The organism is Algibacter amylolyticus, assembly GCF_014202225.1.
Classification (GTDB): domain Bacteria; phylum Bacteroidota; class Bacteroidia; order Flavobacteriales; family Flavobacteriaceae; genus Algibacter_B; species Algibacter_B amylolyticus.
Genome location: NZ_JACHGE010000012.1, coordinates 1 through 86,933 on the forward strand (window position 1 = coordinate 1; position 86,933 = coordinate 86,933).

68 protein-coding genes are annotated in these 86,933 nt (G+C 34.3%); 36 read left to right on the forward strand and 32 right to left on the reverse strand.

Going from position 1 to position 86,933, the window contains the following annotated elements; all coding sequences use genetic code 11:
* The 5 genes from HNQ90_RS17020 to HNQ90_RS17040 all read left to right on the forward strand — a co-directional run.
* The coding region (locus tag HNQ90_RS17020; RefSeq protein WP_183822385.1) for a T9SS type A sorting domain-containing protein at window positions 1–664 on the forward strand (664 nt) is incomplete at its 5' end.
* A gap of 478 nt (window positions 665–1,142) precedes the next feature.
* Complete coding sequence (locus tag HNQ90_RS17025) at window positions 1,143–7,415, forward strand: LamG-like jellyroll fold domain-containing protein (protein WP_144118195.1); 6,273 nt, start codon at window positions 1,143–1,145, stop codon at window positions 7,413–7,415.
* A 123-nt stretch (window positions 7,416–7,538) separates the two neighbouring features.
* Window positions 7,539–10,943 carry an isoleucine--tRNA ligase gene (ileS, locus tag HNQ90_RS17030; protein ID WP_144118194.1) on the forward strand — a complete coding sequence of 1,135 codons (3,405 nt, stop codon included), beginning with the start codon at window positions 7,539–7,541 and terminating at the stop codon, window positions 10,941–10,943.
* Between the two features lie 4 nt (window positions 10,944–10,947).
* The gene (locus HNQ90_RS17035) at window positions 10,948–11,328 is read left to right on the forward strand and encodes a TraR/DksA family transcriptional regulator (protein ID WP_144118193.1); all 381 of its coding nucleotides are present in this window, start codon (window positions 10,948–10,950) and stop codon (window positions 11,326–11,328) included.
* Between the two features lie 126 nt (window positions 11,329–11,454).
* The gene (locus HNQ90_RS17040) at window positions 11,455–12,081 is read left to right on the forward strand and encodes a lipoprotein signal peptidase (RefSeq protein ID WP_144118192.1); all 627 of its coding nucleotides are present in this window, start codon (window positions 11,455–11,457) and stop codon (window positions 12,079–12,081) included.
* Between the two features lie 26 nt (window positions 12,082–12,107).
* Here the strand turns inward: HNQ90_RS17040 and HNQ90_RS17045 are convergent, their stop codons facing one another.
* From HNQ90_RS17045 to HNQ90_RS17060, 4 genes are read right to left on the reverse strand one after another with little or no spacing between them, the layout of a single operon-like run.
* Complete coding sequence (locus HNQ90_RS17045) at window positions 12,108–12,674, reverse strand: 5-formyltetrahydrofolate cyclo-ligase (RefSeq protein WP_144118191.1); 567 nt, start codon at window positions 12,672–12,674, stop codon at window positions 12,108–12,110.
* Window positions 12,674–13,648, reverse strand: a complete 975-nt coding sequence (locus HNQ90_RS17050) for a succinylglutamate desuccinylase/aspartoacylase family protein (RefSeq protein ID WP_144118190.1) — start codon at window positions 13,646–13,648, stop codon at window positions 12,674–12,676. Before HNQ90_RS17050 ends, HNQ90_RS17045 begins: the two co-directional genes overlap by 1 nt.
* Entirely contained in the window at window positions 13,649–14,524 is an 876-nt protein-coding gene (gene rimK / locus HNQ90_RS17055; protein WP_144118189.1) for a 30S ribosomal protein S6--L-glutamate ligase, read from the reverse strand.
* Window positions 14,521–14,955 carry an ATP-dependent zinc protease family protein gene (locus tag HNQ90_RS17060; RefSeq protein ID WP_144118188.1) on the reverse strand — a complete coding sequence of 145 codons (435 nt, stop codon included), beginning with the start codon at window positions 14,953–14,955 and terminating at the stop codon, window positions 14,521–14,523. The genes rimK and HNQ90_RS17060 overlap by 4 nt, the downstream gene beginning before the upstream one ends.
* Before the next feature lie 345 nt (window positions 14,956–15,300).
* Here HNQ90_RS17060 and uvrC point away from each other — a divergent pair, with 345 nt between their 5' ends.
* From uvrC to HNQ90_RS17120, 12 genes are all read left to right on the forward strand, one after another.
* Window positions 15,301–17,094: an excinuclease ABC subunit UvrC gene (uvrC, locus tag HNQ90_RS17065; protein ID WP_144118187.1), complete on the forward strand. Its 1,794-nt coding sequence runs from the start codon at window positions 15,301–15,303 to the stop codon at window positions 17,092–17,094.
* A 147-nt stretch (window positions 17,095–17,241) separates the two neighbouring features.
* Window positions 17,242–19,473, forward strand: coding sequence for a patatin-like phospholipase family protein (locus HNQ90_RS17070; RefSeq protein ID WP_420837404.1), 2,232 nt, complete (start codon window positions 17,242–17,244; stop codon window positions 19,471–19,473).
* Window positions 19,474–19,752: 279 nt separating this feature from the next.
* Window positions 19,753–20,910 (forward strand): homogentisate 1,2-dioxygenase, encoded by a 1,158-nt coding sequence (locus HNQ90_RS17075; protein ID WP_144118186.1) that lies wholly within the window; start codon window positions 19,753–19,755, stop codon window positions 20,908–20,910.
* Between the two features lie 138 nt (window positions 20,911–21,048).
* Entirely contained in the window at window positions 21,049–22,209 is a 1,161-nt protein-coding gene (hppD, locus tag HNQ90_RS17080; RefSeq protein ID WP_144118185.1) for a 4-hydroxyphenylpyruvate dioxygenase, read from the forward strand.
* A gap of 406 nt (window positions 22,210–22,615) precedes the next feature.
* The gene (locus HNQ90_RS17085) at window positions 22,616–23,398 is read left to right on the forward strand and encodes a DUF3108 domain-containing protein (protein WP_144118184.1); all 783 of its coding nucleotides are present in this window, start codon (window positions 22,616–22,618) and stop codon (window positions 23,396–23,398) included.
* A 6-nt stretch (window positions 23,399–23,404) separates the two neighbouring features.
* Window positions 23,405–24,322 (forward strand): tryptophan 2,3-dioxygenase family protein, encoded by a 918-nt coding sequence (locus HNQ90_RS17090; protein WP_144118183.1) that lies wholly within the window; start codon window positions 23,405–23,407, stop codon window positions 24,320–24,322.
* Window positions 24,280–25,614 carry a M23 family metallopeptidase gene (locus HNQ90_RS17095; RefSeq protein WP_144118182.1) on the forward strand — a complete coding sequence of 445 codons (1,335 nt, stop codon included), beginning with the start codon at window positions 24,280–24,282 and terminating at the stop codon, window positions 25,612–25,614. The genes HNQ90_RS17090 and HNQ90_RS17095 overlap by 43 nt, the downstream gene beginning before the upstream one ends.
* Window positions 25,615–25,619: 5 nt before the next feature.
* Window positions 25,620–27,239, forward strand: coding sequence for a glucose-6-phosphate isomerase (gene pgi, locus HNQ90_RS17100; protein WP_144118181.1), 1,620 nt, complete (start codon window positions 25,620–25,622; stop codon window positions 27,237–27,239).
* A 159-nt stretch (window positions 27,240–27,398) separates the two neighbouring features.
* Window positions 27,399–29,948: a TonB-dependent receptor gene (locus tag HNQ90_RS17105; RefSeq protein WP_144118180.1), complete on the forward strand. Its 2,550-nt coding sequence runs from the start codon at window positions 27,399–27,401 to the stop codon at window positions 29,946–29,948.
* Between the two features lie 15 nt (window positions 29,949–29,963).
* Complete coding sequence (locus tag HNQ90_RS17110) at window positions 29,964–31,793, forward strand: hypothetical protein (RefSeq protein ID WP_144118179.1); 1,830 nt, start codon at window positions 29,964–29,966, stop codon at window positions 31,791–31,793.
* A gap of 70 nt (window positions 31,794–31,863) precedes the next feature.
* Window positions 31,864–33,510 (forward strand): Ig-like domain-containing protein, encoded by a 1,647-nt coding sequence (locus HNQ90_RS17115; protein ID WP_144118178.1) that lies wholly within the window; start codon window positions 31,864–31,866, stop codon window positions 33,508–33,510.
* 131 nt (window positions 33,511–33,641) lie between these two features.
* Window positions 33,642–34,082, forward strand: a complete 441-nt coding sequence (locus HNQ90_RS17120; RefSeq protein ID WP_144118177.1) for a hypothetical protein — start codon at window positions 33,642–33,644, stop codon at window positions 34,080–34,082.
* A 58-nt stretch (window positions 34,083–34,140) separates the two neighbouring features.
* On the opposite strand, the gene HNQ90_RS17125 is transcribed toward HNQ90_RS17120, so the two are convergent.
* A complete protein-coding gene (locus tag HNQ90_RS17125) occupies window positions 34,141–35,205 on the reverse strand; it encodes an endonuclease/exonuclease/phosphatase family protein (protein ID WP_144118176.1) in 1,065 nt (354 codons plus the stop codon).
* A 129-nt stretch (window positions 35,206–35,334) separates the two neighbouring features.
* Between HNQ90_RS17125 and HNQ90_RS17130 the strand changes: the two genes are divergently transcribed.
* The 4 genes from HNQ90_RS17130 to HNQ90_RS17145 all read left to right on the forward strand — a co-directional run bounded on the left by HNQ90_RS17130 (window position 35,335) and on the right by HNQ90_RS17145 (window position 40,845).
* Complete coding sequence (locus HNQ90_RS17130) at window positions 35,335–38,136, forward strand: TonB-dependent receptor (RefSeq protein ID WP_144118175.1); 2,802 nt, start codon at window positions 35,335–35,337, stop codon at window positions 38,134–38,136.
* Window positions 38,137–38,318: 182 nt separating this feature from the next.
* Window positions 38,319–39,749 carry a DUF5689 domain-containing protein gene (locus HNQ90_RS17135; protein WP_144118174.1) on the forward strand — a complete coding sequence of 477 codons (1,431 nt, stop codon included), beginning with the start codon at window positions 38,319–38,321 and terminating at the stop codon, window positions 39,747–39,749.
* 76 nt (window positions 39,750–39,825) lie between these two features.
* The gene (locus tag HNQ90_RS17140; RefSeq protein ID WP_144118173.1) at window positions 39,826–40,395 is read left to right on the forward strand and encodes a serine O-acetyltransferase; all 570 of its coding nucleotides are present in this window, start codon (window positions 39,826–39,828) and stop codon (window positions 40,393–40,395) included.
* Between the two features lie 72 nt (window positions 40,396–40,467).
* A complete protein-coding gene (locus HNQ90_RS17145; RefSeq protein ID WP_144118172.1) occupies window positions 40,468–40,845 on the forward strand; it encodes a hypothetical protein in 378 nt (125 codons plus the stop codon).
* On the opposite strand, the gene HNQ90_RS17150 is transcribed toward HNQ90_RS17145, so the two are convergent.
* Entirely contained in the window at window positions 40,846–41,814 is a 969-nt protein-coding gene (locus tag HNQ90_RS17150) for an endonuclease/exonuclease/phosphatase family protein (RefSeq protein ID WP_144118171.1), read from the reverse strand.
* A 108-nt stretch (window positions 41,815–41,922) separates the two neighbouring features.
* Here HNQ90_RS17150 and hflX point away from each other — a divergent pair, with 108 nt between their 5' ends.
* Together hflX and HNQ90_RS17160 are read left to right on the forward strand one after the other, a co-directional pair.
* A complete protein-coding gene (hflX, locus tag HNQ90_RS17155) occupies window positions 41,923–43,140 on the forward strand; it encodes a GTPase HflX (protein WP_144118170.1) in 1,218 nt (405 codons plus the stop codon).
* 12 nt (window positions 43,141–43,152) lie between these two features.
* Window positions 43,153–45,408, forward strand: coding sequence for a penicillin-binding protein 1A (locus tag HNQ90_RS17160; RefSeq protein WP_144118169.1), 2,256 nt, complete (start codon window positions 43,153–43,155; stop codon window positions 45,406–45,408).
* A 64-nt stretch (window positions 45,409–45,472) separates the two neighbouring features.
* On the opposite strand, the gene HNQ90_RS17165 is transcribed toward HNQ90_RS17160, so the two are convergent.
* The 16 genes from HNQ90_RS17165 to HNQ90_RS17240 all read right to left on the reverse strand — a co-directional run bounded on the left by HNQ90_RS17165 (window position 45,473) and on the right by HNQ90_RS17240 (window position 59,456).
* Entirely contained in the window at window positions 45,473–46,402 is a 930-nt protein-coding gene (locus HNQ90_RS17165) for a DUF3078 domain-containing protein (protein ID WP_144118168.1), read from the reverse strand.
* Between the two features lie 74 nt (window positions 46,403–46,476).
* Window positions 46,477–46,983 (reverse strand): DUF2480 family protein, encoded by a 507-nt coding sequence (locus HNQ90_RS17170; protein WP_144118167.1) that lies wholly within the window; start codon window positions 46,981–46,983, stop codon window positions 46,477–46,479.
* Window positions 46,984–47,034: 51 nt separating this feature from the next.
* Complete coding sequence (locus HNQ90_RS17175; protein ID WP_144118166.1) at window positions 47,035–47,358, reverse strand: DUF59 domain-containing protein; 324 nt, start codon at window positions 47,356–47,358, stop codon at window positions 47,035–47,037.
* 77 nt (window positions 47,359–47,435) lie between these two features.
* Entirely contained in the window at window positions 47,436–47,858 is a 423-nt protein-coding gene (locus HNQ90_RS17180; RefSeq protein WP_144118165.1) for a SufE family protein, read from the reverse strand.
* A gap of 60 nt (window positions 47,859–47,918) precedes the next feature.
* A complete protein-coding gene (locus HNQ90_RS17185; protein ID WP_144118164.1) occupies window positions 47,919–48,332 on the reverse strand; it encodes an META domain-containing protein in 414 nt (137 codons plus the stop codon).
* 57 nt (window positions 48,333–48,389) lie between these two features.
* Window positions 48,390–49,604 (reverse strand): aminotransferase class V-fold PLP-dependent enzyme, encoded by a 1,215-nt coding sequence (locus HNQ90_RS17190; protein ID WP_144118163.1) that lies wholly within the window; start codon window positions 49,602–49,604, stop codon window positions 48,390–48,392.
* Window positions 49,605–49,768: 164 nt separating this feature from the next.
* The gene (gene sufD / locus HNQ90_RS17195; protein ID WP_144118162.1) at window positions 49,769–51,082 is read right to left on the reverse strand and encodes a Fe-S cluster assembly protein SufD; all 1,314 of its coding nucleotides are present in this window, start codon (window positions 51,080–51,082) and stop codon (window positions 49,769–49,771) included.
* A gap of 136 nt (window positions 51,083–51,218) precedes the next feature.
* Window positions 51,219–51,971 (reverse strand): Fe-S cluster assembly ATPase SufC, encoded by a 753-nt coding sequence (sufC, locus tag HNQ90_RS17200; protein ID WP_144118161.1) that lies wholly within the window; start codon window positions 51,969–51,971, stop codon window positions 51,219–51,221.
* Window positions 51,972–52,057: 86 nt separating this feature from the next.
* A complete protein-coding gene (locus HNQ90_RS17205) occupies window positions 52,058–52,477 on the reverse strand; it encodes a hypothetical protein (RefSeq protein WP_144118160.1) in 420 nt (139 codons plus the stop codon).
* A 61-nt stretch (window positions 52,478–52,538) separates the two neighbouring features.
* Window positions 52,539–53,987, reverse strand: coding sequence for a Fe-S cluster assembly protein SufB (gene sufB, locus HNQ90_RS17210; protein WP_144118159.1), 1,449 nt, complete (start codon window positions 53,985–53,987; stop codon window positions 52,539–52,541).
* Window positions 53,988–54,001: 14 nt separating this feature from the next.
* Window positions 54,002–54,331: a HesB/IscA family protein gene (locus HNQ90_RS17215; RefSeq protein ID WP_144118158.1), complete on the reverse strand. Its 330-nt coding sequence runs from the start codon at window positions 54,329–54,331 to the stop codon at window positions 54,002–54,004.
* Window positions 54,332–54,547: 216 nt separating this feature from the next.
* Window positions 54,548–54,754, reverse strand: coding sequence for a hypothetical protein (locus HNQ90_RS17220; protein WP_144118157.1), 207 nt, complete (start codon window positions 54,752–54,754; stop codon window positions 54,548–54,550).
* A gap of 115 nt (window positions 54,755–54,869) precedes the next feature.
* Window positions 54,870–55,892, reverse strand: a complete 1,023-nt coding sequence (locus tag HNQ90_RS17225) for a cytochrome-c peroxidase (RefSeq protein WP_144118156.1) — start codon at window positions 55,890–55,892, stop codon at window positions 54,870–54,872.
* A gap of 29 nt (window positions 55,893–55,921) precedes the next feature.
* On the reverse strand, window positions 55,922–56,686 hold the full coding sequence (locus HNQ90_RS17230; RefSeq protein ID WP_144118155.1) for an MbnP family protein: 765 nt from the start codon (window positions 56,684–56,686) through the stop codon (window positions 55,922–55,924).
* Between the two features lie 9 nt (window positions 56,687–56,695).
* Window positions 56,696–58,060 carry a hypothetical protein gene (locus tag HNQ90_RS17235; protein WP_144118154.1) on the reverse strand — a complete coding sequence of 455 codons (1,365 nt, stop codon included), beginning with the start codon at window positions 58,058–58,060 and terminating at the stop codon, window positions 56,696–56,698.
* Between the two features lie 10 nt (window positions 58,061–58,070).
* A complete protein-coding gene (locus HNQ90_RS17240) occupies window positions 58,071–59,456 on the reverse strand; it encodes a choice-of-anchor B family protein (protein ID WP_172625934.1) in 1,386 nt (461 codons plus the stop codon).
* A gap of 73 nt (window positions 59,457–59,529) precedes the next feature.
* Between HNQ90_RS17240 and thiL the strand changes: the two genes are divergently transcribed.
* Entirely contained in the window at window positions 59,530–60,576 is a 1,047-nt protein-coding gene (thiL, locus tag HNQ90_RS17245) for a thiamine-phosphate kinase (protein ID WP_144118153.1), read from the forward strand.
* Here the strand turns inward: thiL and HNQ90_RS17250 are convergent.
* From HNQ90_RS17250 to HNQ90_RS17265, 4 genes are all read right to left on the reverse strand, one after another.
* A complete protein-coding gene (locus HNQ90_RS17250) occupies window positions 60,573–60,833 on the reverse strand; it encodes a hypothetical protein (RefSeq protein WP_144118152.1) in 261 nt (86 codons plus the stop codon). The two genes, thiL and HNQ90_RS17250, sit on opposite strands and share 4 nt — an antisense overlap.
* A 73-nt stretch (window positions 60,834–60,906) precedes the next feature.
* Entirely contained in the window at window positions 60,907–61,161 is a 255-nt protein-coding gene (locus HNQ90_RS17255; protein WP_144118151.1) for a hypothetical protein, read from the reverse strand.
* A gap of 62 nt (window positions 61,162–61,223) precedes the next feature.
* Entirely contained in the window at window positions 61,224–62,000 is a 777-nt protein-coding gene (locus HNQ90_RS17260) for an alpha/beta fold hydrolase (RefSeq protein ID WP_144118150.1), read from the reverse strand.
* Window positions 62,001–62,045: 45 nt separating this feature from the next.
* On the reverse strand, window positions 62,046–62,702 hold the full coding sequence (locus tag HNQ90_RS17265) for a hypothetical protein (protein WP_144118149.1): 657 nt from the start codon (window positions 62,700–62,702) through the stop codon (window positions 62,046–62,048).
* A gap of 219 nt (window positions 62,703–62,921) precedes the next feature.
* Here HNQ90_RS17265 and HNQ90_RS17270 point away from each other — a divergent pair, with 219 nt between their 5' ends.
* A complete protein-coding gene (locus tag HNQ90_RS17270; protein WP_144118148.1) occupies window positions 62,922–64,244 on the forward strand; it encodes an aspartate kinase in 1,323 nt (440 codons plus the stop codon).
* 60 nt (window positions 64,245–64,304) lie between these two features.
* Here the strand turns inward: HNQ90_RS17270 and HNQ90_RS17275 are convergent, their stop codons facing one another.
* Window positions 64,305–65,597, reverse strand: a complete 1,293-nt coding sequence (locus HNQ90_RS17275; protein ID WP_144118147.1) for an aminopeptidase P family protein — start codon at window positions 65,595–65,597, stop codon at window positions 64,305–64,307.
* 111 nt (window positions 65,598–65,708) lie between these two features.
* Here HNQ90_RS17275 and HNQ90_RS17280 point away from each other — a divergent pair, with 111 nt between their 5' ends.
* The 6 genes from HNQ90_RS17280 (at window position 65,709) to HNQ90_RS17305 (ending at window position 74,186) form a co-directional block, all read left to right on the forward strand.
* Window positions 65,709–67,511, forward strand: a complete 1,803-nt coding sequence (locus HNQ90_RS17280) for a T9SS type A sorting domain-containing protein (RefSeq protein ID WP_144118146.1) — start codon at window positions 65,709–65,711, stop codon at window positions 67,509–67,511.
* Between the two features lie 136 nt (window positions 67,512–67,647).
* Complete coding sequence (locus HNQ90_RS17285; protein WP_144118145.1) at window positions 67,648–69,447, forward strand: T9SS type A sorting domain-containing protein; 1,800 nt, start codon at window positions 67,648–67,650, stop codon at window positions 69,445–69,447.
* 285 nt (window positions 69,448–69,732) lie between these two features.
* The gene (locus HNQ90_RS17290) at window positions 69,733–70,410 is read left to right on the forward strand and encodes a succinate dehydrogenase cytochrome b subunit (protein ID WP_144118144.1); all 678 of its coding nucleotides are present in this window, start codon (window positions 69,733–69,735) and stop codon (window positions 70,408–70,410) included.
* 10 nt (window positions 70,411–70,420) lie between these two features.
* Window positions 70,421–72,433, forward strand: coding sequence for a fumarate reductase/succinate dehydrogenase flavoprotein subunit (locus tag HNQ90_RS17295; RefSeq protein WP_144118143.1), 2,013 nt, complete (start codon window positions 70,421–70,423; stop codon window positions 72,431–72,433).
* A 10-nt stretch (window positions 72,434–72,443) separates the two neighbouring features.
* Window positions 72,444–73,187: a succinate dehydrogenase/fumarate reductase iron-sulfur subunit gene (locus HNQ90_RS17300; protein WP_144118142.1), complete on the forward strand. Its 744-nt coding sequence runs from the start codon at window positions 72,444–72,446 to the stop codon at window positions 73,185–73,187.
* A 75-nt stretch (window positions 73,188–73,262) separates the two neighbouring features.
* On the forward strand, window positions 73,263–74,186 hold the full coding sequence (locus HNQ90_RS17305) for a M28 family peptidase (protein WP_144118141.1): 924 nt from the start codon (window positions 73,263–73,265) through the stop codon (window positions 74,184–74,186).
* Here the strand turns inward: HNQ90_RS17305 and HNQ90_RS17310 are convergent.
* Complete coding sequence (locus tag HNQ90_RS17310) at window positions 74,183–77,605, reverse strand: hypothetical protein (RefSeq protein WP_144118140.1); 3,423 nt, start codon at window positions 77,603–77,605, stop codon at window positions 74,183–74,185. The genes HNQ90_RS17305 and HNQ90_RS17310 overlap by 4 nt on opposite strands.
* 278 nt (window positions 77,606–77,883) lie before the next feature.
* On the opposite strand from HNQ90_RS17310, the gene HNQ90_RS17315 reads away from it, so the two are divergent.
* The 5 genes from HNQ90_RS17315 to HNQ90_RS17335 all read left to right on the forward strand — a co-directional run bounded on the left by HNQ90_RS17315 (window position 77,884) and on the right by HNQ90_RS17335 (window position 83,056).
* Window positions 77,884–78,648: an exodeoxyribonuclease III gene (locus tag HNQ90_RS17315; protein WP_144118139.1), complete on the forward strand. Its 765-nt coding sequence runs from the start codon at window positions 77,884–77,886 to the stop codon at window positions 78,646–78,648.
* A 19-nt stretch (window positions 78,649–78,667) separates the two neighbouring features.
* Window positions 78,668–79,627: an OmpA family protein gene (locus HNQ90_RS17320; RefSeq protein ID WP_144118138.1), complete on the forward strand. Its 960-nt coding sequence runs from the start codon at window positions 78,668–78,670 to the stop codon at window positions 79,625–79,627.
* 191 nt (window positions 79,628–79,818) lie between these two features.
* Entirely contained in the window at window positions 79,819–80,472 is a 654-nt protein-coding gene (locus tag HNQ90_RS17325; protein ID WP_144118137.1) for a hypothetical protein, read from the forward strand.
* A 41-nt stretch (window positions 80,473–80,513) separates the two neighbouring features.
* Entirely contained in the window at window positions 80,514–81,545 is a 1,032-nt protein-coding gene (locus HNQ90_RS17330) for an aldo/keto reductase (RefSeq protein WP_144118136.1), read from the forward strand.
* 239 nt (window positions 81,546–81,784) lie between these two features.
* Window positions 81,785–83,056, forward strand: coding sequence for a DUF2254 domain-containing protein (locus tag HNQ90_RS17335; RefSeq protein ID WP_144118135.1), 1,272 nt, complete (start codon window positions 81,785–81,787; stop codon window positions 83,054–83,056).
* 49 nt (window positions 83,057–83,105) lie between these two features.
* On the opposite strand, the gene HNQ90_RS17340 is transcribed toward HNQ90_RS17335, so the two are convergent.
* From HNQ90_RS17340 to HNQ90_RS17355, 4 genes are all read right to left on the reverse strand, one after another.
* The gene (locus tag HNQ90_RS17340) at window positions 83,106–84,533 is read right to left on the reverse strand and encodes a flotillin family protein (protein ID WP_144118134.1); all 1,428 of its coding nucleotides are present in this window, start codon (window positions 84,531–84,533) and stop codon (window positions 83,106–83,108) included.
* Between the two features lie 3 nt (window positions 84,534–84,536).
* The gene (locus HNQ90_RS17345) at window positions 84,537–85,106 is read right to left on the reverse strand and encodes a hypothetical protein (protein ID WP_144118133.1); all 570 of its coding nucleotides are present in this window, start codon (window positions 85,104–85,106) and stop codon (window positions 84,537–84,539) included.
* Window positions 85,107–85,404: 298 nt separating this feature from the next.
* On the reverse strand, window positions 85,405–86,334 hold the full coding sequence (locus HNQ90_RS17350; protein WP_144118132.1) for a PorP/SprF family type IX secretion system membrane protein: 930 nt from the start codon (window positions 86,332–86,334) through the stop codon (window positions 85,405–85,407).
* A gap of 7 nt (window positions 86,335–86,341) precedes the next feature.
* A partial coding sequence (locus HNQ90_RS17355; protein WP_183822388.1) for a T9SS type B sorting domain-containing protein occupies window positions 86,342–86,933 on the reverse strand: 592 nt, incomplete at its 5' end.

An 86,933-nucleotide genomic window follows, 5' to 3' on the forward strand; every position in this document is an offset into this window, starting at 1 on the left:
TTCTATAACAGGTCCAGAAACGCATCGCGAATTATTACTAGGATTTAGTGATGCAACAAGTGATGCTTTTGATTATGGTTACGATGCAGAAAATGCCATAGAAACCAATAACGATTTATTATTAAGTTTTGAAGATAGGGGTATGGTTATTCAGGCTTACAGTGCTTTAACCACCGATAAGGTTGTGCCTTTAAACTTTAAATCGTCTGGAGATAATTCATTCGAAATAAAGCTAAACGAATTAGAAAATATAGACGAAAGTCAATCTATTTATTTAAAAGACAACCAAACAGGCATATATTTCGATTTAACTAAAAATGAAAGCTATGAGTTTAATGCTAGTCAAGGTGTTTTCAATAACAGATTCGAATTAGTATTTCAAAGTGAGCAGGCGAGCTTGAGTATAGAAGAATCAATAGCTTCAGAGAACTACATTTATTTTCAAAATACAGAAAATACATTATTTATTAAAAAGCTAAATAGTAATATTAGCAAGCTATCGCTAGTAAATATGCGTGGACAAGTGGTGTTAGAAATGGCAGATGTTTCCATGCAACAACTACAAAACGGTGTAGCATTCAATGGTATTTCTACCGGAGCTTATGTTGTATATATGCGTACAGAAGCAAATGAGTTGCTAACTAAAAAGATAATTGTAAAGTAATGCTTCAAATATTTGACCACTAGCCACTTTTTAGTCATGTTTCCCTCAAGTGTGTTTGCTGTTTTCAAATATTAAAATAACGTAAGAAAACTAGTAAAGTCTTTTAATTGTGACGTTTAAGAATATCTTGTGTCTAAAAAGTAAATACTATTACAGTGAAAACAAAAGAATATTTAATAACAACTAAAACGTTTGTATGATTTTTATATCGTTTAAGATTTTATTCGTTTATTGATCGATTTTTTAGTGGTTTAAGCGAAATAATAGAGTTTGTTTTTAATAAGAACCCTAATTAATTTAGTTTTACCCTCATAATTAGCTGTAACAATGATTGTTAGTTAGTTATTGCTTCCCTCAAAGCATTTTAATCCATTTTACTGTAAGTGTATTAGTATAAAAAATCCTGTTTTATGGATAGTTTTTTTATTAAACTATTTTTTAAATCATGTGTAAAATACTTAACCTACAATAATTGTAAATGGAAAAAAAATACGCTCTCTCGCCTAAACTTGTATTCGTACTTGTATTGTTATTTTTGATTGGCTTTAATGGTTTCTCTCAAGTTGAAATCGCAAGCCAACGATTTCATAACGGAAGTCCAGATTATCCCTATACGGTAGCCGATAAAGATGGTGTTTTTGCACCACCAAGTCAAACCATTTCTACTCATGTGGGTTCAGATAATTGGGATTATACGGCTACCACATCCGATGGTATTATTAGGGTTGTTAACTCTAGTGTTACAAATCCTGCTTCAGACTTTTATTGTTTGGAATTAAAAAATTATTGGGAAGATGCTCCATCTTTAGAATTTAAAGAAAGAGACTTATCCAATTATGTAAATGTAACTTTTTCTATAGCATATCAATCCTTAGGTGACCCAGAAAATAATGAAGATTTAATTTTAAATTACTCTTATCTAGATGGTGGTACTTGGGTAGATAATACCGTAGTATTAGTAGAAGGAAATTCATCTAGTTTCTTAGGGGTTCCGTATGATATAACATTGTTTAATTATTCTATTTTGGTAACCAACCCATACCAAGTTTCTATTCCAGATTCTGCTACTAAATTTAGAGCAACCATAAGTGCTACTTTTAAAAACGGGGCTAATGGTTCTGATAATTATTATATTGATGATGTAATACTAAGTGGTGAAGCAACAACAATAGCTCCAGTAGCAACTTGTAAAGGCGATTTTGCTATAGAGTTAGATGCCTTTGGAAATGCCTCAATAACAAGTGCCGATATAGATGATGGCTCTACTGTTTCTGTAGGTACAAAGTCTTTGTCAATTGATAAATCTAGTTTTACATGTAATGATTTAGGACCAAACCTTATAACACTAACCGTAAACGATGGAACACAATCAAGCACGTGTACAACAACGGTTACCGTAAATAGTTATACAGGGGCAATGGTAACACCAACAATTCCAGATACAACAACATATTGTTCTTTTACTGCTACACCTCCAGAAGATATTTCATATAAATGTAATACGGTTTCTCCAACAACCACAGACCCAATATCTTTTGATACACCGGGATCTTATAGTATTACTTGGAGGTATCAAGATTCGGTCAGTGGCGATTCAGAAACGGCAATTCAAAATATTACTTTAAATAATATTGCGGCTCCAACAGGAATAGCAGTTACCAATATTGGTGCAGATACAGCAACAATTTCTTGGAATGCACAAATTGGAGTTGAATCTTATGAAATTCAGTATAAAAAGAATAACCTGGTAAACTGGGAAACAGTAACCACAACTAATAATACTATTAATATAACCGCTTTAAACCAATTAACTTTATATGATGTAAGAGTAGGTTCTGTGTGCGGCGAATCTACTGTGTATTCTGGTATTACAAATTTTACAACGGCGGGTCATGATTATTGCGATACTAATGTAGATAATACAAGTACACGAGTTTATGTTCGTACAGTACGAGTTGGAACCATTAATAATACTGAAGGAAGACAAGCAGGTGGTTACGATGATAACACGCATTTGTCTACAGTGTTATATAAAAATGAATCACATACCTTTAATTTTTCCTTCAGAAATAGTAATTATTACAACATAGGTCATGCGGTTTGGATAGATTTTAATGGAGATGGTGATTTTGAGGATGCAAACGAACTTGTGTGGAATAACAATGGTAATTTAGATAATGCAGGAACATATCAATACCATAGTCCATCTATTTTAATTCCATCATTTGCGGTTACGGGACCAACTAGAATGCGAGTTGCAGTAAGACAAAATGGAGCCCCAGATGGTACTTGCGACGATGACTCGTGGGGAGATAGTAGAGGTGAATTTGAAGATTATACCTTAAACTTGCAAATTCGTCCAGATGCACCTCAAGAAATTGATGTTACAGGTAATGATAATCTTATTATAGATGATGCAGGTGTAACTGATATATCAGAAGAAAATAATACAGATTATGGTAAATATGATGTGTTTGAAGTGCCTATGGTAAAAACTTATAGAATTACTAATAATGGTGCAGATCCATTAACTTTAACAGGAAGCCCTTTAATTCAATTTACTAGTAATACAGGCGATTTTACACTTACACAGCCTTCAGTGTCTGTTCTTGCTATTGGAGAGTCTACCACGTTTACGGTTACTTTTAACCCAAGCACCGTTGGAGTTAAAAATGCAACAATACAAATTTTGAATGATGATTTAGATGCATCAGATACAGAAGATAATTATACATTTTATATTCAAGGACAAGGTGTAAAAAGTTTTCAAGATACAGATGGCGATGGCGTACCAGATAATATTGATGGCGATGATGATAATGATGGATTGTTAGATTCCACCGAAGACAATGCCTGTAAATCCTATGCCTATTCTAACCAAGTAGAAACCGTGTTTTTAAATGAAACATTTGGTGCTGGTTATAATAGAATTACCATAGAAGAGGCTAGTTCAGGTTCATCAACAACATATTGTTATGAAGATGGATCTGGTGCATGTGGAGGAAGCACAAGTGTAAATGATGGGTCGTATACCTTGTATTATCAAACATCTAATGGAGATGGTGTAAACCAAACACCCATTGGCGATGTTGCTGAATGGGCAGATAGAGATTGGTATGTGGGATTAGACCATACACCAGATAGTATTGATGGAGCAGAACCAGGAAGGATGTTAATTGTTAATGCAGATTACGATCCAGGTATTTTTTATCAAGCCACTATTACAGGAGTAACACCTGGGGTTGAAGTAATTTATGGATTCTCCGTAATTAATTTAATTAGAACAGACCACCCTCGTATTGGTGATATGAAAAAACCACAAGTGTCAATTGCTGTTTACGATCCTAATGGGGTTTTAATTGCAATAGAATCTTCAGGTTTAATTGAAGCAACCGATGCTAGTAACCCTGCAGGCGATTGGATAAATCTTGAAACTAGTTTCACAACTACATCATCACAGTTTACTATTCAGTTAATTAACGACCAAGAAGGTGGTGGTGGAAATGATCTTGCAATAGATGATATTTATGTAAAACAATTATTGTGTGATCAAGATGGCGATGGCGTTGCCGATTCTGTAGATTTAGATAACGATAATGATGGTATCCCAAATGTTGTAGAATTAGGTCTTGCAGATCCGGATAAAGATGCAACATTATTGGGGTCTGGTTGGGTTGATAACAACGCTAATGGTGTACATGATTCGTACGAAGGTGGTGCTCCAATTATAGATACAGATGGCGATGGGATTCCAGATTATGTGGATGCAGATTCAGATAACGATGGTATTTTTGATGCTGTAGAATATGATGGGTTAGGAGACATAGATGTTGATGGCGATGGTAAAGGAGACGGGTCTGATATTGATAGTTTTTTAATAGACGACGAGGCCGATGGAGATGGGCTTTTAGCTATAATTGATGGTAATGATTCAGATTCAGATGGCGTAGATCATGGTAGTGCAGGGTATACAACACCTTTAGATTCTGATAGTGATGGAATTCCAGATTATTTAGAAATAGATTCTAATAACGATGGTGTTTTTGATATTGAAGAAACTATTTATGTGGATTACGATACTAATAATGATGGTAGAATTGATGGATCTGCAGATGTTGATAAAGACGGAATTTTAGATAGTTTTGATACCAATAGTACGGTGTTTGGCTCTCCTAGAAAATTAGACGAAAGCTATACCTTGTATTTCGACGGTAGAAATGATTACATCTCTGAAAATCTTCCGGTAATAGATAGTTGGTCTAGCAGTACTCTAATGGCTTGGATAAAAATTGCGCCAGGGGCTTCAGGAAAAAGAAGAATAGTAGGGCAAGATAATTTTTACTTAGCAGTTAATGCAGATGGTACAGCCATTGCTACTGCTGGAGGTGTTAGTGCAAATTCAACAACAGTATTGCCAATTAATATTTGGGTGCACGTAGCAGCATCATTTAATAATGTAGATGGTAATTTTGTACTATATGTTAATGGAGAAGAAGAAAGTATTGAGACTGCAGGGACAATACCAGCAGCGGTATCAGATTTTACAGTAGGAAGAAAACCAGGTGTTTTAGGAGAAGAAAACGTATTAACAAGCGAATACTTTAAAGGTGAAATAGACGAGGTAAGATTGTTTAATGCTGGGTTATCTGAAGATGAAATTCAAAAAATGGTATATCAAGAATTAGATGATACTAATGGTTTTGAAACAGGAAAAATAATTCCTATTAATATTTCTGCTATAACAGGATCTAGTTTACAACGTTATTATAAAATGGATAAGTTTGATGCAGATATTACTTCAGAGAAAAAAGGAATTTCTACAGGTGCTAAGCTATACAATATTAAAAACGTTTATTTTCAAACAGCACCATTACCTTTTGTAACAACTACTTCGGGAGTATGGACAGATAAAAGTTCTTGGTTACATGGCGATGTTTGGGATATTGATGAGATAGAAAAAAATAAAGATTGGAGTGTTGTAAAAATTGAACATGATATTACAGCAAATCAAGATGTAAAAACCTTAGGTTTATTAATCGATTCTAATAAAACTTTAAAAATAGAAGGAGATCATTTGGTGAAAAATTCATGGTACTTCCAGTTAAACGGTGTTTTAGATTTAGAAGACGACTCTCAATTAATACAAACGGAAACTAGTAATTTAATTACTTCAGCTAACGGACGCATATTAAGAAGGCAAGAAGGAGAGGCTAATGCATTTAGATATAATTACTGGGCGTCGCCTGTAGGTGTAACCGGTGTTACCAATTTGTCAGATAATAACGCAGCAACACACAATACTAATAATACATCATTTAGTTTAGGTATGCTTAACGATGAGGCGGGGAATAATGTAACCTTTACTTCAGATTATACAGCAAACGGAAATATAAGTACCTATTGGATGTATACTTTTAAAAATGGTATTACATATTGGGATTGGGAAAGAATAAGTCCTACGGCCGAAATTTCTCCAGGTGTAGGTTTTACTAAAAAAGGTTCTGGTACGGCAGGCGCTAATCAACAGTATATTTTTGAAGGTAAACCTAATAATGGTACTATTTTAATTGATGTTATTGATAGTGGAGGAGCTGGATCTGAGGCGAATGTTTCTAAAACAAGTTACCTTTTAGGTAACCCGTATGCAAGTGCTCTGGATGTCTATCAGTTTTTAGAGGATAATGAAGGCGTTATTGATGGTTACCTGCAACTGTGGCAACAATGGAGTGGTAATTCTCACAATCTTAGTGAGTATAATGGAGGTTACGCTCAAGTTAATAAATTAGGAGCTATACGTGCGTTTCAGTTTAAAGGAACGTCCGGAAAAAACACAGGATCTCAAGACGGTACGTTGTTGCCATCACGATATTTGCCAGTAGGACAAGGTTTTCTTGCAGAAATAGTGGCAGATGGTGTAGTAGAATTTAATAATGGTCAGCGTGTATTTGTAAAAGAGAGTGATGCCGATGGAAGTGGTGAAAACGGATCTGTATTTTTAAAATCAGAAAACACTAAAGCATCTAAAACACAAACGTCAAATACAAATGAAACTGCTAATGCAATTAAAAAAATTAGATTAGAATTTAGTTCTGTTACTGGTCCAGAAACTAGAAGGGAATTATTATTAGGCTTTAGTGATTTTACCACAGATGGATTTGATTATGGATATGATGCTAAATACACCGAGGTAAATAATAATGATTTAAACCTTAATTTAGAAGGGCAAAACATGACAATGCAAGCCTATAGTCAAATTACAAGCGATAAAGTAGTAGCCTTAAATTTTGTGTCTTCGGGCGATAATACATTTGAAATTAAAATTTCAGATTTGATAAATATGGATGATTCACAAGTCATTTATTTACGCGATAATTTAACTGGAACCTATTTCGATTTAACACAAGATGTCGCGTATAGTTTTTCTTCGGCGCCAGGTGTTTTTAATAAAAGGTTTGAAATTGTATTTCAAAGCGAGCAAGAAGCTTTAAGTACAGAGGAATCTGTTATTTCAGAAAATTACATGTATTATCAAAATGCTTCAAATACATTTTTTATTAAAAAGCTACATACAGATGTTAGTAAACTATCTCTTGTAAACATGAGAGGGCAGGTTATTTTAGAGCTGGATAATGTAACGAAATCACGTTTAGAAAACGGATTGCAATTTAATAATATGGCAACAGGTGCTTATGTGGTTTACCTGCGTACAGATACTAACGAGGTGTTAACTAAAAAGATAATTGTTAAATAACATACTGCAAAAACAAAACGAATTTAAAGACTACGTTAGTGCGTGGTCTTTTTTTTTGTTTTTAAATTATAGTTAAATTGGTATAATTCATTAAATTCGCGAACTTATAAGAATTAAGAAAAAATGAGCGCTAAATTTCCTGAATACAAAGGACTTGACTTACCAAATGTAGCAAACGAGATACTACAATATTGGCAAGAAAAAAACATTTTTGAAAAAAGTGTATCTACAAGAGAAGGTAAAGAATCATTTGTGTTTTTTGAAGGACCACCTTCTGCAAATGGACTTCCTGGAGTACACCATGTTTTAGCGCGTGCTATTAAAGATATTTTTCCGCGTTATAAAACCATGAAAGGCTACCAAGTTAAGCGTAAAGCTGGTTGGGATACACATGGCTTACCAATAGAACTAGGTGTAGAAAAAGAATTAGGAATTACCAAAGAAGATATTGGTAAAACTATTTCGGTTGAAGATTATAATGCAGCCTGCCGTAAAGCAGTTATGCGTTACACAGATGTTTGGAACGACCTAACCCAAAAAATGGGCTATTGGGTAGATATGGAAGATCCATATATTACCTACGAGCCAAAATACATGGAGTCTGTTTGGTGGTTGCTAAAGGAAATCTATTCTAAAAAATTAATGTATAAAGGCTATACTATTCAGCCTTATTCTCCAAAAGCTGGTACAGGTCTTAGTTCGCACGAGGTTAATCAACCTGGTGCCTATCAAGATGTAACCGATACAACTATTGTAGCCCAGTTTAAAGCTTTAGAAGAAACCTTGCCAGATTTTTTACAAAACGAGGGCGATATTCATTTTATAGCTTGGACCACCACACCTTGGACATTACCTAGTAATACGGCATTAACCGTAGGGCCAAAAATTGATTATGTTTTAGTAGAAACGTACAACCAATATACATTCAAACCCATGAATGTAGTTTTGGCAAAAGCCTTAGTTAATAAGCAGTTTGATGGTAAGTTTAAAAGAGTTGAAGATAAGCCAGCACTTTTAGAGTATAAAGATGGCGATAAAAAAATACCATATTTTGTTGTAAAGGAATTTAAAGGTGCAGACCTTGTTGGTATAAAATACGAACAACTATTACCATATGCCTTACCAAACGATAATCCACAAGATGCCTTTAGAGTAATTTCGGGCGATTTTGTAACTACCGAGGATGGTACAGGAATAGTACACACCGCACCTACTTTTGGAGCAGACGATGCCTTGGTTGCAAAACAAGCAACACCAGAAGTGCCACCAATGCTTGTAAAAGATGAGAACGATAATTTAGTGCCACTTGTAGATTTACAAGGTCGTTTTAGACCCGAAATGAAAGAGTTTGGCGGTAAGTATGTTAAGAATGAGTATTACAACGATGGCGAAGCTCCAGAACGTTCAATAGATGTAGAAATAGCTATTAAACTTAAGGAAGAAAATAAAGCCTTTAAGGTTGAAAAATATAAACACAACTACCCACATTGTTGGCGTACCGATAAGCCAATTCTGTATTATCCTTTAGATTCTTGGTTTATTAAAATTACAGACGTTAAGGGGCGCATGCACGAGCTTAACACAGGTATAAACTGGAAACCAAAATCTACTGGAACAGGACGTTTTGGTAACTGGTTGGCAAATGCTAACGATTGGAATTTATCGCGTTCGCGTTATTGGGGAATTCCATTACCAATTTGGAGAACCGAAGATGGTAAAGAAGAAATTTGTATTGGCTCTGTTGAAGAGTTAAAATCTGAAATGGCCAAAGCAGTTTCAGCAGGTGTGTTAGATAAAGATATTTTTGACGATTTTGAAGTAGGAAATAATTCCGAAGAAAACTACGCTAAAATAGACTTGCATAAAAACATCGTAGATGAGGTTGTATTAGTATCACCATCTGGCCAAAAAATGTTTCGCGAAAGCGATTTAATTGATGTTTGGTTCGATTCTGGTTCTATGCCTTATGCACAATGGCATTACCCATTTGAAAATAAAGATTTAATTGATAAAGGCACCACGTTTCCTGCAGATTTTATCGCAGAAGGTGTCGATCAAACTCGTGGTTGGTTTTATACCCTTCACGCTATTGGAACCATGGTTTTCGATTCTGTGGCTTATAAAAATGTAGTTTCAAACGGATTAGTGTTAGATAAAAACGGACAAAAAATGTCTAAACGTCTAGGAAACGCTGTCGATCCTTTTGAAACTTTAGGAACTTATGGAGCTGATGCCACACGTTGGTACATGATTAGTAATGCCAACCCTTGGGATAACTTAAAATTTGATTTAGAAGGTATAGAGGAAGTAAAACGTAAGTTTTTCGGAACGCTTTATAACACCTATTCATTCTTTCAGTTATACGCTAACTTAGATAATTTCACGTATAGCGAAGCAGATATTCCTTTAAACGAAAGACCAGAAATAGACCGCTGGATCCTTTCAGAGTTACATACGCTAATTCAAAAAGTAGATGCTTTCTATGCCGATTACGAGCCTACAAGAGCAGCACGAGCTATTTCAGATTTTACTCAAGATTATGTAAGTAACTGGTTTGTGCGTTTAAGCAGAAGACGTTTTTGGAAAGGCGATTACCAACAAGATAAAATTTCGGCATACCAAACATTGTATACATGTATGGAAACGATTGCCAAATTAAGTGCACCAATTGCACCGTTTTTTATGGATAGATTGTATTTAGATTTAAATGCAGCCACCAAAAAAGAAGATTTTGAAAGTGTGCATTTATCTAATTTTCCAGTTTTTGATGAAACTTATGTTGATAAGTCGCTAGAAAACAAGATGGAAAGTGCTCAAATAATTTCGTCTTTAGTGCTATCATTAAGAGCTAAAGAAAAAATTAAAGTGAGACAGCCGTTGCAAAAAATAATGATTCCTATAAGTAGCGAATCGCAAAAAAATGAAATTTTAGCGGTTGCAGACCTTATAAAATCTGAGGTTAATGTAAAAGAGATAGAAGTTTTAGAAGATGCTTCAGATATTCTTGTAAAACAAATAAAACCTAACTTTAAAGTTCTTGGTCCACGTTTTGGAAAAGACATGAAAGCTGTGGCTCAGTTAGTTAATAACTTTACCCAAGCCGATATTAAAAATATTGAGCAAAATGGTATTTTAGACGTTGAAATAAACGGAAAAAGTGTTACCTTAGAACGTACAGATGTTGAGATAACATCGCAAGATATTGAGGGTTGGCTAGTAGCAAACGAAGGCGCATTAACAGTCGCTTTAGATGTTACTATTTCTGAAGATTTAAAGCAAGAAGGTATCGCTAGAGAGTTAATTAATAGAATACAAAATTTGCGTAAAGATTCAGGTTTTGAGGTTACAGATAAAATAGATGTAACGCTTCAAAAAGACGAACATATTGTAAAAGCTATTGAGGCAAACTTAACGTATATTAAAACAGAAACATTAACAAATAAACTTGACTTTACAGATAAATTGGAAGATGGTATAGAAATTGCTTTCGATGAAGTAAGTACAAAACTATTTATACAAAAACATTAATATTATGGCAGAAAATACCGTAAGATACTCAGACAAAGAATTAGCCGAATTTAAAGAGCTAATTAGCAATAAAATAGAGAAAGCAAAGCACGATTTAGAGTTAATTAAAAGTGCGTATATGAACGACCATACTAACGGTACAGAAGATACATCGCCACAGTTTAAGGCTTTTGATGAAGGAAGTGCTGTAATGAGTAAAGAATCAAACTCGCAATTAGCTATTCGTCAAGAAAAATTTATACGCGATTTAAAAAATGCTTTAATTAGAATAGAAAACAAGACTTATGGTATTTGTCGTGTAACAGGAAAACTAATTAATAAAAAACGATTAGAGCTTGTGCCACATGCTACTTTAAGTATTGAAGCTAAGAACATGCAGCAATAATTATTACTAATACAGAAATCTAAAGATTTTAAATTATATATTTGAAACGTCTCAATTATTTTGAGGCGTTTTTCATTTATATACTTTTTGTCATTCCAGCAAAGGCGGGAATTTAATTGATAAAACATGTCACTAAAAAAATCCATAATCCTAATTTTTATTATTTTACTTATCGACCAGATTAGTAAAATCTATATAAAAACAACTTTTGTACTTCAAGAAAGTATAGATGTTTTTAGCTGGTTCGAAATCATTTTTGTTGAAAACGACGGAATGGCATGGGGAACTAAAATTAGCGATTTTGTATCTTTTATTTCCGATAGAACAGCCAAAGTTATACTAACATCGTTTAGAATAGTGGCTATTTTCGGGATTGGCTATTGGCTTTACGACGCTACGGTTAAGCAACATTCAAAATTATTAATTGTAGCTATTGCTTTAATATTTGCAGGTGCTTTAGGTAATATAATTGATTCTGTTTTTTACGGTGTACTGTTTGATGATAGCTATAGTCAAGTCGCAACCTTTTTGCCAGAAGCAGGTGGTTACGATGGTTTGTTGCACGGTAAAGTTGTCGATATGCTTCACTTTCCGTTATTCGAGGTAGACCTACCCGAATGGTTTCCATTTTATGCAGGGAAACGCTTTAGTTTTTTCGATCCTGTTTTTAATGTCGCCGATATGGCAATAAGTACAGGGTTTATTATGCTTATTGTGTTTAATAAAAAGGTGTTTTCTAAGGAGGAAGACTAAATTGTTTTAACTCGAATTTTAGTTTCTTACATAAACCTATAAACCCCTTTAGGCGTTACACAATAATCCAAACCAATATCACCATCAAAAACATCGGTAATCTCAGTTTCTGCTTCAAAAAAGGACAATCCAATTTTTATGGTTTCGGGGTTACAATCGGCTAAAAATCTATCGTAAAACCCTTTGCCATACCCAACGCGATTGCCTTGTTTATCAAAGGCTAAAAGCGGAATAAACACCACTTCAATCTTATTATTGGTAATTTCAATACCATCAACAGGTTCAGGAATGTTGTATTTGTTTTTCTTTATTACGGTATTATCCGTTAGTAAAAAATGAGTCATTCCGCCAGTTTTAAAATCACTTTTAGAGATTAGTATGTTTTTGTCTTTACCCGCAAGAATGTTTAATATGTAATCGGTATTAACCTCCTTCTGTTCTGCAATAGCTAGAAAAATATGGTAAAACGAATACTCCCAAATAGGTAGTTTTAACAGCTGATTTGAAATAGCTAAACTAAAATCATCAATGTCATTTTCAGACAAATCATTACGAAGGGCTTTATATGTTTTTCGTAATTCGGTTTTAGTCATCACCCTTTTAATTTAGTAGAAATATGAAATAAAGCATCACCTTGATATACAATAGGCGATTCGTTTACATTAATAATATAGCCATTATTAGACGCTTTTACGGCATAGTTAAATTTCCCATAAGGGTCTGTGATATTACCCAAAACGTCGCCTTTTAATACAAACGACCCAATAGGAATCGAGGCTTTAAACATACCAGAATATTTAGCGCGCTGCCATTTACTATCATTTATAAAAACAGTGTCTCTTTTAGGTTTAGAAACCTTAAAGTTAGATTGTAACATACCTAAATGTTTCAATAAACGTTTAGAGCCGTTAACGCCAGAGTTGGTTACGGCATCGTCAATATGAAACGATTTTCCGCCTTCAAAAAGCAACAATGGTTTTCCTAATTTATAACAGGTTGTTCTAAAGGATTTCGATAAGTTTTTAGAGTACAAAACAAAGGGTGCGCCAAAGGCTTTAGCTAAGTTGTTTAGCTCTTTATTTTCCCTGGTGTAACGTAATTGTGGCGCATTAAATCTGCCCGAACCACCTGTGTGAAAATCAATTATCATATCCACATGTGGTATAATATCGTTTATAAGCTTATGAGCCACACGACCCGCTAACGATCCCGAAGGACTTCCAGGAAATACTCGGTTTAAATCGCGCCCATCTGGAAATTCGCGTTTTAAATTTATAAACCCAAAAATATTTATTACCGGCATACAAATTATGGTGCCACATTTAGGTTTGTTAATACCTTTAGATATAAGTTGTCTAACAATTTCAACACCATTTACCTCATCGCCATGTATACCAGCAGTAAACAATAGTGTTGGCCCTGGTTTTTTAGAGCGTTCAATAATAACAGGAATATTTACCGGTGTAGAGGTGTGTAAATTAGCAACATCAAAATTAACCTCTTTACTTTCACCAGGAGCAACAGTTTCGCCAAAAATGCTTAAGCCATTATTATTTACTTGTGTCATTTATTGTTTGTTTTTTTCTATAAAAGTAATTATCGCCTTAGCAATATTACGTCCTGTTGCCGCTTCAATACCTTCTAAACCCGGTGTAGAGTTTACTTCTAATAATAAAGGACCTCTAGCCGATTGTAACATATCTACCCCACAAACCGGTAATTTTAATGCCTTACTAGCATTCATAGCTAGTTTTAGTTCGTCGTGGTTAAGTTTTATAATGTTTGCTGATCCTCCACGGTGTAAGTTCGATCTAAATTCACCTTCCTTACCTTGGCGTTTCATAGCACCAACAACCTGCCCATCAACTACCAATGCACGTAAATCTGCGCCACCAGCTTCTTTAATAAACTCTTGCACAATAACGCGGGCTTCCAATCCATTAAAAGCTTCTAAAACCGATTCGGCAGCATTTTTAGATTCGGCTAAAACCACACCTAAACCCTGCGTACCTTCAAGTAGTTTAATAATTACAGGCACACCACCAACATGCTCAATAACCTCTTCCACATCGCGCGAATAGTTTGTAAAAACCGTTTTAGGCATACCAATTCCGGCCTTACTTAAACGCTGTAAACTACGCAGCTTATCTCTAGAGCGCTGTATGGCGTCTGATGTTACAATGGTAAAAACACCCATTTCCTCAAACTGTCTCACCACGGCGCAACCATAAAACGTAACCGAAGCTCCAATTCTGGGTATTATAGCATCTACATAATCCAAATACCTATCCTTGTAAAAAATGGTGGGTTTTTCCTTTTCAATAATAATATCACATTTCAAAGGGTCAATAACTTCAATTTTATGTCCTCTCTTTTCACCTTCATCAATCAAGCGTTCAGTAGAATATAAATTTGCGTTTCTAGAAAGTATTACAATATTCATGCTTTGTTTTTACTATTAAAATTAAACGAAACGTTTTCCAAATCTACATCAACTATAAATTTTTGCCTTAAAAATTGCCTGCCAATAAGTACAGGGAATTTCATAGCGTCTCTAGTGCTTAAAGTTAAGTTAATCTTATAAGTTTTACCAAAAAATACCACTTCACTTTTCACTTTATATCTATTTTCTTTATACCCATTGCTGCTTTTAACATCTGTACGCCAAAAGGTATCAAAAATAATCTCTGTTTTACCAAAGTTTTTGTGCACATTACTGTTAAATATGCACAGTAATGCATTGTCAACCTCAATAATTTCAGAACAATGTATGGTCGAGGTGTATGCCCCAGTATCCATTTTTACATCAATATTAAATAATCCCAGCTGCGGAAAATCAATAATATCAGTTCGTCCTAGAATTTTTTTACTCATTTTTTTAAATATGTATTTGTCACTTCAAGTGTCCAAAATTTATTCCTGGATGTGTCTAGAAGTGGGCGTTACCACAAGGGTCGGGCTTTACGTTGCAAGTCCTCGCACCTCCTACGTCGGGCTGTGGGCTTTTCTCTGCAATCCCTAACGCGGTTTAATCCGCGGCCATTGGTTTTGTCGCCATTTAAAATAATACCTACAAAGGTAGTCGCTTATATCTTTTTTTTAAAGCGGCGCAATGTATATAAATTATCGATTCAAAAAACAAAAAATAAATTTATTTACATAACATTAAATTAGCCATAATTTCTCCCCAAAAACATTAAAATAATTACCTTTACAGTAATGGATACCCCAACTTTAGATATACAGCTAAAAACATTACCAAACCAACCCGGAGTTTATCAATATTACGATAAAGAAGGGACTATTATTTACGTTGGTAAAGCCAAAAATCTAAAAAAAAGGGTGAGTTCATATTTTACCAAAACACATGATAATGGTAAAACTCGTGTTTTAGTTAAAAAAATAGCCAACATAAAGCACATTGTTGTCGAAACTGAAACCGATGCTCTTCTACTCGAAAATAATCTTATAAAAAAGCACAAACCACGGTATAATGTTTTACTTAAAGATGATAAATCCTATCCGTGGATTTGCATAAAAAACGAACGTTTTCCTAGAGTATTCTCCACACGTCGCGTATTTAAAGATGGTAGCGAATATTTTGGACCATACACCAGCGGAAAAACCGTGCATACACTTCTAGATTTAATAAGAGGCTTATACAGTTTACGTACATGTAACTTTAATTTATCCGAAGAAAAAGTAGATGCAGGTAAGTATAAAGTATGTTTAGAGTATCACTTAGGTAATTGCAAAGGCGCTTGCGAAGGTCTAGAAACCGAAGTAGAATACAATAAAAATATTAAAGCCATAAAAGAAATATTAAAAGGTAATTTTAAAGATTCGCTATCGCAATTTAAAGTACAAATGCGCGAGTATGCCGATAATATGGAGTTTGAATTGGCTCAAAAAATAAAGGAAAAAGTTGAGGTCCTAGAAAACTACCAAGCAAAATCTACCATTGTAAATCCTAAAATTAGCAATGTCGATGTGTTTTCTATAATGAGCGACGAGAGTTATGGTTATGTAAACTTTTTGCAATTATCCTACGGTTCTATAATCCGTTCGCATACCTTAGAGATTAAAAAGAAACTAGACGAAACCGATAAAGAGTTGTTAGAGTTATCCATAACCGAGATTAGGCAACGTTTCAACTCCAATTCCAAAGAAATTTATGTACCTTTTAAAGTCGATTTAGGAGAAGACTTAAAAGTAACGGTTCCAAAATTAGGCGATAAAAAACATATTCTAGATCTATCGCTCCGTAATGCTAAGTATTTTAGAATGGAGCGTTTTAAGCAAATGAAAATTGTAGATCCCGATAGACATGCCAATCGTATTATGGCACAAATGAAAGTGGATTTACGCCTATCGGAAGAGCCACGACATATTGAGTGTTTCGATAATTCGAACATTCAGGGTACGCATCCGGTAGCTGCATGTGTAGTTTTTAAAAACGGAAAACCAAGCAAGAAAGATTATCGCCATTTTAATATAAAAACGGTTGAAGGTCCAGACGATTTCGCATCTATGGAAGAGGTGGTGTATAGGCGTTATAAACGCTTGCTAGATGAAAACCAACCCTTGCCACAACTAATAATTATAGATGGAGGTAAAGGGCAATTGTCGTCCGCTTTAAAAAGTTTAGAAGCATTAGGGCTTAGAGGTAAAATAGCTATTATCGGAATTGCTAAACGTTTGGAAGAATTATTTTACCCAGACGATCCAATTCCCTTATATTTAGATAAAAAAAGCGAGACCCTAAAAATTACCCAGCAACTTCGAAACGAAGCACACCGTTTTGGTATCGAGCATCATAGAAATAAACGTAGTAAAACAGCGTTAAACACAGAACTAGAAACCATTGCTGGTGTTGGAGAAAAAACGGTAGTCGAATTATTAAGGCATTTTAAATCGGCAAAACGAGTAGCCAATGCTAAGTTAGATGAGCTGGAAGCTGCTGTAGGCGTATCGCGAGCCGAAAAGGTGTATAATTATTACCACGAGAAGTAAACAGCCTGCATCAACCTGCAAAGTTTTTAAAACCTTGTAGGTTTGAAGGAAAATAGAAGTGCTGTAATTAACTAAAACAAAAATATACTAACTTAAAATACGTTTTCAGTCATTACTATATAAAGCAAATTTAAAATCAACTTGAACATAAAATCAACCATATTAACCCTATTTATACTCGTTTCTCTTTCCGCGAAAGCGCAAAACAAGGAACCAGAAAATCATAGACCCAAAGTAGGTTTAGTGTTAAGTGGTGGCGGTGCAAAAGGTTTAGCACATATTGGCGTTTTAAAAGTGATTGATAGTTTAGGCATACAAGTTGATTACATTGCCGGAACCAGTATGGGCTCTATTATTGGGGCACTTTATGCTTCGGGATATTCGGGTAAGCAATTAGATTCTATTTTTCATGAAATAGATTTTGATAAAATTATTAATGACGATTTACCTAGGTCCTCAACAGCATTTAGCGAGCGCAGTAATATGGAGAAGTATGCACTTAAATTGCCGTTTAATAATTTTAAAATAAAATTACCATCGGCGCTTTCTAGAGGCCATAACACCTATAGTTTGTTTTTAAAATTACTAATTCACGTTAACGAGATTAATGATTTTAGTAAACTGCCTATTCCGTTTTTCTGTATTGCAACTAACGTAGAAAAAGGGGAACAAGTCGTGCTAGAAAAAGGAAATTTAACACAAGCTATTATGGCAAGTTCTGCATTGCCATCCTTGTTTCAGCCGGTAAATATAAATAAGGACATGCTTATTGATGGTGGTGTGGTAAATAATTACCCGGTTGATGAAATTCGTGCTAAAGGCATGGATATTATTATTGGTGTCGATGTGCAAGATGGGTTGGCAAATAGAGATGAGTTAACCTCGGCACCCGATGTGTTAATTCAAATTAATAACTTCAGGACCATTCACGACATGAAGTTTAAAGTCGAAAAAACAGATATTTATATAAAACCCGATATTAGAAAATTTAATGTGGTGTCTTTTGATGAAGGGAAAGAAATAATTAATTCTGGTAAAATTGCAGCGTTAAATGAGTTTGATGCACTAACTAAGCTAAGCAAAACCCCTAATGTTAACCAAAAGCTGAAATTAAAACCTATCGATAGCTTAAAAATAAACAATATTGAAATTAAAGGCAACGAGAATTATACAAGAGCCTACGTTTTAGGAAAACTTAAATTAAAAAAGGACGAAGTAATAAGTTATCAAGATTTTGCTAAAGGCTTAAATAATTTGGTGGCAACAAATAACTTTAAGGCTTTCGAGTACGAGTTAAAAAGTACGCCTGGTAAAGCGGGTTATAACATGTCTGCTACTTTAAAAGAGCGACGGGTAAATACGTTCTTAAAATTAGGACTTCATTTTGACGATTTATACAAAAGTGGCGCTTTAATAAATTTAACTAAAAAGCAGTTGTTGTTTAAAAATGATGAGGCTTCGCTAGATATTGTTTTAGGAGATAATGTGCGGTATAATTTTGAGTATTTAATCGATAAAGGATTTTATTGGAGTGTAGGTATAAGGTCGCGTTATAATCAATTTCAAAAACAAATAAGTGCACAGTTGTTGTTGGACGATGAGCAAATTACCAATTCTGGTTTAAATAAAATTGATGTAAAGCTTAGGGATCAAATGAATCAGTTTTACCTGCAAACTTTGTTTAGAAGAGATTTTTCTTTAAGTGCAGGATTAGAACATAAAAGACTCGAAATAAACTCTGAAACTATATTAGGTAATAGGCCAGATAGAGATTTTCAGTTTGAAAATACAGACTATTTAAGCCTTTTTGGAAACCTAAAACTAGATACTTATGATGATAAGTATTTCCCAAGAGAAGGAGTTTATTTTAATGGCGATTTAAATGTTTATTTAAGTGCATCAGGTTTTGTTGAAGAGTTTAAAGATTTCTCTGTGGCTAAGGCCGAATTGGGCTATGCCTTTGGAGTGTCTGATAAAGTATCCTTTAATATTAAATCGAGTGGAGGCTTTAAATTAGGCGATAAATCTAACCGAACACTCGATTTTGCTTTAGGTGGTTACGGTAACGATTTAATAAATAATTTTATACCATTTTTGGGTTACGATTTTATTTCATTAACGGGTAATAGCTATGTAAAAGCATCCTTTCTTGCAGATTACGAACTTATAAAAAAGCACCATCTTACTCTAGAGGGTAACTGGGCTAATGTAGATGATAATATTTTTGATAGCGGTGAGTGGTTTTCGCTTCCAGATTACCGCGGTTATGCTTTGGGTTACGGTATTGAATCGGTTATAGGGCCATTGCAAATAAAATATAGTTATTCGCCAGAACAGAGAGCCAGTAATTGGTTTTTTACTATCGGCTTCTGGTTTTAGTGGTTTATTGTCATTCCCAAAAGATGAACATCTTCCAATAGTTAATTCTAAAGGAATTATCAATAATTTTTCCGATATTTGTAACACTATGACACTTTTTTGGAAAGATTTATTAGCACATCTGCACTACCTCATCAAGAGAAATCCTGAGTGAGTATAAATTCTTTTGTTTCTGCGTAGGCAGGAATCTTTTTTTATTTCACTATCTTTATTAGAGTTTGAATATTAGGCTTTTAAAGCTTTTAGTGTTTGGCTTTTTATAATTTAAAACATACAAATATGCCTTTTTATCATAAATTAGGAAATATTCCCCCTAAACGTCATACCCAGTTTAGAAAACCAGATGGTACCTTGTATTCCGAGCAGTTGTTTGGAACCATTGGTTTCGATGGTATGTCCACAAATAGTTACCACGAGCAACGCCCAACGCAGGTAAAAGAAATAAAAAAGCAATACAGCGTTGCGCCAAAAATTGCTTTAAAAAATAATATAAAATCGTACCGCTTAAAGGGGTTTCAGGTTAAGCCAGAAAACGATTTTCTAGACAGCCGAAAAACGGTTTTAATAAATAGCGATTGTGCCATAATTTTGGCGGCACCAAAACAATCGACCAAAGATTATTTTTATAAAAACACCGATGCCGACGAGTTAATTTTTATCCATAAAGGCACCGGGAAATTAAGAACACATTTAGGAAATCTAGATTTTAAATATGGCGATTACTTGCTAATCCCAAGAGGAATAATTTACAAAATAGATTTTAATACCCAGGACAACAGATTGTTTATTGTAGAGTCTCGCAGACCAATTTACACCCCAAAACGCTACCGCAATTGGTTTGGGCAATTGTTAGAACATTCGCCATTTTGCGAGCGCGATATTCGCCGTCCGCAAGAATTAGAAACCCATAACGAATCTGGCGAGTTTTTAATTAAAGTAAAAAAACAAGATGATATTATAGAAATGGTGTACGCTTCGCATCCGTTTGATGTGGTTGGATACGATGGTTACAACTATCCGTATGCGTTTTCAATTCACGATTTCGAGCCTATTACGGGTCGCATTCATCAGCCGCCACCAGTGCATCAAACTTTCGAGACCGATGCCTTTGTGGTATGTAGTTTTGTGCCACGTCTGTACGATTACCACCCGCTATCCATTCCTGCGCCATACAATCATAGTAATATTGATAGCGACGAGGTGTTATATTATGTAGATGGCGATTTTATGAGTAGAAATGATATTGAGGCTGGCCATATTTCATTACATCCGGCAGGAATTCCTCATGGTCCGCATCCAGGAGCAACAGAACGCAGTATAGGGAAAACAAGAACCGATGAGCTTGCGGTTATGGTCGATACTTTTAAACCATTAATGGTAACAGAAGAGGCCATGAAAATTGCCGACGAAAGTTATTATAAATCATGGTTGGAGTAATTTTATTAGAAGCTATTTCCTGCTTTCGGCAGTCGCTCTCTGCGAGGAGCTCCAACAAATGCCTCAATCAGGGCTATAAACATCTCATATTCGTTATGAACTAAACAGCTTAACGAATAGACAACTAAACAATTTATTATGAGTAAAGACATAAAATCAGTAAACTACGGATTAGAAAAAATATTTGAAGGCGCACAAGATTTCTTGCCCCTTCTAGGAACAGACTATGTAGAATTCTATGTAGGCAATGCAAAACAATCGGCACATTTTTATAAAACGGCATTTGGGTTTCAATCCTATGCATATAAAGGCTTAGAGACGGGCTCTAAAGACTCTGTTAGTTATGTATTAATTCAAGATAAAATTAAATTAGTACTTACCACGCCACTTACCAGTAAATCGCCAATAAACGAACATATTGTAAAACATGGCGATGGTGTTAAAGTGGTTGCGCTTTGGGTTGAAGATGCTAAAAAAGCCTACCAAGAAACCACAAGCAGAGGTGCTAAATCCTATATGGAACCGGTTATTGAAAAGGATGAACATGGCGAGGTGATTAGAGCTGGTATTTACACTTACGGCGAAACGGTACACATGTTTGTAGAGCGCAAAAACTACAATGGTGCGTTTTTACCAGGTTTTCAAACATGGGAAAGCGATTACAATCCACAACCAATAGGTTTAAAATATATAGACCACATGGTTGGTAATGTAGGTTGGGGCCAAATGAATACTTGGGTGAAATGGTATGAAGATGTTATGGGTTTCGAAAACTTTTTATCCTTTGATGATAAGCAAATACACACCGAATATTCGGCACTTATGAGTAAGGTGATGAGTAATGGTAACGGACGCATAAAATTCCCTATTAACGAACCAGCAAAAGGAAAAAAGCGTTCGCAAATTGAAGAGTATCTAGATTTTTACGAAGGGGCAGGTGTGCAACACATTGCAGTTGCAACCGATGATATTATTGGTTCGGTAAGTGCATTAAGAGCTAGAGGTGTCGAGTTTTTGTCTATTCCGCCAGAGGCATATTATAGAGCGGTACCTGGCAGGTTGGAAGAGCATAGCCACGAATTAAGAGAAGATATTGAAGCCTTAAAAAAGTTAGGTATTATGATTGATGCCGACGAGGAAGGTTACCTGCTTCAAATTTTTACAAAACCAGTTGAGGATAGACCAACGTTATTTTTTGAAATTATTCAGCGAATGGGCGCAAGAGGTTTTGGTGCAGGTAATTTTAAAGCGCTATTTGAATCTATTGAGCGCGAGCAAGCCAAAAGAGGTACACTTTAATCTAAATTATATCGATCTGAAAGGTTTTTAAAACCTTGCAGGTCTTTTTCTTTTTTTTACTAAAACATGTTGGTTTAGATTGGCTCCTTGAGGGATGTGTAAAACCAAAAGTTTAATCTTTTATCGTAAAGACCATGCTTAATTCTGCACTGCGTTAGGGATAGCAGTGGCATCCTTTTTTTGCTTCCGTATATGGCAAAAAAAGATATAGCGTATAGCCCGACCCTTTTGGGAACGCCGAAAACATATTACGAATTCGTTAATTTTTAATATTGTAACACAACTATAACCTGCATTAAGGTGGCTTATAGAATAAAATTTTTATTTTTGGAACAGTAATTGTAATTTCTAGGTTAAAACAATAAAAGTAACCACAAAGGAGTTACATAACAATTACCCAAAGAGGATGAAAAATTTACTACTTATATGTATTGCAATATTAACTTTACAAACGGCATTTTCTCAGCAAGAATCGGCTTTTCAAGATGGCGAATGGTTTAAATTTAAAATGAGTTACAGCAACTGGCTTAAGGCTGGTAATGCCACATTAGCGGTTAAAGATGGTACGCTTAATGGTAAAGATGTGTATCATGTGGTTGGTAAAGGCTGGACTACCGGAATGATAAAATGGTTTTTTAAGGTTAAAGATCGTTATGAAACCTATTTTGATAAGCAAACCATTATGCCGTATAAATTTGTTAGAAATATTGATGAAGGTGGGCATACTAAGGATTTAGAGATTGATTTTGATCAAAAAAATAATAAAGCGCACGTTACCGATAATAAACACAAAACTAAAAAGGTTTTTACTACCAAGCCTAATATTCAAGACATGGTGTCTACGTTTTATTATTTGCGTAATAATTTAAAAACCGATAAGCTTAAAATAGGTGATGAGGTGCAGATTGATATGTTTTTTGATGAAGAAAATTATGGTTTTAAGTTAAAATATCTTGGCGAGGAAACAATTGACACCGAATTTGGCGATATAGAGTCTTTAAAATTTAGACCTTATGTAATGGCCGGACGTGTATTTAAGGAGGAAGAAAGTTTAACGCTATGGGTGTCAAAAGACAAAAATAAAGTACCTTTACGCATTAAGGCAGACTTAGCTGTTGGGTCTTTAAGAGCAGACCTAGAAGCATTTAAAGGGTTAAAACATCCCTTTAAAGTAGTTGTTAATAATTAAGATATTTTGAAATCTAAAATAACCGACCAACTAAACGAAAAATATAACGCTATAGACCAAGATGCAGAGGTGCATTTAGAAGGTTTACTTCATAGCAAACCCATTAATTATTGGGATTATATACAAACCGATGCCTTATTAAGCTTACAGGTACAACGTACTGTTTTTCCTGATGAGAATGTGTTTATTATGTATCATCAGGTTAATGAATTGCTATTTAAAATGGTGCTTTCTGAAATGAACCAAATAGCAGCAATAGAAAACATAGATACCGAAACGTTTACCACCAAAATAATGCGTATTAGTCGATATTTTGATGTGCTAACATCGTCATTTAGTATCATGAAAGATGGTATGGATGTCGAGCAGTACAATAAGTTTAGAACGACCTTAACACCTGCTAGTGGCTTTCAAAGTGCGCAATATAGAATGGTTGAGTTTGCATCTACAGAGTTAATTAACCTTATTGATAAGCGCTTTAGAGATGGTTTTACTATTGACGATACGTTTATGAATGCTTTTGATAATTTATATTGGCAAGCAGCTGGTAAGGATTTTAAAACGGGTAAAAAAACGTATACACTTTCTGCTTTTGAGGAGCGTTATAAAGATGAATTTATTAGATTTATAAAGCGTTATCAGGATAAGAATTTGTGGAGCAAGTTTAAATCGTTGCCAAAAGAAGACCAGGCGAGTAAAGATTTAATAAGTGCTATGCGACACTATGATTATACGGTAAATATAAAATGGGTTATGGCGCATTACGAAACGGCAAACCATTATTTAAATATTAACGGAAAAACTGCCGAGGCTACCGGTGGAAGTGAATGGGTGAAATACATGCACCCAAAATATCAAAAAAGAATATTTTTTCCAGATTTATGGACAGAGAAAGAAAAAGAAACGTGGGGAACAGATATTTAGTTTTAATACTGTGTATTGCATTTGTTTTTGGATGTAAAGACGATAAAGAACCGGTTGTAGAAGACATTGTTGAGGTTATTGAAGAGCCGGAAGAGGTTTTAGAATTTGGTTTTAAGGTAGACGACTATGTTATTAAAAGAGATACCATTCGTCGTGGCGATAGTTTTGGCGAAATTCTAGAGCGTAATAAAGTTGGGTATCCTAAAATTTTTAATATCGCAGAAAAAGCAAAGGATACGTTTGATATAAGACGACTACAAGTAGGAAAGCCTTATACGCTTTTATGTTCTAAAGATTCTTTAGAAACCCCTAAATGTTTTATTTATCAGCCTACTTTAGAAGAGTATGTGGTTATAAATTTCCATGACTCTATTCATGCTTATACCAGCAGAAAACCTATTAAGTATGTTGAAAAAACAGCTACAGGGATTATTAATAGTAATATTTCGCAAACCCTAGAAGACCAAGGGTTAAGTCCAAGATTAGCCTATAAGATGGCCGACGAAATTTATGCTTGGACCATAGATTTTAGAAGACTGCAAAAAGGAGATAGATTTAAAGTGATTTACACCGATAAGTTTATTGATGATACCATTTACACAGGTGTACACAATATAAAAGCAGCATATTTTGAGCATAATAAAGAGCCTTTTTATGCTTTTGAGTTTGTTACCGATTCTACTAAAGGCATTGTAGATTACTTCAGTGAAGAAGCTAAAAATTTACGTCGCGCGTTTTTAAAAGCCCCAGTAAAGTTTAGTAGAATATCGTCTCGTTATAACCTAAAACGACGTATTGCTGTTTATGGTTTTAAATTGCGGCCACATAAGGGAACCGATTTTGCGGCACCAATAGGTACGCCTATTATGGCAACAGCTAATGGTACAGTAATCGAGTCTAAGAAAAGAGGTGGTAATGGTAATTATGTAAAAATTAGACATAATGCAACCTACGAAACGCAATACCTGCATATGAAAAAAAGAAAATCGAAAGTAGGCGATTTTGTAAAACAAGGTGATGTTATTGGATGGGTAGGTATGACCGGAAATACTGGTGGGCCTCATGTTTGTTATCGTTTCTGGAAAAACGGAAAACAAGTCGATCCTTTTAAGCAAAAATTACCAGAAGCTAAACCTATATCTGATTCTTTAAAAGTTGAATACCTTGATTTTATTTCACCTATTAAGCAACAGCTCGATAATATTCATTTCCTAGAAGATATTTTTGAGGAGCAGAATCAACCAGAACAAACCATAAAACAAAATACTAATCAAATTTCATTAAACCGTTAATAGATATGGCATTACCAAGCATTAACCCAACAATAACTAATTCGTGGAATAAATTAAAAGCGCATTTTGACGATGTTAAGGATGTGAAAATGAAGGATTTGTTTGCTAAAGATAGCCAGCGTGCAAATAAATTTACCATTAAATGGGAGGATTTTTATGTAGATTTTTCTAAAAACAGAATCACAGAAGAAACTTTTAAATATCTGTTAGAGTTAGCTGATGATGTTAAGTTGAAAGCCGCTATAAAAAGTCAGTTTTCGGGCGAAATTATTAATGAAACAGAAGGAAGAGCAGTATTACATACGGCATTAAGAGCGCCAAAAGATGCAGATTTTAAGGTAGATGGCGTTAATGTAATGCCGGAAATATATCAAGTAAAACAAAAAATAGAAGGCTTTACAAACGAAGTTGTTAATAGCGATAGAAAGGGATACACAGGAAAAGCATTTACCGATGTTGTAAATATTGGTATTGGAGGTTCCGATCTTGGTCCAGCTATGGTGGTTGATACGTTACAGTATTATAAAAATCATTTAACTACGCACTTTGTTAGTAATGTAGATGGCGACCATGTTAATGAAGTTATTAAAAAGCTAGATCCAGAAACAACGCTATTTGTAATTGTTTCAAAAACCTTTACAACGCAAGAAACACTATCTAACGCTAATACATTAAAGGCATGGTTTTTAAAATCAGCTTCAGAAGATGCTATTGCAAAACACTTTGTGGCCGTTTCAACAAATATTAAAAATGTAAAAGCTTTTGGTATTGACGAAAACAATATTTTCCCAATGTGGGATTGGGTTGGTGGTCGTTTTTCATTATGGAGTGCGGTAGGTTTAACTATTAGTTTAGCAGTTGGCTATAATAATTTTGATAGCCTTTTAAAAGGAGCTAACAAAATGGACGAGCATTTTAAAAATGAAGATTTCGATAAAAATATACCTGTAGTTTTAGCTTTAATAAGTGTATGGTACAATAACTTTTTTGGAGCCGAAAGCGAAGCTATTATCCCGTATTCTCAATACTTAAACCAATTTGCAACGTATTTGCAACAAGGTATTATGGAGAGTAACGGTAAAAGCGTAGATAGAAACGGTAATCCAATAGATTACCAAACAGGTACTATTATTTGGGGAGAACCAGGAACAAATTCTCAACATGCATTTTTTCAATTAATACATCAAGGTACTAAGTTAATACCTGCCGATTTTATTGGGTTTGCTAAATCGTTACACGGCAATCAAGATCATCAAGATAAGTTAACATCTAATTTTTTAGCACAAACCGAAGCGCTTTTAAATGGTAAAACACGCGAAGAAGTTGTTGCAGAAGGTACTAGTGAGTCTATTATTCCTTTTAAAATATTTGAAGGTAATAAACCAACAAACACCATTTATATAAATAAGTTATCACCAGAAAGTTTAGGTGAATTAATCGCTATGTACGAGCATAAAATTTTCGTGCAAGGGATAATTTGGAATATTTTTAGTTACGACCAATTTGGAGTAGAATTAGGTAAGCAATTAGCTAGCAAAATTTTACAAGAATTTAACAGTAGCACCAATAATGAACATGATTCTTCTACTATTAATTTATTGAATTATTATAAGCAAATGTCTTAAAACCTAAGATTATTCTTAACAAAATTCCTAAAAGGCGATAATATTTTAAGTGTTGTGGCCTTTTTGCTTTTAATAAAATAACTAATTTGTTAATAATTAGTTAATATTAATACTCTAATTATACGTATTTTTGCACCGACTAATTTCAAAAAATTAATTATGAGAAGAACTACGCGTTTTTTAATGTTTACCGTAGCAATGCTGTTTTCAGTTGTTGTTATGGCTCAAAGTACAATTTCAGGAACTATTGTTGAAGAAGGGACTAATATGCCACTTCCTGGTGCAAATGTTGTTGAGAAAGGTACTACTAATGGTGTTATTACCGATTTTGATGGGAATTTTACTATCAAAACAAAATCTTCAACTGGAAATCTAGTGATATCTTATGTAGGATATGCTTCCAAAACTACTGCTTTTTCTGGCGACAAAAAATTTGGAAATATTACGTTGGAATCTAATCAATTAGGCTTAGATGAAGTTGTTATAACAGCAACTTCTTTCGCTATTGATAGAAAAACACCGGTTGCCGTTTCAACGATTAAGGCAAATGAGATTGAGTTAAAATTAGGTACTCAAGAGTTTCCTGAAATTTTAAAATCTACTCCAGGTGTTTATGCTACTAAAACTGGTGGTGGATATGGAGATTCTAGAATTAACTTACGTGGTTTTAGTTCAGAAAATGTTGCTGTAATGATTAATGGTATTCCTATTAATGATATGGAAAATGGATCGGTTTATTGGTCTAACTGGGCAGGTTTATCAGATGTTACTAGCGCAATGCAAGTACAAAGAGGTTTAGGAGCTTCTAAAGTAGCTGTACCTTCTATTGGTGGTACAATAAATATTATCTCTAAATCTTCGGATGCAGAAAAAGGTGGTAACATTAAAATGTCTACAGGAAATGATGGTTATCAAAAATACGGGATGACATTATCTACAGGGCTAATGGACAACGGGCTTGCAATTACGGCTTCTGCAGCTAAAATTTCAGGAGACGGTTATGTTGATGGACTACAGTTTAGTGGTGTAAATTACTTTTTAAATGTTTCTAAAGTAATAAATGATAATCATGAATTATCTTTTAATGTGATTGGTGCTAAACAAACACACGGTCAGAGATTTAATACAAGAACTATAGCTGAAAATAGAGCAACAGAACAAGGAGGAAAAAGATTTAATCCAGATTGGGGGTATAGAAATGGACAAGTTGAAAATATATCATATAATTTTTATCATAAGCCACAAATATCTTTAAATCATGATTGGACACTTTCTGATGACACATATATAACGTCATCTCTATATGCTTCTTTTGGAGATGGAGGAGGAAGAAGAACTCAAGGTTCTGGTAAATTTACAAATGACGATTACAGGTTAGGAGCTTCAGATCAACCTATTGATTTTGATAGAATAGTTGCAGAGAATAAAGCAAACGGAGCTTTAGGATCTACGGATGTTTTTGCTGCGAGTAGAAACTCTCACCAATGGTACGGGTTATTATCAACTTTAAAAACAGACTTAAAAGATAATTTGATTTTATCTGCAGGTATTGATTCTAGATACTATTTAGGGAAGCATTGGTATGAAATTACAGATTTAATGGGAGGTGAGTATTACCTTAATCCTAATTCAAATGATAATAATTTTAATGAAGCTCTTCAAGTAGGAGATAAGTATAACAGAGACTATACTGGAGATGTATTAAAATCAGGAGTATTTGGTCAGTTGGAATATACACTTAATGAATTATCTGTGTTTCTGTCTACAGCAATTTCTAACACTCAATATAGTAAATCGAGTTATTTAGATGATTCATCAAACCCTAATGGAAATGACTCAAAGAAAGCAAATTTCTTAGGTTATAGTGTAAAAACAGGTGCTAACTACAATTTAGATGATAAGAACAATGTTTTTGCAAATATTGGATACTTCTCAAAAGCTCCATTTTTAATTGGAAATGTCTTTATTGATAAAGAATCTGTAGAATTAAATGAAGATGCTATAAATGAAAAAGTTTTCAGTGCTGAAATAGGTTATGGTTTTAGAACACCTAGATTTAATGCAAACGTAAATATATACAGAACGTCTTGGTTAGATAAATCTGTTACGGCTAGAGTTTTAGACCCAGACAATACAGGACAGTATTTAGAAGCGAACATTGCAGGATTAGATGCATTACATCAAGGTATTGAATTAGACTTTGTTTATAGAATAACTGATAAACTTAAATTAAATGGAATGGTTTCTTTAGGAGACTGGAAATGGGCTAGTGATGTTGAAGGAGAGATTTTTGATCAATCAGGTACATCACTTAGAGAGGTTACTGTAAATGCAGACGGTTTAAAGGTTAATGATGCTGCTCAAACTACTTATGCTTTAGGATTAAACTATAAAACATTAGAAAAAAGCTCTATCTTTTTAGACTATAATTTTGCTGGTGATATATACTCTAAATTTGATATTACGAGAAGTGAAGATAGAATGAATACATGGAAGTTACCTTCATATCACTTAGTTGATTTAGGTTTTAATCATGGATTTGTTATAGGAGGATTAGATGCTACATTATCAGGAAAATTGAATAATATTTTTAATGTTGAATATATAGCTGATGCATTTGATGATGGAGATCAACATACCGCAGCAGGAGCCAAGGTGTATTATGGTGCAGGAAGAACATTTAGTTTCGGATTAAAAATTGAATTTTAAAAAAAAACAAAAAATATGAAAAAAATATTTTTATTATTAACAGTTTTTTCAATGGTATTCACTTCTTGTGATCCATTAGAAGATATTAATGCAGAAGTTGATGCGCAGGCTAACCCAATTGTTGGAGATGCTGAATATACCTTAACAGGAGATGATTACGACGAACTTGATTTACAGTATGGAAGTTTTAATTCTGAAGATGATGCTAAAGCGTTAATTCCTGAATTATTAACGGAGATGTATCCTGCATGGGGGAACAAATCATCAGTTTCAGTTGGTTATAAATTGTATGTAGGAAATGCTTTTGGCGTTAAAGATTATTATTTAGATCAAGATGATTACACTTTTAGTGGAAGTGATTTATTAGGTTTTGAAGCTGATGCTGTACCTTCAAATTATTTAGCGGATATTCTTGCAAATAGTGCTGGTTCTGCATCGGAAGGAGATTATATAGTGGCAAAATACTCACAATATACAGGTAGTGCATACGTTGTTACACCTACAGTTTCTCTTGAAGAAAATTTAGATTATGGTGCAATAAGTGCTAGTCTAACTACTATTTCGTCAGATAGCTGGGTAAACCATTCTGGAGCAGGTAATGAATTAGCATATAGTACGGAAAGTTTAACTATGGATGATTATCCTAGTTCTAATGTAGGTGGTTCAATAGTGTTATCTAACAGTGGCTCAGAAGATGTTAATACAAACATTACTTCAATCATTACATCTGGAATAGTATATTCAAGTGCCTTAATGAATTTTAGTGAAGTTGGTGATGGAACCTATTTTTTCCACCTAATGGAAGAAGATGGTAGTTTTAATTATTCAGCTAGATTGGGAGCTAAAAGCGATGGGTCTGGTAATATTTTATTCGGTATTGGTGCTAGCTCTAGTACATTAACTTATGGTACCACATCATTTAATTTAAATACAACATATTTAATCGTTACATCTTATGATACAGCTACTGGTGTATCTAATTTATATGTTTTAACTTCAGCTCTTGATTCTAAGCCTGCAACACCAGAGGCTACAAGTACTGGGAATTCTGGAAATTCTGCACAAAGAATTGGAATCCGTCAAGGTGGTGGTGGTCCATCTGTAATTATAGATGGTATTCGTGTCGCAAACAGCTGGTCGGCTATAATGAGTAATGATGATTTAGATGATGAGGTTATTGGAGATAAAATAGATCTAGAAGCGGGTTATACATATAACGGTGAAGCTTGGGTAACACCAACTGATAGATTTTACCTAATAAGTGATGAAGATTTTGATTCTATGGGAGAAGCGTCAGGACAACCAGGAAGATATAATAATTTTGGAAGCTCAACTCCTGCTGAAGATTACTTACCAACATTTTTAGGTATAAAATTCCCTTATGCTTTAGAAGGCCAAGAATTAGATGTAGTATACGACTATTTCTCTAGCTCCAGTGGGGCACAAGTACGTGGAAATTTATATACTGTAATTGACGGTAAATGGGTTGGTTATGAATCTACAATTGATACGACATTACAATTTGGTCATGATGGTACAACTTGGGTTCCAGATAATACTATTAAATATACTTTAATAAGAAATGGAGATTACGAATATATGGCGTCTCAATTAACAGAGCCAGAGTATGCAGGATTAATAGGGAACTTAGCTAGTTATGGTGATTTTGATTACAATTGGTCAGATGATCAAATACATTATGCTTTAAAATTATTTTTAGATCATTTAGATCCTGATGCCGCAGAAGGGCAAAAGTATATTTTAACATATGTTATTTATGATAATGGTGAAAGTGATTACCAAACTGGCTTTAAAAAAGAAGGTGGTGTTTGGGTACTTAATTAATCATATCTAATTAATACAATTTAAAAAGCCACCTCTTATAGGGGTGGCTTTTCTCTTTAAATTTAAAATTATGAAAAATTTTAGCCTAGTATTACTTATTGTTACATTAATTTTTAATTATAGTTGCTCGGGTGGAGATGATACACCGGAACCAAAACCAGAGCCAATAGCTAATGGAGTTTCTATTGCTGTAAATGATAATTTAATTACTATAGAAAACGCACCATTTATTATTAAAGATATATTATCAAACGATACTGTATTAGATAATGCAAAAATTACATCTTTTGATGCAACTTCAGCAAACGGAGGAACGATTACAGACAATAGAGACAACACTTACACATACACTCCAGTTGATGGGTTTTTAGGTGAAGATAATTTTAAATATACTATTTGTGATAGAGATACTCCACCAGATTGTTCTACTGCAACAGTTACAATAACTGTAACCGACGAAGGAAATCCAGTTGCCGTAGATGACGCTGTTAATGTTGATGAAAATACGAGTAAAATAATTAGCGATTTATTAGAAAATGATGATACTATTGATGACGCCATATTAACAACCATTGACGACTCTAACACTTTAGGTACTGTAATTTTAAATACAAACAGGACAGTAACTTATACGCCTCCAATGGATTTTAAAGGAGAAGACTCTTTTACATATACCATTTGTGATGATGATTTGCCGGATAATTCTTGTTCTACGGCAACAGTTATAATTACCGTGGCGGACGAAGGAAACCCGGTTGCCAAAGATGATGTAATTAATGTTTTAGAAAACTCTACTAAAATAATAACTAGTTTATTAGAAAACGATGTTGTTATCGATGGTGCTGTACTCGCATCTGTTGATGATTCTACTACTTTAGGAACTGTAGTTTTAAATTCGGACGGAACAGTGAGTTATACACCTCAAGCAGGTTATACAGGAGAAGATACTTTTTCATATACTATTTGTGATAATGATACACCAGTTAATTCTTGCGATTCAGCAGAAGTAACAGTTAGTGTTATTAGCTCAATAACTTTTAACATACCTTCAGAATTGTCAGATTATTATAGTGGTGTAATTTTTTCTGATAATGAAGATTTAATGTTCAATGAAATTTCAGAACATACCCAAGCTATGCATGCTGTAATCCTAAGTTATACGCAACGTCATGATCATTTATATAATGCTGATGCAGATTTATCAAATCAAGATAATGTAATTTTAATGTATACTGGAGAAAGTAGATATTGGCAGGAATATACTTCAGGAAACAATCCCTATGCTACTCAAACCTTTAATACAGAGCATATTTTTCCGCAATCTAAATTAAGTTCAGATATTGCCGTTTCAGATTTACACCACTTGAGATCTGCTGATGCAACTGTTAATAGTGATAGAAGTAACTACCCATTTATAGATGGTAGTGGAACCAATAAATTAATTGGCGGAACAGCGTGGTATCCTGGTGATGAATGGCGTGGTGATGTTGCTCGAATGGTAATGTATTTAAACATTCGTTACGGCGAAGATTTTAATAAGGTTGGCGGTTTAGAGCTTTTTAAAGCATGGAACGTTGCAGATCCAGTATCAGAATTCGAAGAACAGCGTAACAACGTAATTTACGCTGCACAAGGTAACAGAAACCCTTTTATTGATAATCCATACATAGCCACTTTAATTTGGGGCGGTACGGCAGCAGAAAATAAATGGGAATAAAATAAATTAAAACCGCTTTTAATCGAAGCGGTTTTTTTTATAGCCATAACCTAAAAATTGATAATCAAGATAAAATTTTGAATTAAATTTTATCATTACATTTGTTCTTCAGAAAAAAAACAGAAATAATCATGTACGACGTTGTAAAATCACTCCACTCTTATTGGGCCTATTTGGTGCTTGTTATATTAACAATAGCAGCTGTTAACGCTATAATTAAATTCTTAGGCGATAAGGAATATGAAGCAAACGATTTTAGAAAATCATTGTTTACTTTAATTGTATCTCACATTCAACTATTAATTGGTTTGGTGCTGTATTTTGTATCACCTAGATTGCAATTATTTAGTGAATCTGGTATGGGAGCAATCATGAAGGATTCTGTAAACAGATTATATTTAGTAGAGCATCCTTTAATAAATATTATTGCGGTTGCATTAATTACTATTGGGTATTCAAAACATAAAAAGAAACTAACCTCTAAGGCTAAATCAAAAATGATAGCTATTTTCTATACCATTGCATTGTTATTGTTTTTATCAAGAATTCCTTGGAGCGCTTGGATTGGATAAAATCCAAAAATAATTTATAATTCTAGACCTGTCCTGTTTAAAAACTTGGCAGGTTTTTTTATTCATTCTCTTTTGCGGAGACTTCCTTAATCAAATAGATATAAACGGGAAAATGGTCGCTAAATCCATTGCTAAAACCTCCATCAGACCAACTTCTAAAAGGATAGCCTTTATACGTTCCTGTTTTATGTATAAGAAAACGTTTATTAAAGATTCCAGCTTTATAAAACCTGAAAGAACTATAGTCTTTTTCCGTTAGTGGTTTTGTAATCATAATTTGGTCAAATAAACTCCAAGAATCTCGATATGCTGTTGTGCCAAGTCCATTTTTAAAGAAATTGATATAGGGGTTATAAACGCCTTTTAATCCTACTTTACGTTTTTCATTTTTAGCCTTTAAAATAGATTTCACACTCGCGTTATTAGGGTTGTCGTTTAAATCGCCCATAATAATCACCTTAGCATACGGATTAATAACTTGAAGCGAATCTATAATGCGTTTATTCAATTTAGCGGCAGCAACTCGTTTTGGTCTGCTTTTAGCTTCTCCTCCGCGTCTAGAAGGCCAATGGTTTACAATAATATGAATGAGTTCGCCTTCTAATTTACCGCTTACCAATAACTGATCTCTTGTGTAAATTCTCTTTTGATCTTGTTCATCATAAATTTTCAAAGTATGCGAACTTGTATGTATTGGTGTAAATATTTCTTTTTGGTAGAGCAGAGCTACGTCAATCCCTCTTATATCTGGTGAATCATAATGCACAATACCATAATTTTTTTTGAGTAACAGAGCGTCGTTAAGTAAATCTTCCAAAACAGTTTTGTTTTCCGCTTCGCAAACACCTAAAATAGTAGGAGTATTTTGGGTAATGTCTTGACCTATTTCAGAAATTACGCGCGACATATTTCTTATTTTTTTTAAATATGCTTCTCCACGATTCGCTTTTAATTCCATCATGGGGCTATACTCATCGAATTTACTAGTGTCATTGATGGTATCAAATAAATTCTCAAGATTGTAAAAGGCTACGGTATGTATTTTAAAGGATTTGTCTTGTCCGTAATGGTTCAACGAAGAAGTTAGTATTATTGTGATAATGTAATATTTTAAGAATTTCATTACGTTAATGTTGTTTTTTATAGCAAATAATTTACAAAAATTATGTCAAAGTTTGTGTTTTGTAATAAATATCGTAAATTTTATGTCTTAAAAAAGTATTCTTTAGAGATAATGCATTGTAAATTATTTATGAATAAAATTTTCCTCATTTTTTTATTCGGAATTTTCACCCAGTTTTTCCATGCCCAAAACACTATAGTTAGGGGTAGTGTATTGGATGCTTTATCCTATGAGCCTATTGAAGGTGTAACCGTTGCCATTGAAACTTCAAGCATATTTCTGCTAACCGATGTTTTAGGGGTGTTCGAGTTTAAAGAAAACGTTCCGTTAGGAGAGCAGATTCTACGAATTTCCAAAACAGGATTTATTCCAAAACGCTATCCCATTGTTGTAAATGAAGGCCAAACGGTTAACATTACAGATATGATTTTAGAACGCGACGCATCACAAACAGCAGATTTGTTTACCATAACATTATCGGACGATGAATTGAATGATGATGTTAGTGGCGCCGATAATATTTCAGGGCTGTTAGCATCGTCATTAGATATTTTTCAAAGAACCGCAGCTTTCGAGTTTAGTTCGTCTTTTTTTCGTGTACGAGGTTTAGATTCTAAAAACGGATCTATTTTAATTAACGGTATCGAAATGAACAAAATCTATAATGGCAGGCCGCAGTGGAGTAATTGGGGTGGGTTAAACGATGTATTACGGAATCAAGAATTAACATGGGGTTTAACACCTTCAAATTATAATTTTGGTGGTGTTTTAGGTACTACAAATATAAATGTAAGAGCTTCAAAAGCTAGAGCAGGAAGTCGGTTAACCTATTCGTCATCAAACAGAAGTTATACAAATCGATTAATGGCAACTCATGCTTCGGGATTATTAAAAAATAACTGGGCATATACCGTTTCTATTGGCAGACGATGGGGTAATGAAGGTTATCAAGATGCAACTAGCTATAGTTCAAATTCTTTTTTCACTTCCGTAGAAAAGAAACTTAACGATAACCATAGTCTTAATTTAACCGCTATTTATACGCCTAACCGCCGAGGCAAGTCGTCGCCAAATACGCAAGAAGTTTTCGATTTAAAAGATATTAAATACAACGAATATTGGGGTTGGCAAAATGGTGAAAAACGAAATTCTAGAATTAAGGAAGTTAATGAACCCATTATTATGTTGAATCATTATTGGAATTTAAATAATAAAACAACTTTAAATACTAATGTGTCTTACCAATTTGGTAAAATTGGGAATAGCCGAATTGATTATAATGGAACCGATTTAATTGATGGTTTTCCTCAAGGTGGTGGCGCAAACCCAAGCCCAACGTATTACCAAAAATTACCTAGTTATGCCGAACGTAATTTTCCTGATAATTTAGGTATTGCTTATGGTGCTTTAAAAGCATTTCAAAATGATGGACAAATAGATTGGAATACCATGTATAAGGCTAATATTGAAAACACTCAAAATGGCGGAAATGCTATTTATGCCCTGTATGAAGACCGTGTTGATGATACTCAGATAACTGTAAACGGTATTTTAACCAACCAAATAAATGACAATGTAATACTAAATGCAGGTATACATTATAAGGCTTTAAAGTCTGAAAATTTTGCTGAAGTTATTGATTTGTTGGGGGGCTCAACGTATTTAGATGTCGATGGTTTTGCAACGCAAATTGACGAGGCACAAAACGATTTGTTAAACCCAAATAGAATTGTGGGTGTAGGCGATAAGTTTAAGTATCATTACAACCTTTTTTCGCATGAGTTTGGGGTTTATGCGCAATCTCAATTTAGTTATAATAAAGTAGATTTTTATATTTCTGGTAGTGTAAAAAACACCGAATACGAAAGAGAGGGTATTTATCAAAACGGAGGTTTTCCCGATAGTTCACTAGGTATTGGTCATGCGCTTATATTTACAGGTTTTGGGTTAAAAGGAGGTGTTACTTATAAGTTAACCGGTAAACATGTTTTCGATTTTAATACGGGTTATATTTCCAGAGCGCCAACCGTTCAAAATACCTATTCCAATTCTAGAGAAAACCATAATACAGTTCCTAATAGTGGTAATGAAACCGTAACATCTATGGATGGGAGTTATATATTTCGATCTCCGATTGTAAAAGCTAAATTAACGGGGTATTACACTAAAATTGCTGATGCTAGCGAGATTTCTTTCTTTTTTGCCGATGGTATAGGTGGCGATAATACAGCTTTTGTTCAAGAAATTTTGCAAGGTATTGATAAGATACATCTGGGTGGAGAACTGGGAGTAGAAGCTCAAGTAACACCAACTATTAAACTAAAAGGAGCTGCGGCTGTTGGCCAGTTTACTTATGCTAATAACCCTAATTTGTTTTTATCTACAGAACCCGATGCCGAAGCGGAAGCCGCTGGTTTTATAAACGGATTTAAAGATTTTGGAAAATCAAACTTAAAAAATTATAAGTTAGCTTCAGGGCCACAAACAGCACTTTCGGTAGGTTTTGAGTATCGCGATCCGGAGTATTGGTGGTTTGGTGCAACGGTCAATTTTTTTAAGGATACTTATGTAGATGTGAGCCCATTAACCAGGTCTTCAAATTTTAATACGGATTTTGATGGCAATGTATTTAATGATTATGATGAAGATTTAGCGAGAGCACTTTTAAAACAAGAACGTTTTGATGATTATATGTCGGTGAATTTAGTAGGTGGGAAATCATGGAAAATTGGTAAGTATTACATTGGTTTTTTTGGAAGTATCAATAATTTACTAGATGAAGTTTATAAAACAGGTGGTTTTGAGCAAGGAAGAAATGCTAATTATCGCGAATTGCGAGATGATAAAGCTCTAGATACTCCAGTTTTTGGTGCAAAATATTGGTATGGCAGAGGCGCAACCTATTTTTTGAATTTGAATGTTAGACTTTAATTTAAGCTTAATTGTAGAAGTTAGTTGTGCTGCGCGTTAGGGATTGAACGATTTGTTTGAAATCCTTTTTGTTTTTTCGCAAAAAGATTGAGTAGTGAAAGCCCGACTTTTTGCGATCCTGCAAGGTTTTGAGAACCTTGTAGGTATGAGTAAAAAGTAACGCCCAAATAAAATAAAAAGTTATGAATAAATTTTTAATAGTTTTTAGCGTTTTAGTGATGCTTTTTTCGTCTTGTGTGAAAGATGAAGATTATAGCACGCCAGGTTTTTCGATTACAGAACCAAGTATTCCGCAAGAGCACATTACCACTTTTAAGGCTATAAAATCGCTTTATGAGCAGGCTGTGAATAACGGAAATACGACGGCGGTTATTGACGATGAAACCGATTTGTATATTGAAGGTTATGTGGTGTCTTCTGATAGATATGGTAATTTTTTTGAGGAGTTGATTATCCAAAATAAAATCGACAGAAGTACTAGCGACGCAGATCCTAGGCTTGGTTTTAAGGTTGATATTAATGTGAGTAGCTTATCGGATACCTATCAATTTGGACAAAAAGTATACGTGAAAATGACCGGATTAACCATTGGTGAAACTAGCGGTGTAATTACTATTGGTAAAGGAAATGCGGTTCAGGTGGAGCAAATTCAAGCCGCCGAATTTAAAGATATTGTAATTAGAAGTAATGAGATAGCAGACATAGAACCTAAAATTTCTAGGTTGGAAGATATAACTGAAGCTGATGAAAATACGTTAATTCAATTAGAGAATATGCAGCTAAATAGATTCGAAATGGGAGCTACGTTTGCTAGTGAGTCGTTCGATGAGTTTGATGGTTTACGCTTATTAGAAAGTTGCGATTCTGGAATACAAATGATTATGCAAACTAGTACGTTTTCGGATTTTAAAAGCTTAATTGTGCCGCAAGGAAAGGGCAGTGTGACAGGTATTTTTAGCCGCGATTTTAGAGACGATTTTAATGTGTTGGTTATTAATACTTCGGCTGATGTTAATTTTGAAAGTAATGAACGTTGCGACCCAATGGAATTAACATGTGGTTTAGCTGAAACATTTGGCACAGGTAATTTGTTATATGAAGATTTTGAAAACCAAAGGAATAATAGACCCATTGAAATTGAGGGCTGGACTAATTTTATGGAAACAGGAACGGAGGCTTGGGAGGGTTATTCGTCTACATCATCAAATGCATCGTTGGGAAGATCTGCTCGGTTTCAATCTAGTAGTTCTGGCGATATTAGCAATATAGGTTGGTTAATAACGCCTGCTATAAATCTAGATGCCCAAGATGGTGAAACCTTGCGTTTTAAAACTTCTAATAGTTTGGCTGATAGTAGTTATATGGAAGTGTTGTATTCCTTAGATTGGGATGGGGTTGAGGCCAATATAACTAGTGCTAATTGGGGTGTTTTACCTGCTGCTTATGTTGTTAAAGATTCCGATTCCTTTTCGGCTTGGTTTAACTCTGGTAATGTCGATTTATCTTGTATAGCGGGAACCATATATATTGCTTTTAAATACACGGGAAGTGGACAAGATACTTTTGATGGTATTTACGAATTAGACGAGATTAGTGTAGATTATAAGTTATAGTATTTAAAATACAGTAGATACATAAAACAACAAATATCTCTTAAAATTAATATAAGTTTGCTATTTATAAATAGTCATGGATAAAAGTAGAAATAACATTATTAAAGCCGATTTATATCGACATGGGGGTTTAATTAACGTGCGAGAAGGTAAAAAAATACCTGGTTTTCGATTTATGTATTACCTACGAAAAGTGTCTAATCATAAAAAAGTTTCGTTCTTAGGGATTTATTATAGGATTATATTTAGAAGGCTTACATTTAAATATGGCTATCAAATTGAAAGTACTACCTCAATAGGAGAAGGCTTTTATATTGGCCATTTTGGAACTATAGTAATTAATCGAGATGTAGTTATTGGAAAGTGCTGTAACATAGCTCATTCTACAACAATAGGGAGCGCAAATAGAGGGAAATTAAAAGGGTGTCCAAAAATTGGTGATAAAGTTTGGATAGGTACAGGTGCTGTTATAGTAGGGAATATAAAAGTTGGTAATAATGTTTTAATTGCTCCCAATTCTTTTGTAAACATGGATGTTCCCGATAACTCTTTAGTAATAGGGAACCCAGCAAAAATTATTTATAAAGAAAATTCTACAGAAGGATATATTAATTATATTCTTGAAGAAGATTTTTTGAAAAAATAAAAAAACCGCACTAAATCGTAAAATTGTGCTAATCTTAAAGATTTCACATTAACTTTGCATATAAAGTAATCAATGACCATATTCGACGCCCTATTTTTTCATTTCTTTCAGCATTATAAAATCAAAAAAAATAAGAAAGCTAATAGTATTGCTACGTTTTACGTAACGATTTTACAATGCAGTTTACTACTGCTTTTAGGTGTGTTTTTTGCTGGCTTTTTTAGGCAAATGCATGTTACTACTATGTCGGCACCAAAAGCATGGGCTTTATTTATATTGGTTTCCGTTTTTCTTTATTTTAAAAATTGGATGCAATATGGCGGAAGAAAACGAAAAGTTTTAAATGCCAAAATGCTAAAAAAGAAAAAGTTGTCTTATAATATTTGGATGCTTTGGTTCTTACCTATAGCCATATTAGGTTTAGCTTTTGTGTTGTTTCAGGCTATATAATTACTTTTTTAAAATAACATATACCGGAAAGTGGTCGCTGTAACCACCTTGGTATTTTGGACCAGCATACGTTCGGTATGGCGAACCTTTATATGGGCCTTTAAAAAGTTTTAAGAAGGGTTCATCAAAAATATTGGCTTTAAAAAATTCGAACTCGTTTTTAGAACTTCTAAAAAAATTAATAGATACTAATATTTGGTCGAAAACAAACCACTGTCGCCTGTGTTTTACCGAGCCACGCGTAAAAGAGCGCAAGGTTTCCATAGGGTTATACAAACCATAATCGTCTACTAAACGCTTAAGACTAAGGTTTTGTGGCGTGTCGTTAAAATCACCTAACACCAAAATTTTAGCATCTTCATTTTTATTTTTTAAAGTTTCAATAATGTCGCTCACTTTTTTGGATGAAGCTAAACGTTTATATTCTGTTTCTTTTTGACCCTCACGTCTAGACGACCAATGATTTACAATTACATGTACGTTTTCGTTATCTAAAACCCCAGAAACTAATAATACATCGCGCGTATAATCAGTAGAGCCATCTGGTTCTGTTAAAACGATGGCAAAAGCTTCAGAATGGGTTACTTTAAATGTTTTTGTGTCGTATAATAAGGCTACATCTATACCACGTTCATCTTTTGATTCAAAATGAATGTAGTTGTAATTACAGTTTTTTAAATGTTTAGAGGTAATTAAGTCTTTTAGTACGCTAGCATTTTCTACCTCGGCTAACCCAACTAAAGCAGGGTGTTTTCCGGTTTCTCGTCTTCCAATATTAGAAATGGCATAACCTATTTTCCGTAATTTATTATGGTAACGTTTCTGTGTCCATTTTTTGATAGATCCCGGTAAAAAATCATTATCATGTTTAAGCTTGTTGTTTTTTAAATCAAATAAGTTTTCTACATTATAAAACGCCACAGCTTGCATATCTTGGCGTACAGGTATATCTTCAAAAGGTGCTATCATAATTCAAAAATATGCTAAAATAATTAAACCCATGGTAATCATTTTTAACATTGAAAATGGAATTAAAATATTAAATATAAAATCAAGGCAATTGTGTAACTTTGTAATATGATAGAAGAGAAAGATATTTCTTTAGAACGCGCCGTGTTAATAGGCGTTATTACTAAAGACCAAAATGAAGAAAAGTCTAGAGAATATTTAGATGAATTAGAGTTTTTAACCTATACCGCAGGAGGATATGCCATAAAGCGTTTTACGCAAAAAATGGATATGCCTAATCCGAAAACCTTTATTGGTACAGGTAAAATGGAAGATGTTCGCCAATTTATTGAGGATAACGATATAAGTACCGCTATTTTTGATGATGAATTATCGTCGGCACAAGAACGAAATATTAGTAAAATATTAAACGTAAAGGTATTAGATAGAACCAATTTGATACTTGATATTTTTGCACAACGCGCACAAACAAGTTATGCGCGTACGCAAGTAGAATTAGCGCAATGTGAATATTTATTACCTCGATTAAGAGGGATGTGGACACACCTTGAACGCCAAAAAGGGGGAATTGGAATGCGCGGACCTGGTGAAACCGAAATAGAAACAGATAGACGTATTGTTCGCGATAAAATAGCATTGCTTAAAGCACGTATTAAAACCATCGATAAGCAAATGGCCATTCAACGTGGTAATCGTGGTAAAATGGTGCGTGTAGCTCTAGTGGGGTACACCAATGTGGGGAAATCTACGCTTATGAATGTTGTAAGCAAAAGTGACGTTTTTGCCGAAAATAAATTGTTCGCAACCTTAGATACCACGGTACGTAAAGTTGTTATTCAAAATTTACCATTTTTATTAAGTGATACTGTAGGGTTTATTAGAAAGCTTCCAACGCAATTGGTAGATAGTTTTAAAAGTACTTTAGATGAGGTTCGTGAAGCCGATTTGTTATTGCACGTTGTAGATATTTCGCATCCTAATTTTGAGGAGCACATTGCATCTGTAGAGAAAATTCTAGGCGAAATTAAAAGTGGTGATAAGCCAACCATTATGGTATTTAATAAAATAGATGCTTATACTGCAGAGCCTTTAGAGGAAGACGATCTAGAAACCGAACGTACCGCAAAACACTATTCATTGGAGGAGTGGAAAAGCACATGGATGAGCAAAGTGGGTAATAATGCTTTATTTATTTCGGCCTTAAATAAAAAGAATTTAGAAGACTTTAAAAAACGTGTTTACGACGAGGTTCGCGATATTCATGTTACCCGTTTTCCATATAACGAGTTTTTATATCCAGATTACAATTACGAAGACATGGAATAGATAAAACTATGTATGGCATTATTTAAAAAGTTATTTAAAAATAAATGGGTGAAATGGGGCTTTGTTGGTTTCACGTCTGTTTTAATATTTTTTGTAGGACTCTATATTAGTATTTACTTAGGCGCTTTTGGTAAAGTGCCAACATCTGCTGAACTAAGTTTTATTAAGCAAGAAGAAGCTACTCAAGTTTTAGATCAAGAAGGGAAACTTGTTGGTAAATATTATGTTTATGATAGGCAACCTCTGCAATTTGAAGATTTACCTAAACATCTTATTGATGCGTTAGTAGCTACCGAAGATGTTCGATTTTTTGAACATGATGGTATTGATAATGTAAGCTTAATGCGGGTTTTTGTAAAAAGTATTTTACTTCAAGATAAATCTGCAGGAGGTGGAAGCACCATAACTTTGCAGTTAGCTAAGAATCTATACGGAAGAAATAATTACAAACTTTTTAGTATGGTAATTAATAAGTTTCGCGAGTCTATTATTGCTAAACGAATTGAAACCATATACTCTAAAAATGAGATTCTTACCATGTATTTTAATACGGTACCTTTCTCTGATAATACTTATGGTATTGAAAGTGCCGCTCGTAAATTTTTTAATAAACCAGCGTTCGAACTTTCTATAGACGAAGCTGCTACTTTGGTTGGTTCGTTAAAAGCTAATAATTATTACAATCCTCGATTACATCCCGAGCGAAGCTTAGATAGGCGTAATGTAGTGCTTAACCAAATGGTAAAATATGGCAATATGCCTCAAGATTCGGCTAAGGTTTACACCAATAAACCATTGGGATTGGATTATAAATCGTTTAATCACGATGTGGGTATAGCGCCTTATTTTAGAGCTCAGGTTAAAAAGGAATTGGCGGTAATTTTAGATAGTATTGAAAAGCCGAATGGCGAAGCTTACGATTTGTATCGCGACGGACTTATAGTGCATACCACCTTGGATATTGGTATGCAAAAAATGGCAGAGGAAGCCATGAAAGAACATCTTACAGCGCTGCAACAAAGTTTTGAACGTTCTTACGGTAGTGCTGCACCATGGCGGAAGAATATGAAATTAATAGAAGCTACTTTAAAAAAATTACCTCAGTATAAACTATATAAGGAAGCAGGATTAACGGACGCTCAAATTAAAGATTCATTATCTATTAAACGAGATACCGAATTGTTTGAATGGGAAGGCGATACCATTAAAAAAGCAAGTGTTATTGATAGCTTACAACATTATTTAAAGTTTTTAAATACTGGTATGCTAAGCATTTCGCCTAAAACGGGAGCTATTAAGGCTTATATTGGAGGCATTGATTATCGTTATTTTAAATACGATCATGTGTCGCAAAGTGAACGTCAAGTAGGTTCTACATTTAAGCCTTTTGTTTATACTGCCGCTATTGAGAATGGCATGAAACCATGCACGTACTTTTCTTTAGCTGAAGTTACTTATAGTAATTTTAACAATTGGACACCATCAAACTCGGGTGGCGAAAATCAAGATCCACATCTTAATTATAATCTAGAAATGGCCTTGAGTAACTCGGTTAATACCATTGCTGTTAAAGTTTTAAATGAGGTTGGAATCCCGAAGGTATTGGAGCAAGCAAAACGCATAGGAATTAATAAAGAGCTGCCTAATTTACCTTCAATTGCGCTTGGTGTAGCAGAAATTAATTTAAAGGAACTAACAGGGGCTTACGCGAGTTATGTAAACGATAGTAAACCGGTTACGCCTTATGCCATTACTAAAGTTACGGATAGAAATGGTAAGGTATTGGCAGCGTTTAAACCAGAAGTATCGGAACTTGCTTTTAAAGACTATACGCGTCAGGTTATGTTAGAAATCATGCAGTCTACAGTTAATAAGGGGACAGCATCTAGATTAAGATCAACCTATGGTTTAAATAATGATATTGCCGGTAAAACAGGGACTACACAAGATAATAAAGATGGCTGGTTTGTTGGTATTACGCCAAAATTAGTGACTGTAACTTGGGTTGGAAACGATAACCAAGCTGTTGGTTTTAGAACAACAGGATTAGGGCAAGGGGCAAATTCTGCCCTACCAATTTTTGCAAAGTTTTATTCTAAACTAAATAAAGATTCCGAGTATAACGACTTAACAAGAAGTCGTTTTGAAAGACCTAGTGATCAAGTCGCTTCGGATTTGGATTGTAATGAAGAAAAACGAGATGGGTTTTTAAAGCGAATTTTTAGTGGTAAAAATAAAAAACGAAAGTTTAAGGGTAATAAAAAATAGATAAAGCAAAAAAACGCACATCTCATGATGTGCGTTTTTTGTTTCTTCGGTAAAAGAGAAGTTCTTAGAACTTGTAGCTTAAACCAAAAGTATAGTAAGTTTGTAAGTCGTTATCAACACTATCAAAAGTTTCACCAGTGTTACCTAATGTTTCAATAGAGTAGTTTAAAGCTTCTTGCTTGTTGTTTCTTAAACCAAAATCAAAACCAACACCAATCATTTTCCATAAAGTATAGCTAAATGAGTTAGTCCAAGTCCAGTTAGAGTAATCTCCAGACTTATAGCTTTGGAAAGCAGATAAGTTTGTTTTAAAGTTAATAGCTCCAATTTGTCTTGTGTAATCAGCAACAATTTTAGCACCTAAAGAAGATTCGAAAACAGAATCACCATCAGCAAATACAAAGTTGTAGTTTAATGGGTGTACAACTACTATTAAGTTTTGTACTGGAGTCCATGTTAAACCAACACCAACATCTAAATATCCAGGATCGTTAAAGTTGTCTAAAAGTGTTGTTCTGTATTCAGCTAAACCAGAAACAGCTAAGTTTTTAGCAATGTTTCTACCGTATAAAGAAGAGATGTTAAAAACATCCGTAGTAGGATTAAAGTCTTTGTCTTCGTCAGTGTTATTAGATGTATCATCTAACTTTACCCAGTTTAGGTTAGTTGTTAAACTATTTCTCCAGAAAAACTTGTCTTCAATTAAATTAGCAAAGGCATTTACTGTTAAACCAATGTTTCCAGAATTGTTGTTTGCAGCTTCTTGAGCATACCAATTTTTAAATCCAGATAAACTTCCACCAATAGTACCAAAAGCACCTTTTCTCCAACCCGGAAGCGCATCAATTTTAGCTTGTAAAGCATTTGCTTCTCCTTGAGCAGCATCTGCTATAGCTTGTTTTTCAGATTTCTGAGCTTGTAACTCTTCTTTTGTTTGTGCGTTTATAGATAAAACGCTAACAGATAATAATAAAGTGAAAAATAATTTTTTCATAATTTTAATTTTTGTTAAAAATTTTTGCAAATATACATTTTAGACTCAACTATGAACTTTTTGTCACAAAAAAATTACAATTTTTTAAAAAGGGGTACAGAAGAACACGCTTCGCCATACATGATGGACTTGGCTACGGTTTGTAACTTGTTGGCAAGCATGATGTAAGCGTTTTGCGGTACAGGTTTATTTGAACAACCTTTTATAATTATGGGTTTGTCTTTATAGTCTGAAACATCGATGGTATTTATGATGTCTTGGTAAATAGAAGTTTCTAAATTATCTAAATTTCCAACTATTGTTTTTTTAGCATAAGGCTCTAGCTGAATGCTTAAAAACATATAAGCCCAACCCGGAATTATGGCATCTGAGCTACATGTTAATGCCACATAAGCATCTTTATATTGAGACCAATCGAAGGCTTTAACTTGTGCTCTAAAATCTTTTTCTCGAAGCACAAACCCTTCAAATAGCCAGTCTTTAATATCAAATAGGACGCGATTGCCTTTAGGATAATAATCCTCAAGGTCTAAAGTAACTAGTTTGCTATTCGCTACGCGATTTATAATTTCGTCTTCCAAAAATGTAATTTGTTAAGGTGTTTTTCGTTTAGTTGTAGGCTTTCGGCTGAATTAAAGCATACCTAACTCTAACTTCGCTTCTTCGCTCATTAACTCTTGTGTCCAAGGCGGATCGAAAGTGATTTCTACTTCTGCTCCTTTTACTTCGTTAAGCGATTTTACTTTTTCCTCTACTTCCAATGGCAGTGTTTCTGCAACAGGACAGTTAGGTGTTGTTAAGGTCATCAATATTTTAACATCGTAATCCTCGTTTACGAAAACATCGTAAATTAATCCTAGTTCGTAAATATCAACAGGGATTTCTGGATCGTAAATCGTTTTTAAAACATTTACTATTTTTTCGCCTAATTCGGCAGTATCTATGGCTTCGCTCATTGTTCTAAATTTTTTTTATTTCCGCGAAAGCGAAAATGGTATTAATATTCCTGCTTTCGCAAGAACGATAAAACACATTATTTAATCTGTGTTTGGTATGCTATAGCATACATTTTTAGTTGTTTCACCATACTTACTAATCCGTTAGCTCGTGTTGGTGATAGATGTTCTTTTAAACCAATTTTATCAATAAAATCGGTATTAGCATCAATAATATCTTGTGGGTGCTGATTTGAAAAGGTACGTATTAAAATAGCTATAATGCCTTTAGTAATTATAGCGTCACTATCGGCAGTGAATTCTATTTTATCATCGTTCAATTCTGCATGGACCCAAACTTTACTTTGGCAACCTTTTATAATATTGCTTTCCGTTTTATATTGGTCGTTAATTAAGGGTAAATCTTTCCCTAAATCAATCATATATTGGTAACGCTCTTCCCAATCTTCAAACATTGCGAATTCGTCTATTATTTCGTTTTGAATGTCTTCAATACTCATAGGTTACTTTTTATACAAAAATACAATAAGTAAATTTGCTATTCAATAATTAGGCGTATGTTAATTTTTAACTGCTTGAATAATAGTATTGCTATCTACGTTTAAGTGTAGCACATTATCCTTTATAGTGTAAGCGTTAATTTTATCTAATGCTTGAAGCATAGCCGTTTCTAAAGCATTTGCGGTAGGTTCGCACATTTTTCTTGTAGATCCCATTTGGCTAAAATTTAAAGCGTTTCCTTCTATTTTATAAGTGCCGAAAAATTGGTTACAGCCAGAATGTCCTGACACTTTTTTTGTAGCTTCATCAAAACTAATAGTTAGTTTTGATGATACATTATTATGCTCTGGAAGTCCTGTAATAGTATAGATTCCTGATGGTGTTTCTGAGGCGCTTGAATTTGGGTCGTTAGTGCCGTTTTTACAAGAGTTTAGAGCTAAAAAGCTTAGTAGTAAAACAGTAACGTATTTCATGTTGAATTTAATTTGAATGTTATTTTGAAAGGTATTACAATAAATAAGCCAAAGCTGTTAGGATAGCATCATTTTTGCTTTTTTTACACCTTCAACCAAAGTATCTATTTCGGCCTTAGTATTGTAAAATGCAAAAGATGCTCTAACGGTTCCTGGAATTTTGTAAAAATCCATAATGGGTTGGGCGCAATGGTGCCCCGTTCTTACTGCAATTCCTAGTTTATCTAAAATAGTGCCAACATCGTAAGGATGTATGCCTTCTAGATTAAAAGAAATAACCGAGGTTTTTTGTTTTGAGGTGCCGTAAATTTTTAAACCTTCAATTTCTAAAAGTTTTTTTGTGGCGTATTCTAAAAGCTCATGTTCGTAATTAGCAATGGCTGTAAAGCCTACGCTGTTCATGTAATCTAGGGCTGCTCCAAATGCTATACCACCACATATATTTGGTGTTCCGGCTTCGAATTTATGCGGTAATGCGGCGTATGTTGTTTTTCGAAATGTTACTTCGGCTATCATTTCGCCACCACCTTGATAAGGAGGTAATTTGTTAAGCCATTCTTCTTTGCCGTAAAGCATACCAACACCTGTAGGCCCACAAGTTTTATGTGCCGATGTTACATAAAAATCGACATTTAGTGCTTGTACATCTGGTTTTATATGTGGTGCAGATTGTGCACCATCAATTAAAACGGCAGCACCAACTTGGTGCGCTTTTTCGATGATATTCTCTATAGGATTTATGGTGCCTAATGCATTTGAAATGTGATTTACAAATACAAGTTTAGTGTTTTTGGATAGTAATGCATCGAATTCTGAAATGACTAGTTCGCCTTCGTCATTCATAGGAATGACTTTTAAACTAGCACCTGTACGTTCACAAAGCATTTGCCAAGGCACAATATTGCTATGGTGCTCTAAGGCAGATACAATGATTTCATCTCCTTTTTTTAATAGCGATGAAAATCCATTTGCTACCAAGTTAATACTATGGGTGGTGCCCGATGTAAAAATGATTTCGTGCGCAAACTTAGCATTAAAATGTGCTTGTATTTTATGGCGTGCTTGTTCGTATAAATCGGTTGCTTCTTGACTTAAGGTATGTACACCACGATGTATATTTGCATTGTAGTTTGAGTAATAATCTACAATAACATCGATAACTTGTTGTGGTGTTTGCGATGTGGCTGCATTATCAAAATACACTAAAGGTTTACCGTTTACTTTTCTAGAAAGTATCGGGAAGTCTTTTCGTATGTCTTCTACATTAAACATGGCGGGTGGTTTAGCCCCGATTGAGGCATTTGTTGGAGCTCCTCGTATATAGTCCTTCGACTGCGCTCTGGATAAACTTTTGCCGAAAGCGGGATTAGCTTCAAAATAAAAATTTTATAATTAACATAAAGAGATTCCCTCTTTCGAGGGAATGACAAAATATGCTATAAATCGAAACCAATATTTACGCCTAATTTGTTGGCGATAATTTTGGTAATACGTTGCTTTAATTCTGGTATTTTAACTGAGCTTAATACGTTATTGCTAAAAGCAAACATTAAAAGCGCTTTGGCTTCTTTTTCTGGAATACCTCTAGATTGCATGTAAAACATAGCGCTTTCGTCTAATTGCCCGATGGTACAACCGTGAGAACACTTAACATCGTCGGCAAAAATTTCTAATTGCGGTTTGGTGTTTATAGATGCCTTATCGCTTATTAAAATATTGTTGTTTGCTTGAAATGCATTGGTTTTTTGCGCTTCTTTATTTACAAGTACTTTACCGTTAAAGACACCTGTAGAGCTGTCGTCGAAAATACCTTTGTAATCTTGGTGACTTTCGCAATTTGGCTCTATATGGTGAACTAAAGTGTTATGGTCTACATGTTGTTTGTTACCAATTATGGTAATACCTTTTAGGGTAGAATCGATACGCTCTCCTTCTTGATAGAAGTTTAAATTGTTACGTATTAATTTACCACCAAATGAAAAGGTATGTACAGATGCAAAACTTTCTCTACTTTGTTTTACGAAAGTATGGTCTATTAATGTCGCGTTTTCGTTGTCGTTTTGGATTTTGTAAAAATCGACAATGGCACGTTTATTAGCAAAAATCTCGGTTACACTATTTGTTAGTACAGGATTTTCTGCTAAACTTTGGTGACGCTCTAAAATTTGCACATGCGAGTTCTCGCCAACTACAACTAAATTACGTGGTTGTAACATAGTTGCAGACTCGTTTCCTGTTGAAAAATGTAGAATTTGTATTGGTTTTTCTACTATTTTATTTTTTGGAATATGGATATAAGCACCCTCACAAGAAAAGGCTGTGTTTAACGATGTTAAACTGTCTTTTTCGGCTGCTTTATTAAAATAGTTTTTAATAACCAATTGGTACTTAGGTTTGTTTAAGGCCGAAGACATTAAACATACATCGATACCATCGTGTGTAGTTTGCGACAGATGCGAAGCATATTTACCGTCTATAAAAACAATTTTGTAAGTATCTATATCATGGATAAAGTACTTTTTAATATCCTTAAATTCTAAGGCGTTTTCTTGTTTAGGGAAAACACTGTAGTCTTCTTTTAATATACTATTTAAAGAGGTGTATTTCCAAGCTTCTTCTTTTTTAGAAGGGAAACCTTGGTCTTCAAATATTTTTATAGCATCAGTTCTAACATCATGCACATAGCTGTCTATATCAACTTTGTTTTCTAATGCTAAAAATGACGATACTAATTTTTCTTTTAAATCCATTGTTTTCAGTTTTCAGTCTCAGTCTCAGTTTTTAGTAAATAAAAACTTTGATTTTTGACTGTTTACTTTCTATTAAAATTTTTAGTAATCAGGTTTGAGTAAGCCATTGCAAACTGCCACTGAATACTGCAACTATTTACGCGTTTACTTCTTCTTTAATCCAGTCGTAACCTTTTTCTTCTAATTCGTGCGCTAGTTCTTTACCACCAGATTTTACTATACGACCATTATAAAGTACGTGTACAAAATCTGGAACGATATAGTCTAATAAACGTTGGTAGTGTGTAATTACTACAACAGCGTTGTCTTTACTTTTTAATTTATTTACACCATTAGCTACAATACGAAGGGCATCGATATCTAATCCAGAATCTGTTTCGTCAAGGATTGCTAATTTAGGCTCTAACATAGCCATTTGGAAAATCTCATTACGTTTCTTTTCTCCTCCAGAAAAACCTTCGTTTAATGAACGTGATAAGAACTTTCTATCTATTTCTAGTAATTCAGATTTTTCACGAATCATTTTAAGCATGTCTTTTGCAGGCATATCCTCAAGACCTTTTGCTTTACGTGTTTCGTTTATAGCTGTTTTCATGAAGTTAGTAACAGAAACTCCAGGAATTTCTATTGGATATTGAAACGATAAAAACACACCTTTGTGAGCGCGTTCTTCGGCTGCTAATTCTTCGATATCTTCACCTTCAAAAAGAATATTACCATCGGTAACTTCGTATTCTTCCTTACCAGCAATAACAGAGGCTAATGTACTTTTACCAGAACCGTTAGGTCCCATTATTGCGTGTACTTCACCTGCTTTAACTTCAAGATTAATACCTTTTAAGATGCTTTTATCTTCAATGCTTGCGTGTAAATTATTTATTTTTAACATACTTTATATTTAAAATTCCAAATTCGAAATCCCAAGTGATTACTTCTGCTATGGGTTTAGAGTTTGTAGTTTATTTTTTATTCTAGTTAGTTTTCTAATTTTATAACTTTATTATCTTCTTTAGGTGTTGGTTTTACGTTTAGGATTTCCATAACTTCAACTTTGTTTTCCCAAAGAATTTTTTCGTCTTTTTGGTTTGTTATTTTCCCGCGAATTTCAATTAAAACCATATCTGTTGGTTCGCTTTTATACTGTTGGGCTTGTTTATCTAATTCTTCGAGCTTATCTGTAATTAGCACACCATAAATATCGGAATGTGTTTGCAAAACTGCAGCGCCATCGTAATACACAAATTCACCTTTTAAAAGCGTGAGTCCGTCATTTTGTTTTGCTGTTTTTTCTTCTGTTGAAGAATTACTAGTGTTTTGATTTTCAGATTTCGAATCGTTTTTACAGCTTGTTAATCCTGTAATAGATACTAATAAAATTAATAATACTCTTTTCATATGTATTAATGTTTTCAGTTAAATTGATGAAATTCCTGCCTACGCAGAAATGTCAAGAATTTTATCCAACACTTCCTTCTAAACTAATTTCTAATAACTTTTGAGCCTCAACCGCAAACTCCATTGGTAATTTATTTAATACCTCTTTACTAAAGCCGTTTACAATTAATGCAATGGCTTTTTCGGTATCGATACCACGTTGGTTACAGTAAAAAATTTGGTCTTCACCAATTTTACTAGTTGTTGCTTCGTGTTCTATTTTGGCTGTTTTATTTTTAGCCTCAATGTATGGGAACGTGTGTGCACCACATTCGTTACCCATTAATAAACTATCGCATTGCGAAAAGTTACGTGCATTATCGGCTCTAGAATTTATTTGAACTAAACCTCGGTAACTGTTTTGAGATTTTCCGGCTGAAATTCCTTTTGATATAATGGTAGACTTAGTGTTTTTTCCTAAGTGAATCATTTTTGTTCCAGTATCGGCTTGTTGGTAGTTGTTTGTTACTGCTATTGAGTAAAACTCACCTACCGAATTATCACCTTTTAAAATACAAGATGGGTATTTCCATGTTACTGCAGATCCTGTTTCAACTTGTGTCCATGAGATTTTAGCATTTTTCTCGCATAAACCTCTTTTGGTTACAAAATTGTAAACACCACCTTTACCTTCAGAATTTCCTGGGTACCAGTTTTGAACAGTCGAATATTTAATTTCGGCATCATCCAAAGCAATTAGCTCTACAACAGCTGCGTGTAATTGATTTTCATCACGACTTGGTGCTGTACAGCCTTCTAGGTAACTTACATAACTACCTTCATCGGCAACTAAAAGCGTTCTTTCAAACTGACCTGTTCCTGCTTGATTAATACGGAAGTATGTTGATAATTCCATTGGGCAACGTACACCTTTAGGAATATAACAGAAAGACCCATCACTAAATACAGCAGAATTTAAAGCCGCATAAAAGTTATCTTTTGTTGGAACGATAGTACCTAAATATTTTTTCACCAATTCTGGATGCTCTTTAATAGCTTCAGAAATACTCATGAAAATTATTCCTTTTTCTCCTAATGTTTTCTTGAATGTAGTTGCAACAGAAACAGAATCTACAACAATATCCATAGCGACATTGTTCATCTTTTTTTGTTCATCAACAGAAATCCCTAATTTTTTATACATAGCAAGTAAATCTGGATCTACATCGTCTAATGTTTTATTTGGGTCTACGGCTGTTGGTGCAGAATAATAAGCTATTGCTTGAAAATCTGGTTTTTCATAATTAACATTGGCCCATTCAGGCTCAGTCATTTCTTTCCAAACTTTAAAAGCATCTAATCTCCAATCGGTCATCCATTGCGGCTCTTCCTTTTTCTTAGAAATAGCACGTACAATATCTTCATTTAAGCCAATAGGAAATGTTTCAGATTCTATATCCGTATAAAACCCGTATTCATATTCTTTGGTTTTTAATTCTTCGCGTAAGTCATCCTCGGTATACTTCGACATATTACTTTCTTATTTTATAATGAAAATGATTCGCCACATCCACAAGTACGGTTGGCGTTAGGGTTGTTAAAAACGAAACCTGTTCCGTTTAACCCTCCAGAATATTCTAATGTTGTACCTATTAGGTATAAAAAGCTTTTTTTATCAACTATGATTTTGATGTCGTTATCTTCAAAAACTTTATCGCCTTCTTGTTGTTCTTTATCAAACTTTAAATCGTAAGATAATCCAGAGCAACCTCCACTTTTTACTCCAACACGTACATAGTCAACAGTGGCATCATAACCATCATCGGTCATAAGCTCAACTACTTTCTTTTTTGCTGTTTCAGAGACTTTTATCATATTGTTTTATTATTAAATTTAGATGTGTATTAATGCATATATTAAGACAGTTTCTAAATAGAGCACAAATATACAATATAAGTCCCTGAAAATCGAATAACCTAACATTATATTAGTATATAGTTTAATAGGTTTTTCTTATCAATAAACAATAGCTCGAATTATAGGTTGATTCGAGCGTAATAATAAGGGTAATATGATAAGTAATTTAAGGGTTTACGCCGTTTTTTTGTGAAGAAATTGAGCGGTTATTTCGCTATTTTCTTTATTGTAATAAGGTGTAATTATTCCGTTGTTTTCATATTTAAAATAACCACGACAAGACTTGCATATAAGTTCTGGTGTATTAGCATTAGCTTCAATTAGCCTGAAGTAATTATGGCCATAGGCAATGCAAAACGCATTTAAAGTAGTTTTGTTCATAAAATGAAAGATTTGGGGACTGTAAAAGTACTAAAAAACTTGTAAAATCAGACAAAAACAACTTTATTTTCGATGAAATGCATTAATATTGTAGTCTAATACGTGCTTTTATGATTTAATGGATAATAAAATCATAATCTGAAAGTGATAGTAGAAAAGCTTTTAAATCTGCTTTATCACTATCAGATAAATTAACACCACCTTGGTTTATTTTTTTCATTAAAGGATCTATGGTCGCTGAGGTTTTTAAGCCTTCGCTGTAATGATTTATAACTTCCTCTAGTGTTGCAAATCGGCCATCGTGCATGTATGGCGCGGTAAAGGCAAGGTTTCTAAGCGAGGGCGATTTAAATTTTCCGTTGTCGGCTGGATCTCCTGTTACGGCACCTAAGCCTAGATCTGTAAAGGTGTTGTCTAGTCCATTATTATGAAACGAATTGTCCGTCCAGAGTGGGTTTTTATCGCTGCCATGACAATGGAAACAATCGCCTTTAGTTTCGTCCATAAAAACGTTAAAACCATTAAGTTCATTTGAAGTTAATTCGGTTTCACCCAACAGATATTGATCAAATTTAGAGTTAGCAGAAATTAAAGTGCGTTCAAATTGAGCAATGGCTTTTGCTACTAATGTAGAATCGATATTGCTTGTGCCAAAAGCATTTTTGAATAAGTTTGGGTATTCGCTGTCTTGTTGAAGTTTTAGTTGGACATCCTTCCAGTTGCTATTCATTTCGTTTGGGTCTGAAACAGGAACAAATGCCTGATGTTCTAAACTAAAAGTATTGCCATCCCAAAAGAATTTTTCATCGTAATTCCAGGCTAGGTTGAATAGTGGCATGGAATTTCTACTGCCTAAATTGCCGTTTATGCCTTCGCTAAATTTAGCCGAATCTGAAAATGCATTTTCTGGAGCGTGACAGTCTGCACAGGCTTGGGTGTTATTTCCAGATAATATAGGATCGAAAAATAGTTTTTTCCCTAACGTAATGCCTTCTTGGGTTTGCGGATTATCAATAGGGATTATTGGCGGAATTATATTGTCTGCAAAGAGTTTTGGAATTTGCAAAGGACTTGGAGTTGCCACGTATTGTTCTACTGATTCATTTTCGCAAGAAAAACAAAACAGTAAAGCAAGCATGATATGACAAAGCCATTTTTTCAATTAAATTATTGATTCACAGATTCTAGACTAAATACATTTTGTCCGTTTTCATTCATCATTATTTGTGCAGCCGAATTTGGCATGAGTGCTTGGTTTAGTTCATTTAAATTCCAAGTGTTTGGTGTTTTAAACCACTCGGCAATATTCATTTCAATATTAAAGGTAGCATTACTAGTTATTGTGGTTGGGCCTAGGTTAACAACTATAAAGGTGTCTTGAGGGAAACTTGGGTTTTCTCCAGGATTATCAACTGCGCGAATAGCATGGTAATTAAAGCCTTGTTCTTTATTGGCATCGTTTAAAAATTTACCGTCGAATTGCATGTAATGGTAGCCGCCACCAAGCATATCTGGTACAATCCACGATGCTGTGTTTAAATCGGTATAGTTGTTCATATTATCTTCATTATTAAAGCCAAAAGTAAATGAAATATTGCTGTATTCGCCAGTTGTAACAAAGGTTGAAGGCATAAAACTTAGGTTTTCGTTATTTGTAACATCAACTAGGTTGTAGCCTTCTAAAACAATGATTTTACCATCACTTTTATGAAACGTTATTTTTGAAATGAGATAACGTAATCGCTCGATGCTTAATTGGTTCCCGTAAGCATTTGTGAATTTTATAGCGTTGAAATCAGTGTTTGTAACCGCAGTACCATCCCAATTATGATTAAAATTGAAAGTAACATGGGTTAAATCTACTTTGTCATTATTACTACATGCTGATGATAGCATCAATAAAAAAAGAAGTGGTAGGGAGATTCTTTTCATTTTATGTGATTAATTTAATTTGAATATTAGTAAATCTGAAAACCCGTTATTAGTTGAAAGATCAAAATTAGAACTACTTGTGTCTCCAACTACTATGATGCTTTTATTATTAAGCTCGACAGCGTCGTAGGCGAAATCAATTTCTGATCCTCCTATGGTGTTTTGCCATAAAAGTTTTCCGTTAGTGTCTATTTTTAATAACCATGCATCATTCTGACCGTAATTTGTGGTTAAATCGCCATCTAAACTTCGGGAGTTTCCTGCTATTATGAAGTTGTTATCTGCCGTTTTAGAAATGGATAATGCCACGTCAAAACTACTGCCTCCAAAAGATTTTTCCCAAATAAGGTTTCCTGTAGGTGTTATTTTAATAGCCCATAAATCTGCAGCACCATTGTTGTTAGAAACGTCGATATCACTACTTCTAGTATTGCCAACAATAATATAGTTGCCATCGCTAGATTTTACAATGGCTCTAGCCTCATCGGTTTGCGAGCCTCCAAAAGATTTTTCCCAGTCTAAAGTTCCGGTTTCAGATAGTTTTACTACCCAGAAATCGTAAGTGCCTTTATTGTCTTTTATATCTACATCGTTGCTATCAGAGGAGCCTACAATTAAAAAACCATTATCTTCAGTTTGAATGGCATCATAAGGTGTATCGGTAAATGAGCCTCCATAATAGTTTCGCCATTGTATTACTCCTAAAGTATTTATTTTAATGGCCCAATAATCGCCTCCGGCATGTAGAGTTTTTGAAGATTTTGAATTCGTGTTTTTACTATTTCCTTGTCCGTTGGATGCCGAAACATCTAGTACACCCGTTAATAAGAAGCCACCGTCGTTGGTTTGGATTATGGTGTTGCCTATGTCTGCGCCTAAAAAACCATAGTTTTTTTGCCATAAAATAGTACCAGAAGCCGTTAGTTTTAACACCCAAAAATCGTGAGCACCTTGGTAATTTGTAATATCTCCATCGTTACTTTTGCTAAATCCAATAACAGCATAACCGCCATCGGAGGTTTGAATAATATCGTTACCTCTATCATCATCAGTTCCGCCACAAGTTTTTTGCCACTCTAGGTTGCTGTTTTGGTCGTATTTTAGTATCCAATAATCAAAAGACTCGTTGGTTTTATTGGTGATGTCGCCATCTAAACTTTGTGTGTATCCTAAAATAATGTAGCCACCATCTGAAGTTTTGGAAATAGCTTGAGCGCTTTCGTTTTTGGTTCCTCCTAAAGATTTTACAAAACTAGTAGTAACAGATTCTGCTGCTGTTTTTGGAGATTCTTCAGTTTTAGAGCAACTAAAGCATAGTAAAGCCATGGCAAATATGCCAACTGTAATACGGTATTGCTTTGAGCGAATAGGCATAATCAGGCAATTAAGAGCCACTTTTTCTAATTATAAATAAGCCTCTATCTATATCGCTAACAATAATATTTCCGCTAGAAAAATATGGGTAAATACTCCATGCGCCATTAAACTCGGTACCATTGTTAGTAGGGTAGGTATCAAAATAGCCTATTTCTGTAAAGTTACTATTTCCTATATCAGAGATATTTAACATACGGACTCCTGCTCGGTAATTTGCAAAATAATAGGTGTCGTTTTTTACATAACCATTATGATCTATTGCAGCGCTTTCGCCATAATAATCAAAATGAAAAGAGGGATTGTCTAAATCTGTGAAATCAAAAACTATAGTTCTTGTGTTATTTCCGGCTCTAGCTTCGTCTAACTCATCCCCCAAAATAAAATATTTCATGTCTTGAGTAAACCAACCTTGGTGGGCATACCAAACATTAGCATAACTTATGGTTGAAATTATAGTAGGATTTGCTTTATCTGAAACATGTGCTATTACGACTTCGTTTTCATTGCTACCTATTAAAATTTCTTTACCTATATAATCACTATCTGGCCCATTATAAGTGACTACTTGTGCATCGTGAGAGTAGCCACCTTGACTAAAACCACCTACTGAAACTGGGTTTTTAGGGTCTTGAATATTTATAAAAATAGGGCCGCCAAGGTATGTTGAGCTTCTGTTGGCGCCTACAATATAGGCGTAACCAGAATCTTCGTTAATTACAATGTTATGCGCTTTACCAAATTCGGTAAAATGTGTGTCGGCTGTAAAAGTTTCTGGGGGATTAGGAACGTTTCGTAATCGTGTTAAATCAAATACTTGCATGCCATGATCGTCATTACAATTGGGGTCGTTTCCTAAGCTACAATCTGCAACTATAAACGCGTGGTCTTTATAAACTTTAACATCTCGCCAAGGACCTGTTGACGATGCTGTTGGGAGGATTCCTAAATAAATAGGGGCTGTAGGTTCTGTAATATCAACAAAAGCAGTGTTATGAGATGTTGCCATTAAAGCATATTCTTTTCCTGTGGTAGTATCCGTCCAGCCCCAACAATCATTTCCTGCTGTAGCACCAAAAATGGTTAATGGTATGTTTGCCATTAAATCGTAATCGTTACACGGGTAAATGCCTGCAAAACCATTTTCGCAAATAGCTAATGGTGTTTTTTCAGCATTAATAAAATCATCATCACAAAGATTTCCTATACCATCTTTGTCTTCATCTAATTGGTTTGGGTTGCTTGTAAATGGGCAATTATCAAAATCATCTAAAATGCCATCGTTATCGGTATCAATTACCGGGATTATTTCGTAAGGCTCATCATTACAGGATTGTAAAATAAAAATTAAAACGCAAACAAGTATTAGGTAGGAAAAAGGGCGTAAAACTGTCATTAGAGAATTTATTAAAAATGCTAAATAATTATTAAAGATAGTAAAAACAAATATAGCTTCTTATTTTTGCATTATGATAGAAGATAAAAACCAGCAACGAACACAATTAAGTGATCTAGGTGAATTTGGATTAATTGACCATTTAACTAAGCATTTTGAAATTAAGCAAACCTCTACAGTAAAAGGTATTGGCGATGATGCTGCTGTTTTAAAATTTGACGATAAAAAAGTAGTTGTTACTACTGATTTATTGATTGAAGGTGTGCATTTTGATTTGAGTTATATGCCTTTAAAACACTTAGGATATAAAGCGGTAATGGTTAATTTGTCTGATGTTTATGCAATGAATGCTACTGCTACGCAAATAACAGTATCTATTGCGGTTTCTAACAGGTTTCCGTTGGAAGCTTTAGAAGATTTGTACGCTGGAATAGAGGCGGCATCGGCTTTATATCAAGTTGACCTTGTTGGTGGCGATACAACCTCCTCAAATAAAGGGCTGTTAATTTCTGTTACGGCTATTGGAACTGTTGAAGGTGATAACGAAGTTTATAGAAGTGGGGCAAAGCCAAACGACTTACTTGTTGTGTCTGGAGATTTTGGAGCAGCCTATATGGGGCTTCAGGTTTTAGAGCGCGAAAAGGAAGTTTTTAAGGTGAACCCGAATAGTCAGCCAGATTTAGAATTGTATTCATATATCATTGAAAGACAGTTAAAGCCTGAAGCGAGACAAGATGTTATTAAATTACTAAAGGATTTAGATGTAAAACCTACATCTATGATTGATGTTAGTGATGGCCTATCATCTGAAATTATTCATATTTGTAAACAAAGTGAAGTGGGGTGCGATTTATATGAAGAAAAAATTCCATTAGATCCTCAAGTTATTTCAACCTGTGAAGAATTTAATATAGATAGTACAACGGTGGCTCTAAATGGTGGTGAGGATTATGAGTTGCTATTTACCATTTCGCAAGATGATTATGCTAAAATAAAGGCAAATCCGAATTTAACGGTTATTGGGCATATAAAGGAAGAGAGAGAAGGTCTACACCTAGTAACTCGAGCAGATACACGAATTCCAATAAAAGCGCAGGGTTGGAAAGGTTTTAATGATTAAGCTATACGTAGTTTTGCTTGGTTTTTAACAAGCACTTTATTTATAGGTTCGTTTTTTCTAAGTATGCGTTTGTGATGGATGCGCTCTAAAACGTCGTTTATTTCTCTAAATTTAGGTGTTAATGCTATTAAATCGCCGTTTCCGCTTGTAGTAAGTTCTGTTTTACAATTTTTACAGGCGTATTCTTTTACGTGATAGGTAACATGTCTAGATATTTTATAGTCATGCCCAAACACCTTGCAATGGATGCTTTTCATTTTACTTTCAATTAATTAATTTTAGAGAACGTTTTAAAAGTATTAAAAATCAGACCATTAAAATAATTAGTAACTAATAAATCGACGAAGAGAGGTTTTTATTCTTTAAACGTTGCGTTCTGGCGTTGTGAATTCTTTCAAGAATAGCATTTATTTCCTTAAATTTAGGCGTAAGCTCGGTTAAGCAGCCATTACTGTTTGTTGTAAGTTGTGTTTTACAATGTCTGCAAGTATACTCTTTTACATGGTAGGTTACGCGCTTAGTAACCTGATAATCATGGCCAAAAAGGTTGCAATACATTTTTGGAATTGGGTTAGGTTTTTTCATGATTTGTTAATTTGGGTTGTATAAACTTAATACAAATCACTCAATAAGTCGGTAAAAAGTAATTAAAATTCGATGAAACGCATTAAATTGTGTGAAAATTCGTGTTTATTTTCAATATGACTCATGTGTCCGTCGTTCAATTCTACAATGTTCACTGTAGTGTTTTTGGTTTGTGCAAGAAGCGTATCGTAACTTAAAATCGGGTCTTTTTTGCTAATTATAAGCATAGTCTTATACGGTGCCGAGTGGAAAACAGAGGTGCGGTTTTTTCGTATTTTCATGCCTTCTAATGCAGCTACAATACCTTGAAGTGGTGTTTGTTGTGCTTCTTGAATTAAAGTTTTAATATTTTTGGTAAATGTAGTTCTGTTATTGGGGCTAAATAAGTTGCCAATTGCTAATTGTATAAAGGTGTTGTGGTTTTGCTTTACTGCTTGTATCGCGCGATCTCTATTTTTTTTCTTTTCAGGTGTGTCTTCGTTAGGTGTAGAATTCATTAAACATAAACCCTTTAAAGCTGCTGGGTTTTTTTCCGCGAAAGCGAGTGCCACATAACCACCCATGGAATGTCCAATAATATAGAATTGCGAAACTTTTAAATGGGTTAAAACCGCTTGAACCGCTTCGGCCATAAGTTCCATAGAGTGCACATAACCTAAACAACCTGTTTTTCCGTGGCCCAATAAATCTATAGTAATAACTCTATTGTTTTGCGAAAGTATTGGTGTAAACGGTTGCCACATTGAAGCGTTTTCTAGAAATCCGTGGAGAAAAACTACGGTGTTTCCTTTGCCTTGATCGGTAAAAAATATGTTTATGCCTTTGTAGTCTAAATACATGTTTTCTTTATCTGGGGCAAAGATAAAGTCAACGATATAAATAAGCTAAGATTTTACTCTTTTAATGGCGGTAAAAGCTTTGTCGACAAATTCGTCTTCAACTAAAATAGTAAACTCGTTGGTGGTTGATAAGACTTCATAAAGTACAATGCCTTCCCAGGCTAAGCGTTTAAAAAAATGATAGTATAAACCCGCAATTTTAGAGTTGTCTTGAGGTAAATTAATACTAATTGCCGATAAGTTTTCTTGTACAGCAATAAAGGTTTCGTTCTCTAAATGATGATTAACAAAATCATTTAGACTGCTAGAAACAACTATGTTGCTTTCATGAATTCCTCTTGTAAAGGCATAAAAGAGTTTTTCTTCCGTATTAATTCGTTCTAGAATTTTGGCGTGATTATCTATTAATGTTGTTGAATTTTTTACGGTAAAATCGGTAAGGTTAGAGCGTACGGTAATGTCGCCAAGGTTTTGTATTACCCGTTTCATTTTAATGGAATTACCTAGTGTAACAGGAGGGTTGTAGCGCCTTAAAGCCATCATAATAGCGCCAGGTTTTACATCCTTTTTTAGCATTTTGCTAATAGGTTCTACTAATTCTATGGCAAGCGCACTAAAATTTATGATGTTTCTAGAAAGCGCCTCTTCTAAATAAGGTTGCGTTATTAAAATGTCTTCAACGCAATTGGATACCGTTTTCATGTTATTAAACGTCTTTGGTGTTAATTATTTAACAATTTGTGTAAAAATAACTTTTTTTTATTAAAAATATCATTGTTTAATAAATGAGTTATAGTTTTGTTACTCAAATTAGTGAAAATGAAACCGGTATGATTAAAAATAATCTCTAAAAGTAAAAAGGCTTGATTATTTTTCTCACTAAGGTTACATCTTACAGCTTTGTAAACATAGAATAAACAGATGAAAGTATTAAAATTTGGAGGAACTTCAGTAGGCTCTGTAAACAACATGAGCGAGGTTAAAAATATAATTAACGACGGAAGTAAAAAGGTAGTTGTTCTTTCTGCTATGTCTGGAACAACAAATCAATTGGTTGCTATAGCAAACGATATTAAAAGTAATGAACCTAATACTGCTATTGATAGAGTTAATAGTTTGCTAGAAACATATTTTGTTACTATCGACGAGCTTTTAAGTGATGCTCAATTAAATAATGATGTTAAACATTATGTATCAAGCGTTTTTGAACTTTTGGTTGAAAGTACAAACCAAGCGTTTTCTGAAACCTTAGAAAATAAAATTTTAGCACAAGGTGAATTGCTTTCTACTTATATGTTTAATAGTTATTTAAAACAAGAAGGTGTAAGTTCTACATTATTACCCGCATTGAGTTTTATGCGTATTGATGATTTTAAGGAACCTGATACCGATTATATAGAAAGAGAATTTGATCGTGTTTTTAAAGCGGCTGATGATGCTCAAATATACATTACTCAAGGATTTATTTGTTTAGATAGCGCTGGCGAAATCTCTAACCTGCAACGTGGTGGAAGTGATTATACAGCTACTATTATAGGTGCCGCATTTAAGGCAGAAGAAGTTCAAATCTGGACAGATATTGATGGTATGCACAATAACGATCCAAGATATGTGGATAATACAAATGCGATTTCAAACCTATCGTTTGAAGAAGCTGCAGAGTTAGCTTATTTTGGTGCAAAAATTTTGCATCCACAAACCGTAACGCCTGTTAGAAAGGATAGTATTCCAGTAAGGTTAAAAAACACAATGAAACCAGATGCGCATGGTACCTTAATTTCCAATAGTACATCGGGAGAGGGTATTAAAGCCATTGCTGCAAAAGATAATATTACAGCCATTAAAATTAAATCGGCTAGAATGTTACAGGCTCATGGTTTTTTGAAAAAAGTTTTCGAAATTTTTGAAACTTACCAAACATCTATTGATATGATTACAACCTCTGAGGTTGCTGTTTCATTAACGATTGATGATGATAAAAACCTAGATAAAATTTTGGCTGAGCTAGACAAAATTGCGTCGATTGAAGTGGATGCTAACCAAAGTATAGTTTGCTTGGTAGGAAACTCTGTTGTTAATCATCAAGATACTTACAAGATGTTTAAGATTTTGCAAGATGTAAAAATTAGAATGATTTCTTATGGTGGAAGTAATAACAATATTTCACTATTAATCGATTCTAATGATAAAATTAAAACGCTACAAAAACTAAATGATTATTTATTTGAATTAGTCACTCTGTAACATATAATATTTTAGTGTTGTAAGCAAAAGGGTCGTTTTTAAAACGACCCTTTTTAATTTTTATGAATTCATTAAAGATTCAATCTCTTCAATTTCTATAGGAATGTTTTTCATTAAATTAATAGGCTCTCCCGTGTTTTGGATAACCACGTCGTCTTCCAGTCTAATTCCGAATCCTTCATCTGGTATGTATATTCCAGGTTCTACGGTAAATACCATATTGGCTTCCATGGGTTCTGTTAGTATACCGTAATCGTGTGTGTCTAATCCCATGTGGTGGCTAGTACCGTGCATAAAGTATTTTTTGTAGGCTGGCCAATCTGGATTTTCGTTTTGAACATCGGCTTTGTCTAATAAGCCTAAACTAAGTAACTCGCTAGTCATTAGTTTTCCAACTTGAACATGGTATGCTCCCCAGTCTGTACCCGGAGTTAGCATTTTTGTAGCTTCGTTTTTCACTCTAAGAACAGCCTTGTAAACCGCTTTTTGTCTTTCAGTAAAACGACCAGAAACAGGAAGGCTTCTTGACATATCACTTGAGTAATTAGCGTATTCTGCAGCCACATCAAATAAAATTAAATCGCCAGCTTTACATTGTTGGTTGTTTTCTACGTAGTGTAAAACATTTGCATTGTTGCCCGATGCTATTATAGGTGTGTATGCAAAACCTTTAGAGCGATTTCGTAAAAATTCATGCATAAACTCTGCTTCAATTTCAAACTCCCAAACTCCAGGTTTTACAAAATCTAAAACTCTACGAAAGCCTTTTTCGGTAATATTACAAGCGTTTTGAATTAAATCAATTTCTACAGGTGATTTTACTGAACGTAAGCGCTGCATAATAGGATTGCTTTTGGCTACCGCATGCGCAGGGTATTTATTTTTTAACCACTTTGTAAATCGGTCTTCGCGGGTTTCAGTTTCAACATTTGCACGGTAATGCTCGTTGGTGTTAATATACACGGTATCGCATTGGGTCATTAATTCGAACATGATTTTCTCCATGTCTTGCAACCAATACACCGTTTTTATACCGCTTGTTTCAAAAGCTTTTTCTTTGGTTAGTTTTTCGCCTTCCCAAACTGCAATATGCTCGTTGGTTTCTTTTAAAAATAGAATTTCACGATGTTTCTCTTTAGGGCAATCGGGGAAAATTACAAGAATGCTTTCTTCTTGATCTACGCCACTTAAGTAAAAAATGTCCCGGTGTTGCTCAAAAGGCATCGTGCTATCTGCACTTATAGGATAAATATCATTGGAGTTAAAAACAGCTAAGCTATTAGATTTCATTTTAGCTTTAAAATTTGCCCTGTTTGTTTCAAAAAGAGATTTATCTATAGGTAAATATTTCATGTTAAATAAAGTTTATTTTTATCACTGATGTAAATGTATAAATAAAAAGTAGAATTTTATTTGCTATATTTGATAATCCCTCGCTATTCTTAAATAAAATTAAAAAAGATTATGATTAAAAATTTACCTTTTAGATTAATGTTTGTAGCATTAATTGTTTTAATGAATTTAACAAATGTTTCTGCTCAGGTATCGCTAAAAGAAATATCCTTAAAGGAACAAATTGATAATTCTAGTTTAGTGGTTGAGGGCGAAGTTGTTTCACAACGATCTTTTTGGGATGAAGCGAAGGAAAAAATTTATACAGCCTATACCGTAAATGTTTATAAGGTTTTTAAAGGTGAATTTGTAGAACAAGTAGAGGTTGTAGAATTAGGTGGAGCGGTTGGGTTAAATGCTTTGGTGGTTTCGCATGGTTTAAATCTTAAAAAGGGAAATCAAGGTGTTTTTACTTTATATGATAGTAATTTTAAGCTAAAAGCAACAACAAAGTTAAAGCAGTTTAAAACGTATAGTGCGGTTCAAGGTTTTTATAAATATGATAGAGATAATGATGAGGTTGCTAATATATTTGGTAAAACAAATGGTATAGAAAGTACGTTTTATAAAACGGTAACAAAACTTACTAAAACAAGTTATAAACAAGTTAAAGCTTTTAAAGCGGCTAAAGAGAGTCAAAAAAATGCTGGTGTTTTAATGCCGACAGGTATATCTTTTCCAAGTACAGCAGTTACAGCGGGAACTAAAACCGAGTTAGTAATTACAGGATCGGGTTTTGGTACAGCTATAGGTAAAGTAGGTTTTAGAGATGCCGATGAGGGTGGGGCTGTTTTTACGGATGCTTTGGACTCTGAAATTTTATCTTGGTCCGATTCAGAAATTAGAGTGCATGTGCCAAGTTTTGCTGGTACGGGTAATATTCGTGTTACAGATTTGGGAGGGGCAAGCAGTGTGTCTACCGGTAATTTAACTGTTACTTATGCTACATCAAATGCAGTGTTTGAAATTAGCGGAGAAAATCAAGCTTTTGAAGTACAACATTATAATAACAACGGGCTTGGTGGTTATACTTGGTCGTTTTTTACTGATTTCTTTCAGGATATGGTTCATCCAGGTGCTAAAGCATCCTATGAAAGAGCGTTAGAGAGTTGGAGGTGTGAAACTGGGGTTAATTGGATTGTAGATGCAAATGAAACTAATATTAGTGAAACTAGTGATGCTGAGACTAATATTATTAGATTCGATAATGGAAATGAGCTTGAAGCTGGTGTATTAGGTGTAACATATACATCTTTTGGAGGTCGTTTTTGTTCAAGTGGGGTTATTGCTTATGTAGTGGATAATGATATGGTTTTTGATAAAGAAACGAGTTGGTATTTTGGTCTTGAAAACGAAACTTTAGATAATGGGGAATATGATTTTGAAACAGTAGCGTTACATGAGTTAGGGCACGCGCATTTATTAGGTCATGTAAATGACGTTACAAACGTTATGAATTTTGAGATTTTTGATCAGGACATAAATACAACTTTAGATGTAAATAGTATAAATGCAGGGAATAGTGTGCATTTAAGAAGTACAACAAACGAAGTGTGTTTCGGAGACCCTTTAATTCCTTTAATGACAGACTATTCGGGTTCCTGTGGTTTAAGTGTCGAGGATAATACTATGGAAAATAGTATTTCTATTTACCCAAATCCAGCAGAAAACGAATTTTATATTCAATCTTCAATTGTAAATTTAAATAGAGTCGTTATTTACGATGTTGGAGGAAGATTAATTCTTGAATTGGATGTTGCAGATAATAGTAAATTAATACCCGTTAATTTAAGTGGTGTTTCTAAAGGTTTATATTTTGTTAATTTATTTTCAGAAGAATCAAATTTTATTTCTAAAAAGCTGGTTTTAAAGTAGTAATATTTGTTTATTTTTGATTTTTTATTGGTTTGTTCATTTTAATATAGTCTAAAAATGTAAATCAACCGTAAATAGGAATACAAATCTTGATGCCACCGTTAAAGGCGTGAACCAACTATTTAAAATTTTGAGAATGAAAAAGAGTATATTACTTAGTTTATTGATTATTATAAGTTTAGAGGCTTTGAGTGCTCAAATTTTGCTAAAAACGGTATCTTTAGATAAACAAATTGAAAAATCTAGTTTAGTTGTTGAAGGTCAGGTTGTTGCTAAACAATCTTTTTGGGATGCTAATCACGAAAAAATATATACCGCTAATACCATTGAAGTATTTAAAGTATTTAAAGGCGGTGTAAAATCTTATATAGATATTATTACTTTAGGTGGTGTTTTAGATAATGAAGCGCAAGTAGTGTCTCCTAGTTTAGATTTAAACGTAAATGATGTTGGGGTTTTTACATTATATGATGACAACTTAAAATTGGGGACCGCTAGTCCATCTAACAATACTAAATTTCTACCGTACGGGGCAACGCAAGCATTTTATAAATATGATTACAATAACGATTTAGCATCAAATCAATTTAATGTAAAACAAGGTATTCAAAGTGTTTTATATAAAGATATTGAAATGCGAACTAAATCTGAATATATTGAAGTAGCTCCTTTTAATATTCAAAATAAATTATCAAAAATAAATGCGGCAAAGTTATTCGATGTCGACAATTTTTTTCCAACAACTATTTCGGCTGGAACTAAATCTATTTTAACTATTTCTGGTTCAGATTTTGGTTCGATAAAAGGTAAGGTAGGTTTTAGAAATGCTGATAACGCTGGAGATAATTATGTAGATGCTTTAGATTCTCAAGTCTTAACTTGGACTGATATTCTAATCACTGTTGAAGTGCCTTCACAAGCGGGAACAGGTCAGGTAAGAATTACCCATAATGATGGCAGTAGTTTTGAAACAGTTAACGTCTTAACTATCAATTATGCACAAAACAATATAGTTAGTAATAATATAGCTTACCCTTCACAACTTGTGGACGATAATGGAAGTGGTGGTTATACATGGCAACTTTCGGCTCATTTAGCACAAACAAACGGTGTGGCAGATGCTTTTAAATTGGCTTTAGAAACTTGGAGTTGCGAAACTAAAATGAACTGGGAATTGGATGAAGTTAATGTTGTAGCCAACTTAAATGCCATTCATAAAGCGGTTAATGATAATAAAAATGTTATTGCCTTTGATAATAGCTCGAGTTCTAATCCAGATGAGGTGTTACCAGATTTAGTTCTTGGCCAAAGAACCAGTTATTATGTTTCATGCAGCGAACCTATTAATGGGGTTCCTAGTTTAGTATGGTATGTAAAAGAATTTGATATTGTATTTGATGGTGATACAAACTGGAATTTCTCAGTAGATCCTCCTTCTACGGTTCAATATGATTTTCAGAGTGTAGCTCTTCATGAGTTAGGGCATTGCAGGCAATTAGATCATGTTATTGATACTAACGATTTAATGCATTTTGATATTGCTCAAGAAGAAGTGTTAAGAAATTTAAACAATTCTAATATATTGGCGTCTCAAATAGTTCAAGATATTAGTGTAAATCAGCCTATATGTAGCCAATCTGGATTAGAGAATTATGCTACAAGCTGTTCTTTAGGTGTTGCGGAAGATGTTTTATCAGCCGGTATTAAAATGTATCCAAATCCTACAAATGGAGATTTGTTTATTAGTCATGATGATGCAATAAGTTTAGATAAAATTGTAGTTTACGATGTTAGCGGAAGGCTTATTTCTCAAAATACGAAGCCAAATTCATCTAGTTTAAAGACTATTAGTTTAAAAAATGCTTCTAAAGGAATGTATTTTGTCGATATCCATTCGGGAAATGCCGTTTTAACCAAAAAGCTCATTATTAATTAGTACTAATATTTATAAAATATTATTTTAAAAAGGAGATCTATAATTAATAGGTCTCCTTTTTTAATTAGTTAACCTATAGTCTGTTGTGAGTTTTAACAAAAAGAAAGCTAAATATTTATCAATTTCAAATATTGTTTTAAGTATTCTTAGTTTAAGTTTGTTTTAGTTATGGATAATAAATTTCTTTAAAATCATTCTAAATAAAGAAAACATGACAATTGTTATTTGTCTAAGAGTGCATCCATAACTACCTTTGTTTAAATTAAAATAACAACTTCTAAAATAATGGGCGGATTTTTTAAATCTTCGATTGGAAGAAAAGTAGCCATGGCGCTTTCTGCATTCTTCCTTATGTTTTTTTTACTTCAGCATCTTTTTATAAACATGTTATCTGTTTTTAGTCCAGATGCCTTTAATGAAGTATCACACTTTATGGGTACAAACCCACTTGTGCAATTTGCATTGCAGCCAGTATTAATTTTTGCAGTAGTATTTCATTTTGTAATGGGTTTCATTTTAGAGCTTAAAAACAAAAAAGCTAATGGTGTTGCTTATGCTAGAAATAACGGTGCAGCAAATTCTACTTGGTCTAGTCGTAATATGATTTATAGCGGATTAGTAATTTTAGCTTTTATCGTACTGCATTTTATTGATTTCTGGTTTCCAGAGATAAATACAAAATATATTGTAGGTGATATGTCTGGGCTTCATAATGGAGAATTTAGATATTACCACGAATTAGTAGAGAAATTTCAAAATCCACTTAGAGTAGGGGCTTATGTAATTTCATTTATCCTTCTTGGATTACACTTAGCACATGGCTTTACTTCTGCTTTCCAATCTATGGGATCAACAGCGGGTCGTAAAAAGAACTTACAAACATTTGGTAAAGCTTATTCAATTATTCTGCCTTTAGGTTTTATAATTATTGCGCTTTTTCATCATTTAATTAATAACCATTAATCTTAAAACTATGGCTTTAGATTCAAAAGTACCTCAAGGTCCAATTAAAGATAAATGGACAGATTATAAAAATCATATAGATTTAGTTAACCCAGCAAACAAACGTAATATTGATATTATCGTTGTTGGAACTGGTCTAGCAGGTGGTTCTGCCTGTGCTACTTTAGCAGAATTAGGATATAACGTAAAAGCATTTGCTTATCAAGATTCTCCACGTAGAGCGCACTCTATTGCAGCTCAAGGAGGAATTAATGCAGCAAAAAACTACCAGGGCGATGGCGATTCTACATATAGATTGTTTTACGATACTGTAAAAGGTGGCGATTATCGTTCTCGTGAGGCAAACGTATATCGTTTAGCAGAGGTTTCAGCAAATATTATAGATCAATGTGTGGCACAAGGAGTTCCTTTTGCACGTGATTATGGTGGTTTATTAGACAACCGTTCTTTTGGAGGAGTTTTAGTTTCTAGAACTTTTTATGCAAAAGGTCAAACAGGGCAACAATTATTATTAGGGGCTTATTCTGCAATGAATAGACAAATAGCTCGTGGTAAGATTGAAATGTTCAATCGTCACGAAATGTTAGATGTTGTTGTTGTAGATGGTAAAGCAAGAGGAATTATAGCTAGAAACTTAATTACAGGCGAGATTGAGCGTCATTCTGCTCACGCTGTTGTAATTGCATCTGGTGGATATGGAAATGTATTTTTCTTATCAACCAACGCTATGGGATCGAATGTTTCTGCAGGATGGAAAATTCACAAAAAAGGGGCGTTCTTTTCGAACCCTTGTTACACGCAAATTCACCCAACATGTATTCCGCGTTCAGGAGATTATCAGTCAAAGCTAACGTTAATGTCTGAGTCTTTAAGAAACGATGGTCGTATTTGGGTGCCTAAAAACATGGAAGATGTTTTAGCGATTCGAGAAGGAAAGAAAAAACCAATCGATTTATCTGAGGATGAAAGAGATTATTACCTAGAGAGACGTTACCCTGCATTTGGTAACTTAGTACCTCGTGATGTTGCCTCTCGTGCAGCAAAAGAGCGTTGCGATGCTGGTTATGGTGTAAATGCTACAGGTGAAGCTGTGTATTTAGATTTTGCTTCTGCAATAGACCGTTACGGTAAAGAGCAAGCTAAAATTCATAATATAACAAACCCTTCTAAGGAAAAAATATACGAGCTAGGACAAGCTATTGTTGAAGCGAAATATGGCAACTTATTCCAAATGTACGAGAAAATCGTAGATCAGAATCCATATGAAACTCCAATGATGATTTATCCAGCAGTACACTACACCATGGGTGGTGTATGGGTAGATTATAACTTAATGACTACCATTCCTGGATGTTACTGTATTGGAGAAGCTAATTTCTCAGATCACGGTGCAAACAGATTAGGGGCCTCTGCATTAATGCAAGGTTTAGCCGATGGATATTTTGTATTACCTTATACTATTGGCGATTATTTATCTGATGATATTCGAACTGGAAAAATTTCAACGGAAACTCCAGAATTTGAAGCTGCAGAAAAAGAAGTTACCGAAAGAATTAATTTCTTCGTAAATAATAAAGGCACGAAATCTGTTGATTACTTCCATAAGCGATTAGGGAAAGTAATGTGGGATAAAGTAGGAATGTCTAGAAACGCAAAAGGATTAGAAGAGGCAATGGCCGAAATTAAAGCTATTCGTGAAGAATTTTGGAAAGAAGTTTCTGTACCAGGAACGGCAAATGAAATGAATCCAGAGTTAGAAAAAGCAGGAAGAGTTGCAGATTTCTTAGAGTTAGGAGAATTGTTTGCTAAAGATGCCTTAATGAGATCTGAGTCTTGTGGAGGTCACTTTAGAGAAGAATCTGCTGAGTTAGATGGTCCTCAAAAAGGAGAAGCAAAACGTAATGATGAAGATTTTGCTTTTGTAGCTGCTTGGGAATATAAAGGAGAGCCTGCAGATGCCGTTTTACACAAAGAAGAATTAGAATTTAAAGATATAGAACTAAAACAACGTTCATACAAATAATAAAGACATTATGAATTTAACACTTAAAATTTGGAGACAAGCCGACTCAAGTTCAAAGGGTCAAATGGTAGATTATAAAGTGACTGAAATTTCAGAACACATGTCTTTTTTAGAAATGATGGATGTTTTGAACGAGCAGTTAGTAAATTCTGGTGATGAGCCGGTTGCTTTCGATCATGATTGTCGTGAAGGTATTTGCGGTATGTGCTCTATGTACATAAATGGTGAGGCTCACGGGCCAGATAGAGGTGTAACAACCTGCCAATTACACATGAGAATGTTTAAAGATGGCGATACCATTACAATCGAACCTTTTAGAGCAGCAGCTTTTCCAGTAATTAAAGATTTAGTAGTAGATAGAAATGCGTTTGAGCGTATACAACAAGCAGGTGGTTACATTTCTGTAAACACTTCTGGTAATACTCAAGATGCAAACTCTTTACCAATATCTAAACATGCTGCCGATGAAGCTATGGATGCTGCCACTTGTATTGGTTGTGGTGCCTGTGTTGCAACTTGTAAAAACTCCTCTGCTATGTTATTTGTAGGTGCTAAAGTATCGCAATATGCGTTATTACCACAAGGACAAGTAGAAGCGGCAGACCGTGTACAAAACATGGTTGCGCAAATGGATTTGGAAGGTTTTGGTAACTGTACAAATACTGGGGCTTGCGAGGTAGAGTGTCCTAAAGGAATTTCTTTAGATAACATTGCTAGAATGAATAGAGAACTAATGAAAGCTACCGTTAAGTAGTTCCATTTAAAATATATTTTAAGCCCATATCAACTTGTTGGTATGGGCTTTGTTATTTATTTACTATTATTGCGTATGAATAAAATTGCCCTAATTCTATTTTTTTGCTTCATTTTTCAAGGGTTGCAAGTGCTAGCTCAAACAGATTCAGCTTTAACACAGGCCTTTAATGAAAAAGACTTGCTTAAACATGTTAAATCCTTGTCTTCTGATGCGTTCCAAGGTCGAAGAACCGGTGAAACAGGCGCTATAAAAGCCCGGAAATATATTGTAAACCAATTTCATAGTGCACAGGTAAAACCTTTAGGAAAAGCGTTCGAACAAGCATTTACGTTCCGTAAAGGAAGTAAACAGTATAATGCTGTAAATGTTATTGGCCAAATAATAGGTACGGAGTTCCCTAAAAAGTATATCGTTATAAGTGCGCATTACGATCACGAAGGTATTAAGCAAGGTCGTATATATAATGGTGCAGACGATAATGCCTCTGGAGTAAGTGCTTTATTCGCTATCGCGGAATATTTTAAAACATACCCACCAAAACATACTGTTATTTTAGCTGCTTTTGATGGCGAAGAATTAGGCTTACAAGGCTCTAAATACTATGTGAATCATCCTATTGTTTCCCTAAATGATATCTTGGTTAATTTGAATTTAGATATGATTAGCCGAAGCGATAAAAATGAGTTATTTGCCGTTGGTACATCATTCAATAAGAATTTGAAATATTTAATTTCGAAGGTAAAAACGACTTCTAAAATACAATTAGTTAGCGGTCATGATGGCTTTGATGGATTAGAGAATTGGACCTATGCTTCAGACCATGCTAATTTTCATAAAAAAAACATTCCGTTTATATATTTTGGGGTTGCAGATCATAAAGATTATCACGAACCAACCGATGATTATGAAAATATTCATCCCGAGTTTTATACCGAAGCTGTTAAAACAATACTAGCTGTTTTTACAGATGTGGATAATGTTAAAACGCATTTTTAAAAATAAGCCTTTAGCTGAATTGAGCCCGAATGTATGGTGCGGCTAGTCTCCGTTTTTCTTCCAAAATAACTCAAGTTTAAATCTAAAAATTTGGTTAGCTTTTTTTGTGCTAGCAGGCTCCAAGTAAAGTTTTTTCCAGGTTGTAAACCTTCTAATAATTGATAGGCTACTGGCGTATTTGAGTTGCCTGTATAATCGTTAGAAAAGTAATTGAATTCGCCATTAATAGCACTTTGTTGGCTACTGGCTAAACTAAAAGATACGCCGTAATTTTGTTGTTTTAAAGTTTCTAAATCGCCAATAGTATTGTTTTTACTCGCGTATTGGTAAAATATATCGAAACTAGAATTGTCGTTAAATAAGTAAGATAGTTTAGGGTTAAATCTGGCCTCGTCAAAATTATAATTTTTACTAGCAAAATTTTCACTAATGCTCTCGTTAGTATCAAAAGCCGAAAGCATATTTACTAGCCAGTTTTCAGATAATTTATGATTAAAATTAAACTGATGGCTTTTTAAACCATTTTCTATAAATCCAACAGATAATATGCTACGAGTCGTGTTTTCTAAAAAAGTATAAGACGTCGTGTAACGCTGTTTTCCTCTGTTAAAAAACAATACGTTTCTAAAGTTTAATTGTAAACCCAATTGGTCTTCTTCGTTACTATTAAACGGATTCAAATTAAAATCGCCGCCTTCTCGTTTTATTTTTCTATCAATTAAATAACTGGTTTGATTGTAAAAATGCGACCAGAATTTTTTGAATTTCTTATTGGAAACCGACCATTGTGCTGGGTTTATAGTAAGCGTTTGGCTTAGTCTGTTTTGATGCGTTTTTAAATATACCTGATTGGGCAGTAGGACCCGAATGTATATACCTTGATCTTGAAATTGAGCAATTTCAAACTCTTCAAGTTCCTGAATCCCGTTTTGGTTATAATCATTCCAAGTGTAAGTACCTTGTCCGGCTTCAACTTCCACGTAAGTGAAATCCTGTTGCGCTAATTGTCCAGAATTGGTTTCAAAAATAGTATTCCATTGCACAATTTGCTTAAATAGTTTTTGGTTAAATTGTAATCTAGAATTTATAGAGTTCTCATCATCTAAGGCGTCATCTGCATTATTTAAGGTTCTGTAGTTGGCGTATAAAGATAAATTGGTGTTTTTGTTTTGAATAAGTCTGGAGTCTAAATAAAAAGTGTTGGATGTGTTTACCTTTTGCAATTCATTATTTCTAATACTATCATTTACACGGTTTTTATATCCAATTTCCGTGAAAATCTTAGTGCTATCACCAACACCAACAAACACTTCGTACGATTTAAATTTCTGACTTAAAGCCGTAAGTTCTTGTGTGCTATTATTACGTTGTTCATTATCTTCAATAGCTATTCTTGTACCAACCCAACTATGTTTCATGCTATAGGTAATACGATTAAAAGACCTTAAAAAGGTTGAGGTGTTTACATTAGAATCTGCATTTAAAAAACTAGAAGACGTATAAATATTAAACTTATTTAAAAACAGATTAGCAAAGGTAATATGTCTGTTTCCTTTAAATCCATCAGAGAAGTTTAAATGTTCAAATTGGTAATTAATGCTACCTTTTTTATAATGCGATAACCTTAAACCCGAATTTAAAAGGATTTGGTTTCCTAAATTTAATCCAATACCACTAGTGTTATCTAAGTCTAAGTTCCAGTCGCGGTTAAATTCTGGATTATATAAACCTTCAATATTTCGGTAGTTAGAACTTATGTAATCGCTATCCAAATAGGCATCAATAGTCCATAGGCTATCTTTTTTTACAAGGTTTTGATTGATATTAATTTTCCCTGCAAAACCATCGTTATTATCGTCGTTTATAGTTGAAAACGCATTTAAATCATTTTTACTACCCGAAGCCTCGAAACTAATATTCGTTTTTTCTGTTGGTGCATAACTGCCATTTAAAACCGCAATTTGTAGTTTGGTTGGGGCTACCAATTGAACAATAGGCGCGTAGTTTCCTTGGTTTACGCCAACATACTCGTAAATATTATTAATAGCGTTAATATTGCTCAAGGCATAATCCCCTAGATTGTCGCCTACAAAAGTGAATGTTACGCGGTATAGCTCTTCATCTGGATCGTTAGAAAACTCGAAACCTTCAACAGTACCAAAAAGTGTTTTTCTGTATAAAATGCGGTTGTCGTTTAGTTCATCTCGAACTTCAGACGGTGCTACCATTAACGACTTATCATCGCCAGCATTGGCAAGAATTTCAACTTGTTCTTCCGAGAGGTTTTGTTGAAGCGGTTGGTTTTTAGCATCATTTTCAGAATACACAGAAACTCCAATTTTCAATGTTTCGCTTTCATAATTTCCGCCACCATAGGCTACAAACCGCGAATAATTTCTGTCGCTATATTGGTAATCTACCGTTATTCGCATTTCGGACGTTATTGGGTAAGTCGAGTTAAATATAATTTCACCTGCGTTGTAATCTATAATATAATCTTGGTCTTCACCACGTTTTATAGGAATGCCATTTACATAAACCGTTTCGCTACCCGAAACAATAAGCACAAATAATTCGCCATTGGGGCCCTGAAGTTTGTACGGCCCTTGGTTACCCTCTAAAGCTGTAAATTGGCTTGTGCTAAATTGCCCTCTAACTATAGCGCCTGCCGCAAACAAATTGGTGCTGTTTTCTGTATCGCCTAAGTTTAAGTTAAAATTTAATCCTTGTACGCGTTTAGAAAAGCTTGAAAAGTAGGAGTTAGTATTTACCAAATCAATATCTCCAGCACGAATATTCCAGCGGTCGCTAAATAACTCTATAAATACTTGGTCGAACTCATCTAAACGTTGGCTATACCCACTTTCTTGTAACGGAATATTAGCATCTTGAATGGAGGCTCGCAAGGATACCTTATCATTTAATTTCCCTGTAATTTGAAGGTCTAATTCGCTATTTAAAACCGAATTTTGGTTATTGCCAACCGTTACACCACGCGATATGCTTCCAGAGGTTGTTAAGCCATCAAAAGGGACATAAGTTTTATCTGTATTAGGTTGCTTAAGTTTATATAAGGTTTGGCTGGTACTATTATTTTTTACAATAATGCGCTCGTCTAGCTGTTGGTAGGTTCTTGTTAAAAAGTCGGGAAATTTTAAGTAGTTTATACTTATAGAATCTGTATCAATAGCCTTTTTAAATGTTAAAATGGCGTTTGGAAAATCAACCGAATAGTAGGTGGAATCTATAACGGTGCTATCCTTTTTTTTTATAAAAAAGTAATTAGAATTGATGCTTACACTGTCAATTTTAATCGTGTCGTTTACAGCATATTTTTTAGTTTTATAGTTGGACGATGGGTTTTGCGAAAAGCCGCAAAATCCAATTAAAACTATAAGTAAGGTTATTATGTCCTTCATTAACTATGTAAACTACAATTTGTTTAAAATATTTTAGTGAAGCTCTGTTTTTAGAAGCCTTTTTGGGGTACTAAAATTAGATGGTCTAACTAATCCCGACTATTATGTCGAGATCTCAAACACTAAAACTAATATGTTAAAAAAATTAGTTAAATCTGCTATAAAATGATGCCGTAAAAGTAATGTATTATTTATTTTAGCTGAAACAATCGCTTTTTTATAAAAAGCGTATTTTTCCAACAAAAGGGACAATGCTTTTAAAATTTAAATAAAAACAAATGAAAATTATATCCTATAACGTAAACGGCATTCGTGCAGCCATTAATAAAGGTTTTATCGACTGGTTAAAAGCTGCAAACCCGGATGTTATTTGTTTGCAAGAAATAAAGGCTATGGAAGAGCAGTTGGATTTAAGCCTTTTTGAAGATGCGGGTTACAAATATAACTATTGGTATAGCGCACAAAAAAAAGGATATAGTGGTGTTGCTATTTTAAGTAAAACCGAACCTAATCACATTGAGTACGGCACTGGAATTGAGTCTATGGATTTTGAAGGTCGAAATATTCGTGCCGATTTTAATGGCGTTTCGGTTATGAGTTTGTATTTACCTTCGGGAACTAACGATGCCAGATTAAACCATAAACTGGAATATATGGACCTGTTCCAGGAGTATATAAATAATCTTAAAAAAGAGATTCCAAACCTAGTAATTTGTGGCGATTATAATATTTGCCATGAAGAAATAGATATTCATAACCCAAAAATGAAAGGCGTTTCAGGATTTTTACCCGTAGAGCGCGAGTGGATTGGGAGTTTTATAGAAAGCGGGTTTATTGATTCATTTAGATTTATACATCCTGATTTACAGCAATATAGCTGGTGGAGTTATCGTGCCAATTCGCGTGCCAATAACAAAGGTTGGCGATTAGATTATGCCATGGTTTCGCAACCCTTACAAGAAAACATAAAAAGAGCCGTTATACTGTCAGATGCAGTTCATAGCGACCATTGTCCTATTCTGGTAGAAATAGAAAATAAATAACAAACTAATGCAAAGCAACATGATTAAAAAAAGCATTTTCACAGTATTCACTCTTGTAGTATTAGCATCTTGCGTGTCTCCAAAAGTATATAAAGACCTCGAAGCCAAGTATGCCGATTTAAAAAAAGAGAACCGAAAATTATCAACCAATAACGAAGCGCTTTTAAGTGCCAAAACAGCTGCCGAAAACGAATTAAAGCAATTACAATCGGCTTACGACGAGGCCATAGCACAACGCGATAAATTACAAGGCGAGTATAACGCCGCCAAAGCCAATTTAGATAATATGAAGGCCTCTTACGATGCTTTAGAGAAAAATAGTTCAGCATCCATTGCTGCAAACTCTCAAAAAAACAGAGAGTTATTAGCGCAATTAGAAGCCAAAGAGCAAGCACTAGCAGCCGAAAATGCACGTCTAGAAAAACTTAAAAAAGAATTGGAAAATCGTTCTAACCGCGTAGCAGAACTAGAGCAAGTTATCGCATCCAAAGATGCAGCAATGACAGCGCTTAAAAATGCCATTTCTAGAGCCTTAACCGATTTTGAAGGTAAAGGGTTAACGGTAGAGCAACGCGACGGCAAAGTGTATGTATCTATGGAAAATAAATTACTTTTTAGTTCAGGAAGTTGGGCTGTTGGCTCAGAGGGTACACGCGCGGTAAAGCAACTAGGTACGGTACTTGGCGAGAATCCAGACATAGCAGTTTTAATTGAAGGTCATACCGATGATGTGCCGTACAAAGGCAACGGTATTTTAACAAGTAACTGGGATTTATCTACTAAACGTGCCACGGCAATTGTAAATATTTTACGTCAGAATGATGATATCAATCCAGAAAATTTAACAGCAGCAGGACGCGGCGAATTTGCACCGGTGGCCTCTAACGAAACCAAAGAAGGTAAGGCGAAAAACAGACGTATCGAAGTTATTTTAACACCAAAGTTAGACGAACTTTCTAAGTTGCTAAGTGAGGAGTAAAATTTGGGCGTTACCACAAGGGTCGGGCTTTCGCTAGTCGCTTTTTTGTGTTGCATATGTGCAACAACACAAAAAGAGCTCCAACAATACCTCAATCCCTAACGCATAAAAAACCGTTAAAAGCTAAAATGGCTTTTAACGGTTTTTTATCTTTACGCTAAATCGATAAAAATCATCGGTTAAAATTTACTATGAGGGTATTTAAAAGTTTATTTATAGTTTTACTGTTTTCAAGTTCTTGTAACTCGTTTGACGAAAAGGAAGTTAAGAATGAAGTATTCTCTCCTGAATTTAAAAACTATCAACTTCAAAATAACCTAGAATTAATAAATTTAGATACTATAAATACATATTCAGAGCTTAGAAAAGAGATGAGTCGAATTGATTGTTCTGGGAAAGTTGCGGGCTTAAAGTTTAGTTATAATCAAGTCCATTATAACACATTAGGATTTGCATATTGCCCCAATATAAGTGAAGATGCCTGTTATTTCACACCTAATCAGTTTACAATAAAAAACGATTCGTTTATCAAAGGTTTTAAAAAAAGGAAGTCTATAGAACACCTTAATAGAGTATTAGATACAACAATTTCAAATAAGTATAATTTTCGATATAAACAGAATAAGTTAAAACCTGCTGTGATTTTTCTCTATGTAGAAGATAAACATTCAATAGTAGTTACTAAAAAAGTTTTAAAAGAAATAATTGAGCAGTTTAATAGAGTGAATTCTGATAAATCTCCGGATTATTTTAAATATACAATTTTGTTTGAGGGTTATAGTTTACTAGATATTCCTCCGCCACCTCCACCTCCTGTAGAAAATAACAAATTAATTTTAAATTAAAAAGATTCCTGCCTGCGCAGGAATGACAAATATTAAAATATATGAAATACACAACACTACCCAACACCAATATAAAAGTTAGTAAAATATGCCTAGGTTCCATGACATGGGGAAACCAAAACACCGAAGCTGAAGGTCACGAGCAATTAGATTATGCTCTAGATCAAGGTATTAATTTTATTGATACTGCCGAGTTATATCCAGTACCAGCCACGGCAGAACGTAGCGGACGTACAAGTAAAATTATTGGAACCTGGTTAAAAAAATCGGGGAATAGAGACAAGGTTATTTTAGCATCTAAAATTGCAGGACCTGGCGATTATACGGCTCATATTAGAACCACGGGGTTTAGCCCAAGTGCCATAAAAGAAGCCATAGATTTAGAACTCCAACGCCTACAAACCGATTATATCGATTTATACCAACTGCATTGGCCAGAGCGCGATACTAATCGTTTTGGGATTAGAGATTATAAATTAGATGCTAAATGGAACGATAATTTTAATGAAATTCTTCATAGTCTAGATGCTGAAATTAAAGCAGGCAGAATAAGAAATATTGGAATATCTAACGAAAATGCTTGGGGCACCATGCGCTACTTAGAAGAATCGAAACACCATAATTTACCTAAAGTATCAACCATTCAAAATGCATATTCCATGTTAACTAGATCTTTTGAAAGTGATTTGGCAGAAGTAGCCTTAAGAGAAAATGTTGGGTTGTTAGCGTATTCGCCAATGGCATTTGGTGTGCTTTCTGGTAAATACATAAAAGGAACCGCGGCAGATGATGCCAGATTAAAATTATTCCCAAGATTCGCCAGATATAGTGGCGAAAGAGCAAGTGAAGCTGCTAAGAAGTACCTGGAAATAGCAGAAGAGAACAACATGAGTTTAGCGCAAATGGCTTTAGCTTTTGTAAACCAACGCCCTTTTGTAACTAGTACTATTATTGGAGCCACAAAAATGGAACAGCTTAAAGAAAATATTGCGAGTATAAATGTAGACCTAAGCGATGCTATTTTAGAGCAAATTGACGCTGTACATGAGGCCATACCTAATCCAGCGCCTTAAGTTTTATAAAGTTTGTTACCACTTAGCTTTTGCCTAGTGTTGGTAACAATAGCAAAATATAAGCTTTTACAATCCACTATGTGGATGTAAAAGCTTTTTGTATTTTAGAGAATGCGTAAAATATGCAAATTAGATATTAAAGCTAGTTTGTATGTTATTTCGTTTGCAACTGTTAATTGGTTGAGTTTGTTAACGGCAGTAATATACCAATTAATTAATTTTTATAAGTATTCAATTTTATGAAAGACAAAGCACTTGTATTATTTAGAAAACTATATCGCTTAAAAGATAAAATAGCCTTCTATCCGGCGCTTTTAGCTATTACAGGTCTAGTTTTTACTTATTTGATGATTTACTTGGAAGAGCGAGGTATCTCTGAATATCTTCTAGACGTATTTCCTTCGTTAGTGATAAATAATACAGAAACAGCTAGAAGCCTTTTAACCACATTTATTAGTGGTCTTATTTCTATTATGGTGTTTAGTTTCTCTATGGTTATGATTTTGCTTAATCAAGCTTCTAGTAATTTTTCTCCACGATTATTACCAGGCTTAATTAGCAACAGAAGGCATCAAATAGTATTAGGCATATACATTGCAACCATATTATATTGTATTTTTATTTTGGTATATATTGAGCCTGACAGCGATAAATATCAACTACCAGGGTTTGCAGTTCTTTTTTCCATTTTGTTTATGGTAAGCTGTCTTGCTGCTTTTATCTATTTTATTCATTCCATTTCGCAAGAGATTCAAATTAATAACATTATGGATAAAATATTTAATATTTCTAAAACCAGAATGCTATATTTAATTGATAATGAGAAATATAACAAGGATGATTTTGCGGAAACTGATAGTTGGAAAGCTTACAATTCTCGAAGGTCTGGGTATTTGCAAAATGTATCAGCAGAAAAAATTGCGAAAATAGCAAAAGAAAAAGAGGCTAAAATAGATATCGTTGTTATTAAAGGACTGTTTATTTCTGAGAAAAATACACTCTTTAAATGTGAAAATGAATTGGATGATGAAACATTAGATAGAATTCATGAACATTTCGATTTCTCTAAAAGCGAATTTATTGAAGACAACTATGTGCTTGCGTTTAAGCAAATTACTGAAGTTGCTGTAAAAGCAATGTCGCCTGGTATAAACGACCCAGGAACTGCTTTAAATGCTATTGATTATCTGTCGCAGTTGTTTTCTTTACGGATTAAAAAGAAGGATAAAAGTTTATCTTATATTGACGATTTGGCTTATGTTTCTATGGCTACTGTTGATTTTAAGGATTTAATTTTCCAAGTGATGGCAGAATTGAGAACTTATTGTAAACATGACGTCATTATTGTAGAAAAGTTGCTAACGATGCTTTTACATTTAAAAAAGATGATAGGAGTAGAAAACAAAACCTATCAAACCATAATTGATGAAGAAATTGATAGTTTGATTTCGGACGCAGAAGACGCCATTACTAATAAAAGAGATATAAACTTTATTAAGTCAATTTCTTAAAAATCAAAAAACCCGCTAACTTTAAAAGTAGCGGGCTTTTTTATAAGACTTATTTGTTTTTATGTGGTTTTTGTTCTTCAATGATTTCGGCATCATCATCTGGTTTTACATCTTTGCCTTTTAAGTAATCTGGCAATTGCATACCTGCCATGTTAAACATTTCTTGTAATGGCGGTACCGATTGGTACATACCCGAAAGAAAATTGGCTGTAGACGATTTTCCATCCTTTCCGCCACCGTTTTCCCAAACAGTAACTTTATCTATTTTAATATTTTTAATAGCCTCGGCTTGCGTTTTTACCAACTCTGGTAACTTATCTGCAATTAATAATAATACGGCATCTTTAGAGTTGTTGCCTGCAGCTTTTACAATTTGATCTAAACCTGCTGCTTGTTTGGTAAGTACTTCGTAAAGTCCTTGGGCTTCGGCTTGTGCTTTAAAAAGGATGGCATCGGCTTCACCTTTTGCACGTCTTCTAATGCGTTCTGCTTCTGCCTCAGCATCAATTTCTACTTTCTTTTTATCAATTTCTGCAGGGACAATAATATCTGCCATTTGAGAAGAACGTTCTCTATCGGCTCTGGCAGTTTCGGCTTGTTGCTCTGCTGCATAAGATTCCTCTAATGCTTTTGCGCTTTGTACTTTTTCTGACGCAATGGCTACACGTTCTGCTTCGGCTTCACGCTGGCGACGTAAAGAATCGGAGTTTGCTACCGCAATTTTTGCTGTGTTCTCACCTTCAACAGCTTGAGCATTTGCTGCTGCTACTTGCGATCTTTCATCTTGTACCGCATTGGCTTCACCAATAGATCCATCTCTAGTTTTTTCGGCAACCGATTTACGAGCGGCATTAATAGCGTGTGCTGCAGCTTCTTTTCCTAAAGCTTCAATATATCCTGACTCATCAACAATATCTGTAATGTTTACGTTAATAAGCTTTAAACCAACTTTCTTTAACTCGGTTTCTACACTTTGAGAAATATTTGTTAAAAATTTATCGCGGTCGTTATTAATTTCCTCGATATCCATAGAGGCAACAACTAAACGTAACTGACCAAAAATAATTTCTTTTGCTAGTTCCTGCACGTCTTGTGCACCTAATCCTAATAAACGTTCGGCTGCGTTTTGCATAATACCTGGCTCTGTAGACACACCAATGGTAAAACGCGATGGTACGTTAACACGAATGTTTTGCTTTGATAAAGCATTTACTAGATTAACTTCTATAGAAATTGGTGTTAAATCTAAAAACTCATAATCTTGAATTACTGGTATTATAAAGGCGGCACCACCATGAATACATTTAGCAGATTGCCCACCGCTAACTTTACCGTAAACGACAAGAATTCTATCTGAAGGACACCTTTTGTAGCGTCTTATTAAGACAATTAAAAATAAAAAGATAAATAAAACGGCTGCAATAACGGCCATTGGAAATCCAAGGCTTAAGCCTTCTTGAATAAGAGGTAACATCATAAATTATTTGTTTAGTTGTTCTACAATTAAAATGCCGTTATTAGTAACATCTGTTACCTTAATGACAGTTCCAGTTTTTAAATCGGTTTCTGAGTCTGATAGCGCTTCGAGCTCGCGTAATGAACCTTGAATACGCACATGTGCTTTTCCTATAGAAGAGCGGTTAGCACCAATAGTAAGGTAAACTTCGCCTATATTGCCAATAGCATTTTTAAAAATTAACGTGCCACTATGGTTTAGTTTCCGCATATAATAAAACATGGCTGCCATGATTCCCATCATAATTAAACCACAAATTAAAGAAACTAATATGGTGATTGGTTTTGAGAAACCGGCGTCTATACAAGCAATACCACTCCACCCAAATAGGGTGAAAAATCCAACTAGATTTTTAAAGGTTATAAATTGAAAGCCAATTCCAGTATCGGCTTCAATTTCGGCATCGGTATCTAAATCTGCCGAATCGCCACCCATAAAACTTGTTGCAATGGTGATAACGAAAATTAAAGAACCAATTAAAGCAATGCCCCAATAGATTTGTGAAAAAAGCTCCAATTTTGAAAACCACTCCATAAGTATATGTGTAAAAAATTAATGATTTAAATGTAAGACCTTTTATATAGTCCTACAATTTATTTTGAAAGTAAAAATGAAACTTTACTGTAGCTAGACCTTTTACCGGTGTAATAAGGTTTTAGTTTTACGTTCTCTTATATGTAGTGTTTCTTTTTGTTTTGTTACAGTTTGGTTTGAAATTTTTGTAGTAGTAAAGTTGAAACTTAGCACAAAATCAGGTTAGGGATAGTAGCGGAAAGCCCACAGTCGGACCCTTTTCGGGGAACCTGCCTGCCGGCAGGCAGGCGCCCAAATGCTAATCTATAGCGTAACCTTCTTTAAATTGGATACTTAATATAATGCCATGGCTATTACCTAAAGGTGAATTGTTTGAAGCGATGTTATAGGTGTAAATAAAACGCAGATTGTTAAATAAATAGATGCCTGCTAGTAAATTTACCGACGAACTGGTGCGATAACCAACGCCTATTTCGAATTTGTTTTTAAAGCTTGTTGCCAGATTAAAATCGATTTGCATTGGCGCATCCTTTTCGTGCTTAATGAGTACGTTGGGTTTTATCATGATATTCCGGAAGGCATCGCTTAGAATCCTATAACCAAAATACCCATAAACGGGTGTGCTAAGTTTTACATCTTTGTTGGTAGCCAAGGAATTGCCCATAATATTGGGAGCGGAAAAACCAGCATAGAAGGACGCATGATTAAAAAGAAAACTTAAACCTATTGTTGGTATGGTGGTGTTTATGTCTTGCGCAAAATTTGGATCGTTTGTAATGCCTAATTCGGTTAAATTATCTTGGTATTGTTGCACGCCACCAGTAATACCAAAAGAGATTACGCCCGGTGAGTAGTGTTGCCAATATGGGCGGTTACTCTCAAAATCGAAAAATATTTTATAGGAGTACGCAGCAAAAAAGCTAGTTGAGGTGGTTACCCCAATTTTATCTCGAATAAGTCCTGCGCCTAGACCCACTTTTCCGCGATTCATTTGTCCGTGGCCACTTAAGGACAGACTACTTGGGCTACCCTCGAAATCGTTAAAAAAACCAGAATTGGACAGCGAAACTTCGGTGTTTTGGGTAAGACCTGCATAAGCGCTGTTAATTATAAATGGATTGTAATTATACTCCGAAAATGTGGGTGTTTGTTGCCCAAAACTAGCGTTACTAATTAGGGAAACAACTGCAAAGGCTATTAAAGCGTAAAGTTTATTAATACTATTCATGTTGTTATTATCGCTTTATAACTACGAATCCTTTTAAGGTTTTTAGGTTGTGTGTTCCGTTTACTTTTATGTGGAAGAAATAGGTGCCGTTTGGCAAAGCTCCTGCTCCAAATTTTGTTAGTTTATTAGCTTCGCCTCGAAACACATTGGATTGGTTGTCATAATTACTAATTGTGAAAACTAAATCGCCCCATCGGTTATAGATATCAACGCTATTATTAGGGCTGTTTTCAATGCCTTTAATTTCCCAGAAATCGTTAAAACCATCGCCATTTGGTGAGAATCCATATTTAGATTCTACCAATGGTTCTGCTTTTATAGTGAATGATTCTGTTGAACAAGAAATACCATCGCCCAAAGTGTTGTATGGTGTAATGCCTACAAAAATAGTTTCATTATATGGTAAGTTTGAATTTAAATAAAAGGTTGTGGTGTTTCCAACATCTTCATTATTTAAAATATCGGTTCCTCCCGAAGTGGTTCCAACGCTTAGTTTGTAACCTGTTGCGTTTGCAATGGCATTCCAAGATAAATCTGTTGTAACGACAACATCGGTATCGCCATCCAAAGGACTTGTTAATGTGGTGCACACCGGAATA

Excerpts from the sequence above, each read along its gene's own strand:
- HNQ90_RS17350 (WP_144118132.1), bottom strand. The coding sequence starts at position 86,334 with ATGAATAGTATTAATAAACTTTACGCTTTAATAGCCTTTGCAGTTGTT.
- HNQ90_RS17040 (WP_144118192.1), top strand. The coding sequence starts at position 11,455 with ATGTCACTAAAAAAATCCATAATCCTAATTTTTATTATTTTACTTATC.
- HNQ90_RS17140 (WP_144118173.1), top strand. The coding sequence starts at position 39,826 with ATGGATAAAAGTAGAAATAACATTATTAAAGCCGATTTATATCGACAT.
- sufD (WP_144118162.1), bottom strand. The coding sequence starts at position 51,082 with ATGGATTTAAAAGAAAAATTAGTATCGTCATTTTTAGCATTAGAAAAC.
- HNQ90_RS17285 (WP_144118145.1), top strand. The coding sequence starts at position 67,648 with ATGAAAAAGAGTATATTACTTAGTTTATTGATTATTATAAGTTTAGAG.
- HNQ90_RS17300 (WP_144118142.1), top strand. The coding sequence starts at position 72,444 with ATGAATTTAACACTTAAAATTTGGAGACAAGCCGACTCAAGTTCAAAG.
- HNQ90_RS17110 (WP_144118179.1), top strand. The coding sequence starts at position 29,964 with ATGAAAAAAATATTTTTATTATTAACAGTTTTTTCAATGGTATTCACT.
- HNQ90_RS17190 (WP_144118163.1), bottom strand. The coding sequence starts at position 49,604 with ATGTTTAATGTAGAAGACATACGAAAAGACTTCCCGATACTTTCTAGA.
- rimK (WP_144118189.1), bottom strand. The coding sequence starts at position 14,524 with ATGAATATTGTAATACTTTCTAGAAACGCAAATTTATATTCTACTGAA.
- HNQ90_RS17095 (WP_144118182.1), top strand. The coding sequence starts at position 24,280 with ATGGACAGAGAAAGAAAAAGAAACGTGGGGAACAGATATTTAGTTTTA.
- HNQ90_RS17045 (WP_144118191.1), bottom strand. The coding sequence starts at position 12,674 with ATGACTAAAACCGAATTACGAAAAACATATAAAGCCCTTCGTAATGAT.
- HNQ90_RS17125 (WP_144118176.1), bottom strand. The coding sequence starts at position 35,205 with ATGAAATTCTTAAAATATTACATTATCACAATAATACTAACTTCTTCG.
- HNQ90_RS17075 (WP_144118186.1), top strand. The coding sequence starts at position 19,753 with ATGCCTTTTTATCATAAATTAGGAAATATTCCCCCTAAACGTCATACC.
- HNQ90_RS17115 (WP_144118178.1), top strand. The coding sequence starts at position 31,864 with ATGAAAAATTTTAGCCTAGTATTACTTATTGTTACATTAATTTTTAAT.
- HNQ90_RS17035 (WP_144118193.1), top strand. The coding sequence starts at position 10,948 with ATGGCAGAAAATACCGTAAGATACTCAGACAAAGAATTAGCCGAATTT.
- HNQ90_RS17250 (WP_144118152.1), bottom strand. The coding sequence starts at position 60,833 with ATGAAAAGCATCCATTGCAAGGTGTTTGGGCATGACTATAAAATATCT.
- HNQ90_RS17185 (WP_144118164.1), bottom strand. The coding sequence starts at position 48,332 with ATGAAATACGTTACTGTTTTACTACTAAGCTTTTTAGCTCTAAACTCT.
- uvrC (WP_144118187.1), top strand. The coding sequence starts at position 15,301 with ATGGATACCCCAACTTTAGATATACAGCTAAAAACATTACCAAACCAA.
- HNQ90_RS17105 (WP_144118180.1), top strand. The coding sequence starts at position 27,399 with ATGAGAAGAACTACGCGTTTTTTAATGTTTACCGTAGCAATGCTGTTT.
- HNQ90_RS17270 (WP_144118148.1), top strand. The coding sequence starts at position 62,922 with ATGAAAGTATTAAAATTTGGAGGAACTTCAGTAGGCTCTGTAAACAAC.
- hflX (WP_144118170.1), top strand. The coding sequence starts at position 41,923 with ATGATAGAAGAGAAAGATATTTCTTTAGAACGCGCCGTGTTAATAGGC.
- HNQ90_RS17235 (WP_144118154.1), bottom strand. The coding sequence starts at position 58,060 with ATGCCTATTCGCTCAAAGCAATACCGTATTACAGTTGGCATATTTGCC.
- HNQ90_RS17345 (WP_144118133.1), bottom strand. The coding sequence starts at position 85,106 with ATGGAGTGGTTTTCAAAATTGGAGCTTTTTTCACAAATCTATTGGGGC.
- HNQ90_RS17160 (WP_144118169.1), top strand. The coding sequence starts at position 43,153 with ATGGCATTATTTAAAAAGTTATTTAAAAATAAATGGGTGAAATGGGGC.
- pgi (WP_144118181.1), top strand. The coding sequence starts at position 25,620 with ATGGCATTACCAAGCATTAACCCAACAATAACTAATTCGTGGAATAAA.
- HNQ90_RS17050 (WP_144118190.1), bottom strand. The coding sequence starts at position 13,648 with ATGACACAAGTAAATAATAATGGCTTAAGCATTTTTGGCGAAACTGTT.
- HNQ90_RS17225 (WP_144118156.1), bottom strand. The coding sequence starts at position 55,892 with ATGCTTGCTTTACTGTTTTGTTTTTCTTGCGAAAATGAATCAGTAGAA.
- HNQ90_RS17220 (WP_144118157.1), bottom strand. The coding sequence starts at position 54,754 with ATGAACAAAACTACTTTAAATGCGTTTTGCATTGCCTATGGCCATAAT.
- HNQ90_RS17205 (WP_144118160.1), bottom strand. The coding sequence starts at position 52,477 with ATGAAAAGAGTATTATTAATTTTATTAGTATCTATTACAGGATTAACA.
- HNQ90_RS17295 (WP_144118143.1), top strand. The coding sequence starts at position 70,421 with ATGGCTTTAGATTCAAAAGTACCTCAAGGTCCAATTAAAGATAAATGG.
- HNQ90_RS17215 (WP_144118158.1), bottom strand. The coding sequence starts at position 54,331 with ATGATAAAAGTCTCTGAAACAGCAAAAAAGAAAGTAGTTGAGCTTATG.
- hppD (WP_144118185.1), top strand. The coding sequence starts at position 21,049 with ATGAGTAAAGACATAAAATCAGTAAACTACGGATTAGAAAAAATATTT.
- HNQ90_RS17120 (WP_144118177.1), top strand. The coding sequence starts at position 33,642 with ATGTACGACGTTGTAAAATCACTCCACTCTTATTGGGCCTATTTGGTG.
- HNQ90_RS17280 (WP_144118146.1), top strand. The coding sequence starts at position 65,709 with ATGATTAAAAATTTACCTTTTAGATTAATGTTTGTAGCATTAATTGTT.
- HNQ90_RS17290 (WP_144118144.1), top strand. The coding sequence starts at position 69,733 with ATGGGCGGATTTTTTAAATCTTCGATTGGAAGAAAAGTAGCCATGGCG.
- HNQ90_RS17240 (WP_172625934.1), bottom strand. The coding sequence starts at position 59,456 with ATGACAGTTTTACGCCCTTTTTCCTACCTAATACTTGTTTGCGTTTTA.
- HNQ90_RS17260 (WP_144118150.1), bottom strand. The coding sequence starts at position 62,000 with ATGTATTTAGACTACAAAGGCATAAACATATTTTTTACCGATCAAGGC.
- thiL (WP_144118153.1), top strand. The coding sequence starts at position 59,530 with ATGATAGAAGATAAAAACCAGCAACGAACACAATTAAGTGATCTAGGT.
- HNQ90_RS17265 (WP_144118149.1), bottom strand. The coding sequence starts at position 62,702 with ATGAAAACGGTATCCAATTGCGTTGAAGACATTTTAATAACGCAACCT.
- HNQ90_RS17310 (WP_144118140.1), bottom strand. The coding sequence starts at position 77,605 with ATGAAGGACATAATAACCTTACTTATAGTTTTAATTGGATTTTGCGGC.
- HNQ90_RS17305 (WP_144118141.1), top strand. The coding sequence starts at position 73,263 with ATGAATAAAATTGCCCTAATTCTATTTTTTTGCTTCATTTTTCAAGGG.
- HNQ90_RS17085 (WP_144118184.1), top strand. The coding sequence starts at position 22,616 with ATGAAAAATTTACTACTTATATGTATTGCAATATTAACTTTACAAACG.
- sufC (WP_144118161.1), bottom strand. The coding sequence starts at position 51,971 with ATGTTAAAAATAAATAATTTACACGCAAGCATTGAAGATAAAAGCATC.
- HNQ90_RS17340 (WP_144118134.1), bottom strand. The coding sequence starts at position 84,533 with ATGATGTTACCTCTTATTCAAGAAGGCTTAAGCCTTGGATTTCCAATG.
- HNQ90_RS17315 (WP_144118139.1), top strand. The coding sequence starts at position 77,884 with ATGAAAATTATATCCTATAACGTAAACGGCATTCGTGCAGCCATTAAT.
- HNQ90_RS17060 (WP_144118188.1), bottom strand. The coding sequence starts at position 14,955 with ATGAGTAAAAAAATTCTAGGACGAACTGATATTATTGATTTTCCGCAG.
- ileS (WP_144118194.1), top strand. The coding sequence starts at position 7,539 with ATGAGCGCTAAATTTCCTGAATACAAAGGACTTGACTTACCAAATGTA.
- HNQ90_RS17130 (WP_144118175.1), top strand. The coding sequence starts at position 35,335 with ATGAATAAAATTTTCCTCATTTTTTTATTCGGAATTTTCACCCAGTTT.
- HNQ90_RS17145 (WP_144118172.1), top strand. The coding sequence starts at position 40,468 with ATGACCATATTCGACGCCCTATTTTTTCATTTCTTTCAGCATTATAAA.
- HNQ90_RS17180 (WP_144118165.1), bottom strand. The coding sequence starts at position 47,858 with ATGAGTATTGAAGACATTCAAAACGAAATAATAGACGAATTCGCAATG.
- HNQ90_RS17230 (WP_144118155.1), bottom strand. The coding sequence starts at position 56,686 with ATGAAAAGAATCTCCCTACCACTTCTTTTTTTATTGATGCTATCATCA.
- sufB (WP_144118159.1), bottom strand. The coding sequence starts at position 53,987 with ATGTCGAAGTATACCGAGGATGACTTACGCGAAGAATTAAAAACCAAA.
- HNQ90_RS17150 (WP_144118171.1), bottom strand. The coding sequence starts at position 41,814 with ATGATAGCACCTTTTGAAGATATACCTGTACGCCAAGATATGCAAGCT.
- HNQ90_RS17320 (WP_144118138.1), top strand. The coding sequence starts at position 78,668 with ATGATTAAAAAAAGCATTTTCACAGTATTCACTCTTGTAGTATTAGCA.
- HNQ90_RS17165 (WP_144118168.1), bottom strand. The coding sequence starts at position 46,402 with ATGAAAAAATTATTTTTCACTTTATTATTATCTGTTAGCGTTTTATCT.
- HNQ90_RS17175 (WP_144118166.1), bottom strand. The coding sequence starts at position 47,358 with ATGAGCGAAGCCATAGATACTGCCGAATTAGGCGAAAAAATAGTAAAT.
- HNQ90_RS17025 (WP_144118195.1), top strand. The coding sequence starts at position 1,143 with ATGGAAAAAAAATACGCTCTCTCGCCTAAACTTGTATTCGTACTTGTA.
- HNQ90_RS17335 (WP_144118135.1), top strand. The coding sequence starts at position 81,785 with ATGAAAGACAAAGCACTTGTATTATTTAGAAAACTATATCGCTTAAAA.
- HNQ90_RS17330 (WP_144118136.1), top strand. The coding sequence starts at position 80,514 with ATGAAATACACAACACTACCCAACACCAATATAAAAGTTAGTAAAATA.
- HNQ90_RS17135 (WP_144118174.1), top strand. The coding sequence starts at position 38,319 with ATGAATAAATTTTTAATAGTTTTTAGCGTTTTAGTGATGCTTTTTTCG.
- HNQ90_RS17325 (WP_144118137.1), top strand. The coding sequence starts at position 79,819 with ATGAGGGTATTTAAAAGTTTATTTATAGTTTTACTGTTTTCAAGTTCT.
- HNQ90_RS17275 (WP_144118147.1), bottom strand. The coding sequence starts at position 65,597 with ATGAAATATTTACCTATAGATAAATCTCTTTTTGAAACAAACAGGGCA.
- HNQ90_RS17255 (WP_144118151.1), bottom strand. The coding sequence starts at position 61,161 with ATGAAAAAACCTAACCCAATTCCAAAAATGTATTGCAACCTTTTTGGC.